The organism is Pseudomonas sp. LJDD11, from assembly GCF_024584215.1.
GTDB lineage: Bacteria > Pseudomonadota > Gammaproteobacteria > Pseudomonadales > Pseudomonadaceae > Aquipseudomonas.
The window spans coordinates 1-115343 of record NZ_JANJFL010000019.1; the positions used below are offsets into that span (position 1 = coordinate 1).

At 62.4% G+C, this 115343-nt stretch carries 93 protein-coding genes and 4 pseudogenes (1 of these 97 running past the window's edge); 52 read left to right on the forward strand and 45 right to left on the reverse strand.

From position 1 onward, the window contains the following. Positions 1–356: 356 nt before the first annotated feature. Positions 357–899: a bacterioferritin gene (locus NRB16_RS19830; protein WP_045486897.1), complete on the reverse strand. Its 543-nt coding sequence runs from the start codon at positions 897–899 to the stop codon at positions 357–359. 699 nt (positions 900–1598) lie between these two features. Here NRB16_RS19830 and NRB16_RS29790 point away from each other — a divergent pair. Together NRB16_RS29790 and NRB16_RS29795 are read left to right on the forward strand one after the other, a co-directional pair. Continuing rightward, positions 1599–2510 (forward strand): annotated as a pseudogene (locus tag NRB16_RS29790) (methyl-accepting chemotaxis protein); the annotation flags it as partial. Positions 2511–2651: 141 nt separating this feature from the next. Continuing rightward, entirely contained in the window at positions 2652–3365 is a 714-nt protein-coding gene (locus NRB16_RS29795; RefSeq protein ID WP_373568488.1) for a methyl-accepting chemotaxis protein, read from the forward strand. 81 nt (positions 3366–3446) lie between these two features. Here the strand turns inward: NRB16_RS29795 and osmE are convergent, their stop codons facing one another. Continuing rightward, positions 3447–3785 (reverse strand): osmotically-inducible lipoprotein OsmE, encoded by a 339-nt coding sequence (gene osmE, locus NRB16_RS19840; protein ID WP_045486901.1) that lies wholly within the window; start codon positions 3783–3785, stop codon positions 3447–3449. 170 nt (positions 3786–3955) lie between these two features. Here osmE and NRB16_RS19845 point away from each other — a divergent pair, with 170 nt between their 5' ends. Together NRB16_RS19845 and NRB16_RS19850 are read left to right on the forward strand one after the other, a co-directional pair. Next, positions 3956–4846: a triacylglycerol lipase gene (locus NRB16_RS19845; RefSeq protein WP_257106759.1), complete on the forward strand. Its 891-nt coding sequence runs from the start codon at positions 3956–3958 to the stop codon at positions 4844–4846. Positions 4847–5023: 177 nt separating this feature from the next. Further along, positions 5024–6034: an AI-2E family transporter gene (locus tag NRB16_RS19850; RefSeq protein WP_045486905.1), complete on the forward strand. Its 1011-nt coding sequence runs from the start codon at positions 5024–5026 to the stop codon at positions 6032–6034. Between the two features lie 90 nt (positions 6035–6124). Here the strand turns inward: NRB16_RS19850 and NRB16_RS19855 are convergent, their stop codons facing one another. Continuing rightward, positions 6125–7390: an Hsp70 family protein gene (locus tag NRB16_RS19855; RefSeq protein WP_045486907.1), complete on the reverse strand. Its 1266-nt coding sequence runs from the start codon at positions 7388–7390 to the stop codon at positions 6125–6127. Positions 7391–7532: 142 nt separating this feature from the next. Here NRB16_RS19855 and NRB16_RS19860 point away from each other — a divergent pair, with 142 nt between their 5' ends. Next, positions 7533–9197 carry a DUF4153 domain-containing protein gene (locus NRB16_RS19860; RefSeq protein ID WP_257106760.1) on the forward strand — a complete coding sequence of 555 codons (1665 nt, stop codon included), beginning with the start codon at positions 7533–7535 and terminating at the stop codon, positions 9195–9197. A gap of 144 nt (positions 9198–9341) precedes the next feature. Continuing rightward, complete coding sequence (gene cbpA, locus NRB16_RS19865) at positions 9342–10292, forward strand: curved DNA-binding protein (protein ID WP_045486912.1); 951 nt, start codon at positions 9342–9344, stop codon at positions 10290–10292. A gap of 14 nt (positions 10293–10306) precedes the next feature. Here the strand turns inward: cbpA and NRB16_RS19870 are convergent, their stop codons facing one another. From NRB16_RS19870 to cbiE, 9 genes and pseudogenes are all read right to left on the reverse strand, one after another. Then, positions 10307–10846: a GNAT family N-acetyltransferase gene (locus NRB16_RS19870; RefSeq protein WP_045486915.1), complete on the reverse strand. Its 540-nt coding sequence runs from the start codon at positions 10844–10846 to the stop codon at positions 10307–10309. Between the two features lie 339 nt (positions 10847–11185). Further along, complete coding sequence (locus NRB16_RS19875; RefSeq protein WP_257106761.1) at positions 11186–12565, reverse strand: PepSY domain-containing protein; 1380 nt, start codon at positions 12563–12565, stop codon at positions 11186–11188. A gap of 154 nt (positions 12566–12719) precedes the next feature. Beyond that, positions 12720–13166 carry a DUF2946 domain-containing protein gene (locus tag NRB16_RS19880; protein WP_084709945.1) on the reverse strand — a complete coding sequence of 149 codons (447 nt, stop codon included), beginning with the start codon at positions 13164–13166 and terminating at the stop codon, positions 12720–12722. A gap of 13 nt (positions 13167–13179) precedes the next feature. Beyond that, entirely contained in the window at positions 13180–13641 is a 462-nt protein-coding gene (locus NRB16_RS19885; RefSeq protein ID WP_045486921.1) for a copper chaperone PCu(A)C, read from the reverse strand. A gap of 39 nt (positions 13642–13680) precedes the next feature. Then, entirely contained in the window at positions 13681–14058 is a 378-nt protein-coding gene (locus NRB16_RS19890; RefSeq protein WP_257106762.1) for a DUF2946 domain-containing protein, read from the reverse strand. A 387-nt stretch (positions 14059–14445) separates the two neighbouring features. After that, positions 14446–14625: pseudogene (locus tag NRB16_RS29800) on the reverse strand (IS630 family transposase); the annotation flags it as partial. An 808-nt stretch (positions 14626–15433) separates the two neighbouring features. Then, entirely contained in the window at positions 15434–16150 is a 717-nt protein-coding gene (locus tag NRB16_RS19895) for a cobalt-precorrin-6A reductase (RefSeq protein ID WP_257106763.1), read from the reverse strand. An 8-nt stretch (positions 16151–16158) separates the two neighbouring features. Further along, on the reverse strand, positions 16159–17247 hold the full coding sequence (locus NRB16_RS19900; protein ID WP_257106764.1) for a cobalt-precorrin-5B (C(1))-methyltransferase: 1089 nt from the start codon (positions 17245–17247) through the stop codon (positions 16159–16161). Then, positions 17247–18449 carry a precorrin-6y C5,15-methyltransferase (decarboxylating) subunit CbiE gene (cbiE, locus tag NRB16_RS19905; RefSeq protein WP_257106765.1) on the reverse strand — a complete coding sequence of 401 codons (1203 nt, stop codon included), beginning with the start codon at positions 18447–18449 and terminating at the stop codon, positions 17247–17249. Before cbiE ends, NRB16_RS19900 begins: the two co-directional genes overlap by 1 nt. Positions 18450–18673: 224 nt before the next feature. On the opposite strand from cbiE, the gene cobG reads away from it, so the two are divergent. From cobG to NRB16_RS19940, 8 genes and pseudogenes are all read left to right on the forward strand, one after another. Then, positions 18674–20008, forward strand: a complete 1335-nt coding sequence (cobG, locus tag NRB16_RS19910; protein ID WP_257106766.1) for a precorrin-3B synthase — start codon at positions 18674–18676, stop codon at positions 20006–20008. Then, the gene (locus tag NRB16_RS19915; protein WP_045486939.1) at positions 20001–20627 is read left to right on the forward strand and encodes a precorrin-8X methylmutase; all 627 of its coding nucleotides are present in this window, start codon (positions 20001–20003) and stop codon (positions 20625–20627) included. Before cobG ends, NRB16_RS19915 begins: the two co-directional genes overlap by 8 nt. Continuing rightward, a complete protein-coding gene (locus tag NRB16_RS19920; RefSeq protein WP_045486942.1) occupies positions 20627–21358 on the forward strand; it encodes a precorrin-2 C(20)-methyltransferase in 732 nt (243 codons plus the stop codon). Before NRB16_RS19915 ends, NRB16_RS19920 begins: the two co-directional genes overlap by 1 nt. Further along, positions 21358–22156 (forward strand): annotated as a pseudogene (locus NRB16_RS29805) (precorrin-3B C(17)-methyltransferase); the annotation flags it as partial. The gene NRB16_RS19920 and the pseudogene NRB16_RS29805, both read left to right, overlap by 1 nt. Positions 22157–22251: 95 nt before the next feature. Further along, positions 22252–23061, forward strand: a pseudogene (gene cobJ / locus NRB16_RS29810) (precorrin-3B C(17)-methyltransferase); the annotation flags it as partial. Positions 23062–23359: 298 nt separating this feature from the next. Next, positions 23360–24247 (forward strand): hypothetical protein, encoded by an 888-nt coding sequence (locus NRB16_RS19930; protein WP_257106768.1) that lies wholly within the window; start codon positions 23360–23362, stop codon positions 24245–24247. 25 nt (positions 24248–24272) lie between these two features. Then, complete coding sequence (locus tag NRB16_RS19935; RefSeq protein ID WP_253114653.1) at positions 24273–24938, forward strand: hypothetical protein; 666 nt, start codon at positions 24273–24275, stop codon at positions 24936–24938. Next, the gene (locus NRB16_RS19940; protein ID WP_257106769.1) at positions 24935–25570 is read left to right on the forward strand and encodes a hypothetical protein; all 636 of its coding nucleotides are present in this window, start codon (positions 24935–24937) and stop codon (positions 25568–25570) included. The genes NRB16_RS19935 and NRB16_RS19940 overlap by 4 nt, the downstream gene beginning before the upstream one ends. On the opposite strand, the gene NRB16_RS19945 is transcribed toward NRB16_RS19940, so the two are convergent. The 15 genes from NRB16_RS19945 to NRB16_RS20015 form a co-directional block, all read right to left on the reverse strand. Then, the gene (locus NRB16_RS19945) at positions 25567–26166 is read right to left on the reverse strand and encodes a MarC family protein (protein WP_253114657.1); all 600 of its coding nucleotides are present in this window, start codon (positions 26164–26166) and stop codon (positions 25567–25569) included. The two genes, NRB16_RS19940 and NRB16_RS19945, sit on opposite strands and share 4 nt — an antisense overlap. 42 nt (positions 26167–26208) lie before the next feature. Further along, positions 26209–29001, reverse strand: coding sequence for a hybrid sensor histidine kinase/response regulator (locus NRB16_RS19950; RefSeq protein WP_045486958.1), 2793 nt, complete (start codon positions 28999–29001; stop codon positions 26209–26211). A gap of 96 nt (positions 29002–29097) precedes the next feature. Continuing rightward, complete coding sequence (gene purD / locus NRB16_RS19955; protein ID WP_257106770.1) at positions 29098–30393, reverse strand: phosphoribosylamine--glycine ligase; 1296 nt, start codon at positions 30391–30393, stop codon at positions 29098–29100. A 184-nt stretch (positions 30394–30577) separates the two neighbouring features. Continuing rightward, entirely contained in the window at positions 30578–32182 is a 1605-nt protein-coding gene (gene purH / locus NRB16_RS19960; protein WP_045486964.1) for a bifunctional phosphoribosylaminoimidazolecarboxamide formyltransferase/IMP cyclohydrolase, read from the reverse strand. A 78-nt stretch (positions 32183–32260) separates the two neighbouring features. Next, the gene (fis, locus tag NRB16_RS19965) at positions 32261–32581 is read right to left on the reverse strand and encodes a DNA-binding transcriptional regulator Fis (protein WP_045486967.1); all 321 of its coding nucleotides are present in this window, start codon (positions 32579–32581) and stop codon (positions 32261–32263) included. After that, on the reverse strand, positions 32578–33591 hold the full coding sequence (dusB, locus tag NRB16_RS19970; RefSeq protein ID WP_045486970.1) for a tRNA dihydrouridine synthase DusB: 1014 nt from the start codon (positions 33589–33591) through the stop codon (positions 32578–32580). The genes fis and dusB overlap by 4 nt, the downstream gene beginning before the upstream one ends. A gap of 314 nt (positions 33592–33905) precedes the next feature. Further along, positions 33906–35303 (reverse strand): DUF3426 domain-containing protein, encoded by a 1398-nt coding sequence (locus NRB16_RS19975; protein ID WP_257106771.1) that lies wholly within the window; start codon positions 35301–35303, stop codon positions 33906–33908. A 24-nt stretch (positions 35304–35327) separates the two neighbouring features. Beyond that, positions 35328–36206 carry a 50S ribosomal protein L11 methyltransferase gene (prmA, locus tag NRB16_RS19980; protein ID WP_045486976.1) on the reverse strand — a complete coding sequence of 293 codons (879 nt, stop codon included), beginning with the start codon at positions 36204–36206 and terminating at the stop codon, positions 35328–35330. A 185-nt stretch (positions 36207–36391) separates the two neighbouring features. Further along, on the reverse strand, positions 36392–37738 hold the full coding sequence (gene accC, locus NRB16_RS19985; RefSeq protein ID WP_045486979.1) for an acetyl-CoA carboxylase biotin carboxylase subunit: 1347 nt from the start codon (positions 37736–37738) through the stop codon (positions 36392–36394). Between the two features lie 17 nt (positions 37739–37755). Beyond that, positions 37756–38223, reverse strand: a complete 468-nt coding sequence (gene accB, locus NRB16_RS19990) for an acetyl-CoA carboxylase biotin carboxyl carrier protein (protein ID WP_045486982.1) — start codon at positions 38221–38223, stop codon at positions 37756–37758. Between the two features lie 62 nt (positions 38224–38285). After that, positions 38286–38738: a type II 3-dehydroquinate dehydratase gene (aroQ, locus tag NRB16_RS19995; protein WP_045486985.1), complete on the reverse strand. Its 453-nt coding sequence runs from the start codon at positions 38736–38738 to the stop codon at positions 38286–38288. 126 nt (positions 38739–38864) lie between these two features. Next, on the reverse strand, positions 38865–40652 hold the full coding sequence (locus NRB16_RS20000) for a protein-disulfide reductase DsbD (RefSeq protein WP_253142601.1): 1788 nt from the start codon (positions 40650–40652) through the stop codon (positions 38865–38867). Positions 40653–40734: 82 nt separating this feature from the next. Beyond that, the gene (locus tag NRB16_RS20005) at positions 40735–42390 is read right to left on the reverse strand and encodes a diguanylate cyclase (protein ID WP_045486991.1); all 1656 of its coding nucleotides are present in this window, start codon (positions 42388–42390) and stop codon (positions 40735–40737) included. A 232-nt stretch (positions 42391–42622) separates the two neighbouring features. Then, on the reverse strand, positions 42623–42919 hold the full coding sequence (locus NRB16_RS20010; protein WP_045486994.1) for a cupin domain-containing protein: 297 nt from the start codon (positions 42917–42919) through the stop codon (positions 42623–42625). Then, the gene (locus NRB16_RS20015; protein WP_253142603.1) at positions 42920–44266 is read right to left on the reverse strand and encodes an aspartate aminotransferase family protein; all 1347 of its coding nucleotides are present in this window, start codon (positions 44264–44266) and stop codon (positions 42920–42922) included. Between the two features lie 125 nt (positions 44267–44391). Here NRB16_RS20015 and NRB16_RS20020 point away from each other — a divergent pair, with 125 nt between their 5' ends. The 18 genes from NRB16_RS20020 to speA all read left to right on the forward strand — a co-directional run bounded on the left by NRB16_RS20020 (position 44392) and on the right by speA (position 64921). Then, positions 44392–45303: a LysR family transcriptional regulator gene (locus NRB16_RS20020; RefSeq protein WP_045487000.1), complete on the forward strand. Its 912-nt coding sequence runs from the start codon at positions 44392–44394 to the stop codon at positions 45301–45303. A gap of 219 nt (positions 45304–45522) precedes the next feature. Beyond that, complete coding sequence (locus NRB16_RS20025) at positions 45523–46365, forward strand: ABC transporter substrate-binding protein (protein ID WP_257106772.1); 843 nt, start codon at positions 45523–45525, stop codon at positions 46363–46365. 52 nt (positions 46366–46417) lie between these two features. Beyond that, positions 46418–47242: an amino acid ABC transporter ATP-binding protein gene (locus NRB16_RS20030; protein ID WP_306456491.1), complete on the forward strand. Its 825-nt coding sequence runs from the start codon at positions 46418–46420 to the stop codon at positions 47240–47242. A gap of 11 nt (positions 47243–47253) precedes the next feature. Next, positions 47254–47925: an amino acid ABC transporter permease gene (locus NRB16_RS20035; RefSeq protein ID WP_045487006.1), complete on the forward strand. Its 672-nt coding sequence runs from the start codon at positions 47254–47256 to the stop codon at positions 47923–47925. Positions 47926–47935: 10 nt separating this feature from the next. Next, entirely contained in the window at positions 47936–48601 is a 666-nt protein-coding gene (locus tag NRB16_RS20040) for an amino acid ABC transporter permease (RefSeq protein ID WP_257106773.1), read from the forward strand. Positions 48602–48642: 41 nt separating this feature from the next. Next, on the forward strand, positions 48643–49524 hold the full coding sequence (locus tag NRB16_RS20045) for a dihydrodipicolinate synthase family protein (protein ID WP_257106774.1): 882 nt from the start codon (positions 48643–48645) through the stop codon (positions 49522–49524). Between the two features lie 65 nt (positions 49525–49589). Continuing rightward, on the forward strand, positions 49590–50627 hold the full coding sequence (locus NRB16_RS20050; RefSeq protein ID WP_257106775.1) for a 4-hydroxyproline epimerase: 1038 nt from the start codon (positions 49590–49592) through the stop codon (positions 50625–50627). A gap of 2 nt (positions 50628–50629) precedes the next feature. Further along, positions 50630–51916 carry an FAD-binding oxidoreductase gene (locus NRB16_RS20055; RefSeq protein WP_257106776.1) on the forward strand — a complete coding sequence of 429 codons (1287 nt, stop codon included), beginning with the start codon at positions 50630–50632 and terminating at the stop codon, positions 51914–51916. Further along, positions 51913–53394, forward strand: coding sequence for an aldehyde dehydrogenase family protein (locus NRB16_RS20060; RefSeq protein WP_257106777.1), 1482 nt, complete (start codon positions 51913–51915; stop codon positions 53392–53394). Before NRB16_RS20055 ends, NRB16_RS20060 begins: the two co-directional genes overlap by 4 nt. A gap of 146 nt (positions 53395–53540) precedes the next feature. Beyond that, a complete protein-coding gene (locus NRB16_RS20065; protein WP_257106778.1) occupies positions 53541–54569 on the forward strand; it encodes a proline racemase family protein in 1029 nt (342 codons plus the stop codon). Between the two features lie 49 nt (positions 54570–54618). Further along, positions 54619–55323, forward strand: a complete 705-nt coding sequence (locus NRB16_RS20070) for a GntR family transcriptional regulator (protein WP_257106779.1) — start codon at positions 54619–54621, stop codon at positions 55321–55323. A gap of 169 nt (positions 55324–55492) precedes the next feature. Further along, positions 55493–56200 carry a GntR family transcriptional regulator gene (locus tag NRB16_RS20075; protein WP_045487035.1) on the forward strand — a complete coding sequence of 236 codons (708 nt, stop codon included), beginning with the start codon at positions 55493–55495 and terminating at the stop codon, positions 56198–56200. 348 nt (positions 56201–56548) lie between these two features. Then, positions 56549–58876 (forward strand): TonB-dependent siderophore receptor, encoded by a 2328-nt coding sequence (locus NRB16_RS20080; RefSeq protein ID WP_257106780.1) that lies wholly within the window; start codon positions 56549–56551, stop codon positions 58874–58876. Positions 58877–58945: 69 nt separating this feature from the next. Then, positions 58946–60439, forward strand: coding sequence for a class I SAM-dependent methyltransferase (locus NRB16_RS20085; RefSeq protein ID WP_257106781.1), 1494 nt, complete (start codon positions 58946–58948; stop codon positions 60437–60439). Between the two features lie 306 nt (positions 60440–60745). After that, on the forward strand, positions 60746–61816 hold the full coding sequence (locus tag NRB16_RS20090) for a DUF2333 family protein (protein WP_045487043.1): 1071 nt from the start codon (positions 60746–60748) through the stop codon (positions 61814–61816). A 3-nt stretch (positions 61817–61819) separates the two neighbouring features. Further along, a complete protein-coding gene (locus NRB16_RS20095) occupies positions 61820–62377 on the forward strand; it encodes an NUDIX hydrolase (RefSeq protein WP_373568487.1) in 558 nt (185 codons plus the stop codon). 162 nt (positions 62378–62539) lie between these two features. Beyond that, positions 62540–62911: a translation initiation factor Sui1 gene (locus NRB16_RS20100; protein WP_045487045.1), complete on the forward strand. Its 372-nt coding sequence runs from the start codon at positions 62540–62542 to the stop codon at positions 62909–62911. A gap of 96 nt (positions 62912–63007) precedes the next feature. Beyond that, positions 63008–64921, forward strand: coding sequence for an arginine decarboxylase (gene speA / locus NRB16_RS20105; protein ID WP_045487048.1), 1914 nt, complete (start codon positions 63008–63010; stop codon positions 64919–64921). A 108-nt stretch (positions 64922–65029) separates the two neighbouring features. Here the strand turns inward: speA and NRB16_RS20110 are convergent, their stop codons facing one another. The 5 genes from NRB16_RS20110 to NRB16_RS20130 all read right to left on the reverse strand — a co-directional run bounded on the left by NRB16_RS20110 (position 65030) and on the right by NRB16_RS20130 (position 74208). After that, positions 65030–67504 (reverse strand): TonB-dependent siderophore receptor, encoded by a 2475-nt coding sequence (locus tag NRB16_RS20110; protein WP_045487055.1) that lies wholly within the window; start codon positions 67502–67504, stop codon positions 65030–65032. A 143-nt stretch (positions 67505–67647) separates the two neighbouring features. After that, positions 67648–69903 carry a TonB-dependent receptor gene (locus tag NRB16_RS20115; RefSeq protein WP_257106782.1) on the reverse strand — a complete coding sequence of 752 codons (2256 nt, stop codon included), beginning with the start codon at positions 69901–69903 and terminating at the stop codon, positions 67648–67650. Between the two features lie 325 nt (positions 69904–70228). Further along, entirely contained in the window at positions 70229–71797 is a 1569-nt protein-coding gene (locus NRB16_RS20120) for a hypothetical protein (RefSeq protein ID WP_257106783.1), read from the reverse strand. Between the two features lie 66 nt (positions 71798–71863). Then, a complete protein-coding gene (locus tag NRB16_RS20125) occupies positions 71864–73594 on the reverse strand; it encodes a hypothetical protein (RefSeq protein WP_257106784.1) in 1731 nt (576 codons plus the stop codon). Between the two features lie 119 nt (positions 73595–73713). Further along, positions 73714–74208, reverse strand: a complete 495-nt coding sequence (locus tag NRB16_RS20130) for a hypothetical protein (protein ID WP_045487064.1) — start codon at positions 74206–74208, stop codon at positions 73714–73716. A 142-nt stretch (positions 74209–74350) separates the two neighbouring features. Between NRB16_RS20130 and NRB16_RS20135 the strand changes: the two genes are divergently transcribed. Next, positions 74351–74833 (forward strand): Lrp/AsnC family transcriptional regulator, encoded by a 483-nt coding sequence (locus NRB16_RS20135; protein WP_173426683.1) that lies wholly within the window; start codon positions 74351–74353, stop codon positions 74831–74833. Positions 74834–74866: 33 nt separating this feature from the next. Here the strand turns inward: NRB16_RS20135 and NRB16_RS20140 are convergent, their stop codons facing one another. The 6 genes from NRB16_RS20140 to NRB16_RS20165 all read right to left on the reverse strand — a co-directional run bounded on the left by NRB16_RS20140 (position 74867) and on the right by NRB16_RS20165 (position 83364). Next, positions 74867–75925 carry an ABC transporter substrate-binding protein gene (locus NRB16_RS20140; RefSeq protein ID WP_045487067.1) on the reverse strand — a complete coding sequence of 353 codons (1059 nt, stop codon included), beginning with the start codon at positions 75923–75925 and terminating at the stop codon, positions 74867–74869. A gap of 21 nt (positions 75926–75946) precedes the next feature. Continuing rightward, positions 75947–76999, reverse strand: a complete 1053-nt coding sequence (locus tag NRB16_RS20145) for an ABC transporter substrate-binding protein (protein ID WP_253142840.1) — start codon at positions 76997–76999, stop codon at positions 75947–75949. Next, complete coding sequence (locus tag NRB16_RS20150) at positions 76996–78141, reverse strand: LLM class flavin-dependent oxidoreductase (RefSeq protein ID WP_253142839.1); 1146 nt, start codon at positions 78139–78141, stop codon at positions 76996–76998. The genes NRB16_RS20145 and NRB16_RS20150 overlap by 4 nt, the downstream gene beginning before the upstream one ends. 206 nt (positions 78142–78347) lie before the next feature. After that, entirely contained in the window at positions 78348–80231 is a 1884-nt protein-coding gene (locus NRB16_RS20155; protein ID WP_257106785.1) for an ABC transporter ATP-binding protein, read from the reverse strand. Then, positions 80224–82005: an ABC transporter ATP-binding protein gene (locus tag NRB16_RS20160; RefSeq protein WP_257106786.1), complete on the reverse strand. Its 1782-nt coding sequence runs from the start codon at positions 82003–82005 to the stop codon at positions 80224–80226. The genes NRB16_RS20155 and NRB16_RS20160 overlap by 8 nt, the downstream gene beginning before the upstream one ends. Positions 82006–82113: 108 nt before the next feature. Continuing rightward, entirely contained in the window at positions 82114–83364 is a 1251-nt protein-coding gene (locus tag NRB16_RS20165; protein ID WP_257106787.1) for an acyl-CoA dehydrogenase family protein, read from the reverse strand. A 78-nt stretch (positions 83365–83442) separates the two neighbouring features. On the opposite strand from NRB16_RS20165, the gene NRB16_RS20170 reads away from it, so the two are divergent. The 8 genes from NRB16_RS20170 to NRB16_RS20205 all read left to right on the forward strand — a co-directional run bounded on the left by NRB16_RS20170 (position 83443) and on the right by NRB16_RS20205 (position 92172). Beyond that, positions 83443–83652 carry a hypothetical protein gene (locus tag NRB16_RS20170; protein ID WP_257106788.1) on the forward strand — a complete coding sequence of 70 codons (210 nt, stop codon included), beginning with the start codon at positions 83443–83445 and terminating at the stop codon, positions 83650–83652. Positions 83653–83728: 76 nt separating this feature from the next. Continuing rightward, positions 83729–84781, forward strand: a complete 1053-nt coding sequence (locus tag NRB16_RS20175; RefSeq protein WP_045487084.1) for an ABC transporter substrate-binding protein — start codon at positions 83729–83731, stop codon at positions 84779–84781. Between the two features lie 14 nt (positions 84782–84795). Then, positions 84796–85536: a class II aldolase/adducin family protein gene (locus tag NRB16_RS20180; protein WP_257106789.1), complete on the forward strand. Its 741-nt coding sequence runs from the start codon at positions 84796–84798 to the stop codon at positions 85534–85536. Between the two features lie 12 nt (positions 85537–85548). After that, positions 85549–86730 carry an LLM class flavin-dependent oxidoreductase gene (locus tag NRB16_RS20185; RefSeq protein ID WP_257106790.1) on the forward strand — a complete coding sequence of 394 codons (1182 nt, stop codon included), beginning with the start codon at positions 85549–85551 and terminating at the stop codon, positions 86728–86730. 83 nt (positions 86731–86813) lie between these two features. Further along, positions 86814–88403: an ABC transporter substrate-binding protein gene (locus NRB16_RS20190; protein ID WP_257106791.1), complete on the forward strand. Its 1590-nt coding sequence runs from the start codon at positions 86814–86816 to the stop codon at positions 88401–88403. Beyond that, the gene (locus NRB16_RS20195; protein WP_257106792.1) at positions 88396–89487 is read left to right on the forward strand and encodes an ABC transporter permease; all 1092 of its coding nucleotides are present in this window, start codon (positions 88396–88398) and stop codon (positions 89485–89487) included. Before NRB16_RS20190 ends, NRB16_RS20195 begins: the two co-directional genes overlap by 8 nt. A 10-nt stretch (positions 89488–89497) precedes the next feature. Then, positions 89498–90346 carry an ABC transporter permease gene (locus tag NRB16_RS20200; protein WP_257106793.1) on the forward strand — a complete coding sequence of 283 codons (849 nt, stop codon included), beginning with the start codon at positions 89498–89500 and terminating at the stop codon, positions 90344–90346. Positions 90347–90360: 14 nt separating this feature from the next. After that, complete coding sequence (locus tag NRB16_RS20205) at positions 90361–92172, forward strand: dipeptide ABC transporter ATP-binding protein (RefSeq protein WP_373568489.1); 1812 nt, start codon at positions 90361–90363, stop codon at positions 92170–92172. Between the two features lie 221 nt (positions 92173–92393). On the opposite strand, the gene NRB16_RS20210 is transcribed toward NRB16_RS20205, so the two are convergent. The 5 genes from NRB16_RS20210 to NRB16_RS20230 all read right to left on the reverse strand — a co-directional run bounded on the left by NRB16_RS20210 (position 92394) and on the right by NRB16_RS20230 (position 100340). Continuing rightward, on the reverse strand, positions 92394–93479 hold the full coding sequence (locus NRB16_RS20210; protein ID WP_257106795.1) for an LLM class flavin-dependent oxidoreductase: 1086 nt from the start codon (positions 93477–93479) through the stop codon (positions 92394–92396). A gap of 12 nt (positions 93480–93491) precedes the next feature. After that, entirely contained in the window at positions 93492–96095 is a 2604-nt protein-coding gene (locus tag NRB16_RS20215) for a TonB-dependent receptor plug domain-containing protein (RefSeq protein ID WP_257106796.1), read from the reverse strand. 133 nt (positions 96096–96228) lie between these two features. After that, complete coding sequence (locus tag NRB16_RS20220; protein WP_257106797.1) at positions 96229–97800, reverse strand: ABC transporter substrate-binding protein; 1572 nt, start codon at positions 97798–97800, stop codon at positions 96229–96231. A 25-nt stretch (positions 97801–97825) separates the two neighbouring features. Further along, the gene (locus NRB16_RS20225; RefSeq protein WP_257106798.1) at positions 97826–99025 is read right to left on the reverse strand and encodes an LLM class flavin-dependent oxidoreductase; all 1200 of its coding nucleotides are present in this window, start codon (positions 99023–99025) and stop codon (positions 97826–97828) included. An 85-nt stretch (positions 99026–99110) separates the two neighbouring features. Beyond that, complete coding sequence (locus NRB16_RS20230; RefSeq protein WP_257106799.1) at positions 99111–100340, reverse strand: lipase family protein; 1230 nt, start codon at positions 100338–100340, stop codon at positions 99111–99113. A 335-nt stretch (positions 100341–100675) separates the two neighbouring features. Here NRB16_RS20230 and NRB16_RS20235 point away from each other — a divergent pair, with 335 nt between their 5' ends. Further along, entirely contained in the window at positions 100676–101749 is a 1074-nt protein-coding gene (locus NRB16_RS20235; protein WP_045494198.1) for a sigma-54-dependent Fis family transcriptional regulator, read from the forward strand. Between the two features lie 6 nt (positions 101750–101755). Here the strand turns inward: NRB16_RS20235 and tatA are convergent, their stop codons facing one another. Beyond that, entirely contained in the window at positions 101756–101977 is a 222-nt protein-coding gene (gene tatA / locus NRB16_RS20240) for a twin-arginine translocase TatA/TatE family subunit (protein ID WP_257106815.1), read from the reverse strand. Positions 101978–102258: 281 nt separating this feature from the next. Here tatA and gspK point away from each other — a divergent pair, with 281 nt between their 5' ends. The 3 genes from gspK to NRB16_RS20255 all read left to right on the forward strand — a co-directional run bounded on the left by gspK (position 102259) and on the right by NRB16_RS20255 (position 105208). Then, positions 102259–103215, forward strand: coding sequence for a type II secretion system minor pseudopilin GspK (gene gspK, locus NRB16_RS20245; RefSeq protein ID WP_257106800.1), 957 nt, complete (start codon positions 102259–102261; stop codon positions 103213–103215). A 254-nt stretch (positions 103216–103469) separates the two neighbouring features. Further along, positions 103470–104693, forward strand: coding sequence for a transposase (locus NRB16_RS20250; protein ID WP_257106801.1), 1224 nt, complete (start codon positions 103470–103472; stop codon positions 104691–104693). A gap of 56 nt (positions 104694–104749) precedes the next feature. After that, the gene (locus NRB16_RS20255) at positions 104750–105208 is read left to right on the forward strand and encodes a transposase (RefSeq protein ID WP_257106802.1); all 459 of its coding nucleotides are present in this window, start codon (positions 104750–104752) and stop codon (positions 105206–105208) included. Between the two features lie 127 nt (positions 105209–105335). Here NRB16_RS20255 and NRB16_RS20260 read toward each other — a convergent pair whose 3' ends face one another. Continuing rightward, the gene (locus tag NRB16_RS20260; RefSeq protein ID WP_257106803.1) at positions 105336–107390 is read right to left on the reverse strand and encodes a PhoX family phosphatase; all 2055 of its coding nucleotides are present in this window, start codon (positions 107388–107390) and stop codon (positions 105336–105338) included. Positions 107391–107821: 431 nt separating this feature from the next. Between NRB16_RS20260 and NRB16_RS20265 the strand changes: the two genes are divergently transcribed. The 7 genes in view from NRB16_RS20265 to gspH are tightly spaced (at most 18 nt apart) and all read left to right on the forward strand, a layout consistent with a single transcriptional unit that may run on beyond the window. Beyond that, positions 107822–109462: a lipoprotein UxpA gene (locus tag NRB16_RS20265; RefSeq protein WP_257106804.1), complete on the forward strand. Its 1641-nt coding sequence runs from the start codon at positions 107822–107824 to the stop codon at positions 109460–109462. After that, the gene (locus NRB16_RS20270) at positions 109459–109884 is read left to right on the forward strand and encodes a pilus assembly protein PilZ (RefSeq protein WP_045487129.1); all 426 of its coding nucleotides are present in this window, start codon (positions 109459–109461) and stop codon (positions 109882–109884) included. The genes NRB16_RS20265 and NRB16_RS20270 overlap by 4 nt, the downstream gene beginning before the upstream one ends. 2 nt (positions 109885–109886) lie before the next feature. Further along, the gene (gene gspD / locus NRB16_RS20275; protein ID WP_257106805.1) at positions 109887–111833 is read left to right on the forward strand and encodes a type II secretion system secretin GspD; all 1947 of its coding nucleotides are present in this window, start codon (positions 109887–109889) and stop codon (positions 111831–111833) included. 5 nt (positions 111834–111838) lie between these two features. Further along, a complete protein-coding gene (locus tag NRB16_RS20280) occupies positions 111839–113287 on the forward strand; it encodes a GspE/PulE family protein (protein ID WP_257106816.1) in 1449 nt (482 codons plus the stop codon). A 3-nt stretch (positions 113288–113290) separates the two neighbouring features. Further along, the gene (gene gspF, locus NRB16_RS20285; RefSeq protein ID WP_253118128.1) at positions 113291–114493 is read left to right on the forward strand and encodes a type II secretion system inner membrane protein GspF; all 1203 of its coding nucleotides are present in this window, start codon (positions 113291–113293) and stop codon (positions 114491–114493) included. A gap of 18 nt (positions 114494–114511) precedes the next feature. Further along, a complete protein-coding gene (gene gspG / locus NRB16_RS20290; protein WP_084709954.1) occupies positions 114512–114943 on the forward strand; it encodes a type II secretion system major pseudopilin GspG in 432 nt (143 codons plus the stop codon). Positions 114944–114945: 2 nt separating this feature from the next. Further along, positions 114946–115343, forward strand: partial view of a type II secretion system minor pseudopilin GspH gene (gspH, locus tag NRB16_RS20295; protein WP_257106806.1) — the 5' portion only. The gene runs 40 nt beyond the window's last position; only the first 398 of its 438 coding nucleotides appear in the window; its start codon is at positions 114946–114948; its stop codon lies off the right edge, out of view.

A 115343-nucleotide genomic window follows, 5' to 3' on the forward strand; every position in this document is an offset into this window, starting at 1 on the left:
AGCAGCTTTAGCTGCGAAAGGCTTCGCAGCTAAAGCTGCTCCTACGGGAGGGCATTGTAAATCAGCGATTTGTAATTTGTTTGATGAGAGCGAACTCTGCTCGCGAAGAGGCCGGTAAAGTCACAGCAGATGCAGTGTTTTTACTGGCCTCTTAGCTACCAGGGGAGCTCCCACAGAGGTATATAACGCCTAAACGAACAGTCTTGGCGTTACGCCCATTACTGCTCCCACCGAAGCATAAAGTGCCTGATTGACCTTTGGCAGGCCTGGCCCGGTGGCTGGCCTGTGCCGGGCAGTGGAGCAGAATCAATAGCGAGTGGCCGAGGCGTCATGGATAGCGCCCCAGCCATCCACCCTCACAAATCAGCGAGAATGTCCGCCATGTCGTCGGCGTGTTCTTCTTCCTGGGCCAGAATGTCTTCGAAGATGCGCCGGGTGGTCGGGTCAGCTTCGCCGATGTACTGGATGATCTCCCGATAGCTGTCCACTGCAATGCGCTCGGCCACCAGGTCTTCGTAGACCATTTCCTTGAGCGTTGTGCCGGCCACGTACTGGGCGTGGGAATTCTTCGACAGCAGGTCCGGGTTGAACTCCGGCTCGCCGCCCAGTTGCACGATGCGCTCGGCGAGTTTATCGGCGTGTTCGGCTTCCTGTTGGGCGTGTTCGAGGAACTCTGCCGCCGCAACGCTGGCTTTAAGCCCCGAAGCCATGAAGTAGTGACGTTTGTAGCGCAGCACGCACACCAGTTCGGTGGCTAGCGACTCATTGAGCAGGCGCAGGATGGTATCGCGGTCGGCGCTGTAGCCTTCGGTGACCGCGCCGTTCTCGACGTTCTGGCGGGCACGCTGGCGCAGGCTGCTGACGTCAGACAGGGTATGGGCTGGGTTCAGGCTGTTCATCAGGTATCTCCTGGGCTAGTACGGTTGTGACGCTTCGCTCTGTTGCAGCCGGTGCGGCGAAGTCGTTACAGGTTGTGAGTAACAAGCGACAGGAAAAGTTTTATCGGAATTCAATCATTCATCCGGGTGTAAAAAACACGAAACGACTGCAGCAGGTGGGGGTCACAACGATGAGACCTTTCTATGGAGAGACACCATGCTCAAGTTCCTTGGCGGCACCGTCGGCATCATTTTTCTGATTGGTTTGATCGTGGTGATTGCGCTGTTCAAGCTGGTTTTCTGAGGTTTGAATGATTCAAGGCTGCACGATTGCTGCTGGGCTGCCAGCCAACTGACGTGCAGCCTCGCTTCGCGCCGTCCCCCCCGGTCCTGTTCGACGCCGCTGATGCGTCCTTATTTATGCGCATAAAGCAATAATTACTCTGATTTTTGCATTGGAGCGATTGAAACCGGCCTGTCATTCTGCCAGCCCGTTCTGTTACGCCAGCACCCCCTGCACTGCGCGTCCCAGGCTGTCTGTCGGATTGAATAGGAGTACCGGGTATGTATCGCTGGCTGGCCAATCTGACTGTCGCCAGGAAACTGATGACAGGTTTCGGGCTGCTGCTGTTGATGAGTGTTCTGATTTTTTGCGCCGGCTGGAGCTCCATCAGCGCGTTGTCCGGGCGTATGGATCGTATGAGCGCTGTGAACACGCTTATGGATGACCTGGCGACGATGCGCCTGGCCAGATCGGATTATCTTCAGAGTGAGGGCAATGCCGAAAAGGCCGGCACCCTGGAGAAAAGAATCAGCGCGACCGGGCAGACACTCAATGCCCTTGCCGGGCTGTACAGGCAGGCGTCGAATCAGGCGATTCTTGCTGAAATGGCACATTACCTGACGCAGTACAGCGCCGGTCTTAATAACCTTAAAGCCAGTTATCAACAGATCGACGACTCACGCGCGATGCGGCGCAGTACCGGTGACAAGACCTTGGCACTGCTGGACAGCCTGGACGGTTATATCGGCAAGAATCAATTGAATGCCGAGCAACAGTACACGCTCTACCGAGCCGTCAAAGACCTGCAAATGCAGTTTCTGTATGCCCGGTTTGAAACGCGGGCCTACACCTACAGCAATAACCCGAACAGCTTTTCTGCATCGGTCGCGGCCGTCGACAAGACCTTGTCCAGTCTGGAGGTGTTGCGCCAGTCGCTGGATGACAGCGGTCAATCCGTTGCCTCAAGCCTGCACGATCTGGTTCTGGGTTATCGCGCCACGCTGGACGTTCATCAGGCGGCCTTGGTGCAGATCAGAACCCAAGTCGATGAAATCAAGAAGCAGGGTGATGCCATGCTGCAGCTCAGTCAGGGTCTGTATGCCAGTCAGATGCAGCTGCGTACCCAGGACACTCAAACCGCTGCCTGGACAATGGCGCTTAGCCTGGCGCTGGCGCTTGGCCTGGGGGTCTTTGGGGCCGTGCTGATCACCCGGCAGATTGCGCCGCCCCTGCGCGCCGCTCTGCAAAGCGTTCGGCGTATTGCCAGCGGTGATCTGACCGTGCAGCCTGCCTCGCGCCGTGAGGATGAAATCGGTCAGCTTGAGCAGGGGCTGGCCGACATGGTGACTCATTTGAGGCAACTGATCAGCCATATTGGCGATGGCGCGTCCATGATCGCCAGCTCAACGCAACAACTCTCGGCGATTACCCGGCAGACCAGCAGCGGCGCCAGTGAGCAGAAGCTTGAGACCGAGCAGGTTGCGACAGCGATGCATCAGATGAGCACCTCGGTCCAGGACGTGGCCCGCAGCGCAGTCGAAACGGCAAGCGCAGTGGACCAGGCTGCACAGGATGCCAACGGCGGCGCCACTATCGTCACCAAGGCCATAGAGCAGATCGAGAACCTGACCGGGGAGGTTCAGTTGACCAGCCAGGCGGTAAGCAGTCTGGCGCTGGAAAGTGGCCGTATCGGCGCCATGCTGGACGTCATCAAGTCGGTTGCCGAGCAGACCAACCTGCTGGCGTTGAACGCTGCCATTGAAGCGGCGCGGGCAGGCGAAGCCGGACGTGGTTTTGCCGTGGTGGCCGATGAGGTTCGCGCACTCGCCCAGCGGACACAGCAGTCGACCCAAGAGATAGAAGCACTGATTGCGGCGTTGCAGCAGGGCACCCAGCGCGCCGTACAGCGAATGGATGCCAGCCTGAAATTGACCACAGACAGCGTCGGGTTGGCCCGCGATGCCGGTCAGGCGTTGTCGAGCATTACCTCGAACATCATCGCCATCCAGGGCATGACCCGGCAGATTGCTGCCGCTGCCGAACAGCAGGGTGCGGTCGCCCAAGAGATCAGTCGCAGCGTTGTGAATGTGCGCAGCATTACCGAGCAGGCTTACACCGCGAGCGAGCAGACCAGCCAGGCGAGCATGGAGCTGGCCAGGCTGGGCCATACCCTGCAAGGCCATGTGCAGCGTTTTCAGGTCTGACGGGCGTTAGGTCGGTCACGACGCCAGAGAGCAAAAAGCCCGGTTTTTTAGTTACCGGGCTTTTGTCTATGTCGTTTAACGCTACATTGCCTTTTCGTTCTGCTCGCGCTGCTCACAGGTCATGAAACCCTTGTGTACCACCCTGCCATCACTGTTGAAACTCACGTGATACACCTGTTGGTGACCGTCTTTGGTCAGCACATAGTTATTACAGGTGCCAGGGTTGACCTTGCGCTGCACGGTGGTCGAAGGTTCGCCACCAATGGTCAGCACCTGCTGGCGGGTCATGCCGTTCTCGACCTGCTTGACCAGCGGCTGGTCGCGATAGGTCACGTAGTCCACCGGGTTTTGCACGGTGGTGCTGCCGCAGCCGGCCAGAGTTGCCAGAACACAGCTTGCTGCCAGGATTTGCTTGTACATCGCAGTCTCTCCGTATGACAGAGCCGATGCCGGCCCGGTACGATTTTGAACCGCAGCGGCGGCAGAGAGTTCGATGCATTTGGCCAGTATCGTTTGTTGGTCGTCTTTTGCTGCCTTGTCGGCAAACGCCGCTAGGCTGAACCCATCAAGGTTCAGGACAGGAGCGTCTCATGACACAAGACTACGCCACGCGTTATCCCCTGTTGTTGGTCCCCGGCCTGCTGGGATTTGTCAGGGTGCTGATCTACCCCTACTGGTTCGGGATCGTCAAACCTCTGGAGCGTGGTGGTGCCAAGGTCTTTCCGGTCATGGTTTCGGGGGTCAACTCCACGGAAATCCGCGGGGAACAACTGTTGTTGGTCATCGAGCAGATCATGCGCGAAACCGGCGCGACCAAGGTCAATCTGCTCGGCCATAGCCAGGGCGCGCTGACGGTCCGCTATGTGGCGGCCAAGCGCCCGGACCTGGTGGCCTCGGTCACCTCCGTGGCCGGCCCCAATCATGGTTCGGAACTGGCCGACTTTCTTGAGCGGCGGTTTCCGGTGGGCACGCCAGGCGGGCGTATCGTCAATGCGATCATCGGTTTGCTCGACGGGTTGATCCGGGTCTTCGAAACCGGCTATCGCGGGCCGCGCTTGCCCACCGATATCAGTGCCTCGCACCAGTCGTTGACCACCACCGGCGTGGCCCTGTTCAACCGCGCCTATCCCCAAGGCTTGCCAGAGTCCTGGGGCGGGCAGGGCGCAGAGGTGGTCGATGGCGTGCGCTACTACTCCTGGTCGGGTATCATCAAGCCAGGGATCACCAATCGTGGGCTGAACCTGCTCGATGGCTCCAATATCGTCTGTCGCCTGTTTGCCCGGACCTTCACCAAAGAGCGCGGCCAGTGTGACGGCATGGTCGGGCGCTTCAGCTCGCATCTGGGGCGGGTGATCGGTGATGACTTTGCGCTGGATCACTTCGACAGCGTCAATCAGATGATCGGCCTGGTAGGGCGCGGGGCCCGGCCGGTGCAGCTGTTTCTGGAGCATGCCGCGCGGCTGAAAGCCGCCGGTCTCTAGCTTTCGCGCCCGCAAGAAATAATTTTCAGCCTGCGTCATTCGGTCGCGCCCCCGTCAAATCGGGGGCGCGCCGCTGATTGTTGCCAGTGTTGTCAGGCACGTTGCAGCGCGCTCACTGGTTCTCGCTCTGGAAGGCTGGCAGACTGCCCGCTTGTCCGTGCTGCCGTATGAGGCGCTATGCCAACGTTTTCTTCGCGTCAGATCTTCATCGCCAGTTGGCTCATCATGTTTGGCGGCCTGCTGTTCGTGCTGCCGTTTCGTTTGCTGCCAAGCCTGCTCTGCGGCCTGCTGGTGTTTGAGCTGGTCAACATGCTGACCCCGCGCTTGCAGCGCCTGATTGCCGGCGAGCGGGCGCGCTGGCTGGCGGTGGCGTTGCTTGGCACCCTGGTGGTGAGCCTGCTGGCTTTGCTGTTCGCCGGCGCGTTCAGCTTCATCCTGCACGAGGCGGAAAACCCTGGCGCCTCGCTGGACAAGTTCATGACCCTGATCGACCGCGCTCGCGGTCAGTTGCCGCCGTTCATCGAGTCCTACTTGCCGGCCAGTGCGGCCGAGTTCCGGGTCTCGCTGGTGGTCTGGCTGCAAAAGCACATTGGCGAGCTGCAACTGATCGGCAAGGGCGCCGCGCACATGTTCGTAACCATGCTCATTGGCATGGTGCTGGGCGCGATCATTGCCTTGCAGCGCATCAGCGATGTCAGCAGCCGCAAACCGCTGGCTGCCGCGCTGTTTGATCGTCTGCACCTGCTCAGCCAGGCGTTTCGCAACATTGTCTTTGCGCAGATCAAGATTTCGTTGCTCAACACCGCACTGACCTCGGTGTTTCTGGCCGTGGTGCTGCCGCTGTGGGGCATTCACCTGCCGCTGACCAAGACCCTGATCTTCATGACCTTCGTGCTGGGCCTGTTGCCGGTGGTGGGTAACCTGCTGTCCAACACGCTGATCTTCATCGTCGGCCTGTCGGTGTCGCTGTGGGTGGCGCTGGCGGCGCTGGGCTACCTGATCGTTATCCACAAGGTCGAGTACTTTCTCAACGCACGCATCGTCGGCGGCCAGATCAGTGCCAAGTCCTGGGAGCTGTTGCTGGCCATGCTGCTGTTCGAAGCCGCTTTCGGTTTGCCTGGCGTGGTGGCGGGGCCGGTGTACTACGCCTACCTCAAGAGCGAATTGAAGCAGGCGGGTCTGGTCTGAACGCAGCGACAAGCCGCAAGCTTTAAGCTAGAAGCTGGTCGAGGCTGGCTTTTCGCTTGAGGCTTACAGCTTGGGGCTTGCAACGGCTCCTCAGCCGTAACGCTTTTTGGCTTCGATCGCCAGGCCGCTGCCGATGCCGCCGAAGATATCGCCTTCAATATGTCGGGCGTTGGGCAGCATCAGTGACACGCTGTTGCGCAGTGCCGGGATGCCGCTGGAACCGCCGGTGAAGAACACGGTGTTGACCTGCGCGACGCCGACCCCGGCCTTGTTCAGCAACTCAGTGACGCTGTTGCGCACTTGCTCCAGTTGCGACTCGATGGCCGACTCGAACAGCGGCCGGGTCAGGTCGACACTCAAGCCGGCCTCAATGCGTTGCATGGCCACATGGCGGCTTTCAGCCTGGCTCAGTTCGATCTTGCTGGCTTCCACTTCCATGGCCAGCCAGTGCCCGGCGCGCTGCTCGATCAGCTTGAACAGACGGTCGATGCCGTTGGCGTCTTCGATGTCGTAGCGCATGCTGCCCAGCGCCAGTTTCGATTTCTGTGAGTACACCGAGTTGATGGTGTGCCAGGTCGCCAGGTTAATGTGGTGGCTGGTCGGCATGAACGCACCGCTTTTCATCCGGCTGCCGTAGCCGAACAGCGGCATCACACCTTGCAGGCTCAGTTGCTTGTCGAAATCGGTACCGCCGATGTGTACGCCGCCGGTGGCCAGGATGTCGTCCTGGCGGTCGTCACGGCTGCGGCGCTCAGGCGCCAGGCGCACCAGCGAGAAGTCCGAGGTACCGCCGCCGATGTCGACAATCAGCACCAGCTCTTCCTGGTCAATGCCCGACTCGTAGTCGAACGCTGCGGCAATCGGCTCGAACTGGAACGACACGTCTTTAAAGCCGATCTTGCGGGCGACGGCGGCCAGGGTGTCTTCGGCCTCCTGGTCGGCAGCGGCATCGTCATCGACAAAATGCACCGGGCGGCCCAGCACCACGTGCTCGAACTCCCGGCCGGCACTGCGTTCGGCGCGCTTTTTCAGCTCGCCGATAAACAACCCCAGCAGGTCGGTGAACGGCATGGCGGTGCCCAGCACGCTGGTGTCGTGCTTGATCAGCTTGGAGCCCAGCAGGCTCTTGAGCGAACGCATCAGGCGGCCTTCGTAGCCTTCCAGATACTCATGCAGGGCCAGGCGGCCAAACACCGGGCGGCGCTCTTCGATATTGAAGAACACCACTGACGGCAGGGTGATCTTGTCGTCTTCCAGGGCAATCAACGTTTCCATGCCGGGGCGCAGCCAGCCGACGGTGGAATTGGACGTGCCGAAGTCGATGCCGCAGGCACGGGCCGGGGATTGATCTGTCATGGAGAGTGCCTTCCAGAAAAAAACGGCCGCGCAGTGTATGTCAGTGCACCAGGAATGCGTAGTGCCATGTGCCGATTGGTTGCACGCCGGTGGCGCAGGTTTAAACTGCTGGGCTTTTCTCGATCAGGCATAAGGATGTGTGATGTCTCGGTTCATCAAGGGAACCCTGCCGCTTTATCTGCTGATAGGGCTGGTGCAAGGGCTGAGCATGCTCCTGGCGCTGGAGCTCAAGCAGCCTGCGCTGGGCGTGGCAGCCGCTGTCCTGGGGATCAACCTGCAACTGCTCGGTGAGCGCTGGCACCAGCATGTGCCACTGGCATGGACGGTGTTACTGGCGGCGACCATGGCGTTGATCACCGAGTGGGTCATGCACGCCTCTGCACAAAGCTCGCTGGCCTTCAGTTGGGGCGTTTGTGCGCTGGTCATCGGTTATGTCGCTACGGCCTTCATCGCCAGCGCCCCGGCCCGTCAGGGCTGGCGAGTGCCGTACCCGGCGTTGTTTCGGCATGCCTGGAACAACGCGTTCATCGTGCTGTTGGCTGTGGTGCTGAGCTGGCTGTTCTGGGGGCTACTGATGCTGTGCGCCAGCCTGTTCGAGATGATTGGCATTGTGGCGCTCAAGGACGGGATCAACCATCGATACGTTCTGCTGTTGGTCATGCCCGTGGTGTTTTCCGTCGGGATGCGCATGGGCTGCGAGAATGACAAGGTCATCGGCCTGTTGCGCGGCATCCTGTTAAGCCTGTGTCGTTTCCTGGCCCCGCTGGCGGCACTGATTGTCGTGCTGTTCTGCCTGAGCTTGCCGTTCACCGGCCTGGCATCGATCTGGAGCACCGGTTATGCCTCAAGGATCCTGCTGGGGCTGGTGGCAATCACGCTGTTTCTGGTCAATGGGGTGTTCCAGGATGGGCAGCAGCCTGCGGCCTATCCGTGCTGGCTGCGGCAGTTGATCAATCTCAGCCTGGTATGTCTGCCTGTGCTTACCGCGCTGGCCGGTTATTCGACCTGGCTGCGTCTGGACCAGTACGGCCTGTCGCCTTCGCGCTTTTTTGCCCTGTTGGTGGTGGCGTTTGCCGCGTTGTACAGCCTGGCGGCGATGTATGCCGTGTTGCGCTCGCCACAGGGCTGGCTGGGCAGCCTGCGCTGGAGCAACCCATGGCAGGCGTTGCTGGTCTGTGTGGTACTTCTACTGATTCATGGACCCGGCCTGAACCCGCAGGCATTGAGTGCAAGCAATCAGTTGCAGCGCTTGCTTGATGGTCGTACTCAGCCGGCTGAATTCGATGCCGCACATATGCATCGCAAGCTGGGCAAGCCAGGCCGCGAGACGTTCGAGTGGCTGCTGACCAACCTTGACCGGCTTGCGCAATTTTCTGAGCAGGACCGTGAGCTATTGCGTAACCGTCTTGAGGTCGAGCGCGACTACCGCAAGCGCGACAGCCTGCCGGTCGCAGCAGCCAACCGGGTCTGGATCGGTACGCCGGTGCCGGGCCATGAACAATTTGCCAACCCCAGGCTGGGCCTGCAAAGCTGCAACCAGCACCCGTGCGTGTTGTGGCCGGTAGACCTGGACGCTGACGGGCAGGCCGAAGTGGTGCTGTTCAGCGCCGATACCTCTTGGCTGGCATTTTTTCAGCGGCTCGAAGACGGCAATTGGGAGCGTGTCGGTTATCTGGAAGGTGATTATGGGCCTGATGACCTGCCTGAGCGGGTTCGCCAGGGCAAGTTCCGGCTGGTCCCGCCGCGCTATCAGGGGCTGGAAATCGATGGGCACAGGTTCTTTCCCAAAGAGCGCTTCTGGCCCTGAACAAAGTTGAAAATGAGTCGCGCAGAGTCATCCATAGCGCTCGTTTGCCGATACACTCTGCGACTTTGAGCGGTTGCGGATGTCACTTTCTGACAGGCAGGTTTCTGCGCAGCGGCCGGATTTTGAGTAACGGGTGAGTGTTCGATGGATTTCAAAGACTATTACAAGATACTTGGGGTCGAGCCGAGTGCCGATGACAAGGCCATCAAGGCCGCGTATCGCAAGCTGGCGCGCAAGTATCACCCTGACGTCAGCAAGGAAGCCGGGGCCGAAGACAAGTTCAAGGAGGCCAGTGAGGCCTACGAAGTGCTTGGCAGCCCGGACAAGCGTGCCGAGTACGATGAAATTCGCAAGTACGGGCGCCAGGGCAGGCCTTTCCAGGCGCCGCCTGGCTGGCAGAGCCGCAGTGGTGGTGCCGCGGGCGGTTTTGGCGGCGATACCACGGACTTTTCCGAGTTTTTCAGTTCGATCTTCGGTAACCGTGGCCAGCCGGGGGGCGGTCGTTCACGTACGCAGGGGCGCAAGGGCCAGGACGTTGATATGGAACTGGCGATCTTTCTGGAAGAGAGCCTGTCGGGCGAATCCAAGAAAGTCAGCTACCGGGTGCCGCAGCACAGCCCCAACGGTCAGCGCATGGCCGATATCACCAAGACCCTGAATGTGAAAATCCCCGCCGGGGTGGCCGATGGCGAGCGTATCCGACTCAAGGGCCAGGGTGCGCCGGGCATCGCCGGTGGCGAAAATGGCGACCTGTACCTGACCATTCGCCTGGCACCACATCCGCTGTTTGAGGTCGAGGGTCACGATCTGGTGATCCAGGTGCCGCTGGCGCCCTGGGAGCTGGCGTTGGGGACCAAGGTGGCGGTGCCGACCCTGACCGGCCGGATCAACCTGACCATCCGCCCCGACAGCCAGAACGGCCAGCGCCTGCGGGTCAAGGGGAATGGCCTGCAGGACAAGCAGGGCCAGCGCGGCGACCTGTTTGCGCAGTTGAAGGTGGTCATGCCCAGCCAGAACGATGAAGCCAGCCGCGCTTTGTGGCAGAAACTGGCCGACAAGTCGGGCTTTGATCCGCGCAGCGGCTGGGGACGCTAACAGCCTGCCAGGCGTTAACGTGGCGGGGCTTGCGAGGCTGGCGCCGGCAGCCCCGGCGACAGGTCCAGCTGCATGAAGGTCAGGTCCAGCCAGCGTCCGCCTTTAGTGCCTACCTGAGGCATTTGCCCGGTCACGCTAAAACCCAGGCGCTCGTGCAGGGTGATGGAGGCGACATTACCACTTTCGATGGCGGCCACCATGATGTGTTTGTCACAGGCGCGGGCACGCTCGATCAGGGCGTTCATCAGTTGCGGTCCCAGACCTCGGCCGCGCTGATCGTGGCGAATGTACACCGAGTGTTCGACGGTATGCCGGAAGCCCTCGAACGGACGCCAGTCGCCAAACGATGAATACCCCAGCACCTGCTCATGTTCGTCAACCGCAACCAGAATCGGATAGGCCTGCGCCTGACGTGCAGCGAACCAGCTCTGACGGTTGGCCAGGTCCACGGGCTGTTCGTTCCAGATGGCGGTGGTGTTCAGTACCGCGTCGTTATAAATGGCAAGAATGCCGGGCAGGTCGGCAGGGGTTGCGTCACGAATCAGGGGCATCATCAGAGTCTCCAGTCAGCTGTCAGTCTGGAGCGCGGTGGCGGCAGGACGCAAGAGGGCGACGCGTAAAAGCCATGAGATCGAAGCAGGAGTGAGGTTTGCGGGAGGGACGCGGGACCCGAAGCGTGTCGAGTGAGGAATTCATCACAAAACCGCTCGCCGGTTTCGGGCCCCGCCCCAGCAATTTAAGCTTCTGCCGGGGATTTGGCAAAGCGCGTAACAACTATTCGATCAAATGCGCTGTTTTTTTGTCAGTGCGGTTCGTACACAGGTCGATAGCGATTAATTCTGGCTGTGCAAGCATGCTCCCTGACGGGACCATGCTTATACCGTGTGGCGTGTTCAAGCGCGTTGCAGCGCCTGACGCCTCACCACCAGACTGTCTATCACCCACATCACCAGCATCGATATGCCTACCAGCGGGAACATCACACCGAGGGCCAGCATGACCCCGGTGGCGGTTTTCCAGCGCGGCAGTTCATGCTTGAGCGGCGGTACGCCCAACCCGCCTTCTGGCCTGCGCTTCCACCAGATCACCAGGCCGCTGACCGAGCCGAGCAGGATCATCAGGCACACCAGCAACATCAGCAGTTGGTTGGGCCAGCCGAAGAACTTGCCTTCATGCAGCATCACGCTGGTTTCCGTGGCTTTGGAGACCAGGCTGTAATGCTCCCAGCCGACATTGGCCAGCACATTGCCGCTGTACTGGTCGATGTGCAGCGTGGCGTCGTTGCGCGGGTCGTCGGCAAACACGGCAATGGTGAACACGCCTTCAGCGGTACGGGGGGCGGTGATGCTGTAGCCGGGTTCGACGCCGTGCTCGGTGGCGATGTCTACAACGTCCTGCAGGCTGACCTGCGGCGCTGCCGGACCGCTGGACGGGCCGTGATGGTGCATGTGCTCGGCATGTTCGCCGCTGGGCTTTTCAGTCGAGACAGGCAACGGCGTGTTTTCCAGCGCCCAGGGTACGGTCTGCGCGTTGGCGGTGTTCAGCTCGCCCGCCAGCCGGGTGGATTGCGGTACATCGGTCCACATCGCGGCCGGGAAGCTGTTCCACAGCTCAGCGTATTGCTTGCCCCAAAAGCCGGTCCAGGTCATGCCGCTGAGCAGCATGAACAACAACAACAGCGAACCCCAGAAACCGGTTACCGCATGCAGATCGCGCCACAGCACCCGGCCGCGGCGCGACAGCCGTGGCCAGAGCACGCCGGCCGGGTTTTTGCCTCTGGGCCACCACAGGTATAGCCCCGAGACCACCAGAACGATGCCCCAGCCTGCGGCCAACTCGATCAGCCGGTCACCCAGGGTGCCGATCATCAGTTCGCCGTGTAGCGCGCGGGCAATTGATTGCAGGTTGTTCTGCGCATCCTGTACGCCGAGGATATTGCCGGTGTACGGATTGATGAACACGTTCTGCCCACGGCCTTCGTAGGTCAGCACGAACTGCGCACTGCTTTGGGCATCCACTGGCGGGAAATACTTGCTGATCGAAGCGCCGGGCCAGCCCATCAGCACATGATGCTGCTGCAGGTCGGCACTGATGCGTTGCTGGCCGGCTTCGACATGCAGCATGTCGTGGTACATCAGGTTGTCCAGTTGCGGCTTGTACAGGTAAATGATCCCGGTGATGGCCAGCAGGATCATGAACGGCGCAACGAACAGCCCGGCATAGAAGTGCCAGCGCCAAGCCAGATTGTAGAAGTTGGGATTACTGGTTTTCATGGCTGTCGCTCACGGTCGTAACGCGGATGCCAGGTGATGAGATAACGCACGGAGCAGGAACAAGCGCGCCTGCGGGCGTGGAGGTAGAACCGTTCATGGTGCTTTCCGTATAGCAATCAGGATCGCGCAGCTCTTAAAGCTGCGGGTTAAAAGATCAAGACAGCATCAATAACGGCGGCGCCCGGCTCAGGGCATGCAGAAATACCGTGCGGCGGGCGTGGCCGTCGCGGGTCAGGGCAGCGTAGTAGTCGGCGGGTTTGGGCGGTGTGGCAAGTACCAGGCTGAGCATCTGCGGCAGGGCCGGGCAGCCGAACAGCAGGGTGCAATAACCGCACTTGGCCCACAGCGCATGGTCCATGGCGGCAGCGTCCTGCGAGGCCGCATGGGCGGCATGCCGGTCGCCGTGGCTGGCGTGGTCCATCGACAACATGCCGCTGTGTTGCGCCGCAGGCATGGGCATACCGGCGTGATGCTCCATCGGCATCGACTGAGAAATCAGTGGGCCGATAAAGATCATCAACATGGCAAACAGGGCAAGCCACGAACCTCGTGGCTGGCGAGGCAGTGCCCGGTTGGCGCGACAGGTGCGCAAGGCGCTCACGGCAGACGCTTACTCAATGGCTGTGTTCAGGGGCCTGCTTTTGTACCACGACCTGCACCGGTAATGCTCCGGCTTTCTCGAAGTGCAGGGTCAGCGCAAAGCGTTGGCCCTCGACCAATTGCGAGCGGTCTTTGATGTCCAGCAGCATCACGTGATAGCCCATGGGCGAAAAGCTCACCTGGCCGCCGGCGGGCACCTCGACGCTGGGCACCTGGCGCATCTTCATCAGGCCATCGACCTGCACATGCTGATGCAACTGCGCCTGGCCGGCAATCGGGGTGTCGACTGACAGCAGGCGGTCGGCGCTGGCGCCTTGGTTATCAATGGTGAAATAGGCCGCAACGCTGGGCGCGTTGGGTGGCAGTTGCATTGACCACGGGTGGTCGACCAACAGGCTGCCGGCCTTGTATTCATGGGCATGGGCAAACACGGCAGGCAACAACAACGCGGCCAGCAGCAGGGTTTTCTTGAGCATGTAAATCTCCGGTCAGTCAGTCGATACGGATGGTTATCTTCAAACTTCGGGAGAGGCGCGCGGGTTGGCCGTCGGCCATTGCAGGCGTGGCGAAATGGGTGCTGCCACCCGATAGACCGGCAGGCGCAGTGCTGGCAGCCCGCTGAACAACCCCGTTGGCAGCCCGCCCGCCAGCATCACCAGCAGCGAAGCGCTGTAGCACAGGCAATGCTGCATACCGGCATGCGGGTCTTGCTGCGCCTGACCCTCGCCGCTGGGCGCCTGCGCCGCCAGTTGCACATTGGCCCCACAGAAACCGCCCCACAGCAACCCGGCATCGACCCCGCGCTGCGCATTCGGCGCAAGCGGCATGGCCAGCAGGCTGAACAGCACTGCAAAGCAGGCGATCCAGGCTGATGTTGTCCGGGGCTGGGACATGGCGGGTACCTGTTCGGGACAAGACTTCAGAACACCTCTAACTACTCCCGCTGGCCGGGCTTCTTCGATGCTAGGTGCGCCGTCGCTGCGTTAAAAGCCGGCTGGTGCGCCAACCCGACGGATCGCCGAGTGGTCAGCTGCTCATTTGAAACTCTCAAGCGCTGCGGTCGTGCCTGCTTTATGGGACGGCCATCTGCCGTGCCTGAGCTTGGTAAAGCCATTTCGCAAGTAGCCTAGAGGTGCGTCTAGACGCGTCATTTAGCCTGAACGCGAGATGAAAGTAAAAGCGTCAGGTTTTACTGGACGGGGCGCAGTAGCCTGAATGCGATAATGGGCTCATTCATCCAGGGAGCGTTATCCAACGTAATACCAATACTGTTCAATCAGGCGCTTTATGCTTGCGGTGGGAGCGACCTTGGCGTCATCGGGTTTACTCTTCAGAACCTGATCAACCACCTTCTGCACTTGTTCATCACCGATTGTGCGCGGGTGGCCGGAACGATGTTCATCGTGCAGGCCAATCAATCCCTATTTCGACAAGCCCGTGCGCGACCGCGAGACCACGTCCGGTCGCTGATAAGCCCCTATAAAAGCGCAGCGCTCACGAGTTGATTTCAGATGAGCATAGGCCAGATTCCATTGGCACTTGTGGACCACCACTTTAGGGCGACGGGATGCTTGGTCAGGACTGTTGCCCGGTATAGCACAGGTTCGGGCGTTGAAAGCGGCCAAGCGTTTGGCGAAAGTGGCAGTGGAGTCCAACCGGTTAGGCTATGAAGAAGGGCGCGTGTCAGCATTGATGTGTTGCAGGTGCAAAGTAGCCATGTCAGGCCCACCACGAGCTCGCTCGCGCTCGTTATGATGCGGTTCTGGCACAACTGGAACTCAAAGCGGGCGTCGGCATTCTGCATGAGCTTGCTGATATCAATGTTTTGCTGGCCTCCCTAATGACTGCAATTAACGGAATTCAATCCACCCTATCCAAGGTAGTCAACATGATGGAAGGCACTTCTGACACCGCTTCCAATCGCTTTTTGAAATTCTATAAAGTGTTTTTTCCGGATTGCTGATCGCCTCAATCTTGATGACGAGCTATTCGGTGCTTGGTGCACAATTTCCGAGGCGGGCAAAACATTGCGCAGTGGATTGATCTTTGCCGTATTGCTATGGGGCGGCTTCAATGTGCACCGGCTTGAGGCGTGGTTTAAGTCGCCAGTGTAGGCAATCGGATCAACCGGGTATTTGGCTGCGCCGCTGCTGGCATCATGCAAATATCCAGTATGTCAGGCGTGGGCACTTCAGGATGCCTCAAAAAACATTGGCGTGCTTAGCGCCGACAGCTGCCCAGCCAGCAGGTAGTGTTTAAAGGCGCTCCTCAGATTGTGAGTGCTTTAATTACCTGGGCGACACTCCCCAACTCCCGATCCACCGCCGGCAACTCAGGCCGTTTGAGTACCAGCACCGGTATCCGGCGCTCGCGAGCCACCTGCAGTTTGGGCTCGGTGGACTGGCTGCCGCTGTTCTTGCTGATCAGCACATCGATGCCGCGTCGTTCGAATAGCTGGCGTTCCTCTTCCAACTGAAACGGGCCGCGAGCGGCGATGATTTCGCAGCGTTCATTGCCGGGCACGCTGTCCAGTGCGCGCAGGGTCCAGAACTGCTGCTCGGGGATTTCGTGCAGATGCTGTAACGGCTCGCGGCCCAGAGTGAACAGCGGTCGCTTGAAGGGCGTCAGGGCGCGTATCAGTTCGTGCCAGTCGGCGACTTCACGCCAGTCGTCGTCCGGCCCGGCTTGCCAGGCCGGGCGGCGCAAGGCCCAGCAAGGGATGCCGGTCAGCTGGGCGGCGGCTGCGGCGTTGCGGCTCATCTGGGCGGCGTAGGGGTGGGTGGCATCGAGCAGCAGGCTGATGCCCTGGTCGCGAATGAACTGGGCCAGCCCTTCGGCACCGCCATAGCCGCCGACCCGTAGCTGGCAGGTCAGGTCATTGGGCACCCGGCCGACACCGGCCAGGCTGTAGATATGCGCCGGCCCCAGAGTGCGGGCGATGGCCAGGGCCTCGGCGACGCCGCCGAGCAGCAGGATGCGTTTCATGGGGGTCCTTATTGTGCGTGGCCGACGATGCCGCCTTGCCGATCAATGGCGAAGACTTCCACCTCGACGCTGGCCGGCACCACACTACGGGCGAAGGCCAGTGCATGGCGGCATACGGTATCGCCCAGCGGTACCGCGGCGGCGCTGCACATGGCCAGGGCCTGCTGGCTGGTGTTGGCTGCGATGATGCGCTGTTGCAGATCGGTGTCGGCGCCCACATCGGCCGCCCAGCGCGCCAGTTGTGGCAGGTCGATGCTCGAATGGCGACTGTGCAGGTCCATGTGCCCGGCGGCCAGTTTGCTGATCTTGCCGAAGCCGCCGCACAGGCTCAATTTATCCACAGGCACTTTGCGCAGGTGCTTGAGCACGGCGCCGACAAAATCGCCCATTTCGATCAGGGCGATGTCCGGGATGCCGTAGACCCGGCGCATGGTGTCTTCGCTGGCGTTGCCGGTGCAGGCGGCAATATGCCGGTAGCCGTTGGTGGTGGCGACATCGATGCCCTGCTGGATCGAGGCGATATAGGCCGCGCAGGAGAACGGCCGGACGATGCCGCTGGTGCCGAGAATCGACAGCCCGCCGAGAATGCCCAGGCGCGGGTTCATGGTTTTCAGGGCCAGCTGTTCACCGCCCTGGACCGCAATAGTGACTTCGAAGCCGCCGTGGTAGCCCTGCTCGTCAGCCAGCCGCTGCAAGTGCTCGGTCATCATCCGCCGCGGCACCGGATTGATGGCCGGCTCACCCACCGCCAGCACCAGCCCCGGTCGGGTCACGGTGCCCACGCCTGGGCCTGCGATAAAGCGCACGCCTGGCGCGCTGAGCAACTTCACGTGTGCGAACAGCAAGGCGCCGTGAGTCACGTCCGGGTCGTCACCGGCATCCTTGATCGTACCGGCCTGGGCACCGTCTTCCAGCAGGCGGCAGAACTCCAGGCGCAGCTGCACCTGTTTGCCTTTTGGCAAGGTGATCTCAACCGCATCACAGGCTTGCCCGCCCAGCAGCAGGCGCGCCGCCGCCAGGCTGGTGGCCGTGGCGCAGCTGCCAGTGGTCAGGCCGCTGCGCAGGGGCGCGGGTTGTTCAGCGGTTTCTTCGCGCATCAGGGTTTGACCAGGTCCAGCAGGGTGATCGGCAGCGCCTGGCGCCAGGTGTCGAACTCACCCAGTGGCTTGGCCTGGGCGACGTGCAGGCGGGTCAGTTCACCGCCATGGCGTTCGCGCCAGTTCAGCAGCGCCATCTCGCTTTGCAAGGTCACGGCATTGGCCACCAGCCGCCCGCCGGGGCGCAGGTGCTCCCAGCAGCTTTCCAGCACACCGGGGCGAGTGACGCCGCCGCCAATGAAAATCGCGTCCGGGCGCTCCAGGCCGGCCAGTGCATCGGGGGCTGTACCGCGCACCAGTTGCAGACCGGGTACACCGAGATTGTCGCGGTTGGTCTCGATCAACTGCTGGCGCCCCTCATCGGCCTCGATGGCGATGGCGCGGCAGGTCGGGTGGGCGCGCATCCACTCAATGCCGATCGAGCCGCAGCCGGCGCCAACATCCCAAAGCAACTGGCCGGGTACCGGTGCCAGGTGGGCGAGGCTCACCGCGCGTACGTCGCGTTTGGTGAGTTGGCCGTCATGCAGGTAAGCCTGATCCGGCAGCCCGGCCAGCGGGCTGAGGCGCAAGGTGTCGGCGGCGATGCGGCAATCGATGGCGACCAGATTAAGGGCGGCAATGTCCGGGTTTTGCCATTCGCTGGCGATGCCATCGACTCGACGCTCGGCCGGGCCGCCCAGATGCTCCAGCACGCTGATCTGGCTGGGGCCGAAGCCGCGTTCGCGCAGCAGTGCAGCCAGCGCGGCAGGGCTGCTGCCGTCGTTGCTCAACACCAGCAGGCGCAGGCCATGATGCAGGTGCGCATTGAGCGCCGTCAGCGGCCGGGCGACCAGCGACAGGGTGACAACATCCTGCAGCGCCCAGCCCATCCGTGCGGCGGCCAGTGAGTAGGAAGACGGCGCCGGCAGCACGGTCATTGCGCTTTTATCCACAACCCGCGACAGGCTGACCCCCACGCCATACAGCATCGGGTCGCCGCTGGCCAACACGCACACCGGCTGGCCACGGCGCTCCAGCACCGCGTTGAGCGAGAAGGGGCTGGGCCAGGGCTGCCGGGCAGCACCGATGCACGGCGGCAGCAACGCCAGTTGCCGGGTACTGCCGAACACCTCGGTGGCATTGAGCAGCGCATGCCGGGCATTGCGGCCCAGGCCCTTGTAGCCGTCTTCACCAATTCCCACGACGGTCAGCCAGGGTGACATCTGAATACCTCGATTCGAACTTCCGACAGAGCGCCTTATGAAGCCTGTCGCCAAAGCAGGCATAATAGCGCGCCTGACAGGCACATTGCCCGTCATGGCTTCTGGCAGCGCCTGGCACTGCGTTCGTTCGCGAGCAGGGCTCCCTCCCACAAGTCTGTGGGAGGCGGCTCTGCCGGCGAATGCAGCGCTGCCAGCCACTTGTATACACGCACATCGGTGAATCCTTGAACGAGCCGCAGTCCGCTCGCCCTTGCTTCGTTACGCCTCGTCCCTCGGCTTGTCCGGGGTTGTTGCGTATCGTCGCCGCGCGCGATGGCGGGATCTGCCGGATAAAGCTGGCCGGCGGGGTGCTCAGTGCCGCCCAGGCGCAGGCCGTGGCCAGGGCTGCGCAGACTTATGCACAGGGCGTGATCGAGGTCACCAACCGCGCCAACCTGCAGATTCGCGGCATTGGCGCTGAGCATCAGGCGCTGATCGGCGAACTGCTGGGCGCCGGTCTCGGACCGGCCAACCCGGCCAGTGACGATGTGCGCAACCTGATGCTCAGCCCCAGTGCCGGGCTCGACCCGCAGATGCTCTGCGACACCCGGCCACTGGCAGCGCAGATTCTCGCCTCGCTGGAAAATATGCCACACCTGCACGCCCTGTCGCCCAAGTTCGCCGTTTCGCTGGACGGCGGCGAAGGGCTGGCCATGCTGGAGCATCCCCATGACCTGTGGCTGTCGGCGCTGCGCCTCGACGGCCAGGTCTGGCTCGGTTTTGGGCTGGCGGGTTGCCCGGCGCACGATGCGCCGCTGGCGGCTGTGGCGCTGGAGCACGGTCATGCTCTGGTGATCGCGGTACTGGAGCTGTTTCTTGACCTGGCCCGGCCGGAGCAGGCGCGCATGCGTCACCTTCTGCAGGATGTTCCAGCGGCTGAGTTACTGGGCCAGCTACAGGCGCGCTTGCCGGTGCAATGGCGCCAGGTAAGCGGCTGGCAGCGTCCGACTCGCGAGGCGTACCGGCATCTGGGGATTTATCCACAGTTGCAGGATGGCGTGGTCGCGGTCGGCGCCGCCCCCGCGCTTGGACGGCTTGATTCATGCTTGCTCGGCGCCGTGGCGCAGCTGGCTGCACAGCTGGGCGATGGCAGCCTGCACCTGACCCCCTGGCAGAGTCTGTTGCTGCCCAATGTGCCTGCCAGCAATGCCGTGCCGGTGCTCGAGGCCTTGCAGGCGCTCGGCTTGACCGTTAGCGCCGAGCAGCCGTTGGCGCGGCTGATGGCGTGCACCGGCTCGCAGGGCTGCGCCAAAGGCCTGGCCGATACCAAGGGCGACGCGCTGGCCCTGGCTGCGCAGTTGCCTGCCGATACCGCCTTGCACCTGACCGGCTGCCAGCGCTCCTGCGCCGCCGCCCATGTGGCGCCGCTGACGCTGTTGGCGGTGGCGCCGGGGCACTACGATCTTTATCAGCGCAATGCGCAGCACCCGGGGTTCGGTGTGCTGCGGGCGCGCAATCTCACTATTGAAGCCGTCGGCGCACTGTTGGCCGCCGACACACGGAGCACCCTGCATGATTGATTACATCCGCGATGGTCAGGAGATTTATCGCAACTCCTTCGCGATCATCCGCGCTGAAGCGCGGCTGGAGACCATTCCCGCCGACCTGGAAAAGCTCGCTGTGCGAGTGATTCATGCCTGCGGCATGGTCGATGTGGTCGAAGACCTGCGCTTCTCGCCAGGTGCAGGTGCGGCGGGCCGCAAGGCACTGGCCGCCGGTGCGCCGATTCTGTGCGATGCGCGGATGGTGTCCGAGGGCATCACCCGTGCGCGGCTGCCAGCCAATAACCCGATCATCTGCACATTGCACGACGAAGGTGTACCGGAGCTGGCCAAAGCGCTGGGCAATACCCGTTCGGCCGTGGCTCTGGAGCACTGGCGCGAACACCTGGAGGGCAGTGTAGTGGTGATCGGCAACGCGCCGACCGCATTGTTCTACCTGCTGGAAATGCTCGACGCCGGGGCTCCGAAGCCGGCGCTGATCATTGGTTTTCCGGTGGGCTTCGTGGGTGCTGCCGAGTCCAAGGACATGTTGGCGGCCGACAGCCGCGGCGTGCCGTATGTGATTGTCAAAGGCCGGCGCGGTGGCAGCGCCATGGCGGTGGCGGCGGTCAATGCCCTGGCCACGGAGGTCGAATGATGCAGCAGCGTGGCCGTCTGATCGGGCTGGGCGTAGGCCCCGGCGATCCTGAGCTGATTACCGTCAAAGCGCTGCGCCTGCTGCGCGAGTCGCCGGTGGTGGCGTATTTCGTGGCCAAGGGCAAGAAAGGCAACGCCTTCGGCATCATCGAGGCGCACCTGCAAGAAGCGCAAACCTTATTGCCGCTGGTCTACCCGGTAACCACCGAAGCGCTGCCGGCCCCCTTGTCTTATGAGCAGGTGATCAGCGATTTCTACGACCAGGCCAGTGTCGAGGTGGCGGCGCATCTGGACGCCGGTCGTGACGTGGCGGTGATCTGTGAGGGGGACCCGTTCTTCTACGGCTCTTACATGTACCTGCACGATCGGCTGGCCGAGCGTTATGTGGCTGAAGTGATTCCCGGCGTTTGCTCGATGCTCGGTGGCGCCTCGGTGCTGGGCGTGCCGCTGGTGTATCGCAACCAGAGCCTGTCGGTACTGTCCGGCGTGCTGCCCCATGAAGAGCTCAAGCGCAAGCTGGGCGATGCCGATGCGGCGGTGATCATGAAACTGGGGCGCAATTTTCCCAAGGTGCGTCAGGTGCTGGTAGAACTGGGGCTGGCCGGGCGGGCGCTGTATGTCGAGCGCGCGACCATGGCCAACCAGAAGATCGTGGCACTGGATGACGTCGACCCGATGTCGTCGCCGTACTTCTCGCTGATCATCGTACCGGGCGAAAGGTGGCAAGGCTGATGACCCAGACACCTCCAGCGATTGTCATCCTCGGCAATGGCAGCCTGGCCACGGCGCGGCGCATCCAGCAGGTGTTCCCCGGCGCGTTGATCCATGGCCTCGACGGCCGGGTGCAGGGGGCGGACCGGCGGTATGCCGAGTTTGGTGCCACCCTGCGCGAGCTGTACCGACAAGGCTCGCCAATCATTGCCCTGTGCGCGGCGGGCATCGTGATCCGCACCCTGGCGCCGCTGCTGCTGGAGAAGGGCGCCGAGCCGCCGGTATTGGCGGTGGCCGAGGACGGCAGCGCCGTGGTGCCGCTGCTCGGTGGCCTGGCCGGGGTCAATGGCCTGGCCCGGGAAATCGCTGCTGCGCTGGCGGTGGCACCGGCCATCACCACCAGTGGCGAACTGCGCTTTGGCACCTGCCTGCTCAATCCACCGGCCGGCTATGCCCTGGCGGATCTGGAGCAGGGCAAGCGCTTTGTCTCTGACTTGCTGGCCGGGCAAAGCGTGCGTGTCGAGGGGCAGGCGCCGTGGCTCGATAAGGTGCCGTTGCCCCATGATGCGCAGGCGGCCCGGAGCATCCATGTCAGCCACTTGCAACGTGAAGCCGCAGCCGACGAGTTGCTGATTTATCCGCGCAACGTGCTGGTGGCGGTCGAGCGGGTGTCCGAACAGCTGGCAAGCGAAGTGAATCAGGCGCTGAGCGCCGCCGCAATTGCTGCGCCGGCTCTAGCATGCCTGCTCGCTGATGAGTCACAAATGGCCAACCCACTGCTGCATCAGGCGGCCGCCGAGCTGAATGTCGCGGTGCGCTACATGACAGGCGCCTCGAATGCCGAGCGCCTGAAATTGAGCGGGGTGAGCCTGCACAGCGCAGCGCAGGCCGGGCTGTTGATCGGCATCGGCGCCGAGCCACTGAATGTCGAGCGCATCGGGCGCGGTCGTGGCCGGCTGGCGGTTATCGGTCTGGGCCCCGGTGCCCGCGAGCTGATGGTCCCGGCGGTGCAGGCCGAACTGGCCCGTGCCAACGATGTGCTGGGTTATGAAACCTACGTACGCATGGCCGGGCCTTTTCGCGATGATCAAGTGCTGCACAACACCGATAACCGCGAAGAAATGCAGCGTGCCCGCCACGCCTTCGAACTGGCTGCCCAGGGGCGGTCGGTGGTAGTGGTATCGTCCGGTGACCCTGGGGTGTTCGCCATGGCCGCTGCAGTGCTCGAAGCCTTGCACGAAGTCGTCGACGATCCGGCCCGCGCTGACTGGCGGGGCGTGGAGCTGGAAATCCTGCCCGGCGTATCGGCCAGCCTGGCCACCGCGGCGCAGGCCGGCGCGCCGCTGGGGCATGACTTCTGCGTGATGTCGCTGTCGGACAACCTCAAGCCCTGGTCGATCATCGAGCAGCGCCTGGAGCTGGCGTCCCAGGCTGATCTGGTGCTGGCCTTCTACAACCCGATCTCCCGCTCGCGACCTTGGCAACTGGGCCGCGCGCTGGAGATCGTGCGTCAGCATCGCAGTGCGCAGACCCCGGTCACCCTGGGCCGCGACATTGGCCGGCCTGGGCAGAGCCTGCGGATCGTGAGCCTGGGCGAGCTGACCCCCGAGATGGTTGATATGCGCACCATGGTGCTGGTTGGCTCGTCGACCACCTGCACCTTCCCGCGGGCCGATGGCGGGCAGTGGGTGTATACGCCGCGTTGGTATGGCAGCAAACCCTGAACTCATGGTGACGAGCCGTCGTCTGGTAGGCGCGGCTCGTAGGAAAGTTCATCTTTCAATAGGTGGCTTGCAGGCAGGGGAGTTGTAGGGTTTTGTACTTTTTCTAAATATTGGTTTTGTAAGATTTTTCTCTTTCTTTGCCGGGTTTTTTGTAATTTATTGTTTTTGTTGATTAATGTTCTGTGGATAAAAAAGACGCCTTTGTCGTGTTGTCTGTTTGTTAAATCGCTTTTTAGTATTTTGTTTTCGGATGCTGGCAAATTGAGAGGATGGAGTATTTATAACGGCTGGTGCTACCTTGTTGTTGTCCAGTAGGACATTTGACTACAAGGAACTAAAAGGGTTAGACGTTATGGAAAACTTTAATGAGCTGTCGCTGCAGAGTGTTCAAGAGTTTATTGCCAACTGTGACCTGGGGCAGTGCGAAGCACCGTCGATCACTCCGCACGGGGCGATGTCGGCCGCGCTGACGATGGCCGTCGATGGCGGTAATGAGGGTGCACAGCACCTTGTCGAAGGCGCTGGCAGCGGCGCAGTAGTTGAAGGCGGTCTGATGGTCTTCACGCCAGGCACCAGCGCAGAGGTTCGCAAGGAGGTACTGGATTGTTTGTTGTTAGCGACCCTGGTTGCCAATAACGCTCATGATATCGAAACCGAAAACAAGGATTGGTTCGGGACTTTTAATGACGTTCTGCTCAATCTGGGCTGGCCCGTTCACGATATGAACTACCGCGATTATCAGTCTGGCGGTGCCGGCTTAAGCATGGACAAACTGATTCTGGAAATGCTCGCCTCGGCGATTGCTACGGCAGCCTTGCCTGGGGCTGCTGGTGCAAAGTTGCTGGAGGTTGCCACCCAGTTGATTCAGGGGTTTTCCAGTCAGCCAGGGCCACTCAAACTATTCGAGCAAAAGAGCAAGTCACAACAAGGTGCCAACTTTCGGGTCGGCACTTGCCATGAGGCGCAAGACGGTGAGGTCTATATTACGCTGGCCACCGTCAACTTCAGAATCAAGCGCAACATGACGTCGGTCCTGGGCTTTCACTGGAGCGACGGTGAAGCGCAGATCTATGGTGCGAATCGTGGCCTGGTCTTCAATCGCCGACACTATGAGCGTGTCAAAGACGATGTAGAGGACAAACTGGGCAAGGGCGCCCGTGCCAACATCGCGGCATTCGAGATCTGACAGCCAGATTGGCAGGGGGCGGCTCATGGAACTGCAAAACCACAGTTTGATGGTCAGTGCGGGATGCCTGTTGTTTTTCGGCAATCATCGGTCTGACACGGATGTCATTGACGCTGCGCTGTATACGCAACTGTTTGCTTCGAAAAAACATTCCAGGCTGACTGATCATGAGCGTTGGAAAAAGGCTTGGCTGGAGGCTGCGATTTACCTGGGATGGGATTATCAGGGCAGTCTTAATTTCGTAGAGCCGGCCCCCTGCCAGGAGTCTGCCACTTTCTGGGACTGGGCCAAGGCGTTACGCCCGGCCTTTGTCAGCGAGGCGCTCGTTGAGGGTGGCGAGAAGGCATTGCAACAGTGCTCATTGCAGCAGGCCGCCTTCACGGTATTTGCCAACCAGGTGCTGGGCCCCGGTGCAACCGCCCTGGCGATGCAAGTAGGGCTGCTGGACAGGGATAAAAGCTTGACCCTGTTGCAGTTGTACTTTGAGTGCCGTAGTCCGCTGAGTCGCGACAGCCTGTTCGGACCCTGGAGCCCGGCTCAGGTAAAGGGCAATATCCGATTCAGCTTTCATCGGCTGTTGTTGTCCAGCGGGGCTTTATACCGGGAACGTCGTGAAGCGCTTTTTCGCAAGCTTGAGGACCGCCGTGTCGGGCTTGTCTTGCCGGTGCTGAGCCAGGGCAGTAAAGCATGAGTGCGCCTGACTTTGTCTGCCGTCTGGGTGACATAGACAGCCTGCTCGCGTTCTTTCCCGGTGTGGCACAGTCACATCGGGAGGACATCCAGGACGCCCTGCTGTATGCCCAGCAACGTGCTGGCCATCGGTATGACTTTCAGAGCCAGTGGCACAGCTGGATTCACGCTTACCGGCAGCATCTGGAGCGTAAGGGATTTCAGCCCCGTGGGCTGGTGACTGGCGACTCTCTGGTCATTGGTAGCGCCGACGATTTGGACCGTGCAAGTTTCAGGATTGCCAACCCGCAGGTTAGAGAACATCTGGCAGCGCAGGTCCGCGATGCATTCAGCAGGCTTGGGGTCCAGCAGCTTGCCAGTGGTTTTTTTCGCAGTGAGCACCTGGCAGCGGTGCGGCTGGGCAGTTTTCAGGTGATGCCGTGCGTGCAGACTGACAGCGCAGGGCTGATGACCTTGCTGTGTAGCTTGCGTCTGAACATTGACGACTATGCTGCGGGCGGTAAACGTCTGATCTTGCATTTCAAGGGTAACGCTTACCACTTCAACGCGCAGTTGTTTGCTCCGCGCCGCGAAGAGGTGCGCAGCTACCTGAGGGGCAAGAGCAATGCATTCATTACCCGGCTTGAACTCTAAGCCGGGACAAGATAACCACGTATCCCGGTAAAAATGATCTGTGCAGCCAGCGCGCAGACGAACAGCCCCATCAAGCGGCTGACGATCTGCAAGCCCTGGTCGCCCAGCAAGCGTTCGATGCGGTTGGCCATGAACAGCACCAGCCCCACGGTGAAGCTGGCCAGGGTAATGCTCAGCAGCGCGCTGATTTTGTCGTTCCAGTGCGGCTGGCTGACCCCCATGACCAGCAGGGCGCCGATGGTGCCGGGGCCAACGGTGATGGGGATGGTCAGCGGTACGATGCTCACATCCTGCTGGATGTTATCGGTCTGTACCGCTGATTTACCCTGGGCCATGCTCAGCGCCGAGATAAACAGCACAGTACCGGCACCGATCCGGAAAGCGTCAACGGTAATTCCGAACACGTCGAAGATCACCCGCCCGAACAGGTACAACAGCACGCTCGATACCAACGTGCCCAACGCGACTTTCCAGGCCAGGCGCTTCTGCTCTTTGCGCGAGTGGCCACGGGTCAGGCTGATGAAGCAGGACAGGACGAAAAATGGGCTGTAGAGCACTAACATTTTCAGGTAAACGCTGGACAGCACATGAAGCATGGCGGGCGCTCAGGCAGGGAGAATGTGCTCAGTCTATCAGGGTCAGTTCTGCTGGTAGACCTTCTCTTCAGTCGTCTTGGCACGGGTGCGATCGCGCTGTGCCAGCCAGTACTCGACCAGCTCGCGCAATTGCGAAAGCTCCACGGGTTTGGCCATATGGCCGTCCATGCCAGCCTGGCGGGCGCGATCCTTGTGTTCGGTGAGAATGTGTGCGGTAAGGGCCACGATGGGCGTGCGCACCCGCTGGTTGCCCATTTCCCAGGCGCGCAGTTGCTCGGTCGCCGAGAAACCATCAAGCACCGGCATTTCGCAGTCCATCAGCACCAGGTCGTAGCGCTGGGCTTTCATGGCGCGCAAGGCTTCTTCGCCGTTGCTGGCAGTGTCGGGCTTGAGGTTGAGCTTGCCCAGCATGCCGCGGATGACCTTGGTGGAGATGTTGTTGTCCTCGGCCACCAGAATGCGGAAGTCACCCGGTACGTCGATGGGCGCGGCCGCCAACGGCAGTGCTGACGGTGCGACATACGCGGTTCCCTTGCTGCGCTGGGTCAACTCATCGGCGAGGGTGGTCTTGAGGGTATAACCGGCCACCGGTTTGGCCAATATGCGTTTGATCCCGGCATTACGGGCAATGATTTTGCTCGGCGCGTTGCTGATGCCGGTGAGCATGATCAGCAGAATGTCGTGGTTGAGGCTCGGGTCTTCCTTGATCTTGGTCGCCAACTGCATGCCGGTCATGCCGGGCATGTTCTGGTCGAGCAGGACCACGTCAAAGTAGTCACGCAGGTGCGCCTTGGTGCGCAGCATGGCCAGGGCTTCCTTGCCGGACGCCACGGCACTGACGTTAAGGCCCCATGCCGAGCACTGTTGCACCAGCACTTTACGGCAGGTGTCGTTGTCATCGACCACCAGTACCCGGGCGTCTTTGAGCGGCCCGTCCAGGTCCAGGGTCGGCTGCTCAAGCAGGTGCGCCGGCAACGGCAGGCACAGCCACAGGGTATTGCCTTGACCGGTGCTGTTCTGGATGCCGAATTCGCCATCCATCAGGATGATCAGTTGGCGGGCGATGACCAGCCCCAGATGGCCGCCCAGTTTGCTGGAGGCCAGGAAGTTTTTGCTGTGCAGTTCAGTGTGCAACAGGGCATCGCGTTCTTCGCCCGACAACGGCTCGCCGGTATCCTGCACGGCAATGCGCAGGCGCGGCTTGCCGCCCCGATTGTCGAGTGCCGCGACCAGCAGAATTTCGCCGCCCTCGGTTTTCTTCAGGGCGTTTTCCAGCAGGCTCAGCAAGGTCTGGCGAAGGCGCGTCGGGTCACCGCTGATCACTCTTGGCACCTGGGACTGGACCAGGCTGATCAACTCGACATTCTGTTGTTCTGCCTTTGCCCGAAAGATGTTCAGGCAATCTTCGATCAAGGCACTGATGTCGAACTGTACGTCGTCCAGTTCGATCTGCCCGGACTCCAGCTTGGTGATGTCGAGGATCTCGTTGATCAGCGTCAGCAGCTCATTGCCGGCGCTGTGAATGGTCTGCACATAGTCGCGCTGCTTGACCGAGAGCGGTGTGCCAAGCAGCAGCTCGGTCATGCCCAGCACGCCATTCATGGGGGTGCGAATCTCGTGGCTGATCTTGGCCAGGAATTCGGCTTTGGCGTTGATCTCGGCGGTGCTGGCCGCCTCGTCGCGGCTGATGCTGAACTTGCTCTCGACGATGTTGCGCTGACGTTCTCCAAGGGCAGTGTTCATCAGCAGGCCGCTGACGCAGAACACCGCAAGGAGGGTGAGAATCAGCCACTGCGGTGGTATCAGGCTCAGCCACAACAGTCCGGGCAGGACCACCATGTAACCGAGGTTGAAGATGATCATCGAGAACATGAACAGGCGTGCAGGCCGATAACCCTTGATCCAGTGCAGCACTGAAATGCCGAGGATGCTCACCGTGGTCAGGGCCACCAGCACGAAGGTCACCAGGTTGATTGACAGGTCGTCGACCAGTAACACCAACAGGGTGCCGATGACCATCAAGCTGCCGTCGATCAGCAGCAGGCGATCAACAGCTCTGGACTTGCGATGGGCAAAAAAGCAGTAGGTGTACATCAACCCGGTGACGGCCGCCAGCAGCAACGCCACGTGAGCGCCGGGGGTCTGTGGCAGGTGCCAGTCATCGAACAGGTCTAGCAGGTTCAATAGCAATAGCGCACTGAGCGCCAGCAAGGTTTCGCAGGCGGCCAGCCACAAGTTGGTACGGGAACGGGTGTGGCTGTAGCGGGCCAGATTCTGCAGGATCAACATGGCCAGCAAACCGAACACCAGGCCGAACAGGAACGGCTCGCGCTCGTCGGCGGCGCTTTCGATGGCGGGCTGCAGAGTGATATTGGGGCGCATCTGCTGGCTGGAGACCATGCGCAGGTACAGGTCCAGAGGGGTCTGGGCTTGTGGTACCGGCAACAGAAAGTCATTGGCGGGCAGGCGCTGGTTCTGTTTGGCAATCAGATTGCCGGTGCGCAGCAGATCGATCTGCCTGTCGCCCTGGAATACGTATAGATCGGCACTGGCCAGATCAGGCGCAAAGATGCGCAGCAGTTGTTCGTGGGGCTCGGGTGTCAGACGGTAATGCAACCAGACGGCACCGTCACGTTTGGCGGCGGTGATACTGTCGAGCTCGCGTGGGCTGAACTGGTTCTGCTGATGCGCCGCGCGCACCTCGGCAATTGAAAGGTGGCCCTTTTCATCGAGTAAAGTCGACCAGCCTGTAGTTGCAGCGGCATGGGCCGACAGCATGAAAAACAGGGTCAGCAGGCTTGCGGTTGAAGCTATGGCGATCCTGAGCCAGCGCACGACGTAATCCTTCCCTGTGTGAATGCCTGAATACATGCGCGGTATTGCTGCGACCAGTACAACCGGCCGGCCCGGTCAGGGGCCGGCCTGGTGGCCTTATTGCTGGCCTTCACCACGCTCACGGGCAATGGCACGATAGCCAATGTCCTTGCGATAGAAACAACCTTGCCAATCAATCTTCGCTGCCAGAGCATAGGCGTTTTGCTGAGCGCTGCTGACACTTTCTCCCAGCGCTGTGGAACACAGCACACGACCACCACTGGTCACGATACGGCCATCCTTGAGCGCGGTACCGGCGTGGAACACTTTGCCTGGCAGGCTGGCTGCTGCGTCCAGACCCTCGATTGCGGCGCCTTTGGCGTAATCGCCCGGGTAGCCGCCGGCGGCCAGGACGATGCCAAGGCTCGGGCGCGGATCCCACTGCGCTTCGATCTTGTCCAGAGCTTGCGCTAAAGCGGCCTCGATCAGCAAGACCAGGCTCGATTGCAGGCGCAGCATGACCGGCTGGGTTTCGGGGTCGCCAAAGCGGCAGTTGAACTCGATGACCTTCGGGTTACCGGCCTTGTCGATCATCAAACCAGCATAGAGGAAACCGGTGTAGACGTTGCCTTCTTCAGCCATACCGCGGACGGTCGGCCAGATGACCTGGTCCATGACCCGCTGGTGAACGTCGGCGGTGACCACCGGTGCGGGGGAGTAAGCGCCCATGCCGCCGGTATTCGGGCCGCTGTCGCCGTCGCCAACACGCTTGTGGTCCTGGCTGGTGGCCATGGGCAGCACATTCTTGCCGTCAACCATGACGATGAAGCTGGCTTCTTCGCCATCGAGGAACTCCTCGATCACGACCCGCGAGCCGGCATCGCCAAACGCATTGCCAGCCAGCATGTCGCGCACGGCTGCTTCGGCTTCTGCCAGGGTCATGGCAACGATCACGCCCTTGCCGGCAGCCAGGCCATCGGCCTTGATCACAATCGGTGCGCCTTTTTCCTGCAGGTAGGCCAGGGCCGGCTCGATCTCGGTGAAGTTCTGATAGTCCGCAGTCGGGATCTTGTGGCGGGCCAGGAAGTCCTTGGTGAACGCTTTGGAGCCTTCGAGCTGGGCTGCGCCTGCGGTCGGGCCGAAGCAGTCCAGGCCACGGCTGCGGAACAGGTCCACGACACCGGCTACCAGTGGTACTTCAGGGCCGACGATGGTCAGGCTGACATTCTTCTCGGCGAAGTCGGCCAGTTGTTCCAGAGCCAGCACGTCGATGGCGACGTTCTCGCACTTGGCTTCTGTGGCAGTGCCGGCGTTGCCCGGTGCCACGAAAACCTTCTCTACGCGAGGATCCTGAGCGACTTTCCAGGCCAGGGCGTGTTCACGGCCACCGCTACCAATGATCAAAACATTCATTTCAAAAACCTCGATGACGCAAATTCTGGGGTGTAACGCGATCATGCATTACGAGGTCGCAATGGCGTAGGTGGATGCAAGGCGGATGGGGCTGGACCGAGCGCAGTTGCCTTATGGCAATGAGCATCGGGGCAGCCCCGTCCAACGCAGCAGACGCCTGCGCCAGTGCGGCCGTTTTTATAACTCAGTGACGGAAGTGGCGCATGCCGGTGAACACCATCGCGATTCCGGCCTCATCCGCGGCAGCAATCACTTCCGCGTCGCGCATCGAACCACCTGGCTGGATCACCGCGGTGATGCCGGCCTTGGCGGCGTTGTCGATACCGTCGCGGAACGGGAAGAAGGCGTCCGAGGCCATGACTGCACCGGCGACCTGCAGGCCGGCGTGTTCGGCCTTGATGGCGGCGATGCGCGCGGAGTTGACGCGGCTCATCTGGCCGGCGCCGACACCGATAGTCTGGCGGTTCTTGGCGTAGACGATGGCGTTGGACTTGACGAACTTGGCCACTTTCCAGGCGAAGATCAGGTCATGCACTTCCTGCTCGCTTGGCGCGCGCTGGGTCACGACTTTGAGGTCGGCCTGAGTAATCATGCCGATGTCGCGGCTCTGTACCAGCAGGCCGCCATTGACGCGCTTGTAATCCCAGCCGGCTTGACGCTCGCCCCACTGGCCGCAGGTCAGCAGGCGCACGTTGGCTTTGGCGGCGACCACGGCCTGAGCTTCGGCGCTGACGCTCGGGGCGATGATGACTTCGACGAACTGACGCTCGACGATGGCTTTTGCCGTTTCAGCGTCCAGCTCGCGGTTGAAGGCGATGATGCCGCCAAATGCCGATTCGGTATCCGTGGCGTAGGCCAGGTCGTAGGCTTTACGGATGCCGCCTTCGTCGTCAGGGCTGACGGCCACGCCGCACGGGTTGGCATGCTTGACGATGACGCAGGCTGGCTTGACGAAGCTCTTGACGCACTCAAGCGCAGCGTCAGTGTCGGCCACGTTGTTGAACGACAGCTCCTTACCCTGCAGCTGGGTGGCGGTGGCGATACCGACTTCGGCAGGTTTTGCTTCAACGTAGAACGCCGCGCTCTGGTGCGGGTTCTCGCCGTAGCGCATTTCCTGGGCCTTGATGAACTGGGTGTTGAAGGTGCGCGGGAACTGGCCACGGCCTTCGGTGCTCAGGGTTTCGGCGCTCTGGTCGATGCCGCCCAGATAGTTGGCGATCATCCCGTCGTAGGCGGCCGTGTGTTCGAACGCCTTGAGCATCAGGTCAAAGCGCTGAGCGTAGGTCAGACCGCCGGACTTGAGGTTTTCCAGAACGCTGGCGTAATCGCTGGCGTTGACCACGATGGCCACGTCTTTGTGGTTCTTGGCTGCGGAGCGGACCATGGTCGGGCCGCCGATGTCGATGTTCTCGATGGCGGTCGGCAGGTCACAGCCTGGTTTGGCAACGGTGGCTTCGAACGGGTAGAGGTTAACCGCCACCAGGTCGATCGGCTTGATGCCGTGTTCGCCCATGATGCCGTCGTCGGTGCCGCGACGACCGAGGATGCCGCCGTGGATCTTCGGATGCAGGGTCTTGACCCGGCCGTCCATCATTTCCGGGAAGCCGGTGTAGTCGGCCACTTCAACCGCCGCAACGCCGTTGTCGCGCAGCAGTTTGAAGGTTCCGCCAGTGGACAGGATCTCCACGCCCAGGGCTTCGAGCTCGCGGGCGAATTCGAGGATTCCGGTTTTGTCGGAAACGCTGATCAAAGCGCGGCGGATCGGCAGGCGGGTGGTCTGGTCGGTCATCTCGATTTCCATCAAAGCTAAAGGTAATCAGCAAAAAAGGCGACCGGTGGGTGGGTCGCCTTGGTTGGTCTGCAATGCTTACAGCAAGTCGTACTGCTTGAGTTTCTTGCGCAAGGTGCCGCGATTGAGGCCCAGAACTTCAGAGGCTTTGGTCTGGTTACCCTTGACGTAATTCATGACGCTTTCGAGCAATGGTGCCTCGACTTCGGACAACACCAGGTTGTACACGTCAGTGACGTTGGCGCCTTCGAGGTGGGCGAAATAATTGTGCAGCGCCTTCTCGACACTGCCGCGCAGGGTCTGGCCCTCTTCGCTCGGCGTGTTCAGGTGCTGTTTCAAATTGACATTGTCGCTCACGGGTGTTGTTCCACTCACTAAAGTCTCGGTCATCATCGTCATGCGGCCACCTCTTCTTCATTTTCGTTATCCGGGCCCTGACAGCCTTGGCTGAAGAACTCCCGGATGTTGGCGCATTGTTGTTGCGTATCGTCCAAACGATTGAAGTGGGCGCGAAACTCCCTGGCGCCCGGCAAGGTTGCGAGATACCAGCCGACATGCTTGCGCGCGATGCGCACGCCCATTACATCGCCGTAAAACGCGTGCAGGGCGGTCAGGTGCTCCAGCAGGATCTGCTCCACTTCAACCAGCGAAGGGGCGGGCAGGATCATACCGGTGCGCAGGTAATGCTCTATCTCGCGGAAAATCCACGGGCGCCCTTGAGCGGCCCGGCCAATCAACAAACCATCGGCGCCGGTCGCTTGCAGCACATACCGGGCCTTTTCGGGTGAATCTATGTCGCCGTTGGCAAACACCGGGATCGACACCGCCTGCTTGATCGCGGCGATGGTGTCGTACTCGGCTTCGCCGGTGTAGAGGTCCGCACGGGTCCGCCCGTGAACTGCCAGGGCCTGGATACCTGCCTGCTCGGCAATCTTCGCGACAGTCAGGCCGTTCTTGTTGTCACGGTCCCAGCCGGTGCGGATCTTCAGGGTGACCGGCACATCGACTGCGGCCACCACGGCGTGCAGGATCTCGGTCACCAGCTGTTCGTCTTTGAGCAGCGCTGAACCTGCTGCCTTGTTACATACCTTCTTGGCCGGACAACCCATGTTGATGTCGATGATCTGGGCGCCCAGTTCGACATTGGCACGGGCCGCACTGGCCAGCATCTGCGGATCACCACCGGCGATCTGCACCGAGCGCGGCTCGGGATCACCTTCGTGGATCATGCGCAGGCGCGATTTGCGGCTGTTCCACAGGCTCATGTCACTGGTGACCATTTCCGAAACCACCAGCCCGGCGCCCATCTGGCGACACAACTGACGGAAAGGCTGGTCGGTGACGCCCGCCATCGGAGCGAGAATCAAGCCGTTCTGCAATGTATATGGGCCGATGCGTACCACCGACATAGCGTTACCTATAAAGGGGCCGAATCATCCACAGGCCGCATGATTACCGTTGCACACGGTCTGCAACGGTTCGCCCGTCCAACTGCTTGCACAGCGGCCAGACCGAACCGGGAGTTTGAAAAAGGGTTGGCATGATACCCGCTCTCGATGACTGGATAAAGGCTGAATTGGATAAAATCTGAACAGCTCGATGCTTATCACTAATCGTTCGGTTTTTCAGGTTTTACCAACGAACAGCAGCGATCATGCAGGCAACTGTCCGTTACTCCAGGGCGGCGTCCGATTGCCCCGGACCGCCGTACTGGCCGCAGAGGCTATTCCGGGGAGCGAAAATTGAGACTGTAGTTCACGGCTTTGGCGCCTGGATCGAGGATGTCCAGTGCAATGTGGATCGGCGTCTGGGGTGGCATCTCTTCCTTGCCGGCCATTTCGCCTGACAGATATTCGCCGGGTTTGAAGCGACGACTGGCGATCAACTGACCGCTGGTATCGGCAAAGCGCAGCTCCAGCAGCGGAAAGGGTTGGGAAAAGGATGCACGGTTATAAATGATCGCATCGACCACCAGCGCGCCCTGAAACTCCGGGTGGCTGCGTACCACCAGGTTGCTGCTCTTGAGCTGGTTGATGTCGACCTTCGATGGCACCTTGCAGCCCAGTTGCGGGCACAACTGCTGGAACCAGGGGCGATACTGATCCTGGCGGGCCAGATGATCGAAGTGATACCAGATGTACTGCCCGGCCAGGCCACTGAGCGCCAGGGTAATCAGGGTTATCCATAACAGACGCCGGCCCCAGCGCGGCTTGGGACGCTGCCAGTCGAGCTGCAGCGGGTCGTCGGTCAGGTCCACCAGTGGTTTGTCACGCAGGGCAGGTTCGCTGCGGCCACGCGGATCATGATCATGATCATGATCGTCATCGTCCGGTGCCGGCTCGTCTTCGTCGTCGAGCGCCGAAAGGCGGGCGCTGTGCCCCGGCGGCTGCTTGCGCAGCTCCAGTGCAGTGAAATCCGGTCCCTTGTCTTCGTCCGCGATGCTGTTCAGTGACAGCGAGGGCTCGGTACGGGTTTCGTTGGCGGCAGCGGGTTCAACGATGGGTTGGTCCGGTTCATCCGGCTCAGGTTCTGGCTCCCTGGCGCGGATGACTTCGGCATGTACTTCGGGCAATTGCTCGACATCGTCATTGGCCAGGCTGGCGATCCACTCGCCGGCTTCGCCTGGTGCTGCGTCGCGTCGTGCGCTGAGGTTTGCTTGCGGGGCGCGTGCATCGACAGTGGCAACCGACTCGGCCAGCTGGATCTCACGTTGCTCCAGGCGTGCCAGCTCTTCGTCCAGGTCCAGGCTGTCCAGGTCCAGTTCGCTGACATGCCAGTAGTCTTCGCCGGGTGCGGCGTTGATGGCCGGCGGTACAGGTTCGGCAACCACTGGCACGGCAGCGGGCGGCTCTGCGGCCAAGGGCGCCGGCTCAAGCGGCGCTTGCGGTGCCGGTTCAGTGGCGGCCTCAGGCTCCGGCAGCGCTGCCGGCTCTGCGAGGGCGGGCAGAGGGGCGAGCGCGGTGCGCTGCTGATGGCTCTGCTCCAGCAATTGTTTGGCGGCGTTGAATACCTGCAGGCATGACCCGCAACGCACCACGCCGCGCGCTACGCTCAGCTGCGCATGGTTGACTTTGAAGCTGGTCTGGCAGTGCGGACACTGGGTGACGAAACTGTCGGTCATGCGGCGCTCCGGCTCAGGCAGCGATCAGCGGCGACGGCCGGTGATGCGTACCCAGCCATCACGGTCGGCGATCGGGTCAAGGTCGAAGGTGTCGGCATAGGCTGCCGCCACTTCTTCGCCCTGTTCGGCCAGGATACCTGACAGCGCCAGGCGACCGCCCGGCTTGACCAGGCTGGCCAGTTGCGGCGCCAGAGACACCAGCGGGCCGGCCAGGATATTGGCGACCAGCACATCGGCAGGCTCGGCCGGCAAAGCCTCGGGCAGGTACAGCGGCAGGCGTTCGGCAGCAATGCCGTTGCGTCCGGCGTTGTCGCGCGAAGCCTCCAGGGCCTGAACGTCGATGTCAGTACCGACCGCCAGCTCTGCGCCCAGCAGCAGGGCGGCGATGGCCAGAATGCCCGAGCCGCAGCCAAAATCCAGTACCGTGCAGCCGTTCAGGTCCTGGCCGTCAAGCCATTCCAGGCACAGGCCGGTAGTCGGGTGGGTGCCGGTGCCGAAGGCCAGGCCCGGATCGAGCAGCAGGTTTACGGCGTCCGGTTGCGGTGCGGCATGCCAGCTCGGCACGATCCACAGGCGCTGGCCAAACTGCATGGGTTTGAAGTCATCCATCCAGCTGCGTTCCCAGTCCTGATCCTCGATCACTTCGGCGCTGTGTTCGGGCAGCTCGGCATCGGTCAGCAGGCGCAGGTGGGCCAACGCGATATCGGCATCGGTGTCGGCCTCGAACAGCGCCAGCAGGTGGGTGTGGGTCCACAGCGGCGTGGTGTTGAGTTCAGGCTCGAAGATCGGCTGGTCTTCCGCGTCCATGAACGTGACCGAGACCGCGCCGACTTCAAGCAGGGCGTTCTCGTAGGTCTCGGCTTGTTCCGGGCTGATGGCGAGGCGGACTTGCAGCCATGGCATGGCGGTGTACCTATGAAAATGACAGGAAAGCCGCGCAGTTTACTTCAGGTCTGCGTCAAAAGCTTGTGAAGGGTTTGCTCGGCAAACTGTCCGGATGTCGCAGTGCTATCCGATCGCTGGCTGAAAACGCACAGACCCCGCCGAGGCGGGGTCTGTAGATCTGTCGCATCACGCTGTACAGAGAATTACTTCTCGCTGGCCAGCTTGTGTTCCAGATAGTGGATGTTGACGCCGCCTTTGCAGAAGCCTGCATCACGGGTCAGATCACGGTGCAGCGGGATGTTGGTCTTGATGCCATCGACCACGATCTCGTCCAGCGCGTTGCGCATACGGGCCATGGCCTCGTCGCGGGTGGCGCCCCAGGTGATCAGCTTGCCGATCAGTGAGTCGTAGTTGGCCGGGACCTTGTAGCCGCTGTACAGGTGCGAGTCGACACGCACACCGTTGCCGCCTGGCGCATGGAAGTGCTTGACCAGGCCCGGGCTCGGGATGAACGTGCGGGCGTCTTCAGCGTTGATCCGGCACTCCAGTGCGTGACCGTTGATGACGACGTCATCCTGGGTGTACGAGAGTTTGTTGCCGGCGGCGATGCTGAGCATCTCCTTGACGATGTCGATACCGGTGACCATTTCCGAAACCGGGTGTTCGACCTGTACGCGGGTGTTCATCTCGATGAAGTAGAACCGACCGTTCTCGTACAGGAATTCGAACGTGCCCGCCCCGCGGTAGCCGATTTCGATACATGCACGTACGCAGCGATCGAAAACTTCCTGGCGAGCCTGCTCGTCGATGCCCGGTGCCGGCGCTTCTTCGAGTACTTTCTGGTGGCGGCGTTGCAGCGAGCAGTCGCGGTCACCCAGATGGATTGCGTTGCCCTGGCCATCGGACAGTACCTGAACTTCCACGTGACGCGGGTTGGTCAGGAACTTCTCGAGGTACACCATCGGGTTGCCGAACGCGGCACCGGCTTCGGTACGGGTCAGCTTGGCCGAGGAAATCAGGTCCTCTTCCTTGTGCACCACACGCATGCCGCGACCACCACCGCCACCGGCGGCCTTGATGATCACCGGGTAGCCAACCTCGCGGGCGATGGCCAGTGCGGTCTCTTCGTCTTCAGGCAGCGGGCCGTCAGAGCCGGGTACGGTCGGTACGCCGCTCTTGATCATCGCGTCCTTGGCCGAAACCTTGTCGCCCATCAGGCGAATGGTGTCGGCTTTCGGGCCGATGAAGGCAAAACCGGATTTTTCGACCTGCTCGGCGAAGTCGGCGTTTTCTGCCAGGAAACCGTAGCCAGGGTGGATCGCCGTGGCGCCGGTCACTTCCGCCGCCGAGATGATCGCCGGAATGTTCAGGTACGACTGGGTAGCGATGGCCGGACCGATACAGACAGTTTCGTCCGCCAGGCCCAGGTGCATCAGCTCACGGTCGGCCGTGGAGTGCACAGCGACGGTCTTGATGCCCAGTTCCTTACAGGCACGCAAGATGCGCAAGGCGATTTCGCCGCGGTTGGCGATCAGGACTTTTTCCAGCATCGCAGGGTCTCCCTGGTTCAAACGATGGTGAACAGCGGCTGGTCGAACTCAACCGGCTGGCCGTTCTCTACCAGGATGGACTCGATCACGCCGCTGGTTTCGGCTTCGATGTGGTTCATCATTTTCATCGCTTCGACGATGCACAGGGTGTCGCCTTTCTTGACGGTCTGACCCACTTCAACGAATGCAGGCGAGGTCGGCGAAGGCGTGCGGTAGAAAGTGCCGACCATTGGCGACTTGACGGCGTTACCGTTGAGCTTGGGCGCAGCAGGTGCAGCGTCGGCGGCAGGTGCGGCAGGTGCGGCGGCCGGGGCCGGTGCAGCGGCGACCGGGGCGGCAACCGGAGCTGGCGCGTAGTACGGCTGGGCTGGAGTCTTGCTGTGACGGCTGATCCGTACGGATTCTTCGCCTTCACGGATTTCCAGTTCGTCGATACCGGACTCTTCCAGCAGTTCGATCAGTTTCTTGACTTTACGGATATCCATTAATCATCAACTCCCAAAGGGTCTGTAGGGTGCAATTCGGCAGCCGGTTCAGGCCGTGCCGGTCAAGGCTTGGCGTTCTTGGCCAAATGTTCCAGGGCGGCTTCCAGGGCCATGCGGTATCCGCTGGCGCCCAGGCCGCAGATCACTCCTACCGCAACATCGGAGAAGTAGGAGTGATGACGGAAAGGTTCGCGTTTATGCACGTTCGATAAATGCACTTCGATGAATGGGATGCTCACTCCCATGATCGCGTCACGTATTGCCACGCTAGTGTGCGTGAACGCTGCCGGATTGATGACGATGAAGTCCACTCCCTCATCGCGGGCAGCGTGAATGCGATCGATCAATTCATACTCGGCGTTGCTTTGCAGGTACATCAGGTGATGGCCGGCATCGCGGGCGCGCTGCTCCAGGTCCTGGTTGATCTGCGCCAGGGTGGTGGTGCCATACACACCGGGTTCACGGGTGCCGAGCAGATTCAGGTTCGGGCCATGCAGGACCAGCAGGGTCGCCATCGTCGATTCCTTTTTATTCACGAGCGTTTTTGTGCCGCGACTATGCCGCAAGGGTCAAGATCTGTCCAGTTAACAACAGTAGTCAACACGATAAGCGATAATCGCGCAAAATTTGTGACCCGGATCTTAGATCTGGTCATTTGCCCCGTTTAACCGCTCGATCAGACCGTTGGCATCGATTTCGCCGACAACTCGCACATTTTTCAGCTCTTCGCCGCTTTTATCGAAAAATAGCAGCGCTGGCGGACCAAATAGCTTGTAGCGGTCGAGCAGCGCGCGTTGCTCGGCGTTGCTCTCGGTCATGTCGAAACGCACCCGGCTAAAAGCCGACAGACGGGCAACCACTTGCGGGTCGGGCAGCACTTCATGCTCGATGACCTTGCAACTGATGCACCAGTCGGCGTACCAGTCCAGGACCAGTGGCTGCCCGGCATTGCGCGCCGCTTCCAGCGCCGCCTCCAGCTCGCCGGTGGTGCGGATGGTCTGCCACTGGCTTTCGCCGGTCACGCTGGCGACACCCATGGCTACCGCCTGGGGCCTGCCCAGTGGACGCAACGGATCGGTTTCGCCCTTGAGTGCGCCGTACCAGCACGCCAGAGCGTAGACCAGTAAAAACAGACCGAGTAGTTGCGCAAGGGTCTGGCGGGTGGTTTTTTCGCTGAAATTGAGGGTGCCCATAAACAGCGCAACGCCGGCCGCCAGCAGGCCGATCAGCAGCAGGGTGATCTCGCCGGGCAATACCCGGCTGAGCAGGCCGATGGCCAGGCCCAGCAGCAATACGCCAATGGCGTTCTTTACCGTTTCAAGCCACGGGCCGCTTTTCGGCAGCCAGGTGGCACCGCCGGTGCCGACCACAATCAGTGGCAAGCCCATGCCCAGCCCCAGCGCGAACAGCTTCAGGGCGCCACCGATGGCATCGCCGCTGGCGCTTATATAGAGCAACGCACCGGCCAGCGGCGCGGACACGCAAGGCGACACCAGCAGGCTGGACAACACGCCCAGTACCGCCGCACCCCACAACGACCCGCCCTGGGTTTTGCCGGCGATGCGATCGAGCCTTGAACTGAGCGCATCCGGTAGACGCAGTTGAAAGGCGCCGAACATGGCCAGCGCGAACACCACGAAAAACAGCGCGAACGGCACCAGCACCCAGGCCGATTGCAGGCGGGCCTGCAGGTTGAGGCTGGCGCCGAACACGCCCATCAGTGCGCCCAGCAGCGCAAAACAGGCCGCCATGGGCAGCACATAGGCCAGCGACAGGCTCAAGCCCCGCAACCCGCCGACCTGACCGCGCATCACCACGCCAGACAGAATCGGCAGCATCGGCAGTACGCACGGGGTAAAGGTCAGGCCGATGCCGGCCAGCAGAAACAGCGCCAGTTCTTTCCAGCTCCAGGGCTGTACCGCTGCGCTACCTGTGGCACTGGCCGTTGCACCAGCCACATTGCCGATGTCCAGCCGTTCGGTTTCCGGTGGGTAGCACAGGCCGTGGTCGGCGCAGCCCTGATAAGTGACGGCCAGGGTGAACGGGCGCTGCTCATCGGGGTTGCGCGGCAACTCGATATCGACGATGCCGTGATAGACCTCCACGTCGCCGAAGTACTCGTCATGCTTCTGTTCACCGGCGGGCAGGCGCGCTTCGCCCAGGCCGGCATCGGCCGGCTCGCTGCGGAACTGGAAGCGATGGCGATACAGGTAATAGCCGTCAGCCGCCACCAGGCGCAGCTTGACCGCCTGCGGTGTGGCTTCGATCAGGCTCAACTGGAAAGCCTGGCGGACCGGCAGAAATTGCTTGCTGTTATCCAGGGTCGAGCTGCCCAGCGTTGCCGAGGGGCGGCTGTCCAGTAGGCCGGAAGCCTGAGCCTGGACGGGAAGGGTGAGCAGCAACAGCATGATCAGTAGCAGGCGGCGCATGGCAACCTCAAATCGCGGCAAAGGTGCGCATGATAACCAAGCGCGCCGGATTGTGCTGGAGAGCGGTTTGTAAGAGCGGGTTTCAGGCCTCGATGGCCGGCCATTCAAGTGCGTGGTTTGCTGTATTCAAGGCTGACTGGACCTGATTGCGCCCGGACTTCTTGGCGCGGTACAGCGCACTGTCGGCCAAAGCGGCCAGGGTCTGGCTATCGTCTTGCGGATGCAGGCTGACCACTCCGGCGCTAAAGGTACAGGCCAGGTCCAGTGGTTGGGCGGGGTAATGCACTTCGGCAAAGCCCTGACGGATCCTGTCCAGCACCTTATGGGCGTTGTAGAGGTCGGTGTCGGGCATGACGATGGCGAACTCTTCGCCACCATAACGGCCGATCAGATCAGTCTTGCGCAGCCGTTGCTTGAGAAACAGCGCCAGGCTTTTGATCACCCGGTCGCCCATGGGGTGGCCGTGGCTGTCATTGACCCTTTTGAAGTGGTCGATATCCAGCATCGCGAAGCACAGCGGCTTATTGTCGCGGCGGGCCTGAAAGCAGCAGTCTTCAAGGCACTGGAGGATATGCGTGTGGTTAAACAGCCCGGTCAGGCTGTCGCGGATCATGCGTGCCTTCAGGTGCCGGGCCCGGTTGACGCGGTTGCGCACCGTGGTCACCAGATGCCTGGGCTTGATCGGTTTGGTCAGGAAGTCATCGCCTGCTTCGCTCAGCGCATCAAGCTGTTTATCCAGATCGTCCTCGGCCGACAGGTAGATGATCGGTACGCCGACATAACGATCATTGTGACGAATGACCTTGGCCAGCTCCCGCCCCGTGCAGCCTGGCATGTACATATCGAGGATGATCAGGTCTGGCTGAAATTGCGCCAGCTCGCTCATGGCCTGGATCGGGTCCAGCAAGATCCGGGTGACGATGCCTGCGCTATTGAGTGCCTGCTCGGTGTAGAGGGCCTGCGAGCGCGAATCGTCGATGATCAACACCTTGTACGGCTCATAGCCATCGGCGCGGGTCAGGGTTTCGATCTTTTCCAGCAGAATCGAGGCGTCCAGTGAACCGGTCAGGAACTCATCGCCACCGGCGCGCACCGCCGCCAGGCGGGTGGGGGTATCAGCTTCGTCACGACTGAAAAACAGCAGCGGCGCTCTGACGGGCAGAGTGTGCTGCAAGTCTGTCGCCAGCTTCAGGCCTGCGCCGGGGGAGGAAAAATCAACATCCATGATAATGGCCGCCGGCTGGCGCTGTTGCAGTGCCGTGTGCAGGCTGGCCACGTTATCCAGCGCCAGCGCTGCGCACCCGAAGAACTCCAGTTGCCGGGCCAGTTGTTCACTGTCTTCGCGGTGACGCAAGGCAATATAAACAGGCGTGCGCAGAGGTGGCAGGGTGGTCTGCTGCAGCCGGTCTCCATGACGCAGGCCGGTTTGCGAAAGTTGCTGCATCAGCAGGCTGATTTCACTGATCAACTCGCTGTTAAGCCGGCCCTGGTTGGCTTGCAGGCTGGCGACCAGATCACCAAGCTGCTGCGCCAGACGCAAATGTTCGGTCTGCCCGAAGCGTTCCGCACTGCGTAACAGATCCCGCGCCGCTTCCTTGAGCTCATCCAGATCAGTCGGCGTCCACTCGCCTTTATGCAGGCGTTGCCAAATCTCAAGGATCTGCCGCACCTGAAGCACGACCCGCTGGGCAAAATAAAGCTTGAGACGCTCGCGACTGGGATCAGATGCTTCGGTCATTGGCGGGCTGCTGGAGAGGCGGCTAAAGGAGGGTTGATGGCGCTATGCTAGCACCGTCATCTTTGCCGTGGTGTGCCGCAGGTCACCAAACCGTCAAAAAGGCGCACACTTTTTTATGACGATTTATTTACCGCTGACGACCGTTCGTCGGAAGGGGCGTCAGCTTCAGGCGCAGAACGTCTTCGCGCCTGAAGCTTTGATCAATCTGGCAGCGCTGGCTGCCAGCTGGCTATTAACGCTGCGGTTTGAGTTCGGTCTCGACGAATACCACTTCATGGTCACTGGCGTTGATCACATTGTGTTCAACACCGGCTTTGCGAAAGTAGCTCTGCCCAGCTCCCAAGGGCGCGTATTTATCGCCCTCTGGGGTTTCCAGCAGCAAGGTGCCGCTGGTCAGCGGCACCACCACATAGTCATAACCATGGCGATGCAAGCCAGTCTCGGCACCCGGCGCGAAGCGCCACTCGGTGATGGTCACCTGCTCGTTATCGACCTGTACCTTCGGCACGGCCTGTGGACGCAGGCTCACTTACTTGATGCCCTGTAAAGCCTGACCAACGGCATCGAACATCCGGTCCAGATCCTGCGGCTGGGCGTTGAAGGTCGGGCCGAACTGCAGGGTATCGCCGCCAAAGCGTACATAAAAGCCGGCTTTCCACAGCGCCATGCCCGCTTCGAACGGACGTACGATCGGGTCGCCGTCGCGGGGGGCCAGTTGCAGGGCGCCCGCCAGCCCGCAGTTGCGGATGTCGATCACATGTTGCGCGCCTTTAAGGCCATGGATGGCGTTCTCGAAGTGCGGTGCCAGTTCGGCGGATTGCTGCACCAGGTTTTCCTTTTCCAGCAGCTCCAGCGAAGCGATACCGGCCGCGCAGGCCACCGGGTGCGCCGAGTAAGTGTAGCCGTGGGAGAATTCGACCGCGTGCTCGGGCAGGTTCTGGCTCATGAAAGTGTTGTAGATCTCGCTGCTGGCGACGACTGCGCCCATCGGGATGGCACCGTTGGTCACCTGCTTGGCGATGTTCATGATGTCCGGGGTGACACCGAAGTACTCGGCGCCGGTCCATTTACCCATGCGGCCAAAGGCCGTGATCACTTCGTCAAAGATCAGCAGGATATTGTGCTGGTCACAGATCTCGCGCAGACGCTTGAGGTAGCCCACCGGCGGCACGATAACACCGGCCGAGCCGGACATCGGCTCGACGATGACCGCCGCGATGTTCGAGGCGTCATGCAGTTCGATCAGTTTCAGCAGTTCATTGGCCAGCTCGACACCGCCGGTTTCAGCCGCGCCTTTGGTAAAGGCCAGATGCGGCTGCAAGGTGTGCGGCAGGTGATCGACGTCCATGAACTGGCCGAACATCTTGCGGTTGCCGCCTATCCCGCCCAGTGAGGTGCCGGCGATGTTCACGCCGTGATAGCCGCGGGCGCGGCCGATCAGTTTGGTTTTCTGTGCCTGGCCTTTCAGGCGCCAGTAGGCACGCGCCAGTTTCACCGAGGTGTCGGCGCTCTCGGAGCCGGAGCCGGTGAAGAACACATGATCCAGGCCGGCCGGGGTCAGACTGGTGATTTTCTCTGCCAGCTTGAATGACAGCGGGTGGCCGTACTGGAAGGCCGGTGAGTAATCCAGGGTGCCCAACTGTTTGGCTACCGCTTCCTGGATTTCCTTGCGCGAGTGACCCGCGCCGCAGGTCCACAAACCTGACAGGCCGTCATAGATGCGCCGGCCCTGGTCATCAATCAGCCAGCTACCTTCTGCCCCGACAATCAGGCGCGGGTCGCGCTTGAAGTTGCGGTTGGCCGAAAACGGCATCCAGTGGGCGTCCAGCTTGAGCTGACTGGCCAGCGAAGGGGTTTGCTGCAGAGCCTGATTCATGAGGTGAACCCTGTTGTTATGAGGGGTTATGGATGACGACAGCTTGTGCCTGCGCAATGGGTGAGTTAAATCTATATCTTCTAAAGTTAAGTTATTGAATGGCTCACCTATGAGGCGTGAATCCCATGGCGCGTAAACCGCCGCTCAGCCAGGTGAGTGATTTCGACCTGCGCCTGCTGCGGCTTTTCAAAACCGTAGTCGAGTGCGGCAGTTTTTCCGCAGCCGAAGGGGCATTGGGCATCAGCCGCTCGGCGATCAGCTTGCACATGAGTGATCTGGAAAAGCGCCTGGGCATGCGGCTTTGCCAGCGCGGCCGGGCCGGTTTTGCCCTGACCGATGAGGGCCGTGAGGTACTGCGCGCCAGCGACACGCTGCTGGCGGCCATCGAAGGCTTTCGCAGTGAAGTGAACCTGATGCACCGGCAACTGCGCGGTGACCTGAACATCGGTATCGTCAACAATCTGGTCACCCAGCCGAAGATGCGTATCACCAGGGCACTCAAGGCCGTGCGCAGTGAGGGCGCCGGGGTGCGCATCAATCTGAGCATGAGCACCCCGGGCGAGATCGAACGCGGCCTGCTCGACGGCCGTCTGCATGTCGGCGCCATCCCGCTGATCGCCCCCTTGTCGGGGCTCGATTACACCTGGCTCTACGAAGAACGTTCCAACCTGTATTGCAGCCATGACCATCCGTTGTTCGCCCGCGCCGCCTTGGTGAGCAATGAAGAACTGCAGGATTTCGATGCCGTGGTGCCCAGCTACCGGATGACCGCCGAGGCCATCGGCCTGCATCAGTTGCTCAACTGCGTGGCTTCGGCCAGTGACCGCGAAGGCATCGCGTTTCTGATCCTGACCGGTAGCTACATTGGCTATTTGCCTGACCATTACGCGGCAGTGTGGGTCGAGAAGGGGCTAATGGCAGCACTGTGCCCGGAGCGATTGTTCTTCGAGACCCGGCTGGCGATTGCCACCCGCAAGGGGCGCCGCCAGAACCTGGTGCTGGACCACTTTCTCGAAGCGTTGCAGCACTCGCACTGAGCGGCGCATTTCTCATTTAGCGACCTCTGACCCGAGCCGGCCATGTGCCGGCTCGGGTGTTTTCGTGTGGGCGTAAAAAATCACGTCAGCTGTTGACACGAACTTTTATGTGGTCCTAATCTGTATGCAGCGCTGAGCACAGTTAGAAATACAATTAAATATGCAGCGCTGATCGGCTAACTCTTCTGCCTAAAACAACAATGTTACGGAGAGATTCAAATGGCTCGGTTATTTTCTCGCGTTATCCGCAATGCTCTGATCGGTGCGACTGCCATCGGAGCCTTGCTGTCCCAGGTCCCTGCCCAGGCGGCCGAGACCCAGATCTGGAAAGACATCCAGAAAGCCGGTGTGCTGCGCTGCGGGGCTGCCGTGGCAGCGCCTTATGTGATGCGCGATGCGCGCTCCGGGGAATACAGCGGTTATTTCGTCGACCTGTGCCGTGACTTCGGCGAGAAGGTGCTGAAGGTCAAGGTCGAGTTCGTCGACACCAATTGGGACAACCTGGTCGCTGGCCTGCAGGGCGGCAAATGGGACTTGGCCATGGCCCTGAACCAGACGCCGGAACGCGCCCTGGCAGTGGGTTTTTCGGTACCGGCCACCGACTATCAGATCTCATTGCTGGTCAACAAGGACAACCCCAAGTTCAGCGGTGCCGGTCAGACGGTGGCCGACTATGACAAAGAAGGTGTGACCTTCGCGGTCATGTCCGGCACAGCCCAGGACAAGGCGATCTCTGCGGTGGTCAAGCACGGCAAGGTCATGCGCTTGCCGGGCATGGATGAAGCCCGCCTGGCAGTGATGTCCAAACGGGCTGATGTGATGGTAGATGCCAGCGACACCAACCGCCTGTTCGCCGTGGCCAACCCCGGCTGGACCAGGGAAGTGCTGCCAAAGCCTGCCATGGCCAAGCAGGGGGTCTCTTTCGGGGTGCGCCGCGACATCGCTCCGGCCGACCTGCAAGTGCTGAACATCTACCTCACCCAACGCCGTGACACCGGTGAAATCGACGCCTTGGTCGACAAGGCTTCGCAACAGGCCAACGCCGAAAAACCCGCTCAGTAAATCCTGCCGACGCCAGAGCGCGCAGCCCGGCTGCGCGCTCCAGGAGACTCACATGACAGCTTCCACTCTGGCGGCCATGCCGCCACGGTCCCCGCTCGCCCGCGAAAACGCCAGCGATGCTTTCATTCAACTGCGTGCGGTGTGCAAGTCCTATGGCGAGAGCCTGGTGGTCATGGACCACATGGACCTTGATATGCGTGCCGATGACCGGCTGGTGATCATCGGCCCGAGTGGTAGCGGCAAGAGCTCTTTGCTGCGGGTCATGATGGGGCTGGAAAGTATTCAGGCCGGCACCATCAGTTTTCAGGGCAAGCCGTATATCGACGGCAACGTGCGGCGCGGCAACGGCAAACCCACCGATGCCAGCCTGCAGACTCAGGTCGGCATGGTGTTTCAGCACTACACCCTGTTCCCGCACCTGTCGATTCTCGGCAACCTGATTCTGGCCCCGGTGAAAGTGCATGGCCTGTCGAAAGCCGAGGCCACCGAAAAGGCCCGCCTGCTGCTGGCCCGACTGGGTCTGGAAAGCAAGTTGCACGCCTATCCGAGCCAGTTGTCTGGCGGCCAGAAGCAGCGCGTGGCGATCGCCCGGGCCTTGATGCTCGAACCCAGGCTGATGCTGTTCGATGAAGTGACTTCGGCGCTGGACCCGGAAATGGTCATCGAAGTGCAGAACGTGATGCTGCAACTGGCTGACCAGAAGATGGCGATGATCATCGTCACCCACGACATGCATTTCGCCCGTGATATCGCCAGCCGCGTGGTGTTTTGCGCCAACGGCAAGGTAGTCGAGCAAGGGCCGCCGGCGCAGCTCTTCACTCAGCCCAAAGAACCCCGGACCCGGGAATTCCTGGAAAAAGTCCTGCATCTGGACTGAGGGCTCAGACCATGAACTATCAATTCGACTTCCATTTTCTCAACGGCAACTTCGGTGTGCTGTGGGAGGGGCTGAAGGTCACTCTGCAACTGGCGCTGGTGTCCAACATCATCGGGGTAGTGCTGGGTTTCGTGCTGTGTCTGCTGGCCATGAGCCGCTGGTTTTTCATTCGCTGGCCGGCGCAGTTGTTCATCGAATTTTTCCGCTGCACCCCGGCACTGCTGCAGATCGTCTGGTTCTTCTACTGCGTGCCGATGCTGTTTGACGTGTTCATCGATCCGGTGGCCATGGGCTTTCTGGCCTTGGGTCTGAACCTCACTGCATTTAACGCCGAGGCCTATCGCGCCGGTGTCCAGGCGGTGCCCCGTGAACATCTGGATGCCTGTGTGGCGCTGGGCCTGCGCCCTTGGCAGCAGACGCTGTACGTGATCCTGCCGCAGTCGTTGCGCAGTGCCTTGCCGGTGTTGATCACCAATGGCATCGGCACTTTGCAGCAGAGCGCCCTGGTCGCCATCGTTGCGGTCTCGGACCTGATGTACGTGGGCAAGAGCCTGGCCACCGAGGCCTATCGGCCGCTGGAAACCTACACCTTGATCGCCCTGATCTATTTCGCCCTGTCGCTGCCGATTGCCCAGTTGGTGCAATACATCGAGCGTCGTCAGGACACTGCGGCTGCGCGCTGAGGAGACCGCCATGAGTCTGGATTTTACCGTCGTCTTCTCCTACTGGCAGGTGCTGCTCAAAGGCTTGGCGCTGACCCTGGCCTTCACTGTGAGCTGCGCGCTGATCGGCAGCCTGCTCGGCTTTGCCCTGAGCCTGCTGCGCGGCAGCCGCTCGCGTCTGCTGACGTTGCCGACCACACTGTTTGTCGAGTTTTTTCGCGGTACGCCGTTGCTGATCCAGCTGTTCTGGATCTTCTTCTGCCTGCCGGTGATTTTCGGCATTGACGTGCCGCCGTATATCTCGGTGCTGACGTCCCTGACCTTATATATGGCGGCGATCACCTGCGAGACCTTCCGTGGCGCGCTCAAATCCATCGCCGGTGAGCAGCACGATGCCTGCATCGCGCTGGGCCTGACCTCCAAGGTCAAAGTGCTCTACGTGATCTTCCCCCAGGCGCTGCTGCGCTCGGTACCGCCCTTGCTGTCGAACGTGGTCAGCCTGTTCAAGGAGAGTGCGCTGATCTCTTCGGTAGGCGTCGCTGACCTGATGTTCGTCGGCCAGAACATTTCCAACAGCACCGCCCGGCCGGTCGAGTTTCTCTCGGCGGTGGCGGTTATCTACTTCCTCGTGGCTTTCCCGCTGACCCGTCTGGTCGGTGTGGTCGAGGCGCGCATGTTGCGCCGCTATGCGTACTGACCCAACCCCTGCTAACTCCAACCCAAACCGGGAGAAATTCCATGCTTGAACTCAAAGGTATTGTGCCCGCCGTCGTGACCCCGTTCGATGACGATGGCAAGGTCAACCACGACACCCTGGCCGCGATCATCGAGCACCAGCTCAAGGCCGGCGTCACCGGCTTTGTGCCGCTGGGCTCCACGGGTGAGTACTACGCGCTGAGCAACCCCGAACGCCGTGAAGTGCTGGCCACCTTCAAAGCCGTGGTTGGCAACCGTGCCACCCTGATCGCCGGTGCCAACGGCTCGAGCACCCGCGAAGTGCTGGAGCAGGTGCAGCAGACTGTGGATGCCGGCTACACCAACCTGCTGATCGCGCCACCGTACTACGCGCTGCCATCTCAGGAAGAGCTACTGAGTCATTACCAGACCATTCTGGATGCGTTCCCGCAAATCAATCTGGTGCTCTACAACTACCCGGTACGCACCAACGTTGAAGTCGGCTTCAGTGTGCTGGACGGTCTCAAAGACCACCCACAGGTTATCGCGATCAAGGAAAGCAGCGGCAACCTGCTGCGTGCCATCGAAATCGGTGAGAACTACAAGGGCAAGCTGCAACTGTCTTGTGGCTCCGACGACCAGGCGCTGGACTTCTTCATCTGGGGCGCCACCAGCTGGATTTGTGGCCCGGCCAACATCTTCCCGGAGAAGGTCGTGGAGTTTTACAACAAGTTCAACGCGGGCGACCTGGAGGGCGCGAAGAGCGTGATGCGCAGCCTGTTCCCGCTGATGGCCAACCTGGAAAGCAGCAAATTCGTGCAGAAGGTCAAGTACGGTACTGAACTGGCAGGCTTCAAGGCCGGTAACGCCCGTGCGCCGTTGCTGCCGCTGACTGACGACGAGAAAGTCGAACTGCGCAAACTGTACGAGGCTTTACAGCGTTGATTCATTCGCCGTATCGGCCACCACGCCAGACCGATACGGCATCATTGATCATTGAGTAGATAAACATGACTCGACACGCATTCACCTGTATCGAAGGTCACACCGAAGGCATGCCGGTGCGCATGGTCATCAGCGGCGCGCCCCAATTGCGTGGGACGACCATGAGCGAACGCCGCGAGCACTTCATGGCCGAACACGACTGGGTTCGTCGCACCCTGATGCTTGAGCCTCGCGGCCACTCGCACATGTCCGGCACGCTCTTCTATCCGCCGGTGCGTGACGACAGTGACTTCAGCCTGCTGTTTATCGAAACCTCAGGCTGCCTGCCGATGTGCGGGCACGCGACCCTGGGCTCGATCACCTTCGCCCTTGAGGCCGGGTTGATCAGCCCAAGGACTGCGGGCCGCGTTGTGGTTGACGTACCGGCCGGGCAGATCCATGCCAGCTACTGTCAGAAGGGTGCCAAGGTGACGTCGGTGCGTTTCACCAACGTGCCGGGCTTTCTGCTGCACCGGGATGTCGAGCTGGATTTCCCGCCGCTGGGCAGGCTCAGGTTTGATATCGCCTATGGCGGCAACTTTTATCCGATCATCGAAGTGCAGGACAACTACCCGGGCTGCGAGCATTTCACCCCGCAACAGTTGCTGGAGTGGGGCTGTGAGTTCCAGGCGCTGGTCAATCGCGAGCTGGACGTGGTGCATCCCGAGAACCCCAGTATCCGTGGCGTCAAGCACTGCATGTGGACGGGTAAGCCGCTGTCATCGGACTCTGATGGACGTGCAGTGGTGATTGCCGGCACCAGCCTGATAGACCGTTCCCCGTGCGGCACCGGCAGTTCAGCCCGCGTCGCCCAGCGTTTTGCCCGTGGGCTGCTGGCTGCCGACGGTGCTTATCGGCATGAGAGCCTGATCGGCAGCTATTTCGTGGGTCGCGTCGAGCAGCAACTGCGACTGGAAACCGGTCTGGACGCGGTGCGCCCGAGTATCGAAGGTCGGGCGTGGATCACCGGACGCAGCTCATTCGATATCGATGACACCCAACCCTGGTGGGATGGTTTTGCTCTGCAAGACTACTCCGCTATCGCCCAAGGCCAAGAGGCTTGAACATGAACACCGCAGCAGCTCCCTCAACTCAGCAAAAGGCCGTGGTCATCGGCGGTGGCATCGTCGGCGTCTGCTGCGCGCTGTCGCTGCAACGCGAAGGCTTTGCCGTGACCCTGATCGACCCCGCTGCGCCGGGTGACAGCACCGCCAAATGGAGCTGCGGGCAGATGGCGGTCAGTGAAGTCATCCCGCTATCGAAACCCGGCATTCTGAAAAAGATCCCCGGCTGGCTGCTCGACCAGAAAGGCCCGCTGGCCCTGCGGCCTTCGGCGCTGCCGGGCATCCTGCCGTGGTTCGTGCGTTTTCTCGCGTGTGCCCGGCACAAGAAAATCGTGGAAATCGCCCACGATATGGCGACCCTGACCGAACAGGTGTACACCGACTACGCGCCGCTGCTCGATAAATGCGCTGACAAGACCCTGCTGGGCGAGCGGCCGATCATTGAGGTGTTCGATTCGCCGGCGGGTATCGAGCATGAAAAACCCCACCTGGAGCTGCGTCATTCGCTGGGCTTCAAGTCCGAAGTGCTGGACGCCGCAGCCATTGCCGATCTGGAACCGGCGCTGGCCGGCAAATTCCGCTATGGCCTGCTGTTCCCGGACTGGCGCGCGGTGAGCGATACCAAGGGCTTCATTGCCGCGCTGACCCAGAGCTTTATCGACCAGGGTGGCGTGCGCGTACGCGACCAGGTCAAGTTCATCGACGAGTTTTCCGGCCGTGCCACCGGGGTGACCCTCGACAGCGGTGAGCGGCTGGCTGCCGACCATGTGGTGGTGGCGGCGGGTGCCGGATCGCGGCGCTTCTTCAGCCAGTTGGGTTTGAACATCCCGCTGGAAGGCATTGCCGGTTATCAGGCGCTACTGCCGCAACCGCAAGTGCAGATTCGCCACTCAATCATCTACGCCGACGGCGGCTTCTGCTTTGCGCCAATGACCCGTGGCCTGCAGATCGGCGGCACCATCGAATTCGCTGCTGCGGGCTCTGAACCGAATTTCAAGCGCGCCGAGATCATCCTGGAAAAGGCCCGCCGGGTACTGCCGCAACTGCGTACCGAGAATCTCGAATTCGGCGTCGGCTACCGGCCGTTTTTGCCAGACACCAAGCCGGTTATCGACCGTGCTAGCCGTCTGGGCAACGTTTACCTCGCTTTCGGCCATGGCCAGCTCGGCCTGACCCTGGGCGCGACCACCGGGCGGCTGATCGCCGATCTGGCCAGCGGCCGCACGCCGGCCCAGAACCTCGCCCCCTTCAGCGCCCGGCGCTTTGCACTTTTTGGAGAGACCGCATGAAAACCTACGACCAGTTGTACATCGATGGCCAATGGGTCCGCCCCAAGCGCGGCGGCCTGTTCGATACCATCGACCCGAGCAATGAAGCGGTGATCACCCAAGTGGCGGCGGCGACTGCCGAAGACGTCGATCTGGCGGTCAAGGCGGCGCGCCGTGCCTTCGATGAAGGTCCATGGCCCAACCTCAAGGGCCGCGAGCGGGCGGCGGTACTGCGCGGCATCGCCAATGGCATTCGCGAGCGCCAGGAGCGTCTGGCCGAGCTGGAAGTGCGCGATAACGGCAAGCCGTTGCCAGAAGCGTTGTGGGATATCGGTGATACCGCTGGCTGTTTCGACTTCTATGCCGAGCTGGCCGAAGGCCTGGATGAGCAGCGCGAGCAGCCGATCACCTTGGCCGATGACCGTTTTACCTCTCTGGCGCGCAAAGAGCCGGTAGGGGTGGCCGGGGCGATCATCCCGTGGAACTTCCCGATGCTGATGGCCGCCTGGAAAGTGGCCCCGGCGCTGGCCGCAGGCTGCACCATGGTGCTCAAACCTTCAGAGCTGACCCCGCTGACCGCCCTGGAACTGGCCGACATCGCCCATCAGGCCGGTCTGCCTGAGGGCGTACTCAACGTAGTTACCGGTCTGGGCCCGGACGCTGGCGCGCCGTTGTCCGAACACCCTGGCATCGACAAGCTGGCATTCACCGGCAGCGTGCCGACCGGCAGCCGGATCATGCAGGCCGCTGCCAAAGACATCAAAAACATCAGCCTGGAGCTGGGTGGCAAGTCGCCGTTTATCATCTTTGACGACGCCGATATCGATGCAGCGGTCGAGTGGATCATGTTCGGTATCTTCTGGAACCAGGGCGAAGTCTGCTCGGCCACCTCGCGAGTGTTGGTCCAGCGTGATCTGTATGAGCCGCTGCTCAAGCGGCTGGTGCAAGTGACTGAGGAACTGAAAATCGGCAACGGCATGGAAGAGGGCGTGTTGCTCGGGCCATTGGTCAACCGGGGGCAGTACGACAAGGTGCTGGCGGCCATCGCCAGGGGCCAGGAAGAGGGCGCGAAGCTGCTGACCGGCGGTACTCGCCCGACGCATCTCGACAAGGGCTACTTTTTGGCCCCGGCGATCTTTGCCGATGTACCTGAAGACAGCTGGATCTGGAACGAGGAAATCTTCGGTCCGGTGGTGTGCATCCGTGCCTTCGACGACGAAGCAGAAGCGCTGCGCAGTGCCAACGACTCACGGTTTGGTCTGGGGGCGGCGGTGATGTCCAAAGACCTGCCACGTGCCGAGCGCGTGGCACGCAAACTGCGCGCCGGCATCGTCTGGATCAACTGCTCGCAGCCAACCTTCACCGAAGCGCCGTGGGGCGGCTACAAGCAGAGCGGGATTGGTCGCGAGCTGGGTGAGTGGGGGTTGAACAATTATCTGGAAACCAAGCAGATCACCCGCTACGACAGCGAACAGCCGTGGGGCTGGTACATCAAATAATGCCTTGACCCATCTTTGCAGGATCGAGCTTGCTCGCGAAAGGGGCGGGCCAGGCGCACATTTTCAGCGCCTGATCGATAGCCTTCGCGACCAAGGTCGCTCCTACAGTCGACCAGACCCACAGGATTTATCGGAAAGGGGGCGCCATGCGCTGGAAGAAAACGCTGCAGATTGTTGATGTGCATTGCGAAGGCGAGATCGGCAAGGTCATCACCGGCGGGGTGCTGGGCATCCCCGGTGAGACCATGCTCGACAAGATGAACTACATCAACCAGGTCGACGACAGCCTGCGCCGCCTGGTGATTTTTGAGCCACGTGGTTGCCTGCAGATGTCAGTCAACCTGCTGTTGCCACCGACCCGGCCCGAGGCCCATGCCGGCTTTATTGTGTTGCAGGCCGACAAGGCCCACCCGATGTCGGGCAGCAACTGCATCTGTGTGGTCACTGCGCTGCTGGAACTGGGCATGGTGCCGATGCAGGAGCCGCAAACCACGGTGGTGCTCGACACCCCGGCGGGTCTGGTCACTGCGCGGGCGCAGTGTGAAGACGGACGTTGCCTGAGCGTATCACTGGACATGGTGCCGGCCTTCGTCGAGCAACTGGATGTGCTCATCGACACTGAGCAGTTTGGCCCGATCAAGGCCGATATCGCTTTTGGTGGCGTGTATTACGCACTGATCGATGTCGAGCAGACCGGCCTGTCCATCGCTCCGGAACACGCCCGGGAGCTGGCCGCAGCCGGCGTGGCGTTGCGTGAGGTGATCAACCGCCAGGTCCGCGTGAGTCATCCTTTGATTCCTGCGCTCAATGACGTGGCTTATGTGATGTTCCGCAATCGCCTGGACGCCAGCACCTACCAGACCTGCACCACCTTGCCACCGGGGCGGGTCGACCGCTCGCCGTGTGGCACCGGCAGTTCGGCCAACCTGGCGACCCTGGCGGCGCGCAAGCTGGTCGAAATCGGTGATCAGCTGACCTCGCGTTCGACCATCAATGGCGAGTTCAAGATCCAGTTGTTGGGCCGCACTGAAGTCGGTGGGCGCCCGGCAGTGCTGCCCAGGGTCACCGGCCGCGCCTGGGTCTACGGCATCCAGCAACTGGGCGTCGACCCGAATGATCCGCTGGCCGCAGGCTTCATGCTCAGCGACACCTGGGGGCCTGCGTTTCCCGCTTGACGTACCGCAGGCGGCCAGGGAGGCCGCCCGAAATCTTGAGGCCGATGCCATGAGCGAAATAACCACAACAACATCCGCCGCTCGCCGTCACGGTGGCCGGCAGCTCTATGATGAACTCCGCCTGCAGATTCTCACGCTGCGTCTCAAACCGGGTACGCCGCTGGACGAAGTGTCGCTGGCCGCGCAATTTGGTGTGTCGCGCTCGCCGGTGCGTGATGCGTTGGCGCGGCTGGTCAGTGAAGGCCTAGTGACCATCCTGGCGAACCGTACCGCGCTGGTCACGCCATTCGAGATCAATGAATTTCCCAAGTACATCGCCGCCATCGACCTGACTCAGCGGGCCGTGACCCGGCTGGCAGCGCTCAACCGCAGCGAGGCTGACCTGCAACGGATCTGCCAGGCCAATATCGACTACATCCAGGCACTGGACAGCGGCAACTTCCAGAACATGTCAGAACTGAACAAGGCTTTTCACATGCAGATCGCCCGTGCCGGGCGCAACGCTTACCTGACCCATGCTTACGAAAAGCTGCTTGGTGAAGGCCAGCGTTTGCTGCACCTGCATTTCGATTTCATCATGAGCACCCAGAGCCGCAGTACGCCGCATCAGGATCATGAGCGGATCATTCAGGCTCTGACGAGACGTGACCCCGAAGCCGCCGAAGCGGCCGCCAGCGAGCACACGCTATTGTTCCGTGACCGGTTTCTGGCGTTCATGAAACAGAACATGACGCGATCGATCTCGGTTCAGTGAGCCCTGTACATGACAATCCGCACTTGCCTGTGCCAGCTCAGCCGTACTGATCCAGGCCACCCTGGCCGGCTGCGCTGTCGCAATGCCTGCATCCGACGTGCCGATAGCCTGCGTCAGGTGACTGGATTATCCTTGCGGCCTTGCAGGACCCTTCAGCAGAGAGCGGTAGATGAGTAACGATCAAGCAGTGCCGGAAAGTGGTGGCCGTCGCCACGGCGGGCGATACATCTATGAAGAACTGCGCAAGCAGATCCTCACCCTCAAGCTCAAGCCCGGTGCGCCGCTTGATGAGGTGTCGCTGGCAACCCAGTTCGGCCTGTCGCGCTCGCCGGTGCGCGATGCTCTGGCGCGGCTGGTCACTGAGGGGCTGGTTACCATCCTGCCCAACCGCACCCTGCTGGTCACTCCGTTCGAGATCGAAGAATTTCCGACCTATGTGTCGGCACTGGACCTGATCCAGCGCGCAGTCACCCGGCTGGCCGCGTTGCAGCGTACCGATGAAGAAATGCTACAGATCCGCGCCACCGAAGATGCCTACATGCGCGCCATCGCCGAAGGCGACTTCCAGTCGATGACCGAACTGAACAAGGCTCTGCACCTGGACATCGCCCGGGCCGGCAAGAACCCTTACCTGACCGACTGCTACGAGAAACTGCTCGGCGAAGGCCAGCGCCTGCTGCACTTGCAACTTGACTACATCGTTAACAGTGGCTCGACGACGCGCCTGGGCCGTGACCATGAGGACATCGTCGAAGCCATTGCCGCCAAGGACGCCGATGCCGCCGAACAGGCTGCCCATGAGCATACGATGCTGTTCCAGCGCCGCTTCCTGGATTTCATGCAGCAGAACCTGACCGCGCCGGTTCGGGTTTACTGACCATACAGTTAGGTACTGTTTATCTCGGTGGGAGCGACCTTGGTCGCGAAAGGGCCGGTAAGGTCACAGCATCTGCTGTGAATGTGCCGCAGTCTTCGCAAGCAACCGGAGCGCGGGCCGGCTGCTCCCACCGGTCTAACCGAACAGATTGGCTGATCGCCCGAAACTCATTGTGTAAATAACGTAAAAACAATTTACTCCTATATGAGATTAAATATCATTCCGCCCGTTGGAGCGGCGGGGAAGCCTCTGGAGCAGGGTTTCAGGCACTATTAAGCAGGTTTGGATAAAGCCTTTTCCGCCGTTTTTCTGCCCGTCTCGGGCGCACGATCAATGGGGAAGATGGACATGAATCCGAAGTACAAGCCTAACCTGCTGGCGTCAGCCATCGTTCTGGCCTGCAGTGCGCCGGTCGGCGCTGCCGAAGTGATCGGCGCAGCCGCTGACGAAGTCGTCAAACCGGACAGCGTACTGCCTGCCGATGGCTCGCCAGAGGCGCTGGAACTGGGCGATACCCATGTCATCGGCACCGCCGAGCAGGAACTCAAGCAGGCGTCGGGCGTGTCTATCATCACCGCCGAAGACCTCAAAAAGCGTCCGCCGGTCAACGATATTTCCGAGATCGTGCGCAAGATGCCCGGCGTCAACCTGACCGGCAACAGTACCACCGGCAGCCGTGGCAACAACCGGCAGATCGACCTGCGCGGTATGGGGCCGGAAAACACCCTGATCCTGATCGACGGCAAGCCGGTGACTTCGCGTAACTCGGTGCGCATGACCCGTACCGGCGAGCGCGATACCCGTGGCGACAGCAACTGGGTGCCGGCCGAAATGATCGAGCGTATCGAAGTGCTGCGCGGCCCGGCGGCGGCCCGTTATGGTTCCGGCTCCATGGGCGGGGTGGTGAATATCATCACCAAGCGCCCGACCGACAAGCTGCAAGGCTCGATTACCGCTTACACCAACCTGCCTGAAGACGACGCCGAAGGGGTGACCAAACGCACCAATTTCAGCCTCGCCGGCCCGCTGACCGACGCCCTGAGCTTCCGGGTCTACGGCAACCTCAACAAAACCGATGCCGACGATCTGGACATCAACTGGGCCAAGACCGATGCGGCAGCGGCGGCTGATGGTATTTCGCCGACCTACGCTGCCGGTCGTGAAGGGGTGCGTAACAAGGACATCAACGGCCTGCTGTCGTGGCGCCTGGATGAAGCGCAGACCATCGACTTCGAAGCCGGCTACAGCCGTCAGGGCAATATCTACGCGGGCGACACCGGTGGCGATGCGATCAACGACTCGGCGGCCCTGCAAGAGCGTATTTCGGCGCTGTATGGCCGTGAAACCAACACCCTGTACCGTCAGACCTACTCGATTACCCATCAGGGCGATTGGGCGTTCGGCACCTCGAAGCTGACCGCGCAGTACGAAGGCACCCAGAACCGCCGCCTGCAGGAAGGCTTGTCGGGCGGCAGCGACGGCAACATCAACGCCGATGCCAGCGAGATCACCAGCGATTACGACAGCTTCCTGGTCAGTGGTGAGGTGAACATCCCGCTGGAGATGCTGGCGCATCAAGTGCTGACCATCGGCGCCGAATGGAACCGGCAGACGCTCGATGACCCGTCGGCGCTTAATCAGACCGTCAGCGGTGCCGGCTCCGGCGGTTCTGCGCTGCCTAATTCGGTGGCCGGGTCGCGGCCGACCGATATGGACGCAACCATCGCCGCCGTGTTCATCGAGGACAACATCGAACTGACCCCGGACTGGATGCTGACCCCCGGCGTGCGCCTGGACCACCATGACCAGTTCGGCTCCAACTGGAGCCCGAGCCTCAACACATCGTACAAACTGACCCCCGATATCACCCTCAAAGGCGGTATCGCCCGGGCCTTCAAGGCGCCGAACCTGTACCAGTCCAACCCCAACTACCTGCTGTTCAGCATGGGCATGGGCTGTGATCCGACCTTCAACCTCGGTGGCGGGTGTTACATCCTGGGCAATGACAGCCTTGAGCCAGAAGTCAGCGTCAACAAGGAAATCGGCATCAGCTTCGATCGTGATGGCTGGAGCGCAGGCCTGACCTACTTCCGCAACGATTACGACAACAAGATCACCTCGGGTATTACCGTGCGTGAACTGGCCACCGGCGGCACCAACGCCTCGCCAGTGCTGCGTTGGGAAAACGCCACCGACGCGGTGGTCAAGGGCTGGGAAGGTAACCTGACCGTGCCGTTGCTGGGCGAGCGTGGCGAGACGCTGAGCTGGAGCACCAACTTCACCTATATGGATGAAAATGCTGATCGTACCGGCCAGCCGCTGTCGGTGATCCCGGAGTACACCATCAACTCGTTCCTCGACTGGCAGGCCACTGACAAGCTGGCGCTGAACCTCAATGCCACCTGGTATGGCAAACAGGAGCCGCGTACCCTGAACCCGACCCTGCCGTCTTCGGGGCCGATCACCGCCGCCAATGCCTTGTCCACCCGTGACCCTTACCACCTGTGGGGCGTGGGCGGCAGCTACGAGTTCAGCAAGAACCTGTCGGTGGGTGCCGGTATCAACAACCTGTTCGACAAGCGGATGTACCGTGAAGGGCAGGGCACCAGTCAGGGCGCCAACACCTACAACGAGCCAGGCCGTTCGTTCTACGCTTCGGTTACCGCGTCGTTCTGATGATCCGGGCGTTACCGCCTGCAATGACCGCTTCGCTGTGAGGCGGTCTTTGCATTTTCAGGAATCACCATGAGTTCTGCCAGCTACCTCACCGACGTTGCCTACCCGCATCACTTCCAGACCCAGGCCACCCCCAACTGGCTGGCCTTTGTTGCCACCGCGCTGGGCCGTGCGGTGCCGGATATCAGCCGCGCTTACCGCAGTTGTGAACTGGGTTGCGGGCAGGGCTATGGCGCCGTTATCAACGCCGCTGCCAACCCCAACGGGCACTTTGTGGCAGTGGATATCAACCCTCGGCATATTGCGCATGGGCGCGCCTTGGCCGCTGCGGCCGGGGTGGCCAATATCGAGTTTATCGAGGCGAACTTCCGTGATTTCGCTGAATCTTGTGCGCATGACGCATTCGATTTTGTGATCAGCCACGGGGTCTACTCCTGGGTCAGCCCGGCGGTGCAAGGCGAGATGCGCCAGGCTGTCGCGCAGTTGCTCAAGCCCGGCGGGCTGGCTTACCTGGGGTATATGAGCCAGCCGGGGTTGTTCTTCCTGGGCCCGTTGCAGCAGTTGTTGCGCCGTCATGTGCAAGGGGCGACGGGCAGCCTTGAGCAGCGGGTCAGCGCTGCCCTGAACCTGCTGCAAGGCATGGCCAGCGCCCGCGTGGGGTTCTTCGCCGAGCACCCGCAGGCCAGCATTTACCTGCAAAGCCTGGCCAGCCGCCATGTGCATTACGTGGCCCATGAGCTGCTCAACGAACACTGGAGCTCGATCAACAGCGGCGAACTGATCGAGCAAATGAGTGAACTGGCCTGTGACTTCATCGGCAGCGCCACGGCGCTGGAAAACATCGACGAAGTCTCGGTGCCGGGCAACGTCCTGGCGCTGCTCAATCAACTGCCCGGTGTCGCCGAGCGGGAATTGTTCAAAGACCTGGCACGCAACCAGTCGGACCGTTGCGACCTGTTCCAGAAGCGCGGTGTCGCAGCACTGACCACCGGCCAGCATCGTCAGGCGCTGTGGCAACAATGTGTGACCCGCCTGCCCGGCGCGCCGCTGGCCGGGCCAATCGAATTCGATACCCGGATCGGCCCGGTCCAGGGACCGGCCGGGTTGTTCGGGCCGTTGCTCAAGGCGCTGGCCGATTATCCACAGACCTTCGCCAGCCTGGCCGGGCTGCCAGCGCTTGGTGGCCAGACCGGCGCGATCAGCCCGGCCTTGCAAATGCTGGCCTGGGCTGGCCATGTACATCCGCTGCTGCCGGGCGAACTGGACGTCGAACGTTGCCAGGCCCTGAACCGGGTGATCAGCGAACGCGCGCTCAAGGGCGAAACCTACCAATGGCTGGCCGCCCCGACCCTGGGCTCGGCAGTGGCTGCCAGCCCGCTGCAGATGCTGCTCGCACGGGTCCTGCTGGACTACCCGCAATTGCGCGGCAAACTGCTCAAACAAACCTTACTGGCCAGCGCCCGGCAACTGGATATTCACGCCACAGAAGTTGGACTGGACGCCGAACTGGAAGCGTTCGAACGACAAGTCTTGCCGGTATGGCAACAACTGGGCGTGGTTTAAAACAGAGGGAAGTTCGCCCGCAGGGCGGACCCAAGCCAGGAGCAAGCGCTTTGGCTCCTTTGGCGCCCCAAAGGAACCCGCCCGTCGGGGCGGAACCCGCGGTCCAGTCAACCGCGGCAAAAAGCCCTGCACAGATCGCGGATAAATCCGCTCCTACGGCCATTTACCGAAGTCGCATTGCGACGCCCAATCGCTGCCCAGCGACCTGCACACCGACAAAAAACACACAATGGGTGCCGGGCAAACGCACCTTGGGGTAAGGTTGCGGTCACAGCTTCTGAGCCCAACCACCGAAAGGACCCTGACATGCTGGATTGGAAAAACCGCGCAGGCAGCGCGGACGAACGCCCTGCCGACACGGCTGCGGTCAAAAGACGCGGCTATCTGGGCGGGATCTTCTTCAGCCGCGCCCTCGGCGTACTGGTCCTCATCTACCTGTTAGTGACCGCTCTGGTTGGCTGGTACTGGAGCAACGAACCGGGCCTGTTTCCGGTCCAGCAGAACGCCCAGGCCGCCGCCGAGCGTGAAGGCAAACAGATGGTGATCGGCTACACCACCGTTGAAACCCTCAAATCGGTGACCGGCACCCTGCTCAACAAACCCGGTGGTTACCTGGCCAACGACCGCTTTCCACCAGGGGTGTGGCTGGACAACATGCCGAGCTGGGAATACGGCGTACTGGTCCAGGTACGTGACCTGAACCGGGCCCTGCGCAAGGACTTTGCCCGCTCTCAGTCGCAATCGACCGAAGACGGCGATCTGGCACGTGCCGAACAACTGTTCAACTTCAATGATCGCAGCTGGATCATGCCTTCCAGCGAGTCGCAGTACCAGGAAGGGATCAACGCCCTCAGCCGTTACCAGGCTCGTCTGGCGAGCCAGAACGGTGCGCAGTTCTATGCCCGCGCCGACAACCTGAACAGCTGGCTGGGTGATGTCGGAACCCGCCTGGGCTCAATGTCCCAGCGGCTGTCGGCCAGTGTCGGCCAGGTCAAGCTCAATGCTGCTGCGCGTACCGACAACATCAACGTCAAGCCCGGTGAAGTATTGAAGGTTGACGAAGAAGTGGTCGAAACCCCCTGGATGCAGATCGACAACGTGTTCTACGAGGCCCGTGGTCAGGCCTGGGCGCTTTCGCATTTGCTGCGCGCCATCGAGGTCGACTTCGCCGACGTGCTGGCCAAGAAGAATGCCACGGTCAGCGTCCGCCAGATCATCCGCGAACTGGAAGCGTCGCAGGCTGCGGTGTGGAGCCCGATGATCCTTAACGGCAACGGCTTCGGCGTGCTGGCCAACCACTCGCTGGTAATGGCCAACTACATCTCGCGGGCCAACGCCGCGGTCATCGACCTGCGTCAGTTGCTGTCGCAGGGTTGAGTGGTGAGTGAGTCAGTGACTACGCTGGAACAGGAGGCCGCTCATCGGGCGGCCTCCGACGCTGAGCTGGTGGCCTGGGTTGATGAACAGGACCGCCTGCTCGGCGGTGTGCCGCGTGCCGAGCTGCGCGACAAGGGTCTGATCGGCCGTGGCACCTTCATCCTGTTATTCAACTCTGTGGGCGAGCTGTGTGTGCATCGTCGCACCTTGAGCAAAGCCGTTTATCCCGGCTACTGGGATGTTGCGGCCGGCGGCATGGTCCAGCCGGATGAAACTTACGCTGAATCAGCGGCCCGCGAACTCGAAGAAGAGCTGGGGGTGGGCGGTGTGGCGTTGCGAGATCACGGCCGTTTCCTGTTTGACGAGCGCGGCAACCGGCTTTGGTGCGCGGTGTTCTCGGCGGTCTCGGACAGCCCGTTGCGGTTGCAGCCAGAAGAGGTCCTGGAAGCCTGTTTCCTGCCCATCGAGCAGGCTCGGCGCCTGAGTGAACAAAAGCCTTGCTGCCCCGACTCGCTGGTGGCGTTGCAGACCTATCTGCAGCAGGTCGCAAAAACCCAGTAAATTGCCGCATTCCGGCCCTTAGCAATCAGGAAATTTGCCGTTACACTGCGCGGCCTTCGGGCAGTGTCGTTGCCCGATCAGCGCTGCCCCTGCCAGAGTGGGGCTTCGCGGCCGCAGGTCCCCTGACGGTCCAGTGTTCAGTCCTCAAGCCGAGGATTTCCCGTGGTCAAGAAAGCCGCTTCCTTCGCAGCCCTCGGTGGGCTGGTGTATTCAACTGACGCCGGGCGCCATTGCCCCGATTGCAGTCAACCCGTCGATGCCTGTATCTGCAAGCAAACGGTTATCCCTGCCGGTGACGGTATCGCTCGCGTGCGCCGCGAAAGTAAAGGCCGTGGTGGCAAAACCGTAACTACAGTTAGCGGTGTGCCACTGGCTGAAGATGCCCTCAAAGACCTGGCCAAAGCGCTCAAGCAGCGTTGCGGCACCGGTGGTTCGCTCAAGGACGGCGTGATCGAGATCCAGGGCGATCATGTCGAACTGCTGATCGCCGAGCTGGTCAAGAAAGGTTTCAAGGCTAAAAAATCCGGCGGCTGAACCGCGCCGCTGGAGCCAAACCGTCATTTCCGCGCTTTAAACTGCGCCCGGTCGGCCTTTGGCCGACGTTTACCGACTTATAGACAGGGGACTTCGATGTCCGTACGACGCACACGCAAAGACGATGGCAGCCAATGGACCGTGGCGGACAGCCGCAGTGTTTATGGAATTCGCCATTGGGGCGCCGGTTATTTCGCGATCAACGAAGCCGGTCGCGTTGAAGTTCGTCCCAACGGTGCCGGTAGCACCCCGATCGACCTCTACGAGCAGGTCGACGACCTGCGCAAAAGCGGCCTGACCCTGCCGTTGCTGGTGCGCTTCCCGGACATTCTGCAAGATCGCGTGCGCAAGCTGACTGGCGCTTTCGATGACAACATCGCGCGCCTGGAATACCAGAGCCGTTACACCGCGTTGTACCCGATCAAGGTCAACCAGCAAGAAGCCGTGGTGGAAAACATCATCGCCACGCAAAACGTTTCCATCGGCCTGGAAGCCGGCTCCAAGCCCGAGCTGATGGCCGTGCTGGCGCTGGCGCCGAAGGGCGGCACCATCGTCTGCAACGGTTACAAGGACCGTGAGTTCATCCGTCTGGCGCTGATGGGCCAGAAGCTGGGCCACAACGTGTTCATCGTCATCGAGAAAGAATCCGAAGTCGAACTGGTGATCGAGGAAGCCGCCGAACTCAAGCTGGCGCCCCAGGTTGGTCTGCGCGTGCGGCTGTCGTCGCTGGCGTCGAGCAAGTGGGCCGACACCGGCGGCGAGAAATCCAAGTTCGGCTTGTCTGCCGCGCAGCTGCTGTCGGTGGTCGAGCGTTTCCGCAAGGCCGGCCTGGATCAGGGCATCCGGCTGGTGCACTTCCACATGGGCTCACAGATCGCCAACCTGGCCGACTACCAGCACGGTTTCAAGGAAGCGATCCGTTACTACGGTGAACTGCGCAGCCTCGGCCTGCCGGTGGACCATATCGACGTCGGCGGCGGCCTGGGCGTTGATTACGACGGCACCCACTCGCGCAACGCCAGTTCGATCAACTACGACATCGACGACTACGCCGGTGTGGTGGTCGGCATGCTCAAGGAATTCTGCGACGCGCAGGGCCTGCCGCACCCGCATATCTTCTCGGAAAGCGGCCGCTCGTTGACCGCTCACCATGCGGTGCTGGTGGTCCAGGTCACCGACGTGGAGCGCCACAACGACCAGGTTCCCGAAATCGAAGACAAGGCCAGCCTGCCGGAAACCGTGCAGTGGCTGGTCGACCTGATCGATCACAACGACATCGAGATGGTCACCGAGACCTATTGGCGCGCCACGCACTACATGAGCGACATCGCCACCCAGTATGCTGATGGCAAGATCACCCTGGCCCAGAAGGCGCTGGGCGAGCAGTGCTACTTTGCCCTGTGCCGACGCCTGCACAACTCGCTCAAGGCTCGCCAGCGTTCGCACCGCCAGGTGCTGGACGAACTCAACGACAAGCTGGCCGACAAGTACATCTGTAACTTCTCGGTATTCCAGAGCCTGCCTGACACCTGGGCCATCGGCCAGGTATTGCCGATCATCCCGCTCAACCGGCTGGACGAAGAGCCGGTGCGCCGCGCTGTGCTGCAAGACCTGACCTGCGACTCGGACGGCAAGATCAACCAGTACGTCGACGAGCAGAGCATCGAGACCAGCATGCCGGTGCATGCCCTCAAGGACGGCGAAGATTACCTGCTGGGGATCTTCCTGGTCGGTGCCTACCAGGAAATTCTCGGTGACATGCACAACCTGTTCGGTGACACCGACTCGGTGAACATCTACCAGAACCAGGACGGCAGCGTGTACCACGCCGGTATCGAGACCCACGACACCATCGAAGACATGCTGCGCTATGTGCACCTGTCGCCGGAGGAGTTGATGACCCACTACCGCGACAAGGTCGCCAGCGCCAGGATCAGCCCGCGTGAACGCACCCAGTACCTCGATGCCCTGCGGCTGGGCCTGACCCGCTCTTCCTACCTGTCGTCCTGACGGGTATACCCCGGCACGCGAGCGGCCAGTTGGCCCGCTCGCGAATGCCTGTTGGCCGGTAGGAGCGGCCGGGCGGCGATCCTACAGGGCCCGGCAGCATTCAACCGATCAGAAGTCGTAACTCACGCTCGTGTAGTAGAACGCGCCCTGGGCGCCTTCCGGTGAGGTGATGCTGTACTTCGGCACGCCATACAACTGCGACCCTTCCAGTTTGTCCGGGTGGCTGTCGAACAGGTTGATCGCACCCACGGTCAGCTTTACACCTTTGGCGAAGGTGTATGAGACATCCAGGTCGGTGACCCATTGTGCGCTGAAGGTCTGGTCCAGGGCCGGGTTGGTTGCATTACGGCTTTTCCACTCGCCGTAGCGCCGTTGCGCGACGTTCACGCCCCAGTTGCCATAAGCCCAGTTCGCGCCCAGGGTGAATTTGTTCTCTGGCGTGCCTTCCTCGATCAGGCCTTGCGTGTTGCGGCCCACAATCTGCGAACCGCTGATACCGCCCACATCCCGCAGCCCGGTGATTTTGGTGTCATTCTGGCTGAAGCCGGCATTGAGATTGAGCTTGCCGAATTCATTGAGGTTCAGCCGATAGTTACCGGTCACCTCAATCCCGTTGGTCCGGGTGTCGGCCACGTTGGTGTAGAACGCTGCGCTCTGAATGTTGCTGTACTGGGTGCCGGCAAACACCGGTGCGACCGTGGCGGCGGTCAGTTGGTCCGACAGGGTGATCCGGTTGTCGATCTCGATACGGTAGGCATCGACCGTCACCGAGGCATTTTCCAGCGGTCGCCAGACCAGACCCAGCGAGAAACTGGTCGACTCTTCCGGCTTGAGTGCCTGGCCGCCCAGCAAGCGGGCTTCAGGGCTGTCGGCACGCAGCAGGCGCTGTTGCACCTCGACCCAGTTGCCGCTGCCGGTCGGTTGCTCGACCGCCTGGACGCTGAACGACGACAGGCCGCTCTGCACCAGTGACGGGGCGCGGTAGCCGGTGCTGGCGGTGGCGCGGGCGGCGAGTTGCGGGGTGAAGTCGTAGCGCAGCGACAGCTTGCCGTTGGTGGTGTCGCCGAAGTCAGAGTAGTGCTCGGAGCGCAGCGCGACGCCAGCCTGGAATTTCTCGGTGATCTGCCCCTCGACATCGACATAGCCGCCGAACACCTTGCGCTCCAGCGAGGCCGCGTCAACCTGGGTAATCCCCGAGTAGTAGCCGGCCAGGCGGCGGTTGGTGACCGGGTCCAGGGTATTGAACAGCGGACCGTTGGCCCAGCCTTCGGCTTGCCCCGCACTCAGCTCGTAGTTTTCCTTGCGCCAGGCCACGCCGGCCGAGACCGTCAGCGGCTTGTACAGCAGTCGGGTATCGAAGTCGCGTACCCAGTCCAGGGTCAGGTTGGTCTGGTCGGCTTCACGCTCGCCGGTGTAGATCTTCGATGGGCTGGCGTTGCCGTAGCTGGGGTTGATCGCATTGCGGTCGGTGGACTTGAGCGTGTTGTTGCCGTAGTTCAACGCCAGGTCGAACTTGCCCAGTTGCGCATCCTCCCAGCGCAGGCCGCCGGTGGCCGCGTAGTCTTCAAGGTTGTAGCGGGTGATCGGAATCCGCCCGTCCGGGTAGCGTGCCAGGGCCACGCTGCCGTAGTTGCTGGCCAGGGTGGTGGGTGGATCGTAGAAGTTTTCCGAGTCGGTGTTCTTGTGCCCGTAGCTGGCAAAACCGTAGGCGGTGAGCGAGTCGCTGAGATTGATTTCGCTGTTGGCAATGAAATTGTACTGATCCGAGACCGCGCCCGAGCCCCAGCGCCAGTTGCGGTAACCGTTGTTCTGTTCGCGGGCGGTGTTGATGTTCGGTGAACCGGCATAAAAAATCCGGTTGTCGTCGCGGGTATCGCTGGCCGGGTCCTGATTGCCGGCGTCGAAGCTCAGGGTCAGGAAGCCGTCGTTGGGCAGGGCAAAGCCTTTCCAGCCGCTGAGTTTGCGTTGCAGACCGTCGCCCTTGTCGTAGCCGCCGAAGCGGTAGCCGATGTTGCCGCCTTCATCGCGCTCCTTGAGCACGATGTTGATCACCCCGGCAATGGCATCGGAGCCGTACTGCGCGGCGGCGCCGTCACGCAGGATTTCCACCCGCTCGATGGCACTGAGCGGAATCAGGCTCAGGTCCACGGCCGCCGCACCACGGGCGTTGACCACCCCCTGGCGGGTGACGTTGGCGCTGGCGTGACGGCGCTTGCCGTTGACCAGCACCAGTACCTGGTCAGAGGCCAGGCCCCGCAGCGAAGCGCCCTGGGCGATGGAACCGGCGAATGCGCCTTGGGGCGATTGCGGAAAACTGAACGACGGCGAAAGTGCCGTCAGCGCCGACTGCAAGTCGTTGGCGCCGGTGGTTTGCAGTTGCTCTGAAGACAGCACATCGACCGGTGCGGCACTTTCCAGTGCGGTGAGGTCACTGCGCCGGGTGCCGACCACCACGACGGTGTCGAGTTTACCGGCGCTGTCGCTGGCTGCCGGGCTTGAAGTTTCTGCGGCCAGCGCGGGCAAGGCCAGGCCGCTGGCGACCAGTGCAATGGCACCGGCCAGTGGGTTGAGACGCACGTTCATGATGACCCCTATAGGGAAAGGCAATTTTTCAGGTACGCAGGAGGGCCGTAGGAGGGGCCGTAGGAGGGGCTTCAGCCCCGAAGCTTCTAAACCCCTAAACCCTAAACCCCGTTCGCGGATCAAGCCGCTCCTGCCGTTGATCCTCAGAACCGCTGGGTCACCGAGACGCCCACGGTGCGTGGGTCGCCGTAGACGATCACGTTCTGCCCTGCGGCGCCGTTGGGGCGGCCGTGAACCTGGTATTCGCGGTTGGTAAGGTTGTTGGCAAAGCCGGTGACGCTGAGTTTTTCGTCCAGGCTGAACCAGGTCAGGCGTGCGTTGGCCAGGGTGTAATGCGGCTGGCTCAGTTCCTTGTCGACACTGCTCTGACGGTCGGCGAGGAAGTATTCCTTGTCGCGCAAGCTCACGTCGCCGCCCACCACCAGCTTGCCGCCAACCTCAAGCGGTATGGTGTAGTCGGCGCCCAGCGATACCACGTACTTGGGCGAGCGCACGAAGCGGTTGCCGCTGTAGTCGGCGGTCACTGCGCCGGTGGTCGGGTTGACGTTCTTGAAGTCGGTGTATTCGGTGTCCAGATACGACAGCGCGGCGCGAAGGTGCAGGTACTCGGTCGGCTGGCCTTCGAGCTCCAGCTCGGCGCCCTTGACCTTGCCCTTGGCGCCGTTGGTCAGTGCTGTGGTCAGGATGCCGTTGTTGACGGTCAGCAGGTTCACCTGGATGTCGGAGTAGTCGTAGTAGAACACGTTGGCGTTGGCGATCAGCCGGCCCTTGAACCACTCCGACTTCAGGCCCAGCTCGTAGGCATCCAGTTCTTCCGGGTCGACAGTGCTGAGCTGCGCCAGGCTGGTGGACAGGCCGGTGTTGAAACCGCCGGAACGGAAGCCGTGGGCGTAACGGGCGAACACCCGCACGTTGTCGTTGATGCGGTATTCAGGTGTGACGTCGTAGGTCCAGGCGTCCCAGGTCTTGTCGCGCTCGCTGCTGCCGTTCGCCCCGGCGCTGCTCAGCGGGATCAGCGGGCCGGTGGCGGTGGCGCGGGTCAGCTGGGTCAGGTTCAGATCAATGTCTTTCTTTTCCTGGGTGTAGCGCAGGCCGGTGGTCAGGGTGAAATTGTCGGTCAGGTCAAAGGCGACGTTGCCGAACAGCGCGTAGCTGTCGGTGCTGTGGTCAAAATTCAGGTCGCGCAGCACGGTTGCACCGACCTGATTGGAGCCGGTGCCGTTGGGCGAGGTGCCCGGTGCGATGCTGCGGATGCCGGAGCTGTCGAGGTCTTCGTGGAAATAATGCGCGCCGGCCAGCCAGCGCAGGCGCTCCTGCTGCGGCGAGGCCAGGCGCAGTTCCTGGGAGTACTGGCGGTACTCGTTGTCGCTGAGTGAGGTGCCGTTGACTTCGTAAGGGGTGTAGTCGCCGTCGCTGACCGATTTGCTGCGGATGTAGTCGTAAGCAGTGATCGAGGTCAGGGTGTAGTCGCCCAGGTGCCAGTTCAGGGTCAGCGAACTGCCGTCATGGTCCAGGCGCGAGCTTTCATTGACGTTGAGCTCGATCCGGCGGCCTTCAGGGCGCTGGTAGCCAACGTTGTAATAAGTGCCGGTCGGCAGCGAACCGTTGCTGCCGTCGCCCTTGTACTCGCGGCTGTGGATTTTCCACAGGGCGTCCAGGTCCGGGGTCAGTTGAGCGAGAAACTGTACGCGGGCGGCTTTCTTGTTGACGTCGCCGTAGGTGTGATCGTTGGTTTCGTTGGTGGTGAAGCCATCGCGCTCTTCGGAGTACAGCGACACCCGTGCGGCGAGTTTTTCATCCACCAACGCACCGCCCAGCGCGCCGCTGAGAATACGCTCGTTCTTGCTGCCAAAACCGATGGTGCCGTAGCCGTCAGTGTCAAAGCCGGGTTTCTTCGAAATGATATTCACCGCACCGGCGGTGGTGTTCTTGCCGTACAGGGTGCCTTGCGGGCCACGCAGGATTTCGATGCGCTCAAGGTCAAACAGTGGGCCGCCGCCAGCGATAGGCGCATTGAGGTACACGTCGTCGGCGTAGATACCGACCGGATAAACCGTAGCAGCACCGGTATCGCCAGTGCCCAGGCCGCGAATGTACCAGCGCGGACGACCGTCGCCGTCGGGGTTCTTGGCCGCGGCGTTGGGGACGAAGGTGGTGATGTCGCCCACCGTGCGCACGCCGTCGGCGGTGATGCTCGAACCGTTGACCACCGACACGGCGGCAGGCACTTCCTGCACGGTCTGTTCGCGGCGCTGTGCGGTGACGGTCACGGTTTTCAGGGCTGGCGCCGGTTCGGCGGCGGTGCCGGTCTGCTCGGCAGCCCAGGCCAGGCTGGTGCCGCTGCCACCCAGGGCCAGGGTCAGCCAGATGCCCCGGGTAATCGGATTGATCTTCAACATGATGAAATCCCCATAAGACGCAAGAAGTAACGACTGCGCATTCTTGTCGGTGGTGGATGCGCTAGATGCTCAGAGGGGGAATAGCAGGGTCTGTGCCAGTTGCCGAAGCCATGGCCAGAGAAACTTTTTAATTTTTAACTAATTGATTAAAAAGGATTTTTATTTTCATCAGCAGGCCGCGTGGACGGCTTTTGCGGCCGCGCGGCTCATTGCTCGGGCCAGACTGCGTCCTGGCCGTCAGGGGTTGCTGGCGGGCTGCTTCTGGAGCAGCACTGCGCTGCTGGAGGCGAGACAGCCAGGCAGCCAGCGGCTGCCTGTCGAACGCTCAGGGCAAGCTTCTGATCAACGTCGGCTGCTTGGCCGAGTCGGCGTTTTCGAACAAAAACGAGAAATCCGCGGCCAGGCCGCTCTTGCCGGCGATTTTCGCGTTCTTGTGGCAACCGTCGCACGAGACATTCTGAATGTAGGTTTCCAGCACGGTGTTGGCCGCCGGAACGTTGCCGTCGCTGTTGAAGGTGCCGTACACCAAGGGTGCAGGCGCGTTGGCGCCAGGTTCGGGGCTTGGCGCGGTCGGCGAGCCATCCCACAGGACGTTGATCAGTTTGTAGTACTGAAACACCGACTGGCCGTTGGTCTTGCTGGCAATGGCCTGCTGCACGGCGCTGTTGAGGGCGTTCATGTAGCTGCTCAGCGGGTACTCGCGGCTGACCTGGACCGGTTCGCTGCGCGGGAAGTTATCGGTGCAGCCGGAGGCATTGCAGGTGATGCGTTCCTGGTTGGGGGTGCAGCCGCTGCCTGTGCAGTTGGGGTTGTTGAAGGTGTAGCCGCCCGCCGGCGCCGGGCCGCCGTCGGGGACGTTGTCGACATGCTCGAAGGTGGTCCAGACGAAGTCCGGCAGGCTTTCGGTCTTGTGAATGATGTGCAGGCCGACCAGGCCCACCACTTCCTGGGCGCACTCGCCAGTGTCGGGACGTTGCAGCCAGGTCACGCTGGTCAGGTAGCGCGAATACAGCTGCGGCTTGCCGGTGAGGATACGCCACGCCGCCTTGATCTCGAATGCCCCCAACTGTTCCTGCGCGACCGGTTTGGCGGGCGGGTTGCGAAAGTGGGCGCCGGCTGGCAGCGACAGGCCTTGCGGGCTCTTGCCATCCTGGTTGGTGGCGACTCGTAGCTGGTCGGCGGCGTCATACAGTGAATTGGCGACAATGTAGTCGAACTCGGCCTTGCCAACCTTGCGCTCGAAGTACACCAGATTGCCGGCCTGGTCGGTCAGCCAGCCGCCAGTGGCCTCAAGGGTCGGATCAGGGGTGGTGGCCGGGGTGCTGGAAGAAATATGAAAGCGGTGTCTGGCGCTCACCGCACTTTCGGAGGTGGCGGTCAGAAATTTGCGCGCACCGCTACGCACCGAGCCGAGGCTGGCCCTGGCCTGGCAGCCGACCGGTGCCGGCGCCTGGACGCCCCAGGCGCTGGGCGGCACCGCGCCGGGCAGGAAGATATCGTTGGCATCTTTATAGCTGGACCACAGCGGCGCGATGCTCATCGGCTGGCTGGTATGGGTCGGTACGCCGAACTGGCTGGCAGGGCTGTGCAGGTCTGGCTCGCCGGCCAGGCTCGGGTTGGTTGGCCAGCCTGGATTGACCGGCCAGTTCATCGCGATGAACATCTGCCAGGCGTAACAATTGATGGTTTTCTGCGACAGCAAAAATGGATTGTCGCTGGTCAGAAAGCTGCCACTGTTGGGGTCGAACACCAGCTGCTGTACGCATTGTTCCGGTGTCTGCGGGTTGGCCGCCGCCAGGCTGGTCTGGGCAGTCAGACCCCACGACAGCAGCGCCAGCAAGGTGCCGAGCAGGCCTGCACGGCCTCGTTCGATGAGGGCGGTAAACAAGCGCATGATACTGCTCCCTGCAAGCCGCAGACCCGCGCCAGCGAGTGCGCTGCGCGGGTCCGGCGTGATTGGTTAAAGGACCGGCACGATCGCCAGTGAGCTGGCCCATGGATGCTCGTCAGCACTTGGGTTGGCGGCTTCGGACGGGTTCAGCGCACGCAGTTGCACCAGCCCGGGTGCGGCGTTGGCCGCCACCTTGATGGTCATGACATAGCCTTGGGTACCGTTGGCCGATGTCACTCCCGGAACCGGCGTGGCGTTGGCCAGAAATTCGCTGACCTGCGCTGTCACCCCGGGGTTGGAGAACTCAATGCGCGCCGTTGCGGCGGTGGTGCCGGCGTCGGCGCCTTGCACCACCAGCACGAACTGATGACTGCTGCCGGGCTTGAGCAAGGCCGGCAGGTCGCTGGGCGACTCGCCGTAGAACAGCTCCAGTGGCAGCAACTGCACCGGATAAGGCTGGATCGCCGTGGTGCGGTCAGCCACGCAAGGGGTGATGGGCGGCTCAATGCTGTTCAGTGTGCTGGCCGACAGCGCCACTTTCATCTGGTTGGCAATCTGCCCGATGTACTCGATCGGCTTGCCGTCGATGGTGACGTCGCTGATTGAAAAACCGGCACTTTCCGGGATTTCGAACACCGCATGGAGGATCTGGTCGATGCCGCCAGGGCCTGTACCGGCGCTGCCACGGGTGACTTTCCAGTACTGGCTGACATCCTCGCCCTTGGGGCCTTTCCAGTTCGCGAAGCTCTGCGGCTGCTGCAGATACAGGCCCACCGGGTCGGTCAGGGTGATGCGGTTAGAGCCTGCCAGGCTATTGGCACTGAAACCGATGAACGGGTCGGAGTTACGGAAATTCTGTCCGTACTGTGCACAGCAGATCAGGGTCTGCGCGTTGACGCTGCTGGCGTCGGGACGCTGAATGGTTGCGGCTCCCGCCAGGTAGATTTCGGCGCTCAGGGTATTGGGCCCGGAAGTCAGGTGCAGCGCGCCGCCATACTGGCCGGGAACGCGTGCGGTGCCCGAGTTCCACTTATTGGTCACGTCGTAAGCCGCCCGCCCGGTGGTCGGATCGATCACCGGCTCGCCTTTCTTGCCGGTCGGCTGATCGTAGGCGTAGCGCAGGTACAGGTCCTCAATCACCACCGACGGATCGATGTAGTCCTTGTACAGGCCCAGCACCGCTTCAGGATTGATACGCCACAGGGTCAGGTAATAAGCCGGGTTTTCGCAGGTGAACATGACGCTGCGCAGCTTGCCGTTGGCATCGCGGGTGATCGACCACTCGCAGTATTCGTCCAGCCAGCCACGTGGGCCGGACGGCGAGAACGGCTTGTAGGGGCCGTTCCAGTCGATCTGCGGACAGCGGACGGTTGGCAGGTTGAGCAGGTTGCCAGTGCCTTGCGGGTCATACAGCTTGAGGGCCGTGCCGTTGATGTCGATCTCGCCGTTGTCGGCCAGGGCCATGACCTGTTCCATGCTCAGTGGTTTGCCGCCCAGTTGCGGGTTGGCGGCCGAGCCTGCCTGGGTCAGGTAGACAATCAGGCGGTTGGGGAACGGGGTCCATTCAACCGGCGTTGCGTTGTCGTCGAAGCCCTCGACCAGCGGGTTGTAGTAACCCGCTCGTGGTGCGTCATTGAGGCTGCTCCACGGGTTGCCGATGATCGCCGCCTGGGTCCAGCCATCGAGGTTGTTGCTCCAGTCGGTTTCAAATTGCGGCAACTGCTGCTCCAGGCCCAGTTTCTGGAAGTCCTTCGGGGCCTGCCCGGCGGGTGAGGTGAACTGCTTTAAAGGCGTACTCATGACAACTCTCCAACGGCAAGTGGTGAATGAAAGAGGGAGCAGAAAGCATTACCGGAGGGACTCCGGTCGAAACCTGATGCAGATCCTGTGCATCAGGTCAGCGGCGTGAGGTGTTGAGATCAGAACTGACCGATGCGCCTCGGTGCCTGTTCGGCAAAGAGTGCAGGGGCGCTGCGTGCCTGCTCGCGGCACAGATTCAGGTGGCGCACCGCGAACGGCTTGCGGTCATGGGAATGCAGGCCGGCGTGGCCGTGCCAGGGTTGCTCGGGGAGGGGGCGGCGTGGGCTTCGAGCGATGCGTTCGGCGACGTTCATCGGTGCATGGGCATCGATGCGCCAGCCTTGATTGACCCAGCGGCGGAAGATTTCCAGCGAGTCCTCGAACCACACCGACGGGCTCAGCTCAGGATGCGCGAGCGTTGAGGCCGTCAGATGCTGATAGATAAGCGGCGACCATTGCCGGACCGACTCGATCTGACGCAGATTGATGATTTGGCCTTGCGTGGCTTCAATCCAGGAGGGGCTCAGTGCGACTCTTTGCAGCGGCAATTGCCAGCACGATTCACTGACCAGGCGCTGAATATCCGTCGTCCATGTCGGTTTTGTAGCGCTCATCGGTCCTTCTCCGGCCCTGACTGCTTATTGAGCTGACGTTGATTCGCGCAATGATGTTAATTTGAAGGCGCGACGATTTCGTGCAAAGTGCCACCGCGCAGTGGCTGTTTTTTTGCATTTTTTCAGGGAGGACGCAGTAAATATGGCAGATGCGATAGATCTGAGGATTCTGGGGCGCTTACAGAAGGATTGCAGCCAGAGTCTGGAGTTGCTTAGCGACAACGTGGGCCTGTCACCGACCAGTTGCTATCGACGCATCAAGCGCCTGGAGGACAACGGAGTGATCCGTGCCAGGGTGGCGGTGCTGGACGATAAAAAGCTTGGTCTGCAGGTCACGGCCATGTTCATGATCAAGCTCGACAAGGACACCGCGGACATCGACCGGCGCATGCAGCAGATTCTGGCCAGCCGGCCTGAGGTCCAGGAGTGTTACCTGATCACCGGAGAGTTCGACTTCGTGATGGTGGCGAAGTTGCGTGACGCCACCGAATACACCGACTACATCTACAACTTCCTGGAAACCTACAAAGACATCCCGATCAGGACCTACTCTTCGACCCTGGTGATCCGCACGGTGAAGAAGTCTTTCGAGATTCCGCTCAATGGCCTGGACCAGGGCGCGTGAGCTGCCGCAGGCAAATTGCCGGCGGCAGGTCCGTCAGACCGCCAGCCTTGAGGTGGCGCCGATGACCTTTTCCAGCACGCTGAAGTCCACCCAGTCATTGACATTGAAATGCCGCGGGATGAAGTTCCAGCGATAGAGAAAATCGGTGAAGTCTTGCAAGGCGTCGATCGAGCGCCGGTCCAGGGTTGTGCGCAGGCGACGGTGGGCGTCTTCACCGTAGGCGGCGGCCACCCAGTATTCACTGGTGTTCAACTCGCGGGCCAGATAGCGCCGGGTTTCTTCCGGGTTGGCCCAGGCCCATTGCTCGGTGCGCAGCACCACGTCGACGATGCGGGTACAGGCGTCGAAATGGTTCTCGAACAGGTGGGAGTCTACGGTCAGCGCCCGAGGCGTGCCGTTATTGCTGCGGATCAGCGGGTCGGGGTGTGAGCCGGTATCGACCACCACCTGCAAGCCGAACTCGTTGGCCAGGTGCGCGGCATGTGCGCCCTTGAGAAAAATCGCGTCGATATCGCCACGCAGCAGGCCAATCAGTTCGTTATTGCGTTTGCGTACGCTGCCGACGTCCAGGTTCACTTCCGAGCCGTATTTATGGTGCTTGCGCTCGTCGCTGTAGGTGCCGCCGTAGGGGTAATCGACCAGTTCGACATCCGAGACGCTCAGGCCTTCGAGGCGCAGGGCGTTTTCCAGGCCGCGCAGCGCCTGCGCGCGGGTAAAGTCGATCTGTACGTTGGCCCATTTGGGCAGCCCGAAGCGGCGGTTTTTCAGGTCGCGGATGGTTTTTACCCCGCTGTCGATGGTGGTCAGGATCAACTGCACCTCATCGCTCCAGGACAGCCCCAGCAGGTGGGTCGGCACGCCGCTGGAATACGCCCAGATTGCCGGAATGTTACCGCCATGGCGCACCGAATTGGGCAGGTGGTGGTCGTAGTGGGCTTCGCGGACATCCTGCTCGCTGGACTCACGCAGCGACTGGATGCGCGTGCCGTAGGGCTGGAAAGCTTCGGCCAGCCGGCCGGACTGCACGGCAATGCCCAGCCCGGTGGGGACCGGGCTGTGGGTGTACCAGAGGGTTTCGAGTGATTGGCTCATAAGTGTCTCGTCGCAAAGTGATCAGCCGGTCAACTTGCCAGGGGCAAGGCTCAGCGCATCAAGGGGGCGGGTGTCGATCCAGTCACGGACATCGAAGCGGGTCGCGATGAAGGCCCAGCGCTGGAGAAAATCGGTGAAATCCTGCAGGCCGGCGATGGCCTGTTCGTCGAAGCCGGTGTTCAGGCGCTGATGGGCATCTTCGCCATAGGCACGCCTGACCCAGTATTCACTGCTGTTGACCTCATAAGACAGAAAACGTCGTGTCTCTTGCGGGTTGTTGCGCGCCCACTGCTCGGCGCGCAACACCGAGCCGAGAATGCCGGCGGCAACGTCCAGGTGTTGGTCCAGCAAGTGCTGATCGACGCTCAGGGTTCGCGGTGTGGCGTTATTGCTGCGGATCAGCGGCTCGGGATGGGTGCCGGTGTCGATTACTGTCACCAGCGAGAACTCATGGGCCAGTTGCACGCCATGCGCGCCCTTGAGAAAAATCGCATCGACTTCGCCGCGCAACAGGCCGACCAGTTCGGCGTTACGGGTTTCGGCGCGGTGGCTGCTGACCAGAGTGTTATCCACTGCCTCGGCTGGAGCATCGCTGAAGGTGCCGCCGTGGACATAGTCGACCAGCTCCACGTCACCCACCTGCAGACCTTCCAGGCGCAGGGCATTTTCCAGGCCGCGCAGGGCCTGGGCGCGGGTGAAGTCGATCTGCGCGTTGCGCCAGTGCGGCAGGCCAAAGCGCCGGCCCTTGAGGTCCTTGACCGAACGAATGCCGCTGCCGGGCCGGGCCAGAATCAACTGCGCCTCATCCACCCACGACAGGCCGATGACCCGGGTTTCGCGGCCCTGGGCGCGAGCCCAGATGGCCGGGATATTGCCGCCATGGCGTACCGAGTTGCGCAAGGTATGGTCGAAGTGCGACTCGCGCACGCTCTGCTGGCTGGACTCGCGGATTGACTGCAAGGCGGTGCCCAACGGATCAAGCGCCTCTTTGAGCCAGCCTTTCTGGACTGCCAGGCCCAGGCCGGTGGGCACCGGGCAGCGGGTGTACCAAAGGGTATCGAGTGGCTGGCTCATGCCGTGGCTCCTGCCAATGGGGTAGGTGAATGCTGATGGACCAGCGGCAGCACTTGCTGGCCGATGCGCAGGGCTTCTTCAAGATGCGGATTGCCGGCCAGGATAAAGGTCGAGAAACCGGCGTCGCGGTACTCGCTCAAGCGCTCGGCGATCTGCTCATGGCTGCCCACCAGACCGACGGTGGGGCCAGGCTTGGCCTTGGCGAAACCGGCCCACAGGTTCGGGCCGATGATCAGGTCGTCAAAGCGGTCGATGTTCTGGTGATAGGCCGTCTGCCGCGCGCCGCCCACCGAGTCCGAGCCGCCGGCACCGAACGGCCGTGCGCCAGGCTGATGGAAGCGCTCGAACTGGCGGCGCAGGTCGCTCCAGGCCAGGGCTTCGGTTTCCCGGGCGAACAGGTCGACGCGCAGGCCGAACCGCACGCTGCGCCCCTGACGAGCGGCCAGTTCACGAACCCGCTCGATGTGCGGCTTGAGCTTATCGACCGGTTCCGCCCAGTTCAGGTACACATCAGCGTGGCGGGCGGCGACCTCCAGCGCCGCATCAGAGAACCCGGAAAAGTACACGCCGGGTTTGCGCTCGTGGTGCAGGCCCGGCGGCAGGGCGCCGTTCTCCAGACGGTAGATCTCACCTTCATAGGAGAACCGCTGGTTGTGCCACAGGCCGTCGATCACATCGAGGAACTCGCCGGTACGCTTGTAGCGCAGGTCGTGTTCGAGAAAGTCGCCGTTGGCGCGCTGGCTGGCCGGGTTGCCACCGGTGATGATGTTCCAGTCCAGCCGGCCATGGCTCAGATTCTGCAAAATCGCCGCTTGCTGCGCGGCATAGGCCGGCAGCGTCCAGGTGGCCTGGAAGGCCACCAGAAAACGGATCCGCCGGGTCTCGCGGGCCAGCGCTGCGGCGACCATCCATGGTTCAGGGCCGGTGGGCAACAGCGCACCTTCAAAGCCTGCCAGCTCGGCAGCCTTGGCCACCTGGGCGATGTAATCGATGTAACCAAAGCCGTCCGCTGCGCCGTCAGGCAGCCGACCGGGGGCAATATGGCCGGGGCGGTGCACAGGGTTGCCACGGTTATGGTTGGCGGTGTTCAGTTGCGGGCCATCGGTACCCAGTGGCAGACGCCAGAAAAATTCAGTGCTCATCGGGACTCCCGGTGTATGGCGATCCTCAATCCGTCAAGGCTTGAGCAACCGCCATGCCACGCTGTGATTAATAGGCCAAAAGCCGTTGTTTCAAGTAGTTGATCAGTGACGTCAGGCATATCTTTGATCCTTGATGGTTGTCAGGCAGCACTGCACCAGCAGCGCTGCTGATTACACAGCCTTGTGCGGGGTGAGGTTTTGTGGTTTCAACCCGGCGCCAGCTCCTTGGGTGCGGCGCTGATTTCGTCAATCGCCGAACCGTTCGCCGAGCTGCGTTGCCAGGTGCGATACAGCATCGCGTAGGGGCCGTCCTGTTCGATCAGTTGGCGGTGCGGGCCGAGTTCGACCAACTGGCCTTCGCGGATCACCGCAATGCGGTCGGCATCACGAATGGTCGCCAGGCGGTGGGCGATGATGATCGCCGTTCGGCCCAGGCACAGTCGCCGCAGCGCTTGCTGGATGCGCCGCTCGGTGTGCACATCGACGGCCGAGGTTGCCTCGTCGAGGACCAGCACCACCGGGTCGGCCAGATAAGCACGCACCAGGCACACCAGTTGCCGCTGACCGTGGCTGAGGTAGGAGCCCAGCGGCCCGACCTGCGTGTCGTACTGATGTGGCAGGCGCTCCAGCACCTCGTCGGCGCCCAGTTCGCGGGCCGCGCTGATCAACGCGGCATCGTCGGCCTGCGGTGCGGCCATGCGCAGGTTGTCGAGGATGCTGCCGCTGAACAGCACGTTGTCCTGCAGCACCACGCCGACGTTGCGGCGCAGTTCATGCTGGGCCAGCTCGCGCACATCCGTGCCGTCCAGGCGCACTGCGCCGTCCTGCACGTCGTAGAAACGGGTCAGCAACTGCACCAGGGTACTTTTGCCATGCCCGGACGGGCCGACGATGGCCAGCACCTCGCCGGCCTCGATCACCAGGTTCAACTGGTCGATCACCGGTTTTGCAGCGTTGGGGTTATAGGCAAAGCGCACGTTCTCAAACGACACCTGGCCACGGGCCTTGCCCAGCCGCCGTGGTTGCTGCGGGTCGGTGACCTGCGGTTCGGTGTCGAGCAGCAGGAAGATCCGCTGCGCAGAGGCGGAGCCGGTGGCGTAGCGTTCGAACAGGTCAGACAGCTCCTGCAACGGGCCGAGAAACAGCATCACGTAGAACAGACTCTCGGCCACCTGACCCACGGTCACAGTGCCTTGCGCCAGCCCCTGGGCGCCGACCAGCAACAGCACGGCCATGGCCACCGCTGCCAGCAGCGCGGTGAACGGCGCGAACCAGCCCGAGCGCAAGCTGCCATGGATCAGTGACCAGTTGAATTCGTCGAGCAACTGCCGATAGCGGCGCAGGTTGGGTTGCTGGCGCACGCATTGTTGCAGCATGCGTGCACCGCCGACGCTTTCGACCAGGTGCGCAGTGAAGCGGCTGCGGTTTTCGGCCACCTTGGCCCAGTTGCGCTGCGAGATACGCTTGAACGCCCAGGTAGCGAGAAACAGCAGCGGCACCGCACCGGCCAGGCTGAGCAAAAACAGCGGCGAGATCAGCCACAGCATCACGGCCGCCACGCTGCAGCGCAACACGGCGCCGAGCAGCTCCGGCGGGCCCTGGATCACCAGCGGTTCCAGGCTGTCCACATCACGGTCGACCCGCGAGATGATGCGCCCGGCCTTGGTCCGGTCAAAGTAACCGACACTCAGCGCCTGCACATGGGCAAACACCCGCACCCGCAGCTCATTGAGCACGCGGATCGCGGCACTGCCGGCGATGTATTGCGAGACCCCGGCCAGCGCGAAGCGCGCCAGCCAACTGGCGGCCAGCCCGGCGCCGAGCCAGCCGATCAGGAGCATATCGGCGATCCACTGGCCGTCCTGCCGGATCAGGCCACGGTCGAGCAGTTCACGGACAAACCAAGGGCGCAGGAACACGGTGAACACCAGTGCCAGCTCCAGGCCGATGACCAGCAGGATCGAGGTTTTGATCGGCCGCAGCAACGGCAATAGGCGGCTGAACATGCTGCGGTCCAGTGCCTTTTTCGCCAGCAGCTCTTCGATTTCGATGTCGCTCAGGGCTGACTGGCCCTTCAACGGCTTAGCCATGTTCGATCCCCAGCAGTTCGCGGTAGTGTGGGTTGCGCTGCAGCAGCTCTTCATGGCTGCCGCTGTCAGCGATTTGCCCGCCGTCGAGTACCAGCACCCGGTCGGCGAGCAAAACGGTCGACAATTTGCTGGAGATCACCAGCAGCGTGGTGACCCGGCCGTGGCTGTGTGGCAAATCACGGATGTTGTCCAGCACCTGGCGTTCGCTGATCGCATCCAGCGCACTGGTGGCATCGTCCAGGCACAGAATGTCCGGGCCGGCGAGCAGCGCGCGGGCCAGGTTCAGGCGCTGGCGCTGACCGCCGGAGAGGGTTACGCCCTTGTCCCCCAGCGGCGTGTCCAGCCCTTGTGGCAGGCGTTCCAGCACATCGCTGGCGGCGGCCATCCGCAGCGCTTCGAGCAGTTGCGCGTCACTGGCCTGCGGCGCGCCGAGGCGCAGGTTGGCCGCCAGGGTGTCGGAGAACAGAAAGCTTTCTTGCGGCACCACATGCACCCGTTGGCGCAGCGGGTCGAGTTGCAGGTCGCGCACATCCTGCCAGCCACTGGCATGGCTGCCGAGCAGCACCCGGCCGTCGCTGACATCCACCAGGCGCGGCAGCAGGCTGGCCAACAGGCTTTTGCCGGTGCCGGTGGCGCCGACCAGCGCGACGATTTCGCCGGGTTGCAAGGTCAGGTCGCAGCCCTGCAGGATCGCCCGGCCAGCGCCCGCTGCCTTGACTGTGACCTGCTCCAGGCGCAGGCCCAGCGGGGTGGCCGGCAGGCTGGCGGTGGCACTGCGGATCGCCGGTTGTTCATCGAGCAGTTGCCAGATCCGCTCGGCCGATGAGCGCGCATCGGCAAAGGTCTGCATGACCCGGCCGATGCCCTCGATACGAAACACCAGAGTGGTGACGATCAACAGTGACGCCACCAGCTCACCGATATTGAGCTGGCCCTGACTGACCAGATGGGCACCGAACACCAGAATCCAGACATGACTGAGCGCCACCACCACCTGCGGCAACGGGATCCGCGAACTGGCGTAGGCCAACGCCTGGCGGGCATGGCCGGTGAACAGCGTGACCTGGCTGGCAAAGCTGTCGATGCGCCGTTGCTCCAGCGCGAATGACTTGATCACCCGCACCCCGCTGATGCCTTCGGACAGGTCCTGATTGACCCGGTCATAGGCCGCTCCGACCGCCCGGTCGAGGGTCACCAGATGCTCGGTCTGCAACACGAAAATGCTCAGCCCGACCAGGGTCAGCAGCAGCGGCACCAGACCGAGCAGCGGGTGATACCAGCTCAGCAGCCCGACGGCCGCCAGCACCACCAACGGGGTGTCGAGCACCTGCCGCCAGAAGTTGATCAGCGCATCGCGGACCTTGTCGGCATCGCGGGTGGTCCGGGTGATCATCTCACCCATGCCGTGCTGCCAGTGATAGCCCAGGTGCAGGCCTTGAACCTGGGCCAGGATGCGTTCGCGCAGGCGGGTCAGCAGTTCCTGGCTGAGCACCAGCGCCAGCACCCCGGCGGCGTATTGCACCACGCCGCGGGCCAGCGCCACGCCGACAATCAGCCACAGCCAGTGCCAGGCCAGGCTGGCGTCGAAACCACCGTCATCCAGGCGCACCACGGCGCGCCCGGCATTGACGTCATTGAGCGCATGACCGATCAGCCATTGCTGCCAGATCAGGCCCAGGTTAACGGCGAAGAACAGCGCCGCGGTAAGACTGAAGCGCCACGGCATCTCGCGGTAGATGGCCAGGCTGCGCAGCAGAGGGTGTTTGTTTATCACATGCGGAACTCAAGGTATTCATGGGCGGTAGGAGCGGCTTGAGCCGCCAATGGCGGTGGCTGGTTCGCGGCTCAAGCCGCTCCTACGGGTTATGCGCCGGGCTAAGCATCACGCCTTGCGGCTGGCGCCTTCGGCCTGTTTGGCGTTGAGGATCGCGGTGTATTCGCCGGGGTCGATGCCGTTGAGGTAGTAGTTGCCCACGTGATGCAGGCGCCAGCGGATCGGGTCGTGGGTGGTGTGCACCCGGGCGTTGCGCCAGAAGCGGTCGAGGTTCCATTTGCTCAGGGTCGAACTGGCACCAAGCAGCGAGAAGATGTCGCTGGAAATCTTCAGCGAGGCGCCATCGGAATGTGCACGCGCAGTGGCCACCGAAAGAATCAGCTCGTCTTGCAATTCTTTGTTGTCCGGGTCCAGGTTGTGGCGGTCGAACACCTGCGCCGCTTCACGCAGCAGCGATTCGGCGGCGCGCAGCGCCACGGCGTACTCACCGATCTGCTTGATGATGTGCGGCTCTTCATTGGCGCGCTCGACATTGCTTTCCACCCAGGGCCGGGCGTGGTTTTTCAGGTAGTCCACGGCGGCGTTGAGGGCGCCGGAGGCAATACCGGTGTCGATGGCGGCGTGAAGAATTTGCGGGAAGGTCAGGCCGGTGCGTTTCATCGGCCCTTCGCGACGGGCAATGAAGTCTTCGTCGAGCACGATATTGTCGAAGATCACCGTGCCGCTGACCGAGTTGTTCTGGCCGAACGCTTCCCAGTCATCGACCAGGGTCAGGCCGGGGGTGTTGCGGTTGAGCAGCACCCCGGCGCCGCCGGTGTCTGAGGCGGCGGTCAGCGAGATCCACTCGGCCAGGTAGGAGCCGGTGGAGTAGAACTTGCTGCCATTGAGCACCAGCTTGCCGTCTTCGCGGCGTTCGACCCGGGTCTTGAGGGCGAACTTGTTCTTGCCACCCACTTCAGCCAGGGCATTGCCAAAGCGCTTGCCGGCCAGCACGTCGGCGATCAGCCGGTCGCGCACCGCCGGGCTGTAGCCAGTGAAGATGCCGCGCAGCATCACGTTATGAATCTGCAGCAACTGACCAACGCCGCCGTCGGCCACTGAAATCAGCCGCACGGTTTCGACAATGGTCTGCACCGAGGCGCCCAGGCCACCGAATTCCTTGGGTACCCCAATCGCGGTCAGGCCGCTTTGCGAGAGCAACTCGGCCTGGCGCCAGGGCAGGCTGTTGTTATTGGCCGGGTCGGCAGCCAGCCTGGCAATTTCCACCGCCACTTCACGGGCGGTGGCGATGGCCTGTTCTTCACTGTGCAGGCGCTGGGCGGGCGCTTCGGTTGGCTGGGTGGTGTGCGGCGTACTCATGACTTCACCTTGATTGCTGATACCTGGGTGTCCCTGCATGCACAGGGCCTTTTCAGGGCTTGAGCAAGTTCTGCGCCAGTGTCCGGCAAGATTCTCAAGGCCTTGTATTTCGCGGCTTTCAGGCCAGCAGGCGGTGAGCTTCAGGCAGGGGTGTTGCTGAATCAGCAACTGTCTGCAGTGGATTGCTGCTGGGCCAGCAGTCGCTGCGCAGTGCTGCTGGAAGATCAGCAAGAAAACCCTTGCCAGTCGCTGGTTTTCAATTTTTATCCATATAAATCAATAGGTTGAATATTTGGCATGAGCGTTGCGTTAGCACAGTCATAGGCCGGCCCTCCTGGCCCTGACCGACTGTCTGGAGCGACTCATGAGTCAAGCTGCAACGGCTTCACCCCTGGCACCTGCTGCCCTGGAGCAAATCTGGTTTACCCGCTGCCCGGTGCCAACCGCCTCGGGCCTGGCGTTTCAACTGGGCTGGCTGAGCGAAGAATTCGCCGCCGATGGCCTGCCGGTTTCGACCTTGCAGGAGGCCCGTCAGCTGGGCCGTCACCACTACGATCATGAACTGCCCGGGCTGTTTCGCGAGGGCGGCAACGTCCCGGCGCTGGCGGCGCGGGCTGCCGGTGCGCCGAGCCGCTTGATCGGCCTGACCTGGATCGAGGAGTGGCAGACCATCCTGGTGCGTCCCGACTCCGGCATCCGCAGCCCGCAGGATCTCAAAGGCAAACGCCTGGCCCTGCCGGCCTGGGGCGACAGCCGCCCGGGCAGTATTGCCCGGGCCATGAGCCTGCACGGCTACAAAGGCGCATTGGCGGTGGCCGGGCTGGGCTTCGACGATGTCGAGCTGGTCGAGGTCGCGCTGCAATCGCAGCAGGATGCACCGAATCCGCAACTGGGCCTGCAACGCCTGTGGTCGGGCCTGGATTACCTGGTGCGCGGTGAAGTCGATGCGGTGTATGTCAAAGGCGCTTCGGCGGCCGATGCCGCGCAGCGTCTGGGCCTGGTGGTGGGCATCGACCTGGACCTGCTGGCTGACCCGCGCCACCGCATCAACAACGGCACGCCACGGCCGATCACCGTGCACCAGAGCCTGCTCGACGATCACTTTGATGTGGTGGTGCGATTTCTGGCCCAGACCCTGCGCGCCGCCGAATGGGCCGCCGGTAACCGCCAAGCGCTGAACCGCATTCTTGAAGAAGAAACCAGGGCCGGCAGCGCCGGTGTGGCCGCTGCCTATCGCGGCGACTTCCATACCACCCTGGCCCCGGACCTGTCCGCCCAGCGTCTGGAATTTCTCGATACCCAGAAAAAGTTTCTGCACCTGCACGGCTTTCTCGAACGCGACTTCGATATCGCCGCCTGGGTCGATCACGCCCCTCTGCAAGCCGCCCATGAACTGCTGGCCAAGCGCCGCGCCTGAACAGGAATTTCAACATGACCGCTACCATTGCTGAACGCAGCCTGAGCACCGAACAACAGGCTTTTGTCGACAACCTGCTGGTCGAGGCCGATCAGGCCTTCACCGTTTTCCGTGAAACCAACACCATCACCGCCAACGGCACGGTCGGTTTTGTCGAGCGTATTCCCGGCACCGAGCTGCTGGTGTCGGTCAACTACCCAGGCCCGTGGAATTACCGCAAACCGCTGACTGCCACGGTCACTGACTTCGACGGCAATGTCTGGTCAGGCAAGGGCCGTGGTGGCGCCGGGCGCTACACCAAGCTGTTTCAGCAGCACGCTGAGGTCACCACCATCTCCCACGTGCATTCGCCGTACCTCGGCGCCTGGGCGCAGACCCAGCGCAGCTTGCCGTTCAACTACGTGCCGGTGCAGCGCTTCCAGCTGGCCCGTGAACTGCCGGTGTACATCGACCGCCGCCAGCAGGAAGTCGACTTCATTCTCGACAGCATCAAGGCCAACCCTTTCACCCCGGCGATTCTCGAAGCCAACGGCGGCGCCACGGTGTGGGGCAAGAAGGGCCTGCGCGATCTGGCCGAGTTCATCGTGCTGCTGGAGGAGGGAGCACAGATTCAGTTGCTCGCTGAATCCATCGGCGGCTCCCGCGCCTTCGGCCCCGGAGTTCTGACTCAGCAATGGAAGATGAGCGGCCTGTACGAACAGGCGCAGGGTCTGGGCCTGGTGCCTGCCATCGACCGCCGCCCTGAACAGCAATAAGGATCAAACAGCATGGCCGTGAAAATTCTCTGGTACCTCACCACACCTGACGGGCCTTACCCGTGGGAGCCCGAGGGCCGCTGGAAAACCGACTTCGAGCACCTCAAGCAACTGGCCGTGGCCAGTGACCGGCTGGGCTACTACGGCTCCTTGCTCGGTTCGAGCCCCAACGAAAGCCTGGCCGTCGCTGCTTCGTTGATTGACGCCACCAAACGCCTGCGCTTTCTGGTGGCCCAGCATCCGGGCGAGCTGTCACCTGCGGTGCTGGCCAAGTGGGCGCTGACCTTCGATCAGTTCTCCAATGGCCGCCTGCTGTTCAACGTGGTCAATGGCAATGATGCTGGTCTGGCAACCCTGGGCGTGCATTACCCGCACGATGAGCGCTATGACTTCAGCCTCGAATACTGGAAGGCCTTCAAGAGTATTTATGCCGGCGAAACCGACGGCTTTGACGGCAACTACGTCAAGCTGGCGCCGCGCCCGGCAGGCGCTGCCGGGCACCCGTTGGGCGGCTGGCATGCACCGCTGCAAAAACCGGGCATCCCGCTGTGGGGCGCCGGCACTTCCGGCCCTGGCGTGGCGCATTCGGTGCAACTGCTCGATGTGTACCTTAGCTTTGCCAACACCCCACCAAAACTCGGCGAGAAGTTCCGCCGGGTAGCCGCCGAGGCGGCGAAGATCGGCCGCGAACTGACCTTTGGTACGCGCCTGCAGATCATCGTCCGCGAGACCGAAGAAGAAGCCTGGGCGCATGCCGAGAAGCTGCTGCAACGCACCTCGCTGCAGACCGCGCTCAACGCTGTGCAGCGCCAGTTGCCGCCGGGTGAAACCCTGCAGACCTTCCACAGTGACGACCCGCAGATCCAGCGCAATATCGAGACCCTGCGCAGCGGCAAACTGCCCAAGGCCCGTGATCTGGAAATCTACCCCAACGTCTGGGTCGGCCCGAGCCTGTTCGGTTTCAACATTCTTGGCCCTGCGGCCGGCACTTATCTGGTCGGCAGCGCCGAGCAGGTGGCCGAGCGCATCCGCGAATACGAAAGCCAGGGCACCTCGGCGTTCATCCTCTCGGGCTTCCCGCTGATCGACGAAGCCCATCGGGTGGCCGACCTGCTGTTGCCGTTGCTGGAGCTGGATCACGGCTTCGAGGTGCCGTCGCTGGGCGTCGCCCGGCGCACCACTGAACCCGCGTAATAACCACGTAGGAGCGGCTTTAGCCGCGAATGGCCGGGCCAAGGTTCCTTATTGAAGTTTCACCGTTTGCAGATGGAGTCAGCATGAGTCACGAATTTTCCCGCCGTATCTTTCTCGGCAACAGCCTGATGGCCGGTGGTGGCCTGCTGCTCGGTGGCCTGCTGGGCGGTTGCGACAACGGCAGCAAGGCCGGCGCGGCAGCGTCTGCCCAGGCCGGTGCCGCCGCCGCTGCGCTGACTCCGGTGCGGGGCGGTCGGCTGCGGGTCGGCATCATTGATGGCGACCAGGCCGGCAACCTCGACGCTCACAAGCCGCTGGGCGGCGGGATCATTCGTGGCTGGGCGCTGTACAGCAAGTTCTGGGAGTGGAACCCGGATGTCAGCACCCGCCTGGCCCTGGCCGAATTCGCCGAACCGAATGCCGACGCCAGTGCCTGGACCATCCGCCTCAAGCAAGGCCTGGAGTTCCACCACGGCAAGACCATCACGGCTGACGATGCGCTGTTTTCGATCCTGCGCCTGACCGATCCAAAACTGGCTTCGCCCTTTGCCGGGCTGGTGGGCAGCATCGACCGCAATGCGCTGCGCAAACTCGATGAGCGCACCATCGAGATCCGCTTCAAGCAGGGCCAGAGCTTTTTCCCGCTGGACGAAACCCTGATCAGCTTCGGCGGCATCGTGCCCACCGATTACGACCCGGTGACCAACCCGGTGGGTAGCGGCCCCTACAAGCTCAAGAGCTTCATCCCCGGCCAGCGTTCGCTGTACACCCGTTTCGAGAACTACTACAAACCCAACCAGCCGTACGCCGACGAGCTGGAAATCATCGAGTTCAAAGACCAGGTCTCGCGCCTGGCCGCATTGCGGGCCGGGCAGATCGACGTCGCCAGCGGCGTGACCGCCGAGCACACGGCAACCATCAAGGCTGACTCACGGCTGCGCCTGTACGCCTCGCCGACCACCTCGTTCAGTGGCTTCAACCTCAACGTGGCCAAGGCGCCCTTCGACGACCCGCGGGTGCGTGAGGCCTTCCGCCTGCTGGCCGACCGTGAAGAACTGGTGGCCCGCGCCCTGAATGGTTTTGGCCGGGTCGGCAACGACCTGTACTCGCCGCACGACCCGACCTTCAACCATGCCATTGCCCAGCGTAAATACGATCTGGAGCGGGCCAAGGCGCTGTTGCGCGAAGCCGGTCAGGAAAACCTGCGTGTCGAGTTCACCACCCCGCCGGGTGGCAGCGCCAACGCGGCCTTGGTATTCGCCCAGCAGGCCAAAAAGGCCGGAGTGGAGATCAAGGTCACCCAGGTCGATAACTCGGTATTCAACGGCCCGCAACGCGACAACTGGGTGATGTCGCCGGCCTCGACCCCGGCGCGTGGCTTTCTGGCCACTGCGCTGCACAACGAGGCGCCGACCGCGATCTACAACCGCAGCAACTTCCACGATCCGCGTTTCGACGAACTGTTCCTCCAGGCTCTGGCCCAGCCTGACCTGGAGAAGCGCAAGGTGCTGGTCCATGAGGCTCAGCGTATCCAGCACGAGCGCGGCTCGCTGTTGATCTGGGGCTTTGCCGATATCCTCGATGCGGCGTCGGCCAGGGTTGGCGGCCTGACGCCGGAACAGACCACCTTCGCCTCCTGGCGCTTTGACAGCCTGTGGTTGAACCATGCCTGACTCTTCTTCTGTACCGGGTTATTCAACGCCAGCACAGCGGCGTTTTCAGGCGCCGGCCTGGCTGTCATGGTTTGTCGGCCGGCTGGGCTATGGCCTGCTGACCGCCTGGGTCATCAGCCTGGTGGTGTTCATCGCCACCCAGGCGCTGCCGTCTGACCCGGCACGGGTGATTCTCGGCCCTGATGCGCCGCTGGAAAGCGTGCTGACCCTGCGCCAGCAACTGGGCCTGGACCAGCCGATTCTGCTGCAGTACTGGCACTGGTTGCTGCGCACCCTGAGCGCTGATCTGGGCACCTCGCTGGACTCCCAGGCGCAGGTCAGCACCCTCCTGTTCAGCCGTTTCGGCAACACCCTGGCGCTGTTGCTCGGGGTCTTACTGACTGCTGTACCGCTGGCCCTGGCCCTTGGCGTGACCCTGGCGTTGCGCCGCGACAGCCGTCTGGACCGTTGGGCGCTGTCGCTGCTGATCTACCTCAAGGCCACGCCGGGCTTTCTGCTGGCCATCGCCCTGGTGCTGCTGTTTTCGATGCCGCACTTCGACTGGCTGCCGGCGGTATCGCTGCTCGACCCGGACCAAGGCCTGCTTGCGCAACTGCACTTTCTGGTGCTGCCGATTTTTGCCCTGTCGCTGTCGGCGCTGCCGTATCTGACCCGCATGGTACGTGCTTCGATGATTGAGGCGCTGGAGTCCGACTACGTGATCGCTGCCCGCCTGCGCGGGGTGCCGGAGCGCCGTATCGTCTGGCTGCACACATTGCCCAATGCGCTGATCCCGGCCATCCAGGGCGTGGCGCTGACCCTGCGCACGCTGATCGGCGGCGCGCTGCTGGCTGAAGTGATTTTCAGCTATCCCGGCATTGGCACCACTCTGAATTCGGCGATCCAGATGCGCGACCTGCCACTGATTCAGGCAGCGGTGCTGGTCACCACCCTGGGCGTGGTGCTGGTCAACCTGCTGGCCGACCTGCTCACCGTCTTGCTGACCCCGAAACTGCGCACTGCCCGCAAGGTGCACATGATCAACCGTAACCGCCGGGGCATCCGCCCCTGGTGGCGTCGCACCCCGGCCCGCCAGGCCGGTTGAGGAAACCGTTATGAGCACTGCATCCGCTGCTGCCCGCTGGCGCCTGTTATGGCGCGAACCCCAAGTGCGTCGTGGCCTGATCATTACCCTGCTGGTGACCGTGGTGGCGGTGTTCGGGCCGCTGCTGGCAGCGCATGCACCGACCGACATGGTCGGCCCGGTGTACGGCGCGCCGAGCAGCGAAGCCTGGCTGGGCCATGACTTTCTTGGCCATGATGTGTTGTCGCGCCTGCTCGCCGGTGGCCTGTCGGTGCTGTGGATGTCGCTGGCGGCGGCGCTGATTGCCCTGCTGGTGGGCGTCAGTCTGGGCCTGGCGGCCGGTTTTTCCCGGCGTCGGCTGGACCAGACGATCATGTGGGGGGCGGACATCTCGCTGGCTTTTCCCGACCTGATCCTGGTGCTGCTGATTGTCTCGATGCTCGGGCGCCAGCCTTGGCTGATCGTCCTCACCGTGTCGATTGCCTTTATCCCTGGTGTGATCCGCCTGGCGCGTGGCAGCACCGTGGCGGTGGCCAGCCAGGAGTTCGTCGAGGTGGCGCAGATGATGGGGTACTCCCGGCGGCGGATCCTGTTCAAGGAAATCCTGCCCAACATCCTGACGCCACTGCTGGTGCATTTCGGCAACATGCTGACCTGGGGCGTGGGGATCCTCTCGGGCCTGAGTTTTCTCGGTTACGGCGTGGCGCCGCCGGCGGCCGACTGGGGGTTGATGATCAACGAGAACCAAGCCGGCCTGCTGGTCCAGCCGTGGCCGGTGCTGGCCCCGGCGCTGATGATCGGCATCTTTGCCTATGGCACCAACATTCTGGCTGAAGGCATTGGCCGCAGCGCGGCGCGGATCGGGGACAAGCAAGCATGAGTGTGATCGCAGAAATGAGCCTTGAACAACGCGCCCACGTGGCCAGCGCCCTTGAACCGCAGCTCAGCGAGCCGCCAGTGTTGTCGGTTGCCGGCTTGCGGGTCGAGCTGAGCGCCGATGTCGATGTGCTCGACAAGGTGTCGTTCAGCTTGCGGGCCGGGGAAATCGTCGGTCTGGTCGGCGAGTCCGGTTCCGGCAAGACCACCTTGGCCACAGCGCTGCTGGCCCACGCCCGACGCGGCGCACGGATTACCGCCGGGCGGGTGGAGATTGCCGGCCAGTCATTGCTAAGCCTGCACGGCGAAGCGTTGCGTCAGGCCCGTGGCAGCCTGATCGGCTACGTCCCCCAGGACCCGGCCACCGCGCTGAACCCGGCGCTGCGCATCGGCAGCCTGCTGCGCGAAACCCTGGCGGCCCACGACCCTGACCTGAGCCGTGAGCAGCAGCGCCTGCGTTTGCAGGAAACCCTGCGCGATGTCGGTTTGCCGGACGATGAGCTGTTTCTCAAGCGCTTCGCTCACCAGTTGTCGGGTGGTCAGCAGCAACGGGTGTTGCTGGCCCTGGCCTTTGTGCTGCGACCACGCCTGATCGTTCTCGACGAGCCGACCACCGCGCTGGACGTCACCACCCAGGCGCATATCCTCGACACCCTGCGCCGGCTGTGCAAAAGCCAGGGCGTGGCGGCGGTGTATGTGTCCCACGACCTGGCGGTGATCAAGGACCTGGTCGACCGGGTGATGGTCATGTATGCCGGCCGGCTGGTTGAAACCGCCAGCCGCGAAGAGCTGTTCAAGCACCCGGCACATCCCTACACCCGTGGCCTGCTGGCGGCGATTCCGGATGTGGCCGAACGCCGCGAGATCAACGCGATTGCCGGCCATGCGCCAGCTCCGGCGCAGCGCCCGGCGGGTTGCTCGTTCGCTCCGCGTTGCCCGCGCAGCACGGCCGCCTGCCAGCAAGAGCCGACACTGCAGGCGCTCAGCGGCCAGCAGCAGGTCGCCTGCCTGCACCCGCATCTTGAAGCGTTGGCCCTGGTGACCCAGACGCCACTGGCTGCTGCCGTCTTGCAGCACGAGGCCCGGCCGTTGCTGGAAGTGGCCAGCCTCGACGTGGCCTACGACCGTCAGGTGTTGTTCGATATCTCGCTGCAAGTGCGCGCCGGTGAATGCCTGGCACTGGTCGGTGAGTCCGGTTCCGGCAAGACCAGCCTGGCCCGGACCCTGGCCGGTCTGGGCGAGAACGCCGCTGGCACGCTGCACTACGCCGGCCAGGCGCTGAGCCTGCAAGCCCGCCAACGCAGCCCGGAGCTGCGCCACCGCATCCAGTACATCTTCCAGAACCCATACCGCGCGCTGAATCCGCGCCAGACCGTGGGCGAGTGCCTGGGCGCGCCGTTGCAGCACTTCTTCGGTATCAAAGGCGCGGCCGCCCGCGAACGCGTGGCGGCGGTACTCAAGCGCGTATCGCTGCCGGCCAGCACCGCCGAGGCGTATCCGCACAGCCTGTCGGGCGGCGAACGCCAGCGCGTGGCAATTGCCCGCGCGTTGATCTGCGAACCGCAACTGCTGATCTGCGACGAAGTGACCTCGGCGCTGGACGTTTCGGTACAAGCCTCGATCCTCGCCCTGCTGCGCGAACTGCAAAGCGAAGGCCTGACCCTGCTGTTCGTCACCCATGACCTGGGCGTGGTCCGCGCCATCGCCGACCGGGTGGTGGTGCTCAAGTCCGGACGGATTCTGGAGCAGGGTAGCGTCGAACAGGTACTGGACCGGCCAGAGAGCGAGTACACCCGTACCTTGGTGAGTAATTCACCGACGTTGGTTTGAAGCTGGCAGTGCATAGCACTGCCAGGGACCTTTGCGCTGCTATCGCCTGCAGAGCAGCCTCCCACAGTCTTGTGCCGTACATGAAATCCATGCTCGACACATCGCCTGGGTAAGTCAGCTTGCTTGTGTCGTCCATGCAACCCATGAGCGGTGTATCACTTGTGGGAGGCAGCTCTGCTGGCGAATGCAGTGCGCAGCGCTGCCAGGTGCCTCAAGGTTCACTAAGCCCGCAGCAACGCTCGCCGCCGCGCCTCTTCGCGCACCGCCGGAATGATCCAGCGACCGTAGTCCACCGTGTCATACAGCGGGTCATAGCCGCGATTGAGGAAGGTGGTCACCCCCAGATCCACGTAATCGAGCAGTGCCTCGGCTACGGTTTCCGGGGTGCCGACCAGTGCTGTGGTGTCGCCGTAGGCCCCGACCGCGCTGGCGGTGGGCATCCACAGGGCGCGGTCGTGGCGGTCGCCGGCGGCGGCGGCAGCCAATAGGCGTTCAGTGCCGGTGCCCTTGATGCGTTTGCGCCACGGGCTGCCTTCGGCGAACTGCGGGTTGGCCTTGATCTGCGCCAGGATCTGTTCGGCGCGCTGCCAGGCCAGTTCCTCGGTCGCGCCGAGAATCAGCCGCACCGAAAGACTGACCCGCGGCGCGGGCTTGCCGGCGCTGCTGGCGGCGGCGCGCAGCTTGCCGATCTGTTCGGCCACGCCGTTCAGTGGCTCGCCCCACAGCGCATAGAGGTCGGCATGCTGTACGGCGATCTGATAGGCGATGTCTGACGAGCCGCCAAAGGAAATCGGAATGTGCGGCTTTTGGACCGGCTTGACCGGTGAGAACCCGCCCTTGATCTGGAAATACTGGCCGTCATAGTCAAACGGCTCTTCGCTGGTCCAGGTGCGCCGCACGATATCCAGATACTCGCCGGCGCGCTTGTAGCGCTCGGTCTTGTCGAGCAGAAAGTCACCTTCCTGCGGCTCGGCGGTGATGCCGGTGATTGCGTGCATGCGCAAACGTCCGCCGCCGGTGGTGTGGTCCAGGGTGGCAAAGGCCCGCGCGGCCACGGTGGGAGCGGTCAGCCCCGGCCGGTGGGCGATCATGAAGCCCAGCCGCTCGGTCTGCGAAGCCGCGTAGGCAGCGATCTGCAGGCTGTCGGCGCTGCCGGGGCCGCTGGCGATCAGCACCCGGTCGAAGCCGGCCTGCTCGTGGGCACGGGCATGATGGCTGATAAACGGCAAGTCGAAATCCGCGCTGCGCTGGCCGTGGGTTTCGGACCACTGGCGGGGAAAAATCATGCCGACAAATTCGATGGACATACGCTGTTCCTCTTAGAACTGATAATCGACCTGGGCCAGCACGGTGCGGCCCTGCATCGGTTGCAGGAAGGTGTTGGTGGAACCGGCCAGGCCGCTGACGAAGTTCAGCTCATCAGTGAGGTTGAGCACCCGCAGCGTGGTGCTCCAGGTCGGCTGGCGGTAGTACAGGGCCAGGTCCAGGTTGTACTCATTGGGGATCTGTACGGTCTTGCTCAGGTTCAGGTACCACTTGCTGGTCCACCAGCCGGACAGCTCGGCACCGAAGCCGTTGTCGAAGCGGTAATCGACAAAGCCGCTGGCGGTGTATTCGGGAATCTGCACGGCGTCGTATTTGCCCGACGGGCGCTGGTTGAGACTGTTGTTGTCACCGAACACTGTGCCGTTGTCAGGCACGAAACCCGCCGAGGCAAAACCGGCCTGGGAGGTGAACTCGTTATAGGCCTTGAGCTTGCTCAGGTTCACGCCGCTGCGCAGGTTGTCGTTGGGCTGATAACGCACCGTGGACTCCACGCCCTTGATGATCAGCCGGGCAATGTTGTTATTGCTGTCCGGCGCCTGGTCGCGGGCCTGCTTGAAGCCGGCCACGGAGAAGAACAGGGTGTTGGGGATCGCATCGACCTTCAGGCCGACTTCATGCAGCACCGACAGGCTCTGGAACTGCAGCGGGTTGAGCAGGTTGGCTGCCGCGCCGCTGCCCCAGCCGATACCGTTGGAGAAGAACCCGGTATTGACCGCCAGCGAACGGTCGAAGGTGTAGTACAGGGTGCTGTTATCGGTGGGTTTAATGTAGGGGCTGACCTGCACCGAGAACAGCCGGTAGCTGTCGCTGTCCTTGCGCTGGCTGGCGCCGGGCAGGGCGAACGGGTTCTCGATGCGCGCATCGATCCAGCTGCGGCTGGCGCCGATGTTCAGGCCGACGCGCTGGTTGAAACTCAGGTTGTGCTGGCTGAACAGGGTCTTGGTGGTCCAGACGCTTTCGGCGGTGTAGGGCGCCACCGACTCGGCATATAAACCATGGCCGGCCGGGTACATGGCCGGCAGGTTGAGGTAGCCGTAATAGTTGGAGAACTGCGCCACGCCCGGTTGGCCGATCCATGCGCCCTCGCCACCGGCCGGGTTGCTGCCGGTCAGGCCCAGCAGGTCGCCGGGGTTTTTGCCTGCCGGGTCCTGGGTCAGGTCGTAGGCGTAGATATTGCCGCCAAAGCTGTTGTTGGCGGCAATCGACTGGTTGAACTCGCGGCGGTAGATCAGCCCGCTGTTGCTGTCGTCGACCACCTTGATGCCGAACAGCTCACCCTCGTTGCGCCAGCGCAGCTCGAAGCGGTTATCGAAGAGGTTGTCTTTCGATTGCACGTTGAACGAGCCCACGGCATCGGTGATGTCGTTGGAGCGCTCGTAGAACGTGCTGTTGGCCAGGGTGATGTCCGGGCTCAGGTCCCACTCGGCGCGCAACTGGGTAATGAAGCGCCGTGAGCTGCTTTGATCCTCGGCGCGCTGGCTGGTTTGCGACGACAGCGAAGTCAGACCGTTACCGGCCAGATTCGGGTCATAGACCCAGCCGCGTACCGTACCGGGGCTGGCCTGGGTGTTGGGCGAGGCCGTCTGGAAGCTGTTATTGACCACAGTGTACTGGCCCTGGGCATTGCGCTGGCGCTGGACCCAGCCGGTCACCGGGGCGTTGGCTGCGCCCGATTGCAGCACCGGCGACCACAGGCTGTTGCCGTTCTGGATAATCGGCGTGGCGCGCCCGGCGTAGTACTTGCCATGGTCAACCAGCTCTTGGGTGGCGCGGTTCCAGCCGTGGGTGATGTTGTAGTCGTAGTAGTTGTCGTAGCTGGCGTTCCAGTTGACCCGCACGCCATCGCTGCGCCAGGCGAAGGCGCCGTAGAAGGCGTTGAAGTTGTTGTCGACGTTATCGTAGTAATCCTGGTTGCGCTGCTGGGTGACGCTGAAGCGATAGGCCAGGCTGTCGGTCAGGGGGCCGGTGGTATCGACCGTGTATTTGCCCGAGCCACGCGAGGTGGCACCGGGGTTCCAGCCGCCGAGTTCGGCGCTGATTCGGGTGCGTTGTTCGTCGAAGTCAGGCTTCTTGCTCAGGTAGTTGACGTAGCCACCGCTGCCCGACACCGAGCCGTAGGTCACTGACGAAGGCCCGGCGACAATGTCGGCGCCTTCGATGCCATTGAAGTTGGCCGGGTGACGCACCGCGTAGCCGCGCTGGCCGTCATGGAACACTTCCGAACCCTGGCCACGAAACTGCGGCGCCAGGCCGGCGTTCTGACCGCCGCCACGGGTGATGCCCGGTGCGTATTTGACCAGGTCGTCACTGCTGCGGATCGGGTCGCGGGCCAGTTGCTCGGCGTTGACCTGAGTGACCGAACGCGGGGTGTCGAGCACGCTGGCCTGCAGCCCGCCATACACCGACGTCGGTGGCCGGGTCGGGACGATGGCGGTGTCAGGGTCGGCTGTCTTTTCAGCTTCCACAGTCACTACGCCCAGGGTCGGGTCCTGGGCGTCTTGTGCCCACACCGACGAGGGCAACAGCGCAAGCAGTGCCACCGACAGCAGCGTGGGTTGAAAACCGGCACGGGCCGGGGATGTAGCGATTACAGGCATGAGCGTCTCCCTGCACGGTGGCCTGTCAGCCAGCGTGCTGATTGCTAAAGAGGTGTGCTTTCCTGCCTGTGCGTTCGCTCGGAAAGTCGGCCGGTGTGCGCGCGGCTTCAGCCGCACAGCAAGCGGTTTGGCATCAGGCTTTTCCCGTCAGCCACAGGTTCTCGAAGCGCCAGGTGCTGAACTGGGTGCGTTCCGCGCCAGCGCCGCCAACGTGGCTGGCAAAGCCATCGAGCTGGTCGGTGTAGCCCCAGATCAGCATGCCGCCGCGGTCGTACTGAATGCGCTGCAACTGATGAACCAGCGCGGTGCGTTGGGCCAGGTCCGGTTGGGCCATGGCCTGGTGAAACAGGCGGGTGAATTCCGGGTCCTGGAAGTTGGTCTTGTTGGCCACTGCAAAGGGTGCGTCGGTATGAATCGCGCTGGCCAGAAACGGCGCGCCGATGCTGCCGCCGGTGCTCAGTGGCCATTCGGTTTTCTGCGGACCCTGGAAGGTCGGCAGGTCGACCTGGCGGACCTTGAGCGTGACCCCGGCCGCGCGGGCCTGCTCGGCCAGCACCAGAGCGGCCGAAGCGCCGGGGCCGGCAGTGGTCACCAGCTCCAGTTGCAGGTTTTCCTGGCCGGCATCTTTGAGCAGTTGCCGCGCTGCCGCGACATCGTAGGGGCGTGGCGGCAGGCTGTGATCGAAGGTCGGATCGCTGGGCGAGTACAGGTCATTGGCCACCCGGCCCTGACCGTTGAGCGCACGGCGCACCAGATCCTCGCGGTTGGCCAGCAGACGAAACGCCTGGCGCACGCGCGGGTCATCGAACGGTGGCTTGGCGGTGTTCATGTCAAACGACAGCCAGTTACCGGTCACGGAGCTGACCAGTTTGATGCGCGGGTCGCGGCGCAGCACATCCAGTTGCTCGCTGGGCATGCCGTTGGCCATGTCGATCTGCCCGGCGCGCAGCGCGGCCAGGCGTGAAATCTGGTCCTTGAAATCGATGATTTCCAGCTCGTCGGCGTAGGGCTTGCCGTTCTTGAAGTAGTTCTCGAAGCGGCTGAACACCGAACGCTGGCCGGGGGTAAAGCTCTTGAGCTTGTAGGGGCCGGCACCGACCGGGTTGGTGACCGGGTGATAGTCCACCGGCACGATACCGCCGAAGTTGACCCAGGTTTCTGCCAGCGGAAAGTAACTGCGCCCGTCGCGCAAACTCAGGCGGACGGTGCGTTTATCGAGCTTGACCAGATTGTCGCGGTCGACCCAGTGCAGCAGCGCCGCATAGGGCGAGGCCAGTTGCGGGTCGGTGAGGCGGCGGATCGAGAAAATCAGGTCATCGGCATCGATGGTCTTGCCGTGATGAAACTCCAGGTCCTGGCGCAGGCGCAGAGTCCAGGTCTTCGCGTCCGGGCTGACCTCGGCTGCTTCGGCCAAGGCCAGACGCGGCTGCATGTTTTCGTCCCACTCCCAGAGTTTGCTGTACAGCGCAAAGCCACGCACGATGCCGCTGCCCACCGGCTTGTGGGCATCGAGGTTGCCGCTCTGGTTACCATCGATGATGCCCAGCCGCAGCCGCCCGCCATACTGCGGCTGGCCAGTGCCTTGGCCGCTGGCCTGGCTGGCCGGGGCCGCGCCGTCGCAGCCACTGAGCAGGCCGCTGCCGCCCAGCACCAGGCCGGCCCCCAGCAATGCGGTGTTGTTGAGCAGATGCCTGCGGCTGATCATGCGTGGCGCTCCTTGAGTTCAGGTTTCAGTGGGCGTTGGCGACGGCCGCCAGTGGCGCCACGCTGGCCGAGCTTTTCACCAGTTCGCCACGTTCGCTGCGAAAGTGCGGCAGGATGTGCTGGCCCAGGCGATAGGCTTCTTCCAGGTGCGGGTAACCGGCCAGGAAAAACAGCTCCAGGCCCAGCGCGTTGTACTCGCGAATGCGCGCCACCACGTTTGCGTAACTGCCTACCAGCGCGCAGCCCGGCGGTACACCGATATAGCCGAAGCCGGCCCAGACATTGGGGTAGATGAAGAAGTCGTCGTACTGTTTGACGTCTTCGCGCTGGCCGAACTGTTCTTCGTAACTGAGCTTGCGCGCCGTGCGCAGGCCCGAATGGGCCGCCACGGCCTTGGCCGCGCCACGGGCGATGCCATCATCGAAAAAGCGCTTGGCCTCGGCGTGGGCTGCCTCCTCGGTTTGGCGGGTGATTACATCGATCGACAAACCGAGGCGGATATCCTGACGGCCGTGCTTGAGGGCGCGTTCACGCACATCGGCAATCAGCGCGGCGATCTGCTCGGGGTGCTCGGCGCGCATCAGGTAGTAATCGGCATGCTTGGCGGCAAATTCCCTTGCGGCAATCGATGAACCGGCGGTGCAGATCACCGGCAGTTCGGCCTTGTTCAGCGGATGCCGCAGGCCGCCGCCTTCGGCGCTATAGAACTTGCCCTGGTAGTGGAAGTTTTCGTTGTGCCAGAAGCCCTTGACCACATCGAGAAATTCCGTGGCGCGTTCATAGCGCTCATCGTGGTCGCTGAAGTCACCGACCTGTCGCTGGATCGCGTCAGAACCGCCGTTGATGATGTTCCACACCAGGCGGTTGCCTGTCGCTCGCTGGTAGGTCGCCGCCTGCTGCACGGCCACCCAGGGTGTGTAGTGGTAAGGCTGAAAGGCAGTGACGAACTTCAGGGTGCGGGTTTCCCGGGCCAGCAACGAGCAAACTGTCCACGGTTCTTCACCGCTGGGCGCGTTGACCATCAGCACCCCGCCAAAGCGGTTGATCTCGTTGGCGCGGGCGATCTGGCCCAGGTAATCGATGTAGGTGAACGGGTCACCGACCTTGAAGTCCGACACCGCGCCGGTGCCGTCACTGGGCCCCCAGTCACCACGGTTACGCGGGTCGCCCGGCAGGTATTGGGTTTCGCCGTGCAGCGGCAGGCGGCTGAAGAATTCGATGCTCATGAGGGTGGTCTCGACAATCAATGGAGGGCCAACGGGAAACTGCCCTGGCAGCTTCCCGGCGGGTGCACACAAGGCCCTTTTTCAATCAGCCTGCGGTGGGTTCGCAGATCGGAGTAATGGTCTGGCCGGCGATGACTTTCTTGGCGAACGGGATCGAGTCCTTCAGCGAGGCATTGACCGTTTCACTATGGCCCAGCCCCTTGTACAGATGACCCTCGACGACGGAGCCGGCCTTGCAGGCGTCCTTCATCAGTTGCAGTTGCGTTTGGGCCGCAGGCGTTTTGTCTTCGGCGCCGGTGCCGATGAAGATCGGCTGGGCCAGCTTGAGGGTCGGGTAGCTGACTTGGGCAGACCACGGCTTGAGCTTGGCGCCGTCGTTGTCCTTGCGTGCCTGAGCCGGGGTCAGGCCCAGCGCCAGCACGTCGCTGGTCAGCGAGGCCAGGCAACTGGTGCGTGCCTGCTCGAACAGCGGCAGGGCCTTGTCGGTGTAGTGGTCTTTCGGGTCGATGCTCGGGTCGTACTGCTGCGCCGCAAGCAAGGTGTAGAAGCCGTAAGTCAGCGCGGCATCGACCTTGGTCTTGTCCTGATTGCCCACGCTCTTGGCGCCTACGGTGTAAATCACCCCGGTGCCGATGCTGCCCTTGACGCCGAGGTCCGGTGCATAAGTGGCGGCATAGGCGCCTGCGGCAAAGGCGCCGGCACCGCCTTGCGACTGGCCGACGATCAACACTTTGTTGGCCAGCCCCGGCACTGACTTCACGACGGCGCGGGCGGCATCGAGGATGCCGTAGGCCGCGGCGCGGTTGTTCAGCAGCGGGTGGCCGCCGGGCACACCAAGCCCCTGATAGTCAGTGGCGACAATGGCGAAGCCCTCGCTCAGCCAGCGGTCGAGAAACTGTACGTCACGGTACGAGCGGCCGGCCCAGGACGGCGCACAGATATCGGCGACGCCGACCGTGCCGTGACCCCAGCTCAGCACCGGCCAGCCGCCTTCAGGCGCGGTGCCCTTGGGAATGAACAGCGCGCCGGAAACGGCGATCGGGGTGCTGCCGTCGATGCCACTGAGTGAGGAGTAGAGGATGCGTTGCTGCGAGGCGGCGCTGGGCAGGCTCAGGGTGGCATCCAGCGGTTCGCTGCGCAGCAACTTGCCGGGGGTGTCAGGAATCACGTCCTCCCAGGTGTAGAACGCCGAGACCCGGCCATCGCCTTGCAGCGGGTCGGGTTTGGGGGCGTGTACGCCGGCGGCCAGGGCGTTGATTGAGAACAGGACGGCCAGTGCGGCAACCGAATGCTTGAACGGGCGAATCAATTTCATGGCAGTTCCTTAAGCGCAAAGGTAGCGAGCGGATGCCGGCGGTGACCGGCTTGCCAGCAGCAGAGCAGGTTGCATGCCATGCCCGGAAAAACCGCCTGCAGGCCTTGCCCGGCGTGGCTTTGCCAGAAATTGAGCGGGTGCTGGGTGTTGCCTGGGACGCAGCCCGATGCGCGCTGCAAGGCAACCACTGCTGACCGATTGCTGCTGGAGCAGCAGGGCGAGAGACGTTTTTCGATATATCCCTTTTGGGAATAAACAAATGAAAATTAATAATTAAAGGAGCTATGAACTTTCGTGCAAAGATGGCCGGGCGCTTTCACTGCCAGGTACGCAACATGTCGCTGCTCACTCATCCTCATGCCCGTGAACTGACCAAATCGGTGCGGGCCACCGTGCTGGTGTTCAAGGATCCACGTTCGCAAGAGCTGCTCAGCCGCATCGAGCGCCTGGCGCCCAGTGAAGCCAATACCCTGATCATCGGTGAGACCGGCACCGGCAAAGAGCTGGTGGCGCGGCATATCCACCATCTGAGCCGGCGAGGCCGTGAGCCGTTCGTGGCGGTCAACTGCGGCGCTTTCGCAGAATCACTGGTGGAGAGCGAACTGTTCGGCCATGAAAAGGGCGCCTTTACCGGTGCCACCAACAGCAAGGCCGGCTGGTTCGAGGCCGCTGACGGCGGCACGCTGTTTCTCGATGAAATCGGTGACCTGCCGTTGAACATGCAGGTCAAGCTGCTGCGCGTTTTACAAGAACGCGAGGTGGTGCGGCTGGGCTCACGCACGCCGATTCCGATCAATGTGCGGCTGGTGGCGGCGACCAACGTCAACCTGGCCGACGCCGTGGTGGCCGGGCACTTCCGGGAAGACCTGTTCTATCGCTTGCACGTCGCGACCATTCGCCTGCCGCCGCTGCGCGAGCGGCCGGGCGACATCCTGCCGCTGGCCGATTTCTTCATCGGCGAACATTGCCAGCGGCTCGGTTATAACCGCGCCTCGCTGAGTGAAGAGAGCGAGCGCAAGCTGCTGATGCACAGCTGGCCGGGCAATATTCGTGAGCTGGAAAACGCCATTCATCACGCCTTGCTGGTGTGCCGCAATGAAGTGGTGCAACCCGCCGACCTGCACCTGGTGGACATGCGTTCATCCGGCATCCGCCAGGAAGAAGCGGTGCAGGCTGCGGCGGCACCGCGCCCGCTGGCGCCGCCGGCCAATCTGGAAAGTGCCCTGATTGCGCTGTTCGAACAGAACATCCCGGACCTGTACGAACACATCGAAGAAACCCTGTTCCGCACCGCCTACCGTTTCTGCCATGGCAACCAGTTGCAGACCGGCCGGTTGCTGGGCATCAGCCGCAATATCGTGCGCGCACGGCTGGAGAAGATCGGCGAGTTGGCCAAGAGCGCAGACTGATTGGCCTCAGTGCTTGCTTTCGGCTTGCTGCGCAGCTGCACGGCTGGCGTCGTTCAGGCTGTTGTGATGCGCGAGGGTGTCGTCGCCCTTGGCATCGCTCACTGAGTTGCGAAAGCCCTTGATCGTCTCGCCAAGGTCGGTACCGAGGGTTTTCAGGCGGCGGGTGCCAAACAGCAAGACCACCAACAGCAGCACGATCAACAGTTGCCAGATTCCGATACCGCCCATTACGCAACGCTCCAGGTAATTGATTTGCCAAATGAACACGCATCTTGCCGGGCCTGTATGACGGGCGCGTGACGTTTTTGCGCGGTTTACATGAGGTTGCAACATTGCCTGTGTTGACTAGGGGCTGTTGCCGTTTCATCACAACCGCGCCGAGGTCTGTTTTGTCGGTTTGCATAGGCTTCAGTCTGTTGGAGGGCGTGCGACGAAACAGCCACGGCCCTGCGGGTTGCGCTGAAACGGCAACAGCCCCTAACGTTCCAACGCGGCAGACAGGTGTGATGATGGACCGGAATCGACAACAAGGCGCGGCGCTGCTGATGGTGCTGGTGGTCTTGGCCATGCTCGCCGGTGGCTTGACCTGGCTGGTGCAACAGGGCCGTCAGGAGGTCGACGGCGTGCGTCTGATTCAGCAGCGCGTGCAGGCCCGCGCCATCGAGAAGGCCGCCCTGGCGTTTGCCGAACAGGCGCTCAAGGACTCGCTGTGGCGTGCCAGCCCGATGTTCTGGCAGGCGCTGCGCGGCCAGCCGCTGAGCTATGACTTCAAGGGTGGCAGTTCCAGCATCCGCATTATCGACCTGCACACCTGCTTCAACGTCAACAGCCTGATCGGCCCGGAAGCGCAGCGCGCTCGCGGCCAGTTGTTGCACCTGCTGGGCGATGACCTGGCCGCCGAGCGGCTGGCCGACAGCCTGATCGACTGGCTGGACAGCAATCATCAGCCACGCCTGCATGGCGCGGAAAACCACGAATACTCACGCCAGTCACCGCCACGCCTGGCCGCCAACCAGCCGATGGCCGACATCAGCGAGCTGAACCTGCTGGCGCTGCGCATGCCCGGTGCGGCGGGTGCGTTGTGCGCCTTGCCGGACCACGAAGGCTGGCGGCTCAATGCCAATGCGCTGAACCTTGCGCACTTGCCCTTGCTGGAGGCGCTGTACCAGGGCGACCTGTCCCGCGCCCAACTGACCCGCCTGATCACCGGCCGCCCGGCGAGCGGCTATAAAGACGCCAGCGACCTGCGTCAGGTTATGGGCGCAATGGATGACGATGCCTTTGCCCGGTTGAGCGAAGGGCTGTTGCTCAATGGTGATCATTTTCTGCTGCAAATCGACACCCGCCTGGACGGGCAACTGTTCAGCAGCCAGTACCGGGTGCAAGCGCGGGGTGTGGTGAAGTGGCACGGCCGGGTGCCGGCGCAGCAGATGGTGGTGCGAGGACGGGAGGTGTTTGGCCACTGACCATCGAGGCGCGACAAGCCCCGCCGTTCAGGGCGGGGAAGGATAGCGCGGACGGCGTAGCCGTCCCTGGTTGCAATGGGGTGTCTGCTGCTGTTCGATGGACGCACCGCCACAGGATGATGCGCAGTAACATGGCGACACAGATGCCCTTATACGGCGATCTTTCGTTACAAAGACCCCATGGTCATGCAGCTTGAAAACACCGTGCCGTCCGCGCCTAATGGCGTCTTCATTGCTCATGGCTCAAGAGCAGCATGCAACGACTTCAAGCCTTCAAGTACGAACTCATGCCGGACGGCCAGCAGGAGCGGCAAATGCGCCGCTTTGCGGGCTCCTGTCGCTTCGCCTTCAACAAGGCGCTGGCGTTGCAGAAGGAGCGCCACGAGCAAGGTGAGAACAAGCTCGGCTATGCGGGCCTGTGCAAGTTGCTGACCGAGTGGCGCAATAGCCCGCAAACCGCATGGCTGGCCGATGCGCCTGTTCACCCATTGCAACAGAGCCTCAAGGATCTGGAACGGGCCTACACCAACTTCTTCGCCAAGCGAGCCGACTTCCCCCGCTTCAAGAAGAAGGGGCAGCGCGACAGTTTCCGCTATCCCGACCCGAAACAGATCAAGCTCGACCAGACCAACAGTCGCCTGTTTCTGCCAAAGCTGGGCTGGCTGCGCTACCGCAACAGCCGCGAGGTGCCTGGCACGGTGAAGAACATCACCGTGAGCCAGTCGTGTGGCAAGTGGTTCGTGAGCATCCAGACCGAACGCGAGGTCGATGAGCAGCCCACGGCACAGGGGGCGGCAGTCGGCATCGACATGGGCATTGCCCGGTTCGCCACGCTTTCGGATGGTTCGTTCTACGCACCCCTCAACAGCTTCAAACGCCATGAGACCGCGCTGTGCAAAGCGCAGCAGGCGATGAGCCGCAAGGTCAGATTCAGCCGCAACTGGAAGAAAGCGAAAGCCTGCGTCCAGCGCATTCACTCCCGAATCGGCAATGCCCGCCGCGACTACCTGCACAAGTGCTCCACCACGATCAGCCAAAACCACGCGATGGTGTGTATCGAGGACTTGCAGGTACGGAATATGTCCAGGTCGGCGGCAGGCACGGCAGAGGCACCGGGAAGAAACGTCCGGGCCAAATCTGGCCTGAACAGGGCCATTCTCGATCAGGGCTGGTTCGAGTTCCGCCGCCAACTGGACTACAAGCTGGCGTGGCGCGGCGGCTGGCTGATTGCCGTGCCGCCGCAGAATACCAGCCGCACGTGCCCTTGTTGCGGCCATGTGTCGGCGGCCAACCGCCAGACGCAAGCGCTGTTCAGGTGCGTGGGATGTGGTTTTGAAGGCAACGCCGATGTGGTTGGCGCGATGAATGTACTAAGGGCGGGACACGCCCGGTTAGCCTGTGAAGTGAGCGCAGAGGTCATGGCGCCAGCAGCAGGAACCCACCGAAGCGACTCGGGGGCGGCTCGATGCCGCGCCTGAGCGCCGTAGGAGTCTCCGGCCTTCAGGCCGGGGAGGATGTCAAGGAGGGCAATGGAATGCCTGCTCATGCTCATGCACGTAATCTTCGTATTGGTCGCCGCTCGATACAGGGGCAAATCTATCTGGTGACATGTGCCGTCCGGGAACGGGCTCCAGTATTTGCGCAGTTTCATATTGGTCGGATGCTGGTCGCACAACTGCGTTGCCTGCATGAGGCTGGGGCGGTGAATTCGTTGGCCTGGGTAGTGATGCCGGATCACTTGCACTGGTTGTTCGAGCTACGCTCAGGTTCCTTGAGCCAACTGATGCAGCAGCTTAAAGGCGCAAATGCCTATGCGATCAATCGTGCTTGCGGCAACCAGACACTACGTTGGCAGAAGGGTTATCACGATCATGCCGCGAGGCCGCCAGAGCAGGTGCTGGAGATCGCGCGCTATGTGATTGCCAACCCGGTTCGCGCAGGTTTGGTCGAAAGCGAGGGGGATTATCCGTTGTGGGATTGCGTTTGGACCTGAGTGGCGTGTCCACCCTGTCGTGCAGCAAACACGCAACCCCGTAGGAGCAGCTTCAGCTGCGAAGCCTTCACATCGCGGCCTTCGCGGCTGAAGCCGCTCCTACCGGGGGTATCGCAATCCGGGTCGATCAGACCCCCAACTCGCCCCCGTCGGCGCGCTGGATCACCACGGTCGACGCCCGTGGTCGTACCTTGCCGACTGTGACGTCAGTGGCCACCTGGGTGGACGGCCAGTTGCCCGGGTGCTGGATGTTGATGAACATGCTCTTGTTGTCCGGGGTGAAGGTCACGCCGGTCACTTCGCTGCCGTTGGGGCCGACGAAGAAGCGGCGCAGGTCGGCCTGGTTGCTGGCGTTGACCGGGACTTGCTTGCCGGCGGCGTCCACCATGTTGCTCGGAATCACCGCCAGCATCTGGTCGTTGGTGTAGCTGGTGATGGTCGATTCGCCGTTGTCGGTCTGGATCCACAGGATGCCGCGGCTGTCGAAGGTCATGCCGTCCGGGCTGGCAAACTGGTTGAGTTCGGTCAGGCCGGAGCGGTTCAGGTCGGCAGTGCCCGAGGCGTTGGCGCCGTAGACGAAGATGTCCCAGGTGAACGAGGTCTGGTTGTCGGCGTCGTGCCAGCGGATCACGTGGCCGTGACGGTTCGGCACACGCGGGTTGGCAGCGTTGGCGGTGGTGCGGCTGGAGTTGTTGGTCAGGGTCAGGTACACGTCGCCATTGACCGGGTTGACCGCGGTCCATTCCGGGCGGTCCATCGGCGTGGCACCGACCGCATCGGCTGCGCCGCGGGTGTTGAGGATGATGCCCGGCAGGTCGGTGAATTTGGCGCCCAAGGTGCTGCCGTCGGTGGTCGCGGAAGTGGTGTCGAGCAGCAGCCAGGTGCCGGTGCCGTCCGCGTTGAAGCGCGCCACGTACAGCTTGCCGCTGTCCATGTACTTGGCGCCGGTGGCCAGACGATCACTCGGGTTGGCGTCGGCCGCGCTCCACAGTGCGGTGGAGACGAACTTGTAGAGGTATTCGTTCTGCGAGTCGTCACCCATGTAGAACACCACCGGCTTGCCTTCGGTCAGCAGGCCCGGCCAGCAACCTTCGTGGCGGAAGCGGCCCAGCGCGGTGCGTTTGACCGGCACGCTGGTGTTGTTGTACGGGTCGATCTCGACGATGTAGCCGTAGGTACTGGCTTCGTTGCGGTAGTCCGCCGTGGCGCTGGCACCGGTCGGGGTGATGTTGAAGCGGCGGAACTCGTCGTTGACCTCTGAGCTGTCACCGGCGGCGGTTTCCCACTGGTAGTTGGTCTCGCTGGTGGCCACGCCGATCCGGCGTTGATCGGCCGGCACGGTGCCTTTGTTGACGAAAATGCCCGGCCAGTTTTCTTCACAGGTCAGGTAAGTGCCCCATGGCGTGTAGCCGTTGCCGCAGTTGTTGTTGGTGCCGCGGGTGCGGGTGCCGTCCGGAGAGAACTTGGTTTTGACGTGGTCGGTGCCTTTGAGCGGACCGGACAGGTTCATCACCGAGGCGGTGGTGAAGCGGCGGTTGAGCGGGTCGTTATCGACGATCTGCCAGCGACCATCAACCCGGCGCACATGCATCACACCGGCGCCGTGGGCGTTGATTTCCTTACGCACTTCTTCAACCGGACGCTTGCCGGCAACGGTGGTCGGGCCGTTCGGGTGCAGGGCGTTTTCATCAATGTACTCGTAGTTGATGGCGATGATGCCGTCAGTGGAGCTGCCATTGATCGGGAAGTAATGAATGCCGTCGTGGTGCATGCCGGCCGAGTTGGCCTGGTCGGTAGAGGTGTTGGTACCGTCGTTTTTCCAGGCATTGGCGGTGCTGTTGAACGGGGTGCCCCATGGCGCCAGAACGTGGGCCACGTAACCGGCCGCCACCACACAGGCGTCGGTGCGCGAGCCAGGAATGGAGTTGAAGCCCAGCTTCAGTTTCGGCACTTCCGGGGTCGGGGTGACCGGATTGGTCGGCGTGGTCGGCGCGTCATCACTGGAGCTGCCGCCACCGCTGTCGAAGCAGCCGGTCAGGCCAGTACCGGCAATCAGGGCAATCGCCGCCCCCAGGCCACCGCGCACGACGCTGCGACGGCTCAGGTACGTGTCGATGACTGAACCCATGGGTTCGTTGACGCTCGGGTTGCGGTTCAGGTTATCGCCGGTATCACGACTCATCCATCAGGTCCTTTTATGAGAGTTGGTTTGGAAAAGGAACCGCGGACTTTAAGAGCCAAGTGTGATGATTAATTGGCAGTTTGATTAAATTATGCCACCAGCTTTAGAGGGTTTGTTTCAATATGTAACAGGCGCGTGAGCAAACTCTAATGCAACCTGCTGTTTTTATGAGCCTGACGCAGTGGACTGATTTTTATCAGGTTTAGCGTTATTAAAACGGAGCGCCGCGAGTCCTGAGTTTGATTGTTAGTTTGTCTGACAATCATTGGTTGTCGTAAAGACGGGAAAAATCCATTGCTGTTAGTGGCGCTTTTTCTCAGCTGCTGATGGCACCGATGATGGCTCCTTAGTTGCAAAACTGCCATCAAACTGTCATTTGTCATCGCCAATATGCCGCCCCTGTACTGAAACAGTTCCAGGGTGTGTGAACGATGGTCTCTTTGCGGCGGCGCGGTGTGTTGGGGTGGATGACCATGGGCGCCATGGCTCCCTGGTTATCGGCCTGTTCGACGCTGGGTGGGGCCGCCGGCCAGGGTGGCCAGGTCGACCTGCTGTACGTCGCCGATACCCTGGACGCACGCCAGCCCGGCCTGCCGGTAGTACCTGCCACGCGCCTTGGCCCGGCGACCCGGATCGGCCAGGCCCCCTGGATCAGCGGGGCCAATGCGCGATCCGCACAGCAACGCATGCTTGACCCATTGCTCGATGCCAGCCAGGCCGGTGAGGTGCAAACGGGCGGTTACCCGGTGCTTGGCGCCGTGTTGCAGCGCCTGCGCAACGAGGCCGGGGAAGGCAATAGCCTGACTCTGGAGAACGGCCAGTGCTGGAATGGCAGTGGCCTGGCGTACCTGACCCAAGGCTTGTCCGGTGTGCAGGGCAGTGCGCTGCTGGGCAGCGAAGTACGGGTCAGCAGTGACGAGCGTCTGCTCTGGCCGCAAGCCTGTGCCGGTTTGTACCGACAGTTCAAACATCCGGTACTGGGCGCGGGGCTGGACGCTGACACCGCGCAGCGTTTCGGCACCCGGCCAGTGAGCTTCTTTAGCCGTGGCGGGCTGCGCATCGCGGTGGTGGGCGTCACCGACCCTTACGCGAAAGATCAAAAACCGTCGCTGCAACAATGGCTGGACAACCTGCGACCGGCGTTCGAGCAGGCGCGCGCCGAAGCCGATCTGGTGATTGCCCTGGCCGACACGGGCACCGGCCCCGGGCTGTGGCTGGCCGAACGGATTCCCCAACTGGATATTCTGCTCTGTGCCCGTGGCCAGGACCTGTGGCCGCAACCGGTGCAGGCACTGCAAGCGTCTGGCAAGCAGGTGCCGGTGATCTTCGGCGGCATGCGAGCCAGCGGCGCCTTTCGTATTCGCTGCCAGCAAAACAATGGTCAGTGGCAGTTCAGCGCGCATTTTTATCCGGCGCTGGAAGGCGCGCTGAGCGTGGCCGATCAGGCCGAGGCCCAGCGGATTCGCCAGCTTGCCCAGCAGCAGCGCGCGGCCCACGCCGGCTGGCTCGACCAGCCGCTGGCGCGGGCACCAGAGCCGCTCTGGCGGCGTGATGTACGCGGCGGCAGTTGGGACCGCTTGCTGCATCAGGCTCTGGTACAAAAGCCTGACAGCCTGGTGCTGCTGCCCGGCCTGCGGTATGACAGCCCGTTGCAGCGTGGGCAGATGATTACCCGCGAACACCTGCTCAGCCTGACCGGCAGCTATCCGGCGCCGGTGGTCGATGTGTCGGCCAAACAGGTGCCGCAAGTGCTGGAAAACGCCGCCGAGCAACTGTTCGGTGAGCCGCTATTGCTCGATAACAGCCAGGACCTGCCGCGCTGGTTCGGCCAGCCCTGGCAGGTCACCTACAGCGCCAGTGGCAAACGTGTCAGCGGCCTGGGCGAACCTGAAGGCCTGTGCCGCACCTTTGGTCCGGGCGTCGATGCCCAGGCCGGCCAGCCGCTGTGGCAACACCTGGAAGCCTGGCTGCGCGAACAGCCAGACGGTTGGCAACTGGCGAGCCTGGCGCTGCCGCCGGTGCGTTACGTACAGGGCCATCCTGGCTGGCACCCGCGCGAGACAAACGCTTGAGCCGCCTCACCCGTGCCAGTCATCTGCTGCTGGTTGCGTTGTGCGGCTGGCTGGCGGCGCAGTGTGTGTTGCAGATCAGCAGCAAGAGCGCCAGCGCCGCCGCGCCGGTCACGCTGGCGCCGCTGCCGCAGTTGTTGAGCGAGCACTGGCACAGCCAGGCGGTGACCTCCGGCGACTTGCCGCTGACCCGCCTGCCGATCGAATACATCGGCGGCCTCAAGAGCCGTGACCTGGCGGCCACCGTGGTGGTGCTGCGCTTCGAACAGCGCCAGCGCACCCTCAGCCGTGGTCAGCGGCTGGCCCCCGGTATCGTGCTGCAAGACATCGACGAACGCGGGCTGATCTTCGACAACCACGGCCAGCGCGAGCGGCTGCCGTGGCCGGCGCAGCGTCCTCCATTTGGCATCAAGCAACAGGGCTGAACATGATCATCAAGCACTTTCGTCATCCCCTGCGCATTATCCTGCTGTGCTGCCTGCTGGGCGTGGGCCAGGCCGGCGCTGAAGAAGAGCCGGTCTACGAGGTCAATTTCGTCGACACCGAACTGTCGGAGTTCATCGACAGCGTGTCGCGCATCACCAACACCACGTTCATCATCGACCCGCGGGTCAAGGGCAAGGTCACGGTGCGCAGCATCGAGATGCTTGGCAGTGACGAGATCTATGCGATCTTTCTTGCGCAATTGCGTGCCCAGGGCTTTGCCGCAGTGGACTTGCCCAACGGCAGTGTGAAGATCGTCCCGGATGAGTCGGCGCGCCTTGAGCCGGTGCCGGTGGAGTCCAAGCGCAGCAACGGCAAGGCCAACGACGGCATGGCCACCCGGGTATTCAATGTGCGTAACGCCGCCAGTGAACAGATGCTCAATATCCTGCGGCCGTTGATCGACCCGCGAGTCGGGGTCATCACGCCGTATCCGTCGGCCAACCTGCTGGTGATTACCGACTGGCGCAGCAACCTGGACCGCATCGACAACCTGCTGGTGCAGCTCGATCAGGTCAGCCAGGAACCGCTGGAGGTCATGGCCCTCAAGCACGCCAGTGCCAATGACACCGCACAACTGATGACGCGGCTGCTGGCTCGTGAACAGGGCGCCGACAGTGCCCAGGTGGTCGCCGACCCGCGCAGCAACGCCTTGCTGGTGCGCGGCAGCAGCGACAGCCGCCAGCGCGTGCGGGCCCTGTTGCGGCAACTGGACAAACCGCGTGATGCCTTGCAAAGCAGCAATACGGTGGTGATGTACCTGCGCCACGCCAATGCAGCCGAGGTGGTCAAGGTGCTGCGCGGCCTGGGTCAGGAAGACAGCGCAGCGCCGCCCGGTACGGCCGCCGAAGGCGAGAAGCCGCTGGTGGTCAGCAGCAACGGCGTGCGCATGGAATATGAAGAGGGCACCAACGCGGTGGTGATGGTCGGTCCCGACAGTGAACTGGCGGCCTATCGCAGTATCGTCGAGCAACTGGACATTCGCCGCGCCCAGGTGGTGGTCGAGGCGATCATTGCCGAGGTGACCGACACCCGCGTGCAAGAGCTTGGCGTGCAGTGGCTGTTCCAGCACGACAGCCTGGGCGGCGGCACGATCAATTTTCCGGGCGGCACTACGCCAAGCGTGGCCGCTGTCGGCGCGCTGGCGCAAAGTGGCGACAGCACCGGGCTGGCGCAATTGCTCTCGGGCGTGCAGGGCGCCGCTGCCGGGGTCGGGCATATCGGCGGCGGGCTGAACTTCATCGCCCTGATCAACGCGCTCAAAGGCCAGAGCGGCTTCAACCTGCTCTCGACCCCGACCCTGCTGACCCTGGATAACGCTGAGGCGTCGATCCTGGTCGGCCAGGAAGTGCCGTTCGTCACCGGTTCGGTGACCCAGAACAACGCCAACCCCTACCAGACCATCGAGCGTCGTGAAGTGGGGGTGAAGCTGCGCATCAAGCCGCAGATCAACATCGACAACACCGTGCGCATGGACATCGTTCAGGAAGTCTCCTCGATTGCCGAAAGCGCAGCGGCCAGCGATGTGATTACCAACAAGCGCGAGATCAAGACCAAGGTGATGGTCGCCGACAACGGCCTGGTGGTGCTGGGCGGGCTGATTGGTGATGAGACCACCGACAGCGACCAGCGGGTGCCGCTGCTGGGTGACATTCCCGGGGTCGGCCGGCTGTTTCGTTCCAGCGCCAGCCAGCGGGTCAAACAGAATCTGATGGTGTTTATCCGCCCGCGCATTGTTCGTGACGACCAGACCCTGGCGCAGTTGAGTAGCGAGAAGTACCAGAACCTCAAAACCACGACCAACCTGGCGTTGTCCGAGCGCAAGGCCAGCGACAACCTGTTGCAGTTGTTCCCGTCGAGCCGCGAGCGGCTGGGCCAGGTGAGCTGGTGAGTGGTCTGCTGGCTTACCGCCTGGCACGTCAAGCCGGCGTTGCCCGGGTGCCGACCGAGCAGGGCTGGCAGTTATGGCTGCGCGCCGGGGCCGATACCGACACCTTGCAGGAAGTGCTGCGCGTGCATGGTCGGCCGACGGCGGTCGAGCATCTGAGCGCCACCGATTACGAGCAGCGGCTGGGCGGCTTGTACCAGGCCGCAGAGTCGGCCACCGCAGCGCTGATCGAAGGCATCGGTGCCCAGGTTGATCTCGACAGCCTGATGAGCGAGCTGCCGAAGATCGAGGACTTGCTGGAAAACGACAACGACGCCCCAGTGATCCGCCTGATCAACGGCCTGTTTGGCGAAGCGCTGCGGCTGCAGGCTTCGGACATTCATGTCGAGACCTTTGAAGCCAGCCTGGTGATCCGTTTGCGGGTCGATGGTCATCTGCGCGAAGTGCTGCGTCCGCCGCGGGCCTTGTCGGCCATGCTGGTGTCGCGGATCAAGGTCATGGCGCGGCTGGACATCGCCGAAAAGCGCCAGCCCCAGGATGGCCGTATCACCCTGCGCGCCGCAGGCCGTGAAGTCGACATCCGGGTTTCGACCTTGCCGGGCATTCACGGCGAGCGGGTGGTGATGCGGGTACTGGACAAGCAGGCCAGCCTGCTGGACCTTGCCAACCTCGGCATGCCCGCAGCTGTCGAGCGCGGCTTGCGCGCCTGTCTGGCACGACCCAACGGTATCGTGCTCAGCACCGGGCCGACCGGCTCGGGCAAGACCACCACGCTGTACGCCAGCCTCAACAGTCTCAATGACGGCTCGTGCAATATCCTCACCGTCGAAGACCCGGTGGAATACGCGATCACCGGCATCGGCCAGACCGCGATCAACCCGCGCGCCGGGCTGACCTTCGCCAGTGGTCTGCGGGCGATTCTGCGTCAGGACCCGGACGTGATCATGCTCGGTGAAATCCGCGACCAGGAAACCGCACAGATCGCCGTGCAGGCCAGCCTGACCGGGCATCTGGTGCTCTCAACGCTGCACACCAACAGCGCGGTGGGGGCGGTGACACGCTTGCGGGACATGGGGGTCGAGCCGTTTCTGATTGCCTCCAGCCTCAAGGGCGTGATGGCCCAGCGGCTGGTACGTCGGCTGTGCCACTGTGCGACCGCGCAGCCCTTGCAGCCGGCCGAGCGCGAACTATGGCCGGAACTGGCCGAGCTGACCCACAGCTACCATCCCGTCGGCTGCGAGCAGTGCCAAGGCAGTGGCTACGACGGGCGAATTGGCCTGTATGAGTTCATCGAACTGGACGACGGCCTGATTCGTCTGTTGTACGACGGCGCCAGTGAGGTGGCGATGCACGATTACCTCAAGGGCAAGCGCCAGACCCTCGCGGCCATGGCCAGCGATTGTCTGCGCAGCGCTCAGACCAGCCTGGCCGAAGTGCTGCGCGCGGTACGGGGCTGACCGATGCCGACTTATTCCTATCAGGCGCTGGACCAGGCCGGCCGTCTGCGCAAAGCCAGCCTGCAAGCCGAGAACGAACGGCATGCCCGGCAGTTGCTGCGCGAACAGGGCCTGTTCGCCCGCAGCCTGCAGGTGCAGGCTGCCAGCACCCGGCTGCCGCGCAGCCAGCGGCTCAATCATGGCCAGCTATGTGAACTGACCCGGCAACTGGCGACCCTGTCCAGCGCCGGCATTGCGCTGGTCGATGCTCTGGGCACGCTGGAGCGACAACTGGCACAGCCAGCGATTCGCAACCTGCTGGTGGCGGTGCGTGGCTCGCTGGCTGAAGGTCACAGTCTGGCCCAGAGCCTGCGCCGTCAGGGTGGCCTGTTCGATGGCCTGTATTGCTCGCTGGTCGAGGCCGGCGAACGCTCTGGCAAGCTGGCGCCGGTGCTGGAGCGTCTGGCCGAGCATCTGGAGCAGGTCCAGCGCCAGCGCCACAAGGCGCGCACCGCGATGATTTATCCCGCCGTGCTGATGCTGGTTTCGCTGGCGGTGGTGATGGGCTTGATGACCTTCGTAGTGCCCAAGCTCACCGAACAGTTCAACCACAGCGGCCAGACCCTGCCGCTGGTGACCCGGCTGCTGATCGGCCTGAGTGACGCTTTGGTGTGGGCCGGCCCGTGGTTGCTCGGGCTGCTGGTGCTCGGTGGTGCGGGCGCTGGCTGGTTGTTGCGCAAGCCGCACTGGCGGTTGCGCCTGGACCGCTCGCTGTTGCGCTGGCCCCAGGTCGGCGAGCTGCTAGGTGTGCTGGAAAGCGCCCGGCTGGCGCGCAGCCTGGCGATTCTGGCCGGCAGCGGCGTGCCGCTGCTGGAGGCTTTACAGGTCGCCACCGCCACGGTCGGTAATCGCGAGGTGCACCGCGCGTTGCAGAGCGTCCAGGCCCAGGTCGAAGGCGGGGTCAGCCTGCACCGTGCCTTGACCGGCGCCGGGCATTTCCCGCCGCTGCTGTTGAACATGGTTGCCAGCGGCGAGGCCAGCGGCACGCTGCCCGACATGCTCGAACGGGTCGCGGATAACCAGGAGCGTGGCTTCACCCGCCAGGTCGACACACTCATGGCGTTGTTCGAACCCCTGATGATCCTGGTGATGGGCGCGGTGGTGCTGTTTATCGTCCTCGCCGTGCTGCTGCCGATCATGCAGCTCAACCAGGGCCTGTCCTTCTGATTCATGGAGACTTTTGTTATGCCTCGTTCCCGCAACCAGCGCGGTTTCACCCTGATGGAAATCATGGTGGTGATTTTCATCATCGGCCTGCTGATCGCCGTGGTCGCGCCCAGCGTGCTCGGCAACCAGGACAAGGCCATGCGCCAGAAAGTGCTGGCCGACCTGTCGACCCTGGAGCAGGCATTGGACATGTACCGCCTCGACAACCTGCGTTACCCCAGCGGCGAGCAGGGCCTGAGCGCACTGGTCAAGGCGCCGAGCGTAGAGCCACTGGCCCGTGCCTGGCGCGCCGATGGTTACATTCGTCGCCTGCCGGATGATCCGTGGGGCAACCCGTACCGCTACCGCGCACCGGGTCAGCACGGGCGCATCGACATTTACTCGCTGGGCGCCGACGGTGTCGAGGGTGGCGAAGGCACCGACAGCGATATTGGTAACTGGAGCCTGTAACGGTGACGCGCAGCCGCGGCTTCACGCTATTGGAACTGCTGGTCGTGCTGTTGATCGTCGGCCTGTTCAGTGGCCTGAGTGTGGCCTGGCTCAATGGCGGGCCGGGCGCGGCGTTACAGGCGCTGGATCAGTTGGCCGCCCAGGCGCAGCAGCAGGCGGCGGTGGCCCGGCATAGCGGGCAGTTGAGCGGACTGCGCTGGAATGGCCGCCAGCCCGAATTCGTCCGCTGGCAGCAGGGCCAGTGGCGGGCTGAACCGTGGCGGTCCTCAGCCTGGCCGGCGCAATTGCGCGCCGACTGGCCTGCGTCCGGCGAGCCGCAGGTGATCTTTACCCCGGCAGGTGTGGCCACCCCGGTGAGCCTGCGCTGGCAGTGGCCGGCCGGGCAGCAGAGTTGGCGCTG

Excerpts from the sequence above, each read along its gene's own strand:
- NRB16_RS19975 (WP_257106771.1), bottom strand. The coding sequence starts at position 35,303 with ATGACCGACAGTTTCGTCACCCAGTGTCCGCACTGCCAGACCAGCTTC.
- purD (WP_257106770.1), bottom strand. The coding sequence starts at position 30,393 with ATGAATGTTTTGATCATTGGTAGCGGTGGCCGTGAACACGCCCTGGCC.
- NRB16_RS20070 (WP_257106779.1), top strand. The coding sequence starts at position 54,619 with ATGAGCGAAATAACCACAACAACATCCGCCGCTCGCCGTCACGGTGGC.
- prmA (WP_045486976.1), bottom strand. The coding sequence starts at position 36,206 with ATGCCATGGCTGCAAGTCCGCCTCGCCATCAGCCCGGAACAAGCCGAG.
- NRB16_RS19830 (WP_045486897.1), bottom strand. The coding sequence starts at position 899 with ATGAACAGCCTGAACCCAGCCCATACCCTGTCTGACGTCAGCAGCCTG.
- NRB16_RS20140 (WP_045487067.1), bottom strand. The coding sequence starts at position 75,925 with ATGAGCCAATCACTCGAAACCCTCTGGTACACCCACAGCCCGGTCCCC.
- NRB16_RS19860 (WP_257106760.1), top strand. The coding sequence starts at position 7,533 with ATGTCTCGGTTCATCAAGGGAACCCTGCCGCTTTATCTGCTGATAGGG.
- NRB16_RS20130 (WP_045487064.1), bottom strand. The coding sequence starts at position 74,208 with ATGAGCGCTACAAAACCGACATGGACGACGGATATTCAGCGCCTGGTC.
- NRB16_RS20075 (WP_045487035.1), top strand. The coding sequence starts at position 55,493 with ATGAGTAACGATCAAGCAGTGCCGGAAAGTGGTGGCCGTCGCCACGGC.
- NRB16_RS19885 (WP_045486921.1), bottom strand. The coding sequence starts at position 13,641 with ATGCTCAAGAAAACCCTGCTGCTGGCCGCGTTGTTGTTGCCTGCCGTG.
- NRB16_RS20110 (WP_045487055.1), bottom strand. The coding sequence starts at position 67,504 with ATGAACGTGCGTCTCAACCCACTGGCCGGTGCCATTGCACTGGTCGCC.
- NRB16_RS20210 (WP_257106795.1), bottom strand. The coding sequence starts at position 93,479 with ATGTCCATCGAATTTGTCGGCATGATTTTTCCCCGCCAGTGGTCCGAA.
- NRB16_RS20155 (WP_257106785.1), bottom strand. The coding sequence starts at position 80,231 with ATGGCTAAGCCGTTGAAGGGCCAGTCAGCCCTGAGCGACATCGAAATC.
- NRB16_RS20040 (WP_257106773.1), top strand. The coding sequence starts at position 47,936 with ATGAGTCTGGATTTTACCGTCGTCTTCTCCTACTGGCAGGTGCTGCTC.
- osmE (WP_045486901.1), bottom strand. The coding sequence starts at position 3,785 with ATGTACAAGCAAATCCTGGCAGCAAGCTGTGTTCTGGCAACTCTGGCC.
- NRB16_RS20005 (WP_045486991.1), bottom strand. The coding sequence starts at position 42,390 with ATGACCGAAGCATCTGATCCCAGTCGCGAGCGTCTCAAGCTTTATTTT.
- NRB16_RS20265 (WP_257106804.1), top strand. The coding sequence starts at position 107,822 with ATGGTCTCTTTGCGGCGGCGCGGTGTGTTGGGGTGGATGACCATGGGC.
- NRB16_RS20230 (WP_257106799.1), bottom strand. The coding sequence starts at position 100,340 with ATGAAATTGATTCGCCCGTTCAAGCATTCGGTTGCCGCACTGGCCGTC.
- NRB16_RS20045 (WP_257106774.1), top strand. The coding sequence starts at position 48,643 with ATGCTTGAACTCAAAGGTATTGTGCCCGCCGTCGTGACCCCGTTCGAT.
- NRB16_RS19855 (WP_045486907.1), bottom strand. The coding sequence starts at position 7,390 with ATGACAGATCAATCCCCGGCCCGTGCCTGCGGCATCGACTTCGGCACG.
- NRB16_RS20030 (WP_306456491.1), top strand. The coding sequence starts at position 46,418 with ATGACAGCTTCCACTCTGGCGGCCATGCCGCCACGGTCCCCGCTCGCC.
- NRB16_RS20080 (WP_257106780.1), top strand. The coding sequence starts at position 56,549 with ATGAATCCGAAGTACAAGCCTAACCTGCTGGCGTCAGCCATCGTTCTG.
- NRB16_RS20125 (WP_257106784.1), bottom strand. The coding sequence starts at position 73,594 with ATGAGTACGCCTTTAAAGCAGTTCACCTCACCCGCCGGGCAGGCCCCG.
- NRB16_RS19945 (WP_253114657.1), bottom strand. The coding sequence starts at position 26,166 with ATGCTTCATGTGCTGTCCAGCGTTTACCTGAAAATGTTAGTGCTCTAC.
- NRB16_RS20055 (WP_257106776.1), top strand. The coding sequence starts at position 50,630 with ATGAACACCGCAGCAGCTCCCTCAACTCAGCAAAAGGCCGTGGTCATC.
- aroQ (WP_045486985.1), bottom strand. The coding sequence starts at position 38,738 with ATGGCGACCCTGCTGGTCCTGCATGGCCCGAACCTGAATCTGCTCGGC.
- NRB16_RS19875 (WP_257106761.1), bottom strand. The coding sequence starts at position 12,565 with ATGAAAACCAGTAATCCCAACTTCTACAATCTGGCTTGGCGCTGGCAC.
- NRB16_RS20000 (WP_253142601.1), bottom strand. The coding sequence starts at position 40,652 with ATGCGCCGCCTGCTACTGATCATGCTGTTGCTGCTCACCCTTCCCGTC.
- gspF (WP_253118128.1), top strand. The coding sequence starts at position 113,291 with ATGCCGACTTATTCCTATCAGGCGCTGGACCAGGCCGGCCGTCTGCGC.
- NRB16_RS20120 (WP_257106783.1), bottom strand. The coding sequence starts at position 71,797 with ATGCGCTTGTTTACCGCCCTCATCGAACGAGGCCGTGCAGGCCTGCTC.
- NRB16_RS20190 (WP_257106791.1), top strand. The coding sequence starts at position 86,814 with ATGAGTCACGAATTTTCCCGCCGTATCTTTCTCGGCAACAGCCTGATG.
- NRB16_RS20260 (WP_257106803.1), bottom strand. The coding sequence starts at position 107,390 with ATGAGTCGTGATACCGGCGATAACCTGAACCGCAACCCGAGCGTCAAC.
- gspK (WP_257106800.1), top strand. The coding sequence starts at position 102,259 with ATGGACCGGAATCGACAACAAGGCGCGGCGCTGCTGATGGTGCTGGTG.
- NRB16_RS20205 (WP_373568489.1), top strand. The coding sequence starts at position 90,361 with ATGAGCCTTGAACAACGCGCCCACGTGGCCAGCGCCCTTGAACCGCAG.
- NRB16_RS19940 (WP_257106769.1), top strand. The coding sequence starts at position 24,935 with ATGAGTGCGCCTGACTTTGTCTGCCGTCTGGGTGACATAGACAGCCTG.
- NRB16_RS19850 (WP_045486905.1), top strand. The coding sequence starts at position 5,024 with ATGCCAACGTTTTCTTCGCGTCAGATCTTCATCGCCAGTTGGCTCATC.
- dusB (WP_045486970.1), bottom strand. The coding sequence starts at position 33,591 with ATGTCGGTGGTACGCATCGGCCCATATACATTGCAGAACGGCTTGATT.
- NRB16_RS19845 (WP_257106759.1), top strand. The coding sequence starts at position 3,956 with ATGACACAAGACTACGCCACGCGTTATCCCCTGTTGTTGGTCCCCGGC.
- NRB16_RS20180 (WP_257106789.1), top strand. The coding sequence starts at position 84,796 with ATGACCGCTACCATTGCTGAACGCAGCCTGAGCACCGAACAACAGGCT.
- accC (WP_045486979.1), bottom strand. The coding sequence starts at position 37,738 with ATGCTGGAAAAAGTCCTGATCGCCAACCGCGGCGAAATCGCCTTGCGC.
- NRB16_RS20090 (WP_045487043.1), top strand. The coding sequence starts at position 60,746 with ATGCTGGATTGGAAAAACCGCGCAGGCAGCGCGGACGAACGCCCTGCC.
- NRB16_RS20195 (WP_257106792.1), top strand. The coding sequence starts at position 88,396 with ATGCCTGACTCTTCTTCTGTACCGGGTTATTCAACGCCAGCACAGCGG.
- NRB16_RS20150 (WP_253142839.1), bottom strand. The coding sequence starts at position 78,141 with ATGAGCACTGAATTTTTCTGGCGTCTGCCACTGGGTACCGATGGCCCG.
- NRB16_RS19920 (WP_045486942.1), top strand. The coding sequence starts at position 20,627 with ATGCAGCAGCGTGGCCGTCTGATCGGGCTGGGCGTAGGCCCCGGCGAT.
- speA (WP_045487048.1), top strand. The coding sequence starts at position 63,008 with ATGTCCGTACGACGCACACGCAAAGACGATGGCAGCCAATGGACCGTG.
- NRB16_RS20175 (WP_045487084.1), top strand. The coding sequence starts at position 83,729 with ATGAGTCAAGCTGCAACGGCTTCACCCCTGGCACCTGCTGCCCTGGAG.
- NRB16_RS20185 (WP_257106790.1), top strand. The coding sequence starts at position 85,549 with ATGGCCGTGAAAATTCTCTGGTACCTCACCACACCTGACGGGCCTTAC.
- NRB16_RS20135 (WP_173426683.1), top strand. The coding sequence starts at position 74,351 with ATGGCAGATGCGATAGATCTGAGGATTCTGGGGCGCTTACAGAAGGAT.
- NRB16_RS20165 (WP_257106787.1), bottom strand. The coding sequence starts at position 83,364 with ATGAGTACGCCGCACACCACCCAGCCAACCGAAGCGCCCGCCCAGCGC.
- purH (WP_045486964.1), bottom strand. The coding sequence starts at position 32,182 with ATGACCGACCAGACCACCCGCCTGCCGATCCGCCGCGCTTTGATCAGC.
- NRB16_RS19890 (WP_257106762.1), bottom strand. The coding sequence starts at position 14,058 with ATGTCCCAGCCCCGGACAACATCAGCCTGGATCGCCTGCTTTGCAGTG.
- NRB16_RS20115 (WP_257106782.1), bottom strand. The coding sequence starts at position 69,903 with ATGTTGAAGATCAATCCGATTACCCGGGGCATCTGGCTGACCCTGGCC.
- NRB16_RS20145 (WP_253142840.1), bottom strand. The coding sequence starts at position 76,999 with ATGAGCCAGCCACTCGATACCCTTTGGTACACCCGCTGCCCGGTGCCC.
- cbiE (WP_257106765.1), bottom strand. The coding sequence starts at position 18,449 with ATGTCACCCTGGCTGACCGTCGTGGGAATTGGTGAAGACGGCTACAAG.
- cbpA (WP_045486912.1), top strand. The coding sequence starts at position 9,342 with ATGGATTTCAAAGACTATTACAAGATACTTGGGGTCGAGCCGAGTGCC.
- NRB16_RS29795 (WP_373568488.1), top strand. The coding sequence starts at position 2,652 with ATGCATCAGATGAGCACCTCGGTCCAGGACGTGGCCCGCAGCGCAGTC.
- NRB16_RS20235 (WP_045494198.1), top strand. The coding sequence starts at position 100,676 with ATGTCGCTGCTCACTCATCCTCATGCCCGTGAACTGACCAAATCGGTG.
- NRB16_RS20050 (WP_257106775.1), top strand. The coding sequence starts at position 49,590 with ATGACTCGACACGCATTCACCTGTATCGAAGGTCACACCGAAGGCATG.
- NRB16_RS20200 (WP_257106793.1), top strand. The coding sequence starts at position 89,498 with ATGAGCACTGCATCCGCTGCTGCCCGCTGGCGCCTGTTATGGCGCGAA.
- accB (WP_045486982.1), bottom strand. The coding sequence starts at position 38,223 with ATGGATATCCGTAAAGTCAAGAAACTGATCGAACTGCTGGAAGAGTCC.
- NRB16_RS20220 (WP_257106797.1), bottom strand. The coding sequence starts at position 97,800 with ATGATCAGCCGCAGGCATCTGCTCAACAACACCGCATTGCTGGGGGCC.
- tatA (WP_257106815.1), bottom strand. The coding sequence starts at position 101,977 with ATGGGCGGTATCGGAATCTGGCAACTGTTGATCGTGCTGCTGTTGGTG.
- NRB16_RS19870 (WP_045486915.1), bottom strand. The coding sequence starts at position 10,846 with ATGATGCCCCTGATTCGTGACGCAACCCCTGCCGACCTGCCCGGCATT.
- NRB16_RS20250 (WP_257106801.1), top strand. The coding sequence starts at position 103,470 with ATGCAACGACTTCAAGCCTTCAAGTACGAACTCATGCCGGACGGCCAG.
- NRB16_RS19935 (WP_253114653.1), top strand. The coding sequence starts at position 24,273 with ATGGAACTGCAAAACCACAGTTTGATGGTCAGTGCGGGATGCCTGTTG.
- NRB16_RS20065 (WP_257106778.1), top strand. The coding sequence starts at position 53,541 with ATGCGCTGGAAGAAAACGCTGCAGATTGTTGATGTGCATTGCGAAGGC.
- NRB16_RS20255 (WP_257106802.1), top strand. The coding sequence starts at position 104,750 with ATGCCTGCTCATGCTCATGCACGTAATCTTCGTATTGGTCGCCGCTCG.
- NRB16_RS20225 (WP_257106798.1), bottom strand. The coding sequence starts at position 99,025 with ATGAGCATCGAATTCTTCAGCCGCCTGCCGCTGCACGGCGAAACCCAA.
- NRB16_RS19895 (WP_257106763.1), bottom strand. The coding sequence starts at position 16,150 with ATGAAACGCATCCTGCTGCTCGGCGGCGTCGCCGAGGCCCTGGCCATC.
- gspD (WP_257106805.1), top strand. The coding sequence starts at position 109,887 with ATGATCATCAAGCACTTTCGTCATCCCCTGCGCATTATCCTGCTGTGC.
- NRB16_RS19900 (WP_257106764.1), bottom strand. The coding sequence starts at position 17,247 with ATGCGCGAAGAAACCGCTGAACAACCCGCGCCCCTGCGCAGCGGCCTG.
- NRB16_RS20025 (WP_257106772.1), top strand. The coding sequence starts at position 45,523 with ATGGCTCGGTTATTTTCTCGCGTTATCCGCAATGCTCTGATCGGTGCG.
- fis (WP_045486967.1), bottom strand. The coding sequence starts at position 32,581 with ATGACGATGATGACCGAGACTTTAGTGAGTGGAACAACACCCGTGAGC.
- NRB16_RS20060 (WP_257106777.1), top strand. The coding sequence starts at position 51,913 with ATGAAAACCTACGACCAGTTGTACATCGATGGCCAATGGGTCCGCCCC.
- NRB16_RS20035 (WP_045487006.1), top strand. The coding sequence starts at position 47,254 with ATGAACTATCAATTCGACTTCCATTTTCTCAACGGCAACTTCGGTGTG.
- NRB16_RS20215 (WP_257106796.1), bottom strand. The coding sequence starts at position 96,095 with ATGCCTGTAATCGCTACATCCCCGGCCCGTGCCGGTTTTCAACCCACG.
- NRB16_RS19915 (WP_045486939.1), top strand. The coding sequence starts at position 20,001 with ATGATTGATTACATCCGCGATGGTCAGGAGATTTATCGCAACTCCTTC.
- NRB16_RS20015 (WP_253142603.1), bottom strand. The coding sequence starts at position 44,266 with ATGAATCAGGCTCTGCAGCAAACCCCTTCGCTGGCCAGTCAGCTCAAG.
- NRB16_RS20085 (WP_257106781.1), top strand. The coding sequence starts at position 58,946 with ATGAGTTCTGCCAGCTACCTCACCGACGTTGCCTACCCGCATCACTTC.
- NRB16_RS20020 (WP_045487000.1), top strand. The coding sequence starts at position 44,392 with ATGGCGCGTAAACCGCCGCTCAGCCAGGTGAGTGATTTCGACCTGCGC.
- gspG (WP_084709954.1), top strand. The coding sequence starts at position 114,512 with ATGCCTCGTTCCCGCAACCAGCGCGGTTTCACCCTGATGGAAATCATG.